This window comes from Pantoea sp. USMM079 (genome assembly GCF_037153115.1).
Classification (GTDB): Bacteria; Pseudomonadota; Gammaproteobacteria; order Enterobacterales; family Enterobacteriaceae; genus Pantoea; species Pantoea communis.
Genome location: NZ_JBBCKX010000004.1, coordinates 56,947 through 170,177, shown reverse-complemented (window position 1 = coordinate 170,177; position 113,231 = coordinate 56,947). Strand labels below are relative to the sequence as shown.

118 protein-coding genes, 1 pseudogene and 1 other annotated feature (2 of these 120 only partly in view) are annotated in these 113,231 nt (G+C 53.7%); of the genes and pseudogenes, 72 read left to right on the top strand and 47 right to left on the bottom strand.

Annotated features, from left to right (window positions below; translation table 11 throughout):
- The 3 genes in view from mnmA to rluE are tightly spaced (at most 45 nt apart) and all read right to left on the bottom strand, a layout consistent with a single transcriptional unit that may run on beyond the window.
- Window positions 1–52: the 5' end (the start) of a tRNA 2-thiouridine(34) synthase MnmA gene (gene mnmA, locus WFP70_RS09015; RefSeq protein ID WP_337023222.1), read on the bottom strand. It extends 1,061 nt beyond the left edge of the window; the window shows 52 of its 1,113 coding nt (coding positions 1–52); it begins with the start codon at window positions 50–52; the stop codon falls past the left edge of the window.
- A gap of 41 nt (window positions 53–93) precedes the next feature.
- Window positions 94–567, bottom strand: a complete 474-nt coding sequence (locus WFP70_RS09010; RefSeq protein ID WP_337023223.1) for an NUDIX hydrolase — start codon at window positions 565–567, stop codon at window positions 94–96.
- A 45-nt stretch (window positions 568–612) separates the two neighbouring features.
- A complete protein-coding gene (gene rluE, locus WFP70_RS09005) occupies window positions 613–1,281 on the bottom strand; it encodes a 23S rRNA pseudouridine(2457) synthase RluE (RefSeq protein WP_337023224.1) in 669 nt (222 codons plus the stop codon).
- Window positions 1,282–1,382: 101 nt separating this feature from the next.
- Here rluE and icd point away from each other — a divergent pair, with 101 nt between their 5' ends.
- Complete coding sequence (icd, locus tag WFP70_RS09000) at window positions 1,383–2,633, top strand: NADP-dependent isocitrate dehydrogenase (protein ID WP_038647536.1); 1,251 nt, start codon at window positions 1,383–1,385, stop codon at window positions 2,631–2,633.
- 59 nt (window positions 2,634–2,692) lie between these two features.
- On the opposite strand, the gene WFP70_RS08995 is transcribed toward icd, so the two are convergent.
- Complete coding sequence (locus WFP70_RS08995) at window positions 2,693–3,949, bottom strand: mechanosensitive ion channel family protein (protein ID WP_045813885.1); 1,257 nt, start codon at window positions 3,947–3,949, stop codon at window positions 2,693–2,695.
- Window positions 3,950–4,155: 206 nt separating this feature from the next.
- Here WFP70_RS08995 and WFP70_RS08990 point away from each other — a divergent pair, with 206 nt between their 5' ends.
- Window positions 4,156–4,353, top strand: coding sequence for a DUF6404 family protein (locus WFP70_RS08990; protein ID WP_337023225.1), 198 nt, complete (start codon window positions 4,156–4,158; stop codon window positions 4,351–4,353).
- A 100-nt stretch (window positions 4,354–4,453) separates the two neighbouring features.
- Complete coding sequence (locus WFP70_RS08985; protein ID WP_038647530.1) at window positions 4,454–4,651, top strand: hypothetical protein; 198 nt, start codon at window positions 4,454–4,456, stop codon at window positions 4,649–4,651.
- 32 nt (window positions 4,652–4,683) lie between these two features.
- Here WFP70_RS08985 and WFP70_RS08980 read toward each other — a convergent pair whose 3' ends face one another.
- Window positions 4,684–4,932, bottom strand: a complete 249-nt coding sequence (locus WFP70_RS08980; protein WP_034822005.1) for a DUF883 family protein — start codon at window positions 4,930–4,932, stop codon at window positions 4,684–4,686.
- Between the two features lie 183 nt (window positions 4,933–5,115).
- Between WFP70_RS08980 and WFP70_RS08975 the strand changes: the two genes are divergently transcribed.
- On the top strand, window positions 5,116–5,322 hold the full coding sequence (locus WFP70_RS08975) for a DUF2767 family protein (RefSeq protein WP_034822002.1): 207 nt from the start codon (window positions 5,116–5,118) through the stop codon (window positions 5,320–5,322).
- Between the two features lie 25 nt (window positions 5,323–5,347).
- On the opposite strand, the gene WFP70_RS08970 is transcribed toward WFP70_RS08975, so the two are convergent.
- Together WFP70_RS08970 and WFP70_RS08965 are read right to left on the bottom strand one after the other, a co-directional pair.
- On the bottom strand, window positions 5,348–5,899 hold the full coding sequence (locus WFP70_RS08970; protein WP_337023226.1) for a hypothetical protein: 552 nt from the start codon (window positions 5,897–5,899) through the stop codon (window positions 5,348–5,350).
- 60 nt (window positions 5,900–5,959) lie between these two features.
- A complete protein-coding gene (locus tag WFP70_RS08965; protein ID WP_034821995.1) occupies window positions 5,960–6,289 on the bottom strand; it encodes a hypothetical protein in 330 nt (109 codons plus the stop codon).
- A 202-nt stretch (window positions 6,290–6,491) separates the two neighbouring features.
- Between WFP70_RS08965 and WFP70_RS08960 the strand changes: the two genes are divergently transcribed.
- The 4 genes from WFP70_RS08960 to WFP70_RS08945 all read left to right on the top strand — a co-directional run bounded on the left by WFP70_RS08960 (window position 6,492) and on the right by WFP70_RS08945 (window position 8,020).
- A complete protein-coding gene (locus tag WFP70_RS08960; protein WP_034821992.1) occupies window positions 6,492–6,671 on the top strand; it encodes a hypothetical protein in 180 nt (59 codons plus the stop codon).
- Between the two features lie 175 nt (window positions 6,672–6,846).
- Entirely contained in the window at window positions 6,847–7,068 is a 222-nt protein-coding gene (locus tag WFP70_RS08955; protein ID WP_058962298.1) for a YgdI/YgdR family lipoprotein, read from the top strand.
- A 132-nt stretch (window positions 7,069–7,200) separates the two neighbouring features.
- Entirely contained in the window at window positions 7,201–7,584 is a 384-nt protein-coding gene (locus WFP70_RS08950; RefSeq protein WP_034821987.1) for a hypothetical protein, read from the top strand.
- A 22-nt stretch (window positions 7,585–7,606) separates the two neighbouring features.
- Window positions 7,607–8,020 (top strand): GNAT family N-acetyltransferase, encoded by a 414-nt coding sequence (locus WFP70_RS08945; protein WP_045813895.1) that lies wholly within the window; start codon window positions 7,607–7,609, stop codon window positions 8,018–8,020.
- Here WFP70_RS08945 and WFP70_RS08940 read toward each other — a convergent pair whose 3' ends face one another.
- Together WFP70_RS08940 and ldcA are read right to left on the bottom strand one after the other, a co-directional pair.
- Window positions 8,021–8,683, bottom strand: a complete 663-nt coding sequence (locus WFP70_RS08940; protein WP_038647517.1) for an MBL fold metallo-hydrolase — start codon at window positions 8,681–8,683, stop codon at window positions 8,021–8,023.
- Between the two features lie 23 nt (window positions 8,684–8,706).
- A complete protein-coding gene (gene ldcA / locus WFP70_RS08935; protein WP_045833039.1) occupies window positions 8,707–9,630 on the bottom strand; it encodes a muramoyltetrapeptide carboxypeptidase in 924 nt (307 codons plus the stop codon).
- A gap of 163 nt (window positions 9,631–9,793) precedes the next feature.
- On the opposite strand from ldcA, the gene emtA reads away from it, so the two are divergent.
- Complete coding sequence (gene emtA / locus WFP70_RS08930; protein ID WP_075564066.1) at window positions 9,794–10,423, top strand: membrane-bound lytic murein transglycosylase EmtA; 630 nt, start codon at window positions 9,794–9,796, stop codon at window positions 10,421–10,423.
- Window positions 10,424–10,482: 59 nt separating this feature from the next.
- Here the strand turns inward: emtA and WFP70_RS08925 are convergent, their stop codons facing one another.
- A complete protein-coding gene (locus WFP70_RS08925) occupies window positions 10,483–11,430 on the bottom strand; it encodes a sugar-binding transcriptional regulator (RefSeq protein ID WP_034821975.1) in 948 nt (315 codons plus the stop codon).
- Between the two features lie 184 nt (window positions 11,431–11,614).
- On the opposite strand from WFP70_RS08925, the gene WFP70_RS08920 reads away from it, so the two are divergent.
- From WFP70_RS08920 to WFP70_RS08890, 7 genes are all read left to right on the top strand, one after another.
- Entirely contained in the window at window positions 11,615–12,556 is a 942-nt protein-coding gene (locus WFP70_RS08920) for a D-ribose ABC transporter substrate-binding protein (RefSeq protein ID WP_034821972.1), read from the top strand.
- Window positions 12,557–12,569: 13 nt separating this feature from the next.
- Complete coding sequence (locus tag WFP70_RS08915) at window positions 12,570–13,181, top strand: DUF2291 family protein (RefSeq protein WP_160832510.1); 612 nt, start codon at window positions 12,570–12,572, stop codon at window positions 13,179–13,181.
- The gene (locus tag WFP70_RS08910; protein ID WP_097119204.1) at window positions 13,181–14,695 is read left to right on the top strand and encodes a sugar ABC transporter ATP-binding protein; all 1,515 of its coding nucleotides are present in this window, start codon (window positions 13,181–13,183) and stop codon (window positions 14,693–14,695) included. Before WFP70_RS08915 ends, WFP70_RS08910 begins: the two co-directional genes overlap by 1 nt.
- A gap of 2 nt (window positions 14,696–14,697) precedes the next feature.
- Window positions 14,698–15,798, top strand: coding sequence for an ABC transporter permease (locus tag WFP70_RS08905; RefSeq protein ID WP_034821966.1), 1,101 nt, complete (start codon window positions 14,698–14,700; stop codon window positions 15,796–15,798).
- 198 nt (window positions 15,799–15,996) lie between these two features.
- Window positions 15,997–16,827: a transketolase gene (locus WFP70_RS08900; RefSeq protein ID WP_337023227.1), complete on the top strand. Its 831-nt coding sequence runs from the start codon at window positions 15,997–15,999 to the stop codon at window positions 16,825–16,827.
- Window positions 16,820–17,764: a transketolase family protein gene (locus tag WFP70_RS08895; RefSeq protein WP_097119205.1), complete on the top strand. Its 945-nt coding sequence runs from the start codon at window positions 16,820–16,822 to the stop codon at window positions 17,762–17,764. Before WFP70_RS08900 ends, WFP70_RS08895 begins: the two co-directional genes overlap by 8 nt.
- Window positions 17,765–17,766: 2 nt before the next feature.
- Window positions 17,767–19,254 carry an FGGY family carbohydrate kinase gene (locus WFP70_RS08890; protein ID WP_337023228.1) on the top strand — a complete coding sequence of 496 codons (1,488 nt, stop codon included), beginning with the start codon at window positions 17,767–17,769 and terminating at the stop codon, window positions 19,252–19,254.
- Between the two features lie 34 nt (window positions 19,255–19,288).
- Here WFP70_RS08890 and WFP70_RS08885 read toward each other — a convergent pair whose 3' ends face one another.
- A complete protein-coding gene (locus WFP70_RS08885; RefSeq protein ID WP_058959679.1) occupies window positions 19,289–20,416 on the bottom strand; it encodes a mechanosensitive ion channel family protein in 1,128 nt (375 codons plus the stop codon).
- A gap of 89 nt (window positions 20,417–20,505) precedes the next feature.
- Window positions 20,506–21,240 carry a flagellar brake protein gene (locus WFP70_RS08880; RefSeq protein ID WP_097119207.1) on the bottom strand — a complete coding sequence of 245 codons (735 nt, stop codon included), beginning with the start codon at window positions 21,238–21,240 and terminating at the stop codon, window positions 20,506–20,508.
- Between the two features lie 185 nt (window positions 21,241–21,425).
- On the opposite strand from WFP70_RS08880, the gene WFP70_RS08875 reads away from it, so the two are divergent.
- Window positions 21,426–21,674 carry a GlsB/YeaQ/YmgE family stress response membrane protein gene (locus tag WFP70_RS08875; RefSeq protein WP_038647498.1) on the top strand — a complete coding sequence of 83 codons (249 nt, stop codon included), beginning with the start codon at window positions 21,426–21,428 and terminating at the stop codon, window positions 21,672–21,674.
- Window positions 21,675–21,735: 61 nt separating this feature from the next.
- Here the strand turns inward: WFP70_RS08875 and WFP70_RS08870 are convergent, their stop codons facing one another.
- Together WFP70_RS08870 and treA are read right to left on the bottom strand one after the other, a co-directional pair.
- On the bottom strand, window positions 21,736–23,832 hold the full coding sequence (locus WFP70_RS08870) for a TonB-dependent siderophore receptor (protein ID WP_337023229.1): 2,097 nt from the start codon (window positions 23,830–23,832) through the stop codon (window positions 21,736–21,738).
- Window positions 23,833–24,234: 402 nt separating this feature from the next.
- Complete coding sequence (gene treA, locus WFP70_RS08865) at window positions 24,235–25,914, bottom strand: alpha,alpha-trehalase TreA (RefSeq protein ID WP_337023230.1); 1,680 nt, start codon at window positions 25,912–25,914, stop codon at window positions 24,235–24,237.
- 207 nt (window positions 25,915–26,121) lie between these two features.
- Here treA and ghrA point away from each other — a divergent pair, with 207 nt between their 5' ends.
- Genes ghrA through WFP70_RS08850 form a run of 3 tightly spaced genes read left to right on the top strand, consistent with a single transcriptional unit; the run spans window position 26,122 to window position 28,409 of the window.
- The gene (gene ghrA / locus WFP70_RS08860; RefSeq protein ID WP_337023231.1) at window positions 26,122–27,060 is read left to right on the top strand and encodes a glyoxylate/hydroxypyruvate reductase GhrA; all 939 of its coding nucleotides are present in this window, start codon (window positions 26,122–26,124) and stop codon (window positions 27,058–27,060) included.
- A gap of 24 nt (window positions 27,061–27,084) precedes the next feature.
- Window positions 27,085–27,822, top strand: coding sequence for a phosphatase (locus WFP70_RS08855; RefSeq protein WP_034821944.1), 738 nt, complete (start codon window positions 27,085–27,087; stop codon window positions 27,820–27,822).
- 26 nt (window positions 27,823–27,848) lie between these two features.
- On the top strand, window positions 27,849–28,409 hold the full coding sequence (locus WFP70_RS08850) for a TorD/DmsD family molecular chaperone (RefSeq protein ID WP_058959684.1): 561 nt from the start codon (window positions 27,849–27,851) through the stop codon (window positions 28,407–28,409).
- Here WFP70_RS08850 and WFP70_RS08845 read toward each other — a convergent pair whose 3' ends face one another.
- Together WFP70_RS08845 and WFP70_RS08840 are read right to left on the bottom strand one after the other, a co-directional pair.
- On the bottom strand, window positions 28,410–29,771 hold the full coding sequence (locus tag WFP70_RS08845; protein WP_337023232.1) for a CoA transferase: 1,362 nt from the start codon (window positions 29,769–29,771) through the stop codon (window positions 28,410–28,412). It lies immediately after the preceding gene.
- A 47-nt stretch (window positions 29,772–29,818) separates the two neighbouring features.
- Entirely contained in the window at window positions 29,819–30,703 is an 885-nt protein-coding gene (locus WFP70_RS08840; protein WP_337023233.1) for a DMT family transporter, read from the bottom strand.
- A 191-nt stretch (window positions 30,704–30,894) separates the two neighbouring features.
- On the opposite strand from WFP70_RS08840, the gene WFP70_RS08835 reads away from it, so the two are divergent.
- On the top strand, window positions 30,895–31,614 hold the full coding sequence (locus tag WFP70_RS08835) for a glutamine amidotransferase (protein ID WP_337023234.1): 720 nt from the start codon (window positions 30,895–30,897) through the stop codon (window positions 31,612–31,614).
- On the opposite strand, the gene WFP70_RS08830 is transcribed toward WFP70_RS08835, so the two are convergent.
- Window positions 31,602–32,165 carry a class I SAM-dependent methyltransferase gene (locus WFP70_RS08830; RefSeq protein WP_097119214.1) on the bottom strand — a complete coding sequence of 188 codons (564 nt, stop codon included), beginning with the start codon at window positions 32,163–32,165 and terminating at the stop codon, window positions 31,602–31,604. The genes WFP70_RS08835 and WFP70_RS08830 overlap by 13 nt on opposite strands.
- A 383-nt stretch (window positions 32,166–32,548) precedes the next feature.
- Here WFP70_RS08830 and exaC point away from each other — a divergent pair, with 383 nt between their 5' ends.
- The 3 genes from exaC (at window position 32,549) to WFP70_RS08815 (ending at window position 35,853) form a co-directional block, all read left to right on the top strand.
- Window positions 32,549–34,069, top strand: coding sequence for an acetaldehyde dehydrogenase ExaC (exaC, locus tag WFP70_RS08825; protein ID WP_160832521.1), 1,521 nt, complete (start codon window positions 32,549–32,551; stop codon window positions 34,067–34,069).
- 124 nt (window positions 34,070–34,193) lie between these two features.
- Window positions 34,194–35,537 (top strand): aryl-sulfate sulfotransferase, encoded by a 1,344-nt coding sequence (locus tag WFP70_RS08820; RefSeq protein WP_337023235.1) that lies wholly within the window; start codon window positions 34,194–34,196, stop codon window positions 35,535–35,537.
- 151 nt (window positions 35,538–35,688) lie between these two features.
- On the top strand, window positions 35,689–35,853 hold the full coding sequence (locus WFP70_RS08815; protein WP_166931753.1) for a hypothetical protein: 165 nt from the start codon (window positions 35,689–35,691) through the stop codon (window positions 35,851–35,853).
- A gap of 80 nt (window positions 35,854–35,933) precedes the next feature.
- Here WFP70_RS08815 and fumA read toward each other — a convergent pair whose 3' ends face one another.
- Together fumA and WFP70_RS08805 are read right to left on the bottom strand one after the other, a co-directional pair.
- Window positions 35,934–37,577 (bottom strand): class I fumarate hydratase FumA, encoded by a 1,644-nt coding sequence (fumA, locus tag WFP70_RS08810; protein WP_337023236.1) that lies wholly within the window; start codon window positions 37,575–37,577, stop codon window positions 35,934–35,936.
- A 164-nt stretch (window positions 37,578–37,741) separates the two neighbouring features.
- A complete protein-coding gene (locus WFP70_RS08805) occupies window positions 37,742–39,253 on the bottom strand; it encodes an anion permease (RefSeq protein WP_034821926.1) in 1,512 nt (503 codons plus the stop codon).
- A gap of 606 nt (window positions 39,254–39,859) precedes the next feature.
- Here WFP70_RS08805 and WFP70_RS08800 point away from each other — a divergent pair.
- Both WFP70_RS08800 and WFP70_RS08795 read left to right on the top strand, forming a co-directional pair.
- Window positions 39,860–42,640, top strand: a complete 2,781-nt coding sequence (locus tag WFP70_RS08800) for a flavocytochrome c (RefSeq protein WP_097119218.1) — start codon at window positions 39,860–39,862, stop codon at window positions 42,638–42,640.
- A 133-nt stretch (window positions 42,641–42,773) separates the two neighbouring features.
- Complete coding sequence (locus WFP70_RS08795; protein WP_211727973.1) at window positions 42,774–43,733, top strand: FAD:protein FMN transferase; 960 nt, start codon at window positions 42,774–42,776, stop codon at window positions 43,731–43,733.
- Here WFP70_RS08795 and dcuR read toward each other — a convergent pair.
- The 4 genes from dcuR to WFP70_RS08775 form a co-directional block, all read right to left on the bottom strand.
- Window positions 43,727–44,446, bottom strand: coding sequence for a two-component system response regulator DcuR (gene dcuR / locus WFP70_RS08790; protein WP_034821922.1), 720 nt, complete (start codon window positions 44,444–44,446; stop codon window positions 43,727–43,729). The two genes, WFP70_RS08795 and dcuR, sit on opposite strands and share 7 nt — an antisense overlap.
- A complete protein-coding gene (locus WFP70_RS08785) occupies window positions 44,443–46,074 on the bottom strand; it encodes a sensor histidine kinase (RefSeq protein WP_337023281.1) in 1,632 nt (543 codons plus the stop codon). The genes dcuR and WFP70_RS08785 overlap by 4 nt, the downstream gene beginning before the upstream one ends.
- Before the next feature lie 130 nt (window positions 46,075–46,204).
- Entirely contained in the window at window positions 46,205–46,741 is a 537-nt protein-coding gene (gene msrA, locus WFP70_RS08780) for a peptide-methionine (S)-S-oxide reductase MsrA (protein ID WP_337023237.1), read from the bottom strand.
- Between the two features lie 64 nt (window positions 46,742–46,805).
- Window positions 46,806–47,372, bottom strand: a complete 567-nt coding sequence (locus tag WFP70_RS08775; protein WP_337023282.1) for a flavin reductase family protein — start codon at window positions 47,370–47,372, stop codon at window positions 46,806–46,808.
- Between the two features lie 107 nt (window positions 47,373–47,479).
- Between WFP70_RS08775 and WFP70_RS08770 the strand changes: the two genes are divergently transcribed.
- Window positions 47,480–47,983, top strand: a complete 504-nt coding sequence (locus tag WFP70_RS08770; protein WP_337023238.1) for an AAA family ATPase — start codon at window positions 47,480–47,482, stop codon at window positions 47,981–47,983.
- 64 nt (window positions 47,984–48,047) lie between these two features.
- Here WFP70_RS08770 and WFP70_RS08765 read toward each other — a convergent pair whose 3' ends face one another.
- On the bottom strand, window positions 48,048–48,476 hold the full coding sequence (locus WFP70_RS08765) for a hypothetical protein (protein WP_337023239.1): 429 nt from the start codon (window positions 48,474–48,476) through the stop codon (window positions 48,048–48,050).
- Window positions 48,477–48,544: 68 nt separating this feature from the next.
- Window positions 48,545–48,937, bottom strand: coding sequence for a VOC family protein (locus WFP70_RS08760; protein ID WP_337023240.1), 393 nt, complete (start codon window positions 48,935–48,937; stop codon window positions 48,545–48,547).
- 316 nt (window positions 48,938–49,253) lie between these two features.
- On the opposite strand from WFP70_RS08760, the gene WFP70_RS08755 reads away from it, so the two are divergent.
- Window positions 49,254–50,090 (top strand): DMT family transporter, encoded by an 837-nt coding sequence (locus WFP70_RS08755; RefSeq protein WP_337023241.1) that lies wholly within the window; start codon window positions 49,254–49,256, stop codon window positions 50,088–50,090.
- A 168-nt stretch (window positions 50,091–50,258) separates the two neighbouring features.
- On the opposite strand, the gene WFP70_RS08750 is transcribed toward WFP70_RS08755, so the two are convergent.
- The 4 genes from WFP70_RS08750 to alaE form a co-directional block, all read right to left on the bottom strand.
- Window positions 50,259–50,999: an SDR family oxidoreductase gene (locus tag WFP70_RS08750; RefSeq protein ID WP_337023242.1), complete on the bottom strand. Its 741-nt coding sequence runs from the start codon at window positions 50,997–50,999 to the stop codon at window positions 50,259–50,261.
- Window positions 51,000–51,390: 391 nt separating this feature from the next.
- Window positions 51,391–51,675, bottom strand: coding sequence for a biofilm development regulator YmgB/AriR family protein (locus tag WFP70_RS08745; protein WP_058959699.1), 285 nt, complete (start codon window positions 51,673–51,675; stop codon window positions 51,391–51,393).
- Window positions 51,676–52,154: 479 nt separating this feature from the next.
- Window positions 52,155–52,415 carry a hypothetical protein gene (locus tag WFP70_RS08740; protein ID WP_337023243.1) on the bottom strand — a complete coding sequence of 87 codons (261 nt, stop codon included), beginning with the start codon at window positions 52,413–52,415 and terminating at the stop codon, window positions 52,155–52,157.
- A 323-nt stretch (window positions 52,416–52,738) separates the two neighbouring features.
- Window positions 52,739–53,176: an L-alanine exporter AlaE gene (gene alaE, locus WFP70_RS08735; RefSeq protein ID WP_337023244.1), complete on the bottom strand. Its 438-nt coding sequence runs from the start codon at window positions 53,174–53,176 to the stop codon at window positions 52,739–52,741.
- A gap of 258 nt (window positions 53,177–53,434) precedes the next feature.
- On the opposite strand from alaE, the gene umuD reads away from it, so the two are divergent.
- The 6 genes and pseudogenes from umuD to WFP70_RS08705 all read left to right on the top strand — a co-directional run bounded on the left by umuD (window position 53,435) and on the right by WFP70_RS08705 (window position 57,265).
- Complete coding sequence (gene umuD / locus WFP70_RS08730) at window positions 53,435–53,857, top strand: translesion error-prone DNA polymerase V autoproteolytic subunit (RefSeq protein ID WP_034821888.1); 423 nt, start codon at window positions 53,435–53,437, stop codon at window positions 53,855–53,857.
- Entirely contained in the window at window positions 53,857–55,119 is a 1,263-nt protein-coding gene (gene umuC / locus WFP70_RS08725) for a translesion error-prone DNA polymerase V subunit UmuC (RefSeq protein ID WP_337023245.1), read from the top strand. The genes umuD and umuC overlap by 1 nt, the downstream gene beginning before the upstream one ends.
- A gap of 154 nt (window positions 55,120–55,273) precedes the next feature.
- Complete coding sequence (locus WFP70_RS08720) at window positions 55,274–55,870, top strand: DsrE family protein (protein WP_038647436.1); 597 nt, start codon at window positions 55,274–55,276, stop codon at window positions 55,868–55,870.
- Between the two features lie 67 nt (window positions 55,871–55,937).
- Window positions 55,938–56,105 (top strand): annotated as a pseudogene (locus WFP70_RS08715) (sigma 54-dependent transcriptional regulator); the annotation flags it as partial.
- Window positions 56,106–56,381: 276 nt separating this feature from the next.
- Window positions 56,382–56,642 carry a hypothetical protein gene (locus WFP70_RS08710; protein ID WP_058959703.1) on the top strand — a complete coding sequence of 87 codons (261 nt, stop codon included), beginning with the start codon at window positions 56,382–56,384 and terminating at the stop codon, window positions 56,640–56,642.
- 311 nt (window positions 56,643–56,953) lie between these two features.
- Window positions 56,954–57,265 (top strand): hypothetical protein, encoded by a 312-nt coding sequence (locus tag WFP70_RS08705; RefSeq protein ID WP_337023246.1) that lies wholly within the window; start codon window positions 56,954–56,956, stop codon window positions 57,263–57,265.
- 32 nt (window positions 57,266–57,297) lie between these two features.
- Here the strand turns inward: WFP70_RS08705 and WFP70_RS08700 are convergent, their stop codons facing one another.
- The 4 genes from WFP70_RS08700 to WFP70_RS08685 all read right to left on the bottom strand — a co-directional run bounded on the left by WFP70_RS08700 (window position 57,298) and on the right by WFP70_RS08685 (window position 59,732).
- The gene (locus WFP70_RS08700) at window positions 57,298–58,356 is read right to left on the bottom strand and encodes a YeiH family putative sulfate export transporter (RefSeq protein WP_034821867.1); all 1,059 of its coding nucleotides are present in this window, start codon (window positions 58,354–58,356) and stop codon (window positions 57,298–57,300) included.
- A 158-nt stretch (window positions 58,357–58,514) separates the two neighbouring features.
- Entirely contained in the window at window positions 58,515–59,027 is a 513-nt protein-coding gene (locus tag WFP70_RS08695) for a GNAT family N-acetyltransferase (protein ID WP_337023247.1), read from the bottom strand.
- Between the two features lie 96 nt (window positions 59,028–59,123).
- A complete protein-coding gene (locus tag WFP70_RS08690; RefSeq protein WP_202403471.1) occupies window positions 59,124–59,417 on the bottom strand; it encodes a hypothetical protein in 294 nt (97 codons plus the stop codon).
- A 6-nt stretch (window positions 59,418–59,423) separates the two neighbouring features.
- A complete protein-coding gene (locus WFP70_RS08685; protein WP_160834653.1) occupies window positions 59,424–59,732 on the bottom strand; it encodes a hypothetical protein in 309 nt (102 codons plus the stop codon).
- A gap of 224 nt (window positions 59,733–59,956) precedes the next feature.
- Here WFP70_RS08685 and otsB point away from each other — a divergent pair, with 224 nt between their 5' ends.
- From otsB to cheZ, 15 genes are all read left to right on the top strand, one after another.
- Window positions 59,957–60,745 carry a trehalose-phosphatase gene (gene otsB, locus WFP70_RS08680; RefSeq protein WP_034821859.1) on the top strand — a complete coding sequence of 263 codons (789 nt, stop codon included), beginning with the start codon at window positions 59,957–59,959 and terminating at the stop codon, window positions 60,743–60,745.
- On the top strand, window positions 60,742–62,181 hold the full coding sequence (otsA, locus tag WFP70_RS08675) for an alpha,alpha-trehalose-phosphate synthase (protein ID WP_337023248.1): 1,440 nt from the start codon (window positions 60,742–60,744) through the stop codon (window positions 62,179–62,181). Before otsB ends, otsA begins: the two co-directional genes overlap by 4 nt.
- A gap of 960 nt (window positions 62,182–63,141) precedes the next feature.
- Window positions 63,142–63,492, top strand: a complete 351-nt coding sequence (gene flhD, locus WFP70_RS08670) for a flagellar transcriptional regulator FlhD (protein ID WP_034821852.1) — start codon at window positions 63,142–63,144, stop codon at window positions 63,490–63,492.
- On the top strand, window positions 63,492–64,070 hold the full coding sequence (gene flhC / locus WFP70_RS08665; protein ID WP_034821849.1) for a flagellar transcriptional regulator FlhC: 579 nt from the start codon (window positions 63,492–63,494) through the stop codon (window positions 64,068–64,070). The genes flhD and flhC overlap by 1 nt, the downstream gene beginning before the upstream one ends.
- Window positions 64,071–64,202: 132 nt before the next feature.
- A complete protein-coding gene (gene motA / locus WFP70_RS08660; protein WP_034821846.1) occupies window positions 64,203–65,090 on the top strand; it encodes a flagellar motor stator protein MotA in 888 nt (295 codons plus the stop codon).
- Window positions 65,087–66,118: a flagellar motor protein MotB gene (motB, locus tag WFP70_RS08655; RefSeq protein WP_337023249.1), complete on the top strand. Its 1,032-nt coding sequence runs from the start codon at window positions 65,087–65,089 to the stop codon at window positions 66,116–66,118. The genes motA and motB overlap by 4 nt, the downstream gene beginning before the upstream one ends.
- 10 nt (window positions 66,119–66,128) lie before the next feature.
- Complete coding sequence (cheA, locus tag WFP70_RS08650) at window positions 66,129–68,111, top strand: chemotaxis protein CheA (protein ID WP_196250088.1); 1,983 nt, start codon at window positions 66,129–66,131, stop codon at window positions 68,109–68,111.
- A gap of 22 nt (window positions 68,112–68,133) precedes the next feature.
- Window positions 68,134–68,631, top strand: coding sequence for a chemotaxis protein CheW (gene cheW, locus WFP70_RS08645; RefSeq protein ID WP_034821837.1), 498 nt, complete (start codon window positions 68,134–68,136; stop codon window positions 68,629–68,631).
- A 168-nt stretch (window positions 68,632–68,799) separates the two neighbouring features.
- On the top strand, window positions 68,800–70,476 hold the full coding sequence (locus WFP70_RS08640; RefSeq protein WP_337023250.1) for a methyl-accepting chemotaxis protein: 1,677 nt from the start codon (window positions 68,800–68,802) through the stop codon (window positions 70,474–70,476).
- 249 nt (window positions 70,477–70,725) lie between these two features.
- Window positions 70,726–72,396 carry a methyl-accepting chemotaxis protein gene (locus WFP70_RS08635; RefSeq protein ID WP_337023251.1) on the top strand — a complete coding sequence of 557 codons (1,671 nt, stop codon included), beginning with the start codon at window positions 70,726–70,728 and terminating at the stop codon, window positions 72,394–72,396.
- A 165-nt stretch (window positions 72,397–72,561) separates the two neighbouring features.
- Entirely contained in the window at window positions 72,562–74,241 is a 1,680-nt protein-coding gene (locus tag WFP70_RS08630) for a methyl-accepting chemotaxis protein (RefSeq protein WP_337023252.1), read from the top strand.
- A gap of 90 nt (window positions 74,242–74,331) precedes the next feature.
- Window positions 74,332–75,207 carry a protein-glutamate O-methyltransferase CheR gene (gene cheR, locus WFP70_RS08625; RefSeq protein ID WP_034821825.1) on the top strand — a complete coding sequence of 292 codons (876 nt, stop codon included), beginning with the start codon at window positions 74,332–74,334 and terminating at the stop codon, window positions 75,205–75,207.
- A complete protein-coding gene (locus tag WFP70_RS08620) occupies window positions 75,204–76,253 on the top strand; it encodes a protein-glutamate methylesterase/protein-glutamine glutaminase (protein ID WP_058959712.1) in 1,050 nt (349 codons plus the stop codon). Before cheR ends, WFP70_RS08620 begins: the two co-directional genes overlap by 4 nt.
- Before the next feature lie 39 nt (window positions 76,254–76,292).
- On the top strand, window positions 76,293–76,682 hold the full coding sequence (gene cheY, locus WFP70_RS08615; RefSeq protein WP_007892562.1) for a chemotaxis response regulator CheY: 390 nt from the start codon (window positions 76,293–76,295) through the stop codon (window positions 76,680–76,682).
- A 9-nt stretch (window positions 76,683–76,691) separates the two neighbouring features.
- Window positions 76,692–77,333: a protein phosphatase CheZ gene (cheZ, locus tag WFP70_RS08610; RefSeq protein ID WP_160834648.1), complete on the top strand. Its 642-nt coding sequence runs from the start codon at window positions 76,692–76,694 to the stop codon at window positions 77,331–77,333.
- Window positions 77,334–77,380: 47 nt separating this feature from the next.
- Here the strand turns inward: cheZ and WFP70_RS08605 are convergent, their stop codons facing one another.
- Window positions 77,381–78,202, bottom strand: coding sequence for a DeoR/GlpR family DNA-binding transcription regulator (locus WFP70_RS08605; RefSeq protein ID WP_034821814.1), 822 nt, complete (start codon window positions 78,200–78,202; stop codon window positions 77,381–77,383).
- Window positions 78,203–78,578: 376 nt separating this feature from the next.
- Between WFP70_RS08605 and WFP70_RS08600 the strand changes: the two genes are divergently transcribed.
- The 8 genes from WFP70_RS08600 to WFP70_RS08565 all read left to right on the top strand — a co-directional run bounded on the left by WFP70_RS08600 (window position 78,579) and on the right by WFP70_RS08565 (window position 87,213).
- The gene (locus WFP70_RS08600) at window positions 78,579–79,376 is read left to right on the top strand and encodes a GolD/DthD family dehydrogenase (protein WP_034821811.1); all 798 of its coding nucleotides are present in this window, start codon (window positions 78,579–78,581) and stop codon (window positions 79,374–79,376) included.
- 65 nt (window positions 79,377–79,441) lie between these two features.
- Window positions 79,442–80,377, top strand: a complete 936-nt coding sequence (locus WFP70_RS08595; RefSeq protein WP_034821808.1) for a D-ribose ABC transporter substrate-binding protein — start codon at window positions 79,442–79,444, stop codon at window positions 80,375–80,377.
- Between the two features lie 45 nt (window positions 80,378–80,422).
- Complete coding sequence (locus WFP70_RS08590; protein WP_337023253.1) at window positions 80,423–81,034, top strand: DUF2291 family protein; 612 nt, start codon at window positions 80,423–80,425, stop codon at window positions 81,032–81,034.
- Window positions 81,035–81,043: 9 nt separating this feature from the next.
- Window positions 81,044–82,564, top strand: coding sequence for a sugar ABC transporter ATP-binding protein (locus WFP70_RS08585; RefSeq protein ID WP_337023254.1), 1,521 nt, complete (start codon window positions 81,044–81,046; stop codon window positions 82,562–82,564).
- A 19-nt stretch (window positions 82,565–82,583) separates the two neighbouring features.
- The gene (locus WFP70_RS08580; RefSeq protein ID WP_034821800.1) at window positions 82,584–83,651 is read left to right on the top strand and encodes an ABC transporter permease; all 1,068 of its coding nucleotides are present in this window, start codon (window positions 82,584–82,586) and stop codon (window positions 83,649–83,651) included.
- Between the two features lie 11 nt (window positions 83,652–83,662).
- Window positions 83,663–84,460, top strand: coding sequence for an SDR family oxidoreductase (locus tag WFP70_RS08575; RefSeq protein WP_211727823.1), 798 nt, complete (start codon window positions 83,663–83,665; stop codon window positions 84,458–84,460).
- Between the two features lie 211 nt (window positions 84,461–84,671).
- Window positions 84,672–86,108 carry a YchO/YchP family invasin gene (locus WFP70_RS08570; RefSeq protein ID WP_442956340.1) on the top strand — a complete coding sequence of 479 codons (1,437 nt, stop codon included), beginning with the start codon at window positions 84,672–84,674 and terminating at the stop codon, window positions 86,106–86,108.
- 85 nt (window positions 86,109–86,193) lie between these two features.
- Window positions 86,194–87,213, top strand: coding sequence for a helix-turn-helix domain-containing protein (locus WFP70_RS08565; RefSeq protein WP_337023255.1), 1,020 nt, complete (start codon window positions 86,194–86,196; stop codon window positions 87,211–87,213).
- On the opposite strand, the gene WFP70_RS08560 is transcribed toward WFP70_RS08565, so the two are convergent.
- Window positions 87,146–88,204, bottom strand: a complete 1,059-nt coding sequence (locus tag WFP70_RS08560) for an alpha/beta hydrolase family protein (RefSeq protein WP_337023256.1) — start codon at window positions 88,202–88,204, stop codon at window positions 87,146–87,148. The two genes, WFP70_RS08565 and WFP70_RS08560, sit on opposite strands and share 68 nt — an antisense overlap.
- Window positions 88,205–88,376: 172 nt before the next feature.
- Entirely contained in the window at window positions 88,377–89,468 is a 1,092-nt protein-coding gene (locus WFP70_RS08555; RefSeq protein WP_058959721.1) for a porin, read from the bottom strand.
- A gap of 888 nt (window positions 89,469–90,356) precedes the next feature.
- On the opposite strand from WFP70_RS08555, the gene WFP70_RS08550 reads away from it, so the two are divergent.
- The 6 genes from WFP70_RS08550 to spy all read left to right on the top strand — a co-directional run bounded on the left by WFP70_RS08550 (window position 90,357) and on the right by spy (window position 97,213).
- Complete coding sequence (locus WFP70_RS08550) at window positions 90,357–91,577, top strand: aspartate aminotransferase family protein (protein WP_182057647.1); 1,221 nt, start codon at window positions 90,357–90,359, stop codon at window positions 91,575–91,577.
- Window positions 91,574–92,605, top strand: coding sequence for an arginine N-succinyltransferase (astA, locus tag WFP70_RS08545; RefSeq protein ID WP_337023257.1), 1,032 nt, complete (start codon window positions 91,574–91,576; stop codon window positions 92,603–92,605). The genes WFP70_RS08550 and astA overlap by 4 nt, the downstream gene beginning before the upstream one ends.
- Entirely contained in the window at window positions 92,602–94,068 is a 1,467-nt protein-coding gene (gene astD / locus WFP70_RS08540) for a succinylglutamate-semialdehyde dehydrogenase (protein ID WP_337023258.1), read from the top strand. Before astA ends, astD begins: the two co-directional genes overlap by 4 nt.
- Window positions 94,068–95,396, top strand: a complete 1,329-nt coding sequence (gene astB, locus WFP70_RS08535) for an N-succinylarginine dihydrolase (RefSeq protein ID WP_337023259.1) — start codon at window positions 94,068–94,070, stop codon at window positions 95,394–95,396. Before astD ends, astB begins: the two co-directional genes overlap by 1 nt.
- A gap of 43 nt (window positions 95,397–95,439) precedes the next feature.
- A complete protein-coding gene (astE, locus tag WFP70_RS08530) occupies window positions 95,440–96,435 on the top strand; it encodes a succinylglutamate desuccinylase (protein WP_166931670.1) in 996 nt (331 codons plus the stop codon).
- Window positions 96,436–96,715: 280 nt separating this feature from the next.
- Window positions 96,716–97,213, top strand: a complete 498-nt coding sequence (gene spy, locus WFP70_RS08525; RefSeq protein ID WP_034821771.1) for an ATP-independent periplasmic protein-refolding chaperone Spy — start codon at window positions 96,716–96,718, stop codon at window positions 97,211–97,213.
- A gap of 78 nt (window positions 97,214–97,291) precedes the next feature.
- On the opposite strand, the gene cho is transcribed toward spy, so the two are convergent.
- From cho to WFP70_RS08510, 3 genes are all read right to left on the bottom strand, one after another.
- Window positions 97,292–98,152, bottom strand: coding sequence for an excinuclease Cho (gene cho / locus WFP70_RS08520; protein WP_337023260.1), 861 nt, complete (start codon window positions 98,150–98,152; stop codon window positions 97,292–97,294).
- 112 nt (window positions 98,153–98,264) lie between these two features.
- Entirely contained in the window at window positions 98,265–99,092 is an 828-nt protein-coding gene (gene nadE / locus WFP70_RS08515; RefSeq protein WP_337023261.1) for an ammonia-dependent NAD(+) synthetase, read from the bottom strand.
- A gap of 117 nt (window positions 99,093–99,209) precedes the next feature.
- Entirely contained in the window at window positions 99,210–100,400 is a 1,191-nt protein-coding gene (locus WFP70_RS08510) for a multidrug effflux MFS transporter (protein WP_337023262.1), read from the bottom strand.
- Between the two features lie 190 nt (window positions 100,401–100,590).
- Between WFP70_RS08510 and osmE the strand changes: the two genes are divergently transcribed.
- Window positions 100,591–100,926, top strand: coding sequence for an osmotically-inducible lipoprotein OsmE (osmE, locus tag WFP70_RS08505; RefSeq protein ID WP_034821760.1), 336 nt, complete (start codon window positions 100,591–100,593; stop codon window positions 100,924–100,926).
- 54 nt (window positions 100,927–100,980) lie between these two features.
- Here osmE and WFP70_RS08500 read toward each other — a convergent pair whose 3' ends face one another.
- The 6 genes from WFP70_RS08500 to hxpB all read right to left on the bottom strand — a co-directional run bounded on the left by WFP70_RS08500 (window position 100,981) and on the right by hxpB (window position 106,343).
- Entirely contained in the window at window positions 100,981–101,364 is a 384-nt protein-coding gene (locus tag WFP70_RS08500; protein ID WP_034821757.1) for a DUF6515 family protein, read from the bottom strand.
- A 198-nt stretch (window positions 101,365–101,562) separates the two neighbouring features.
- Window positions 101,563–102,954 (bottom strand): L-cystine transporter, encoded by a 1,392-nt coding sequence (locus WFP70_RS08495; RefSeq protein WP_160868168.1) that lies wholly within the window; start codon window positions 102,952–102,954, stop codon window positions 101,563–101,565.
- Between the two features lie 153 nt (window positions 102,955–103,107).
- Window positions 103,108–103,698: a metal-dependent hydrolase gene (locus WFP70_RS08490; protein WP_058959772.1), complete on the bottom strand. Its 591-nt coding sequence runs from the start codon at window positions 103,696–103,698 to the stop codon at window positions 103,108–103,110.
- Window positions 103,699–103,832: 134 nt separating this feature from the next.
- Entirely contained in the window at window positions 103,833–104,594 is a 762-nt protein-coding gene (kduD, locus tag WFP70_RS08485) for a 2-dehydro-3-deoxy-D-gluconate 5-dehydrogenase KduD (RefSeq protein WP_337023263.1), read from the bottom strand.
- A gap of 12 nt (window positions 104,595–104,606) precedes the next feature.
- Window positions 104,607–105,443 (bottom strand): 5-dehydro-4-deoxy-D-glucuronate isomerase, encoded by an 837-nt coding sequence (kduI, locus tag WFP70_RS08480; protein ID WP_034821747.1) that lies wholly within the window; start codon window positions 105,441–105,443, stop codon window positions 104,607–104,609.
- 231 nt (window positions 105,444–105,674) lie between these two features.
- Window positions 105,675–106,343 carry a hexitol phosphatase HxpB gene (gene hxpB / locus WFP70_RS08475; protein WP_182057723.1) on the bottom strand — a complete coding sequence of 223 codons (669 nt, stop codon included), beginning with the start codon at window positions 106,341–106,343 and terminating at the stop codon, window positions 105,675–105,677.
- Between the two features lie 143 nt (window positions 106,344–106,486).
- Between hxpB and WFP70_RS08470 the strand changes: the two genes are divergently transcribed.
- Complete coding sequence (locus WFP70_RS08470) at window positions 106,487–107,023, top strand: YniB family protein (protein WP_182057724.1); 537 nt, start codon at window positions 106,487–106,489, stop codon at window positions 107,021–107,023.
- Between the two features lie 4 nt (window positions 107,024–107,027).
- Here the strand turns inward: WFP70_RS08470 and WFP70_RS08465 are convergent, their stop codons facing one another.
- Together WFP70_RS08465 and ghoS are read right to left on the bottom strand one after the other, a co-directional pair.
- Window positions 107,028–107,921, bottom strand: coding sequence for a fructosamine kinase family protein (locus tag WFP70_RS08465; protein ID WP_097119259.1), 894 nt, complete (start codon window positions 107,919–107,921; stop codon window positions 107,028–107,030).
- 89 nt (window positions 107,922–108,010) lie between these two features.
- Window positions 108,011–108,304: a type V toxin-antitoxin system endoribonuclease antitoxin GhoS gene (ghoS, locus tag WFP70_RS08460; protein ID WP_337023264.1), complete on the bottom strand. Its 294-nt coding sequence runs from the start codon at window positions 108,302–108,304 to the stop codon at window positions 108,011–108,013.
- Window positions 108,305–108,633: 329 nt separating this feature from the next.
- Here ghoS and WFP70_RS08455 point away from each other — a divergent pair, with 329 nt between their 5' ends.
- The 7 genes from WFP70_RS08455 to pheS form a co-directional block, all read left to right on the top strand.
- Window positions 108,634–109,395 (top strand): DUF481 domain-containing protein, encoded by a 762-nt coding sequence (locus WFP70_RS08455; RefSeq protein WP_337023265.1) that lies wholly within the window; start codon window positions 108,634–108,636, stop codon window positions 109,393–109,395.
- A gap of 243 nt (window positions 109,396–109,638) precedes the next feature.
- Complete coding sequence (gene thrS, locus WFP70_RS08450; protein WP_038647340.1) at window positions 109,639–111,567, top strand: threonine--tRNA ligase; 1,929 nt, start codon at window positions 109,639–109,641, stop codon at window positions 111,565–111,567.
- Window positions 111,568–111,571: 4 nt separating this feature from the next.
- On the top strand, window positions 111,572–112,123 hold the full coding sequence (infC, locus tag WFP70_RS08445; protein ID WP_034821726.1) for a translation initiation factor IF-3: 552 nt from the start codon (window positions 111,572–111,574) through the stop codon (window positions 112,121–112,123).
- A 99-nt stretch (window positions 112,124–112,222) separates the two neighbouring features.
- Window positions 112,223–112,420 carry a 50S ribosomal protein L35 gene (gene rpmI / locus WFP70_RS08440; RefSeq protein WP_006118955.1) on the top strand — a complete coding sequence of 66 codons (198 nt, stop codon included), beginning with the start codon at window positions 112,223–112,225 and terminating at the stop codon, window positions 112,418–112,420.
- A gap of 82 nt (window positions 112,421–112,502) precedes the next feature.
- The gene (gene rplT / locus WFP70_RS08435; protein WP_007892678.1) at window positions 112,503–112,859 is read left to right on the top strand and encodes a 50S ribosomal protein L20; all 357 of its coding nucleotides are present in this window, start codon (window positions 112,503–112,505) and stop codon (window positions 112,857–112,859) included.
- A gap of 115 nt (window positions 112,860–112,974) precedes the next feature.
- Window positions 112,975–113,100: a sequence feature (Phe leader region), on the top strand.
- Window positions 112,980–113,024, top strand: coding sequence for a pheST operon leader peptide PheM (gene pheM, locus WFP70_RS08430; RefSeq protein WP_121626058.1), 45 nt, complete (start codon window positions 112,980–112,982; stop codon window positions 113,022–113,024). Its footprint overlaps the feature before it by 45 nt.
- Before the next feature lie 71 nt (window positions 113,101–113,171).
- Window positions 113,172–113,231, top strand: the 5' portion of a protein-coding gene (gene pheS, locus WFP70_RS08425) for a phenylalanine--tRNA ligase subunit alpha (RefSeq protein ID WP_034821723.1). 924 nt of this gene lie beyond the right edge of the window; 60 of the gene's 984 nt are visible here — the first part of the coding sequence; its start codon is at window positions 113,172–113,174; the stop codon falls past the right edge of the window.

The following is a 113,231-nucleotide window of genomic DNA, read 5'->3' as shown; positions in this document are numbered from 1 at the left end:
CGACGCCGCCGGACATCCCGACGATCACTTTTTTCTGGCTGTTGTCAGACATGACGCACTCTTAATTACGATAAAAACAGGCGGCGCATTCTATCATGCCGAAGCCGGGCGCGCACCTTCGTGAAACGGCCATTGGAACGGCGCCACCAGTTGCAGCGGATAACGTGCGCCTTGCTGCCACAATCGTACACTCTCAGCGACCAGCGGTGAACGCAGGCGATTCGCCGTCAGAATCTGCTCTGGCAGCAGCCACCAGCAGCAATCGATGTCGCGATCGTGCGGGGACGTCTCGCATTTTTCTGGCAGATCGAGGCCAAACAGGAAACGCACAAAAGGTGTATCGTCAGGCGCGATCCACTGCTGCACACCGAGGAAATACTCAGGTTGAGCGTCAATGCCGGTCTCTTCAAACAACTCACGCTGCGCCGCTTCTAAAATCGTTTCATTGGCTTCGAGATGGCCCGCCGGCTGATTCCAGGTAATACGGCCATGAACACGCTCCTCGACCACCAGCAATTCGCCTTGTGCCTGCACAATGCAGGCTACGGTTACATGAGGTTTAAACATCCTTCCTCCGAATTTGTTAACTAAAAGTTATTGAAAAAACCTGTTTTAAGCTTCTGCATTCACTTCGCGCCACTCACCCAAGGCTAAATCGTCGAGCTGATAATGGCCCATAGCAAAGCGAATCAGGCGTAAGGTGGGAAAACCAATATGCGCCGTCATGCGCCGCACCTGACGGTTACGTCCTTCGTACAGGGTGATTTTCAACCAACTGGTCGGGATCGCTTTACGCTCGCGGATCGGCGGCTGGCGCGGCCACAGCCACGCTGGCTCGGTCACTAATTCCACGCCAGCAGGCAGCGTGGGTCCATCATTGAGGGTGACGCCGTTGCGTAACAGGGATAAATCTGATTCCTGTGGTGCACCTTCAATCTGCACATAATAGATTTTTCCGGTGCGCTTTCCGGGCTGCGTAAGTTGCGCCTGTAGCGCGCCATCGTTGGTCAGAATCATCAAACCTTCGCTGTCGCGATCGAGGCGGCCGGCGGCATAAACGTCGCTAACCGGCACGAAATCCTTGAGCGTGCGGCGTCCCGCTTCATCACTGAACTGCGGTAAAACATCGAAAGGTTTGTTAAAGAGTATGACGCGTCGCGGTCCTTTTGGACGTGTGTCACGGCGCACGGGCTGGCGTGCTGCGGTGTTTGGACGCTTATCCTGGTGAATTCGTTGAGAAGTTTTTCGCATGGGCTTTGCAGTCAGAAACAATCGGCGCATTATAACGCGAAACTGCGGTGATTGGCGTAGCGGAAATATTCAAGTAGTATTGACCCGCATCTTACAAATCATTAACAAAAAATCGCTCGAAGGAGAGGTTGATGGAAAGCAAAGTAGTTGTTCCGGCGGAAGGTCAAAAAATCACCCTGGTTCAGGGCAAACTCACTGTTCCGAATAACCCAGTCATTCCTTACATCGAAGGTGATGGCATCGGCGTTGATGTTTCCCCTGTTATGCTGAAAGTGGTTGATGCCGCTGTGAAGAAAGCCTACAACGGCGAGCGCAAAATTTCCTGGATGGAAATTTATACTGGTGAGAAATCAGTAGAACTTTACGGCCAGGACGTCTGGCTGCCGCAAGAAACCCTCGATTTAATCAAAGAGTACCGCGTTGCCATCAAAGGCCCACTGACTACGCCAGTTGGCGGCGGTATTCGTTCTCTGAACGTGGCGCTGCGTCAGGAGCTGGATCTGTACGTGTGTCTGCGTCCGGTTCGCTACTACACCGGCACTCCAAGCCCGGTTAAACGCCCAGAAGATACCGACATGGTGATCTTCCGTGAAAACTCAGAAGATATCTATGCGGGTATCGAGTGGAAAGCGGGCACGCCAGAAGCGGACAAAGTGATCAAGTTCCTGCGCGAAGAGATGGGCGTGAAGAAAATTCGCTTCCCTGAGCAGTGTGGTATCGGCGTGAAGCCGTGCTCTGAAGAGGGCACTAAACGTCTGGTGCGTGCTGCGGTTGAGTACACCATCACCAACGATCGTGACTCACTGACCCTGGTTCACAAAGGCAACATCATGAAGTTCACCGAAGGCTCATTCAAAGACTGGGGCTACCAGTTGGTGAAAGAAGAGTTCGGCGGCGAGCTGATCGATGGCGGTCCATGGATGAAGTTCAAGAATCCAAACACTGGCAAAGAAATCATCGTTAAAGACGTGATCGCTGACGCCTTCCTGCAGCAGATCCTGTTGCGTCCAGCAGAATACGACGTTATCGCCTGTATGAACCTGAACGGTGACTACATCTCTGATGCCCTGGCGGCACAGGTTGGTGGTATCGGTATCGCACCTGGCGCGAACATCGGTGACGAGTGCGCACTGTTCGAAGCAACCCACGGTACTGCACCTAAGTACGCGGGTCAGGATAAAGTGAACCCAGGTTCCGTTATCCTGTCCGCAGAAATGATGCTGCGTCATATGGAGTGGTTCGAAGCCGCAGACCTGATTGTTAAAGGCATGGAAGGCGCTATCGCTGCTAAGACCGTGACCTATGACTTCGAGCGTCTGATGGATGGCGCTAAACTGCTGAAATGTTCAGAGTTTGGTGACGCGATCATCGCGAACATGTAATTTCTGCCAGCCAGAAATTGAGACGGGAGCCCATGGCTCCCGTTTTTTTATGCGCTAAGTTAATCGGCCTGCTGTTCAACGGATTTGGCGGATGACGCATGCTGCTGCGACAAGCGCCAGAAATCATTGCCGCCCGGATGCTGATACATGCGCAGGCCAAACTGGCCGACAATCGCATAGATATATTCGAAGATCGCTGACTGCGAATTCTCATACTCCACCCAAAATATCGACGAGGTGAAGCAATAGACTTCTACCGGCAAACCTTCCGGCGAGGGCTTCATGGTGCGCACCACGATATACATATCCTGCTTAATATCATCGCGCTGCGACAGCCACGCGGTGAGATATTTGCGGAACACCGTCAAGTTGGTCATGCCGTTGTCAGCAAACCAACGATCGCCCACTGCATTGCTGTCACGGCCATCCATTAACGCTGACAGCTGTTCGTTAACACCGCGAATCTGGCTCATCTGCTGAATGAGTTCGTGATCGAGAAAGCGAATCGACATTTGGTCGAGGTGGAAGCTACGCATAATACGGCGCGCGCCGGAGGAGAACATCGCCTGCCAGTTGGTATAGGTTTCGGTGAGGAAGTTTTTCGTCGGGATGCGTGACAAAGTGTTATCCCAGTTACGCAGCGTAATGGTGTGCAGTGCAATATCAATCACTTCGCCGCTAATGCCTTTATCCGGCATCTCAATCCAGTCACCAAGTTGCAGCACATCGTTGGATGACACCTGAATATTCGCCACCAGCGACATTAAGGTGTGCTGGAACACCAACATTAATACCGCAGCAACCGCACCCAAACTTGAGATAATAATCACTGGCGATTTATTCGACATAATGGCCAGAATCATGATCGCCGAAATAATGTGCACCAGGATCTTGCCGACCTGAATATAGCCCTTGATCGAGTGATTCTTACGCTTTGATTTGCGGGAGTAGGAGTTGTTAACAATCTCCAGCACTTCTGTGAAGAACAGCGACAGATAAACAAAGAACAAAATGCCGCAGATAGTCTTAATAGCAATCAGCAGATGCTCGGGCAGATCTGGCATAAACTGCAGCAGGTAATAGACCGTGATCACCGGAATAAAGTTTGAGAGCTTTTCAGATAGCCGCACATCTTTATCAAGTGGAACCTGTTTTTTGTGTGTGCTGAAGAAGACCTTGCGCACCACCTTCACCACAAAGAATTTGCAGATCAGATGCGTCACCATCCCCGCAATCACCAGCAGCAGCAAGCTAAAAGTGGTGGATAGCAGGGTGTTACTCTCAATAAATTTCTGGATATCGCTTAAATAATTCATATTCACAACATGCCTGACAACGTTGGCGGGGATTCAATCACAAACTGTGATCATACTGTATGCGACAAGTGCGCAATTTCTTAACGGCGGTTCGCGGCTGACAATACATTTCGCAAAACTTTGAAACAGATAGCATCCATGAACCCCTCGTCGTGCCTTTTGTGGCAAAACCCGCTATGTTCTGCGCTTCAGATTCTGGAGGTGGTATGCAAGGTGTCATCAAATTCGTTAAGGGCTGGTTGCTGTTTTCGCTGCTGTGGGGCATTTTCATGTGGTTCACTTCGTGGCAGGCGCAGGGTGAGGCCATCAGTATGGTGGTGGTGAAAAGCTTGTACGCTGGATTGATTTATCAGGCATTGATGACCATGGTGGCGCGCTTCAAAGTACGCCGTTCACAAGCCTGATTGCTCACATCTTCCCACACAGCTTTGCGCAGCACTGACGCTAATTTGCACTCTGTCAGGCAATCTGGCCCGACTCAAAACAGTGTGGGTGGAAGTGAAGATGGCAAAGACGTCATTAGCGGCGTGGTTCTTTTTACTGGTGTCATTTGGCAGCTGTGCGCAATTACCTGACGTGCCAGTGAATATCACTGTGCACCAGGGGCGTCATCTGGATGTGAATAACAGCACGGCTGATGTGGCAGAGACGCCGGATGAACATATTCAGGAAAGGTTGGATGAGGCCGGTCATCATCAATAAGCGTTGGGGCCAGGAAGGCCCCCCATCGCCGCTTATTTCCTGCCCAGCAGGAAACCGACAATAATGCCGATGCTGGCCGCTACCGCCAGGCCAGTTGCCGGATTATCACGTACCGATTTGACCACGCAATCTGCTGCATCCTGCACAGCATAACTGGCTTGCGCGGGATAACGACGCGCGGCACCTTTAGCCTGATGTTTGCGAGAGCCGGTCCATTCCCCGATTTTTTCTTCAACTGCGCCCGCTGCTTCATTCAATTTTGCTTCCGCTTTATCAGTCATGATGACTCCCTGCTGGTTGTGAATATTACGATTCAGCGTAGTCACAGATTTTCAGACCAGCAACCCGCAGGCCAACGAGGTTGTAACAGTGGTTTGCAGGATTGTTGAACTCTGTCCAGGCTTAAACGAAGTAGCAGGCCTTTTGATTTGCGGAAATCAGGCCGTGTCACACTGGGAGGAGAGATGAAACGTGATGTATTAAGTGAAGACGATTACGATGAAGTGTGTCGGGTCATTGGCGACGCGGTGATTGTCCTATCCGAATGTGGCCACGAAACTAAACGCGCTGAAATCACCGATTTATTGCAGCGAACCCGCCATCATCGCGCGCATGATGAACGCGACGAACAGCGGATGCTGGAGCATGCGATTCGTCTGGTCAAACCCTAATCCCTAAGGGTGTCACGAGACGCCCTTAGGGATTGCCGCGATAAGCCGGATACCAGGTCACCAAAAAATGGCGAAGATGATCGAAACACCACTCGGCATCGTCGGCTTGCTGACAATAATAGCGAATGGTGACTTTCTCATAGCGCATATGACGCTGATGCAAAGGTGACCAGCCCCAATCCAGCACGGCGCGGGCGTAATTGACCAGGGTGCCGCTCTGCATGTTGTGCTGCTTCTCTTGTCGGCTCAGATAGAGTTCAAATGCCTGATCCAGACTTTGCGTCTCCTCACTGCTGCCACTCGATAGCGCCGGGCGCAATGCCACATCGATAAATCCACACACGCCATCGTCACGCTGCTGCCAGTCACAGGCCAGGGTCATGAACACTCCATCCTGCAGATTCACCTCTTCCAGCAAACGCCGTAAATTTTCGGAATGTTTACCCGCTGAGATTTCGTCGATGCGATCGGTCTGCAGCGTGAGGTCAAATCCACAAGGATTCACCGAACCATCCGCGTTGGTGGAAGCGGGGAAGGGGAAATCGATGTAGCCGTTATTGTCCAGACTCTTTTCCATAGTACAGGTCCGCAGCGTGAGGAAGCCTGACAATAAACCATCTTTCCCGGCTAAGCACGTTTAAGGGCACGTCCAGGTAATCATGGTGTTCTGATAAGGGTTGATCAGACGGAATTGCTTATCTGACAGCCGCTGAGCGGTGAAGCCCTCAGGCGTCACGGCAGAAGGGACATACTGGAAGCGATCGCTGGAGTGCAATGTGCCACTTTTCACCGCCACGCCATCACGCGTGACCGTAAAGGCATTCACCAAATCGAAAATGCGCGCCTGCGTCTGCCCCATTGATTGTCCATAAATGGTCGCGACTTCGCCCGGGCAGTCGACACCTTTGGGCGTGGAGCTGCAACCAGCCAATAATAAAAGGGTGAGTACTACCGTGATTCGCAACATGATCCTGTCCTGGTTCGATTCCTTGTTTGCAGTGGCCCGTCAATGCCCACTGATATGCTGATCATAGCAGGTCTGGCACCGCTTCCCATTTGTCATTTGCTTAATCGTTAAGCGGTAAGAATGTAAAGGGGTGACTTTGGTAGCAGATAAACGTTATTCTTGCCAGCGTTGCGCATCAGGTAAGCAAAACAAGGGCAAATCTATGAAAGAAGAAGAAGCCAGTTTAATGATTCTTCAGCACGCGATTGATAAATTAGAAGCCGACAAAAAAAAGCAGGTAATGAACTGTGTAGCGGCCATACAAGAAGTGATGCAAGGCTTCGATCCGGAAGATGCGGGTCTGGCGTTAATGTTAGTTGCCGCACAGGTTGCAGCAGAGTAATCCCTTTCGGTCATTCCTTCCCCATCCGTTTGCGATGGAAATCCATGCAATATAGCTGCTGCTCAGTCGATATCGGCTGATGCGCAGCAATTGTTCTGCACAGATTAATCTTTCTCCTGGTTCACATTACTGCGCGCTGTGCTAAACCTGACAGTGAATCCAAAAGGAGGATGAGATGAAAAAGACATTGCTTTTAATCGGTACTTTTAGCCTCGGCCTACTGCTGGCGGGCTGCGCATCTGATCACGTCATGCACACCACCGATGGGCAGACCATTGTGGTGCAGGGTAAACCGAAAGTGGATGAAGATACCGGCATGATTACTTACAAAGATATTGATGGTAAAGAACAGCAGATAAACCGTAATCAAATCAAAGATATGAACTCGGTTAACTAACGTTTCCTTTACCCTTCTATCCTTGCAGGCCCGTACTCAACGGGCCATTATTCGTCTTCTCGCTTTTTTCTGTGTTACGCTTCTCTGCATAAAACCCAACGAAATCATCATCTAACCTCAGCGGAGATCCCAATGAAGGCGATAGCTATTGCCGTTGGCTTAATGGCGTGCCATATCGCGCCGGCCTGGAGCGAAACCGAATTTCAAATTACCTGTCCGGGGCGCCCGACCATGACGGTATCGCGTGCGGAATACGGTTTAAGTACGCTGATGTGGCCAACACGTCATTTTCAAATTGCAGCAGGGCAACAGCGCACGCGTTTGCAAGGCGGGGATAAAGTGGCGATCACGCGTTTTCGTAATGGCGATCAGCTGATTGTGAACAAAAACAATGACGATACGTTCTTTGTCTATGCCGATAGCGATAAACTCATCCCCTGCAATCGCACCGAAAAACGCGATGCGGAAATTCTTTCGCTGGAACGTTACGACGATAGCCAGCGCCCCAATTCATAGTTGCCTGTCAAAGGAGAAGACGATGCAATTAAGCGTAACCGACACCGTCACAGCACAAGATCTGGATGACGTCCGTCTTGGCCTCACCGAATATAACAGCCGCTTTATCGATCCCAGTGAGATGCAGGCGATTGGCGTCTTCATTAAGGATGCTTCTGGCCGCAAGCTGGCCGGGTTGACCGGTTCCACCTTTGGTAACTGGCTGCGCATCGACCTGCTATGGGTCGGCGATGCGTTACGTGGGCAGGGCGCTGGCACGCAGTTGATTCAGGCCGCCGAAACAGAAGCCCGCGCCCGTGGTTGCCTTTATGCGCAGGTTGATACGGCCAGTTTCCAGGCGCGCCCGTTCTATGAAAAGATGGGCTACACCTTACGCTTTAGCCTCGATAATTATCCGCGTCTGCATCAGCGTCATTACCTCAGTAAATCGCTGTAACTAGATCAGTGGCTGCTGGCGTAAATCCAGCGGCGATTGCTCTGCCTCATCAATCGCCGCCAGCCAACTCTGCAAATCGACTTTGGCCCATGATAAGTGACCACGCGTGGTACTCATCAGCACGACATCCGGGCGCAGCGCGCGGTACAGCTCCAGTGATTGCTGTAACTCCAGCGGATTACTCTCCGGTACCAACACGCTGATCCAGCGGTTGTAGTCACAGGTCAAGGTATCGCCAACGAACAGATAGGTCTGGCCCAGCGGGGAGTGATAAAGGTAACTGCAGCTGCCCGGCGTGTGGCCGGGTGTGGGCAGCAGATGGAAATCACCAAAGTGGCTTTCCTGCTGAATGAAGGTCTCATCAGGTTCGACAATCAGACTGACGGGCCCCAGTGAACGGCTGTGGCAGTAGAGCGCACTGTTAAAACGCTGCTGGATCGCCACGGCGCCGGGCGCGGCTTCATGCCAGTGGGTGAGGTAGTGGCGAATCACCCCGCCCGCATCATTGAGAAACTCATGATCGAGCGGATGCTCGACACGGCCGATGACCAGATTGCCGCGCGGATGGCGCAGCATAAAGCCATGCATCATTAAATCTTGCGCCGTCTCTTCGGCGGGAAATTCCGGGGTGGAGATCCACAAATCTTCGTACAGTGGCTTCAATGTCGGTCTCCTGCGGCAAAACGTTAGCGCAATGTCGGGTGGCCGGTGAAGGCAAGCTGTGCTTCGCCCTGTTCAAGCTGTAAGGTGGCGCTGGCACCCAGCGGCAGCGTGACGGTGTCGGCATCGTGGCCAAACGCCAGTTCGCTGATCACCGGTAGCTGATATTCATCGCGGATGCGTTGCCATACGCTGGCAAAATCGAAACCATTGTCATAAGCCGACAGTGACGTGCTGGTGAAACTGCCGGTGATGATCGCCCGCTGGCGCGCCAGAATGCCGCTCTGTTGCAGTTGAATCAGCATACGCTCTATGCGGAAAGGATGCTCATTCACATCCTCGATCACCAAAATGCCGTTTTCAATTTGTGGCATCCAGGGTGTGCCGATCAGTGAGCAGATCATCGCCAGATTGCCACCCCACAAGGTCCCTTGCCAGCGTCCCGCATCCGGGCTGTGGGTCTGCCAGCCTATGTTGACTGTAGGAGAAGAGAGCGCCTGCCAAAAGTGTGACAGGGTAAATTCGGATAATGCCTCTGCGCCGAAGTTGCCGGCCAGCATCGGGCCGCTGAAGGTCACCAGCCCGGTTTGCGCCAGTAACGCCAGTTGAATCGCGGTAAAATCACTGTGTCCACAAAGCGCGATAGGTTGATTGAGCAGCCGGCGCTGCAGACCGACATAATCAATCTGATCCAGCAAACGCGAGGCACCGTACCCACCGCGCACCGCCAGCACAATATCGGGCAGCGTGCTCAGTGTTGCCAGCTGGTTCACATCATTCAACCGTTCCCCGTCTTCGCCCGCAAAACGCTGGAAGCGGCGTGTAATCGCTGATAAGTTGTCCAACTGATGTCCCTGAGCCTGTAAACGACTCACTGCACGTTGGGCCGCATCCTGATTATGGCAATAGCCGGAGGGGGCGATCAGACGAATAGATCGGGGGGAAAGCATAGCGTTCATCCTGATTTAAAGTGGCATGCCGATGATGGCGAAATCCGTTACCGATGTCACGGCAGCACAAGGTTTTTTACGTATTTAGGATAAACGGTAATTTTGCATTGCGCTGCGCCAGGTATGATAGCTTGCGCCAACTCTATTGCGGAACCAAAAATCAGTGAAAATTCGACTACTTATGCTATCTGCGCTGTTGCTCGCGGGCTGTGCCAGTGAGCCAGAAAAAACGGTCGTGCCAGAGAAAAATACGCCATTAACCCAGGCACCACCGTCGAAAGTGAATGATGCATGGTCAATGTTTACCGAAGATGCCGCCAGTCATTATGGCGTTGATGAGAAGTTAATCAGCGCCATTATTAGTGTCGAATCCGGGGGCAATCCCACCGTTACCAGCCGTTCAAACGCGGTAGGGTTGATGCAGATTAAAGCCTCAACGGCGGGGCGTGCGGTGTATCGCACTCAGGGACGTCACGGTCAGCCGACGTCTTCGGAATTGCGCGATCCAGCGAGAAATATCGATATCGGTGCGGCATATCTCAAGCTGCTGCAGGATTCTGAGTTGGCCGGTATTCGCAATCCACTCACGCTGCGTTATGCCACCATCGTTTCTTACGCCAACGGTGCCGGTGCGTTGCTGCGCACCTTCTCACGGAATCGCGATCGGGCGATTGCGATGATCAACTCGATGACGCCGGACGAATTCTATCAGCATGTGCAGGATAAACATCCGGCGGCACAGGCACCACGTTATCTGTGGAAGGTCACAACGGCCTACCGAACCATCGGGTAAGTTGTCTTTGCGAAGCGCGGCTCGTCAGGGCCGCGTCTTAAGGTGCCCGGTTAAATCGGTCATTCCATCAGCAATCGTGCGGTGGGATAATCCACAATCAGCACTTTCACATATCCACCGCGCAACGCTCCGCGAATCGCCTGGGCTTTCTCTTTGCCGCCCGCCAGTGCCACCACTTGCGCACACTGTTTAACCTGCGCCAGCTCCATGCCAATCACCGGATCTTCCTCGGCGTTCAATACCGGTTTTCCGTCAGCATCAAAATAATGCAAACAGATATCGCCCACCGCACCGCGCTCGGCCAGCGTGCGCAGCATCTCGCCGTCATAGTAGTTGCCGGAATTGCGTAGCAGCGCGGAAGGCTCAAGATCGCCAATGCCGACAATCGCCAGATCCACTTGATCAAACTTTTCCAGCACCACGGCCACGTCTGGGTTTACTGATAAGCGTTGACGATCCTGCACTGAATGCTCAATCGACTGCGACGGCAGCAGCCAGGCCGGACAATCCAGCAGCGCCGCAAGATTCTGCGTCAGGATGGTGGCCTGCACGTTGCCGTTCGCACCCACCCCACCAAGCAGCTGGATCACGCCTTTGCAGGGCGCACTCAGCGGATGCAACGCGTCCACCATCGCGCGAATGGTGCCACTCCATGATGAAATGCCGATCAGTTCATCGGCGCGCAGGCGGGTTTCCAGATAGTGCGCCGCCGCTGAACCAATCGCCTGTTTAATTTGCAGCGCGGAAGCCTGATCCGGCACATCGACCACAATCACCTGTGGCAGCTGATACTGCTGCTCAATCGCCTTCTCCAGTTCGGGATAGACATTGGCGGGTGGCACCACGCTGATTTTCACTACGCCTTCTTTCACGCTGCGATTGAGGATGCGTGACACAAAGGATTGCGACAGCTTCAGCAGTTGCGCAATATCGGACTGCTTCATGCCTTCCACATAATAAAGCGTGGCGATTTTTACCATCAGCCGCTGTTCGTCCTGTTTTGCCATGGTTTTTTCTCTCTCTTAACCTGCCTGGTATTGTTAATCAGGCTGTCTTAAATAACAACGCAGAACATTTTGTGATCGTTTTCGCTTTTTCAGGATCGCGCGATGGACGAGTTCAGGAAGCCAGCGCATAGTCATTATGCATATAAAATCGCAATTGAATATATATTCAAGCGGAGAAAAATCAATGAAAGCTTCTGTCCTCAAAATGACCCTACTGGCTTCACTGATGTTAGCTTCAGCGGCAACGCTGGCGGCAGAAAAAGGCTTGATTGCTATCATCACGCCTTCTCACGATAACCCGTTCTTTAAAGCTGAAGCCGATGGCGCGCAAGAGAAAGCCAAAGCGCTCGGTTACACCACGCTGGTGGCCTCGCACGATGATGACGTGAACAAACAGAACCAGCTGATCGAAACCGCCATCGCGCGTAAAGCCAAAGCGATCATTCTTGATAATGCCGGTGCTGACGCCACCGTTGGCCCGGTGCAAAAAGCCAAAGATGCCGGAATCCCCACCTTCCTGATTGACCGCGAGATCAACAAAACCGGCGTCGCCGTGGCGCAGATTGTCTCTAACAACTATCAGGGCGCGCAGTTGGGCGCAGAGAAGTTCGCTAAGTTGTTGAACGGCAAAGGCGACTACGTTGAGCTGCTGGGCAAAGAGTCGGATACCAACGCGGGCGTGCGCTCACAGGGCTATCACGACGTGCTGGATGACTATCCCGATATGAAGATGGTGGCGCAGCAGAGTGCCAACTGGAGCCAGACCGAAGCCTTTAGCCGCATGGAAACCATTCTGCAGAAAAATCCCAACATTGTCGGGGTGATTTCCGGGAATGACACCATGGCGCTGGGGGCAGAAGCCGCGCTGAAAGCCGCCGGTAAAACCAACGTAATTGTCGTGGGCTTTGACGGCAGCGATTACACGCGCGATTCCATCATCAATAAAGGCAACATCAAAGCCACGGTGCTGCAACCAGGCTGGGATCAGGCACAAATGGCGGTTGAGCAGGTGGATTACTACCTGAAAAACGGCAAAGCGCAAAAAGAAGAGAAGCAGCTGATGGATTGCGTGCTGATCGACGACAGTAACGCCGCGAAGCTGAAAAACTTCAACCTGGCGAAATAAGACGGAGGTCGGCATGAAGGGAAAAGCAGCAACCGGGCTGATGGTTGGGCTCTTATCGCTGATATTGACCGCCTGCACCGTGGTGGATCTCGATGCAAACGGCAATCCCATCATGCCGAAAGATCCGAATGCCAAACCCGGCTACAGCAACCAGACGCCACAGCAGATCGCCGAATCGAGCTGGGCCAGCCGGGTGCAGCAACCGGCTGAGAAGCAGGCGCTGAGCTGGGCGGATATGGAAACCAAAAGTCATACCGTCAAGGCCGGGGGCAGCGAAAGCGTGTTTGTGCGTGCCGGAGGAACCGTCACCGCCTTTGATAACAGCAACGAACGCGAACGCAGCCTGACTGTCACCATCAATGGCAAACCGGTCAAGGTGTTGATTGGGCCGGTACTGCGCAGTAATGCAATTCGTGATGCGGCGGGCTATCGCTTTGAAGAGTTCACCAATCAGGTGCAATACGCACAGCTGACTAAAGCGTTGAACCGCCATGCCGTCCAGCAGCTACCGCCGGTGGATGCCAGTTGGGTCGGCAAACCGGTGCAGGCGCTGTTAGCCGTCAGTATGGAGCCGAATCAGGTGAATGACGTGGTGGCGATTCAGTTGCAGCAAGGGAATCCATGATGAGCGATGAAATCATCCTGCAGGCCAAACAGATGTCGATGTTGTTTCCGGGCACCCTGGCGCTGGATCGTGTCGATTATCGCGTGTGGCGCGGCAAAGTGAACGTCATCATCGGTGAAAATGGGGCAGGTAAATCCACGCTGATGAAGATCCTCGCCGGGGTGCAGCAGCCCACCAGCGGCGAAATGTTCCTTAACGGCGAAAAAGTGGTGTTGAGCAGTACGCGAGACGCCGCCCGCCACGGTATCGGCATGGTGCATCAGGAACTCAACCTGTTCGAAAACCTCAGCGTGGCGGAGAACATCTTTCTGGGACGGGAAATCCAGCGCGGCATCAGCCCGATTAACGAAGCAGAACAGAAGCGACGCACGGCTGCGTTATTGCAACGTCTCGACCAGCCAATTTCACCGGACGAGATGGTCGGCAACCTGAAAGTGGGTCAGCAGCAGTTGGTGGAAATTGCCAAAGCGCTGGCAGAAAACGCCGACATCTTAATTCTGGATGAGCCGACCTCGGCGTTGAGCAAAACCGAAGTGGAGATCCTGTTCCGGGTGATCCGCGAACTGACGCGGCAGGGGGTTTCCATCATTTATATCTCACATCGGCTGGAAGAGCTGATGGCGATTGGCGATGTGATCACCATCCTGCGCGACGGTCGCTTTCAGGCGGAAGCGAAGGTCAGCGACATCGATGTGCCGTGGATCGTGCGTGAAATGCTCGGCAGCGAACCGGTGAGTAACTTTCTGCCGCCTAATCGTCAGTTCGGGGCGGCGGTGCTGGAAGCCGAGCACATCACCTGTGTCAGTGCCCATGGCAATACGCTGGTGGACGATGTCAGTTTCAATGTGCGCGCCGGGGAGATCGTCGGCATTTATGGCCTGATGGGCGCGGGGCGCACCGAGTTGTTTGAGTGCCTGCTCGGCAGCCAGCGCAACTATCTCGGCAAACTGTGGCTGGACAGCAAACCGTTACCCACACGCTTGCCAACGGCCGAACGTATTCGTATGGGCATGAGCCTGGTGCCGGAAGATCGCAAACGGGCCGGTATTTTCCCGGTCTCCTCTGTGGCCAGCAATCTCACCATTGCCAGCCTGTGGCGACGTTTATCGCATCGCACCGTGATCGCCGAACAAGCTGAACGCGAAGCGGTAAACAGTACGGTAGGCAATCTGGCCATCAAAATATCGTCACCCGACGTGGCGATCAGTGCGCTGAGTGGCGGCAACCAGCAGAAAGTGGTGATTGGCCGTTCATTGCTCACCAATCCACGTTTACTGCTGCTGGATGAGCCCAGTCGGGGCATTGATGTGGGTGCCAAAGCGGAAGTGTTTCGCATGATGGTGAAACTGTCAGAGCAGGGCATTGCCGTGGTGTTCTCCACCTCCGATTTAAAAGAAATTATGGCCGTCGCCGATCGCATTCTTGTGATGTCTGGCGGCAAGTTGACAGCTGACCTGCCGCGCGCGGAAGCGGAAGAGGCGGCGCTGGTTAAAGCAAGTGCACAGGGGTTCTGAGCATGAAAAACAATGGCGCAATGGCGCTCGCTTCGCCAGGTAAGGTTTTCAACTCGCGTGAAGGCATGATTCTGCTGCTGTTAAAACTGCGCACCTTTATCGCGTTGTTCCTCATCGTCGGCTTCTTTGCCATCACCGTGCCGGATTTCCTCGCCGTGGGCAGCATGGTGATCATGGTCAAACACATCGCCATCAATGCGTTTCTGGCGCTCGGCATCACCTTTGTGATTATCACTGCGGGTATTGATCTCTCCATCGGTGCCACGCTGGGCCTGTGCGGCATGATTGCTGGCTGGTTGATTACCAAAGGCATTGTGTTGCCGATGTTTGGCATCGCCATTTTTCCCAGCGTTTGGGTGATTGTGCCCGTGGTGTTAGTGGTAGGTGGACTGATTGGCGCGGTGAATGGCTGGATCATCACCAAATACAACGTGGCCCCGTTTATCTGTACGCTGGGCACCATGTACATCCTGCGCGGGGCGGCGATGCTGACCTCTGGCGGCGAAACCTTCCCCGGCTTGCAGGGCAATCCGCTGCTGGGTAACACCGGTTTCGACAAAATCGGTGCGGGGTATTTTCTCGGCTTACCGTGGGCGATCTGGATGATGGTGGTGCTGGCGCTGGTGATTGCCTATGTGGCACGTCGCCTGCCGTTTGGCCGTCAGGTGTATGCGATTGGTGATAACGAGCGTGCGGCAGAACTTTCCGGCGTCAAAGTGAAGTCGGTGAAAATCTGGGTTTACACCATTTCAGGTTTCTGTGCGGCGATTGCCGGCATTGTGGTCTCTTCGCAACTGGTGGCCAGCCATCCGGCGAACGGCACCTCATTCGAGATGAATGCGATTGCGGCGGTCGTGCTGGGTGGTACTTCACTGGCTGGCGGGCGCGGCACCATTCTCGGCACGCTGGTGGGGGCATTTGTCATCGGTTTCCTCGCGGATGGTTTGATCATGATGGGCGTCAGCGAGTTCTGGCAAATGGTGATCAAAGGCATCGTGATTATCGTGGCAGTGATCATCGATCAGATGCAAAGCCGCATGCAGCAAAAGGCCGCCGTGGTGGCGCAGAAGGCATTGATTCAGGAAGGTGAGGCCAAAGGTTAATTGTTACCCGTCATAAGCCGAGCCGCAGGTGCGTCGGTTGCGCTTGCTCACCCCAGTCACTGACCTGAGTAAGCTTCTGGGGGATTGACGAGCTGGCCGCCTTCCCGCAACTCAGCTTATTCAGGGGAAAAATCCGGGTAAATTTTTTTACCCGCTGTGAATATATATTCAATAACGCTTTAAAATGCAGAGGTGTCTATGAATCCTTTCAAATATTCGGTGGCGGACCTGGCAGCGAAAGCGCGCGCTGTGCGTCGCCGCATCATCCAGCTCAATGCCGGTAGTCCGGCGGGTGGACATACCGGTGCCGATCTCTCTCAGGTCGAAATCCTGACGGCGCTCTATTTCCGCATCCTGAATTGCGCACCGGATCGCACTAACGATCCGCAGCGTGACATTTACATCCAGTCGAAAGGGCATGCGGTCGGCGGCTATTACTGTGTGCTGGCGGAGGCGGGTTACTTCCCAACCGAATGGCTGCCCACTTATCAGCATTCGGATTCACATTTGCCGGGCCATCCGGTGCGGCAGAAAACGCCGGGCGTGGAACTCAACACCGGTGCACTGGGCCACGGCTTACCGGTGGCGGTGGGTATTGCGCTGGCGGCGAAAAAAGACAACAGCGACCGCCGCATCTTTGTGGTCACAGGCGACGGTGAACTGGCCGAGGGCAGTAACTGGGAGGCCGCGTTGGTGGCGGCGCACTACAACCTCGATAACCTGGTGATCATCAACGACAAGAACAAACTGCAGCTGGCAGGGCACACGCGCGACATTATGAACACCGATCCGCTGCCGGATAAATGGCGAGCCTTCGGTCTGGAGGTCACTGAATGCAACGGTAATGACATGGCTTCCGTGGTGGGAACCATTGAAAACCTGCCACGTAACGGCAAACCGCAGGTGATTGTGGCGCATACCGAGAAAGGCTTTGGCATCTCCTTTATTCAGGGCAAACCAGAGTGGCATCACCGTGTGCCGAAAGGGGAAGAGATCGAAATGGCACTGGAGGAATTAAAAGATGAGTAATGCAAAACACCTGGCCACGGTGATGGTGGAAGCCTTTATTGACGCGGTAAATCGCGGTGTGGATCTGGTGCCGGTGGTGGCAGATTCCACCTCAACGGCAAAAATATCGCCTTTCATTAAGGCGTTTCCCGATCGGTTGGTGAACGTTGGCATTGCGGAACAAACGCTGGTGGGCACGGCGGCCGGTCTGGCAATCGGTGGAAAAGTGGCGGTGACCTGTAATGCAGCTCCGTTCCTGATTTCGCGCGCCAACGAGCAGGTAAAAGTGGACGTCTGTTACAACAATACCAACGTCAAACTGTTTGGCCTGAATGCCGGTGCCAGTTACGGCCCGCTGGCCAGCACCCACCACAGCATTGATGATATTGCGGTGATGCGTGGCTTCGGCAATATCGAGATTTACGCGCCATCCTGCCCGCTGGAGTGCCGCCAGATCATCGATTATGCCCTTGCGCATGTGGGGCCGGTTTACATCCGTCTGGATGGCAAGGACCTGCCTCAGCTGCACGATGAAAACTACCAGTTCCGTCCGGGCCAAATCGACGTGTTGCGTGAAGGCAACGACATCGTGCTGGTGGCGATGGGTTCCACCGTGCATGAGGCGGTGAGTGCGGCCGAGCAATTACAGGAACAGGGAATCAGCGCAGGTGTGATCGCCATTCCATCAATTCGTCCCTGCGATACCCAACGGCTGCAAGAGCTGTTAAAGCATTATCCGGCGGTGATCACCGTAGAGGAGCACAATGTTAACGGCGGCGTCGGCAGTCTGGTGGCCGAAGTGCTGGCTGAAGGCGGCTGCGGAATTCCGCTGTTACGTCTGGGCATCCCCGATGGTCAATACGCGATTGCTGGCGATCGTGCCTCCACGCGCGCGCATCATGGTATTGACGCCGCCAGCGTGGTGAAGAGTGCAGTGCGCATGTGTGCAGGAGCGTAAACATGGCGGGTCCATTAATACTGGCAATTGATGAAGGTACCACCAACGCGAAAGCCATAGCGGTGGACCGCGCAGGCAACGTGGTGGCGCGCGGCAGCCAGCCTCTGACGCTAGCCCATCCGCAGCCGGGATTGGCCGAACAGCATCCGCTGGCGATCTGGCAGGCGGTGAAACAGGCGATTGAAAGCTGTCTGGCGCAGTGCGGCGGAGCAGAGGTGGCCGCCGTCGCGATTAGCAACCAGCGCGAGTCGGTGCTGATCTGGCAGCGCCGCGACGGGCAACCGCTGACGCCGCTGGTGAGCTGGCAGGATCGTCGTTCAGAAGCTTTTTGTCGTGATTTACGCATGGCGGGTAAAGCGCCACGCATCACCGGCTTAACGGGCCTGGCGGTCGATCCCATGTTTCCCGCAGGCAAACTCACCGGGATGCTGGCGACGATTCCAGATGGACTGGCGCGTGCGCAGGCCGGTGAACTCTGCATTGGCACTGTTGATAGCTGGCTCAGCTGGCAACTTAGCGGCGGCGAAAGTTTTATTACCGATCACGCGAATGCGGCCCGCACCCAACTCTACAATTTGCACAGCGGTGACTGGGATGAGGAACTGCTGACGCTGTTCCATATCCCGCGTGCGGCGCTGCCAAGTATTGTGCCCTCCGCCAGTGCGCAGGGTGTTGTCACGGTACAGGACATCGCCGGACTGAAAGCGGGTACGCCCATTTTGTCGCGCATTGGCGATTCCCATGCGGCACTGCAGGCGCAACGTAGTGCGGGTGAAGAGGTGGTGAAAGCCACTTACGGCACCGGTTCATCGCTGATGATGTCAATGGCCACCCCCTTGCTGACCGAAAACGGCCTCAGTACCACGGTGGCGTGGCACGATGGCACGCTGCGATTTGCCTTTGAAGGTAACATCACCCATACCGGTTCAGGCGCGGCCTGGCTGGGACGCATGCTGGGCATCAGCGATCCGCGTGAACTGACGGCGATGGCGCAACGCAGCGAGCATAATCAGGGCATCTATTTCGTGCCTGCATTGTCAGGCCTGGGCGCGCCCTGGTGGGATTTGAAGGCGCGCGGCATGGTATGTGGCCTTACCGATGCCGCCACGCCAGAGGTGCTGGCGCGCGTGGCGCTGGAATCGATCACCTTCCAGATTGCCGATGTGTTCTTCGCCATGGAGCAGGCCAGTGGTGTGCAGTTACCCGCGCTCTGTGTGGATGGCACGGCAACCGAAAACAGTTGGCTGATGCAGTTGCAGGCAGACGTGTTGCAGCGGCCGCTGAAACGTGCCCCTACCGCTGAAGTCTCCGCCCTGGGTGCCGCGCTGCTGGCGGGGCGTTCATTAGGTTGGTGGCAGCAGGGCAGTGATATGCAGGCGTTGCAGGGGGGCAGCGTGATTGAGCCGCGCAGCGATCGCGCGACCATTATGCAAGAGAATTATCGCGGCTGGCTGGAAGCGGTGGCGCGTTGTCGTTATCAACCGCATTAGCGTTCAGGCGGGGTAACCGCCTGAACATCGCTCACTAACGTTGTGCCGTCTGGGGTGAGGATTCATTGGAGGCATCGCTGAGATTAATCCGTGGTAATACACCCCCCGTAAACTCGACACGACGCATTGGGAAAGCAAAACGAATCTGCTTCTGCTCCAGTTGCGCCATCAGCTGGAGGTTAATTTCCTGCTGGATGTCCATATACTTGTTGTACTCGGCACTGAGCACGAAGTAGACCACTTCAAATGTCAGCTGCGACTCATCAAAAGCGAGGAAATGTGCGCGGTCAAAACGAGTATCCGGCACATCCTGAATGATCTCCTTCACCATGCTACCAATTTGTCGCACTTTCTCAGCAGGCGTACCGTAATTAATGCCGAACTTAAACACGATGCGACGCTGCTGCATGCGTTTGTAATTGTGGATGGTCTGCTGCAGCAAAATGGTGTTCGAGCAAACGATCTGTTCCCCGCTCAGGCTGCGCAGCCGGGTGGTTTTCAGACCAATGTGTTCGATTGATCCCGCCACATCGCCAAACACAATAAAATCGCCATGCTCAAAGGGCTTGTCAAAACCAATGGCCAGCGAGGCAAACACGTCACTCAACACCGTCTGAATCGCCAGGGCGATGGCAATGCCGCCGACGCCGAGGCTGGCAACCAGTGCGGTAATATTGATGCCCATGTTGGACAGGATTGCCAACATCATCATCACCCACACCACCACCCGCAGCAGAATGCCGAGGATCACCGTGGTCACCGGATTGCGCACGTGCAATGGATCACGCAGCAAACTCTGTAGCCAGAGCCGGATGCCACAGTCAATCCACATGGTCATTTGCAGAATAAAGGCCAGGAACCAGCCGTGTGCAATCGTTACGCTCCAGCTGGCGGGTAGGTCGACAAATCTCAGTGCAATCAGTAATGAGAAAATCAGCAGCAAAGGCTGGCTGGTGCTGCGCAAAATTTCCACCAACAGTGTGGTGACGCGGTGATTCCGCTGCTCGCTGTAGTGCGCAATACGGTTGGATACAAAGCGGATGAGGGTACGTAATAGCCAATACATCATCAAGGTACCGAAGACGATGATGGCGCTGTTTATCCAGAAGGTTTGATTGAGAAAAATGAGTTGTAAACGATGGGCAGAAAGCCAGTTTTCCATTGGGGAGATTCTCCTTGCTGGGAGGCGATAAAAAGTGAAAGCAAGGAAAGGATAGCCTGGCTGGCGCCTTTTGTGGCGCCAGCAGGGAATTACTGGAAGCGATTCGCTTTGTCGCGCGCCAGACGCTCCAGCGCAAAGATCACCTGCTGTAGCTGGCGTTCCTGCACCGGCTCAATGGCGGTAAAGCGGAAGCTGAGTCGAGGGGTTGTGCGGGTTTCATTCTTGCTGGTGACGGTGCTGCGCTCGCCAATATTCAGCAGCTGTGCCGTGACCTCAAAATGACCGTATTCGCCCAACTCCACACGCAGATTTTTAAAGGTGTCACCGCGGTTCAGACCCTCTGGCAAGCTTTCGTCCAGCAAGACACCTGCACCGCCGAGAGAGAGATCCTGCAAACGAAAACGCGCCTTACTGCCATCCGGCCACTGCGTATGGCAGTAAAACACTGGCTCCATTGGGGCGGAAACACGGAAAAACTCACGACGCTGGATCTGCCACAGCAGTTCAGGCAGTGGGGCAGTGAAAGCCGGTAAGCCTTCGAACTCGGTGCGCTCCAGTTTGATCAAGCCAAACTCGACTTTTGCCCCCTGCGTTTCTGCCGCGATATTCACTTCGCCGCCCTGCAGCGCTAAATCGTTGTCCAGTGCATTGCTGCCGAGATCGAAGATCACGCGATCCTCATCGGCATCCAGCATGCGACTGATAAATTGACCGCGCGAAAAACTGACCATTAATGGGGTCTGGAAACGCAACAAATCCTTCATTACGTTTAAAACAGCAAGGGTGCCTCGTTTGAGATATTGTTCGTTATCGGCGTCTTTCACATCCTGCTCCACTTATCCGATTGTTATTATCACGGGTGACACGGCTATCGAACTGTTATCGACGGCCTGACAAAAAGCTTTAGCCTGCTAACTAATTTTTACTGTGATGTTCATCAAGCAGATTAAAAATATCCGACTATACTAATCGCAGTGAACACCTTGATTCATAACGTAAGGAGCAGTAAATGGGTATTCTTTCATGGATTATTTTTGGTTTGATTGCCGGGATCATCGCTAAATGGATCATGCCAGGTAAAGATGGCGGCGGATTCATCATCACTGTGGTTTTAGGGATCGTCGGCGCGGTGGTTGGCGGCTGGATCAGTACCCTGTTTGGCTTCGGTAAAGTTGACGGTTTCAACTTTGGCAGCTTCGTGGTGGCGGTGATTGGTGCCATTGTGGTGCTGTGGATCTACCGTAAAGTGCGTACCTAGCAATACACTCTGATTTAATGAAATCCGCATCCCCAACGGGATGCGGATTTTTTTATGGCGGTTAGAAGTCGTAACCCACGGTGGCGGTAATGGTCCGCTCCGCACCGCGATAGCAATAGCCGGTGCCATAGCAGGCGGCGAGATACTTTTTGTCGGTCAGGTTATTGGCATTCACCTGCAGCCAAGCCCCTTTCAATTGTGAATCCCACGCACCGAGATCGGCACGTACGGAAGCATCAAACAACGTTACCGACGGCAAACGTGTGGTGTTTTCGTTATCGGCCCACTGCTTACCGATATAACGCACGCCTGCGCCGGCGCTCAAGCCGTAATCAAACTGATAGTGACCCCAGAATGACGCCATGCTGTTCGGCGTGACGTAAGGCGTATGGCCATCATTCCCGTCAACGGAATCTTTGAAACGCAGATGGTTCAGCGTGTAACCGGCGATGGTGCTGAGTCGCGGCGTCAGCTGGTTGCGGGCTTCCAGCTCAATACCCTGTGAATGCACTTTGCCGGACGGAGTAAAGGTGCTGTCTACCACGTTGCGGTTCGCCACATCGTTCTGCGTCAAATCGTACAGCGCGATGGAGTACATATCGCGCGTGCCCACCGGCTGGTATTTCACACCGGCTTCATACTGCTCGGAAGTGGTTGGCTTCAGCTGATTGCCGTCTGGGTCGGTCAAAGAAGCCGGGGTAATCGCCTGGCTCCAGCTGACGTAAGGTGAAATACCGCTGTCGAACGCATACAGCAGCGCAGCACGGCCGCTGACGTGGTCATCCTGGCGACGGCTGGTGCCATTATTGGAGACGATGCGATCGTAACGACCAGAGAGATCCAGATGCCAGCGGTCGAGCTGCATTTCATCCTGCAAGTAGAGTCCGGTCTGATAATAGCGACGCGTTTGTTCGGTCCAGCTGTAATCCGGCATGCTGCCGACCGCTTCGCCCGTCCAGGGGTTTAATGAACTCGCATAGCCACTGGCTTTACTCAAATCATTCTTATAACGGTGGTATTCGGCACCGAGGATCACCCGATGCTGCAGCGCGCCGGTGGCAAAATCGGCCTGCAGACGGTTATCGTTGGCCCATGCGCTGAGCGAGGAACGTTCACCGGAGTAGTAGCGGGTCAGCAGGTCCGGGTTAGCGGCATCCCAGCCAATCTGATACACCTGATCGAGATCGACATTGGCGTGGCTATAGCTGGCGGTGGAGTATACAGACCACACTTCATTGAAGCGGTGCGAGAAGTCGTAGCTGTAGATCTGCTCGTGGCGCTTGAACTGATCCAGCGCGCTGTCGCCCTCATAGAATCCATCACTCAGCTTGCGGCCATTATGGCTATAAAGCGTGCCTTCAGCGGGCACGGAACCGTGATAACCGCCGGATGGATCTTTTTGCAGATAGGCACGCAGCACCAGACTGGTGTCTTCGCTGGGTTGCCACAGCAGCTGTGGCGAAATCGCATATTTTTCTTCACGGGTGTGATCGTACTGCGTATCGCTGTTACGCGTGATGCCGGTGAGACGGAAAGCCCACTGATCGTTAATCGCATTGGTGTAGTCAAAGGCGGCGCTGTTGGTGGCGTTAGTGCCGGTCGACAGGCGGAAATGGCCCTCTTCAGCAAACTGCGGCCGCTTGCTCACCTGATTGACTAATCCGCCTGGTACGGTCTGGCCGTAAAGTGCGGAGGAGGGGCCTTTGATCACATCAACGCGATCGAGGAACCAGTTATCTACCTGCAAGATGTTGAAGCTGCCGCCATCACTCATGATGCGCAAGCCATCCAGGAAGGTGTTGTCGACATCGCCGCCATGAAAACCACGTAGCGCGATGGTGTCATAACGCGTAGCGGCACCGCCAAAGTTGGTGAATACGCCCGGCGTATAGTTCAGTACCTGATTGAGATCCTGCGCACCCTGATCCTCCATCTGCTGACGTGTTACCACCGAGATGGACTGCGGCGTGGTGATCAGCGGCTGATCGGTTTTACTGCCGCCGCTGCTGCGGGTGGCGAGATAGCCTTGTGTCGGTGAGTTGGCGCTCTCCTGCGGTTGCGCGGTGACCACGATGGACTCTTCAGCGAAGGTTGCGGCAGGGAGGGCCAGAGCCAGTGCGCAGAGCACGCGGGTACGATTAAGGGTAAAAAGCGTCATCGGAAATCCTTTAACGGGAAGCAGAACAAAGCAGCACTCAACCGGCAATGCCGAAAATTGAGAATACGATTAAAATTAAGAGTGAGAATTATTATCTTTTAGTGGGGTGTGTTTCAAGTTGTTAATGTGAGTGAAAGAGATTGTGAGGAAATGAACAGGAGCGGTGGCGTAGCGAGCGCGGCTTTATGTGAGAAAAGGTTTCATGATGCAGTCATACCATCTGTCGCGGTGCGCGATGGTGTGTAAAGCTGAGGTGATGACTTCGCTGTGTTCAGTGCTGGCATCGTATGCCTGAGATTATGGCATTGAGCACCTTAGCTTTAACAGCGCGAACCGATTGCGCTGCTACCGTTTGACAAACAAAGCAGTAGCAGCGGTTTTATTTAAAGTAGAGGGAGAGGGTTATTTACCCGCACTCAGCGCGGGCATATTCGGGATATCTCTCGCGTTATTGCAGGTTTTGTCTTTCGGGCAGTATTTATCGAGCAATTTGAGCGTGACGCCATTGGTCCAGCCGAAACCATCCTGCAACGGATATTCACCGCCGCCACCGCCGCCCAGTTGCGCGCCTTCCACCACATACTTCTCAACCAACTTGTGCTCTTTGTCGTAAGTGGCCTGCACGTTCTGCAGGAAGCGCTGACCAATTTCCTGCGCCAGCTTGGGTTGCTTGTAATGTTCCAGACCTTCCACCGCCACCCATTGCAGCGGCGCCCAGCCATTTGGTGCATCCCATTGTTGACCATTGTTCACGGTGGTGGTCACCAAACCTCCCGGTTTCAACAGCTGTTTCTCCACCGCTTTGGCAGTGCGGTCCGCCTGTTTTTCACTCGCCACCTGCATATAGAGTGGGAACAAGGTAGCGGCGGTCAGCTGCGGATGAATGTGTTTTTTCTGCCAGTCATAGTCGGCATACCAGCCCTGTTTCTCATCCCACAGATAACGATTAATCGCTGCCTGACGTTTCTCAGCATCGGCTGCGAACTGTTTGGCTTTGTCATCCTGCTGTGCCAGCTTCGAGGCTTTGGACAACACCTGCTCCAGATGGAACATCAGGCTGTTGAGATCGACCGGTGCCAGTTGGGTGGTGCGGATCGAGGCCAGATTATGGGCATCGGTAAACCAGCGAGAGCTGAAATCCCAACCAGAAGCCGCACCGGCACGCAGATCGCGATACACCTGCTGTTTATTGCGATCGGGCGCTTTGTTGGCGGTGTTCACATCGTCGAGCCAGGACTCGGTGCGTGGGGCATCACGCTCGTCCCAATAGCGATTGAGTAGGGTACCGTCGCCAAGTTTGATCACGCGCTTGCTGGCCTGACCGGCAGCGACTTTGTCGCTGTCCGCCATCCAGTAGTCGTACTCTTTCTGCAACTGCGGCAAATACTGACGGTAAACGTCATCACCTTTGTGGGTGGCCAGTAGATCCACCATCAGGCTAAAGAAAGGTGGCTGCGAACGGCTGAGATAATAACTGCGGTTGCCGTTGGGGATGTGGCCGTATTTATCCAGTTCGGTGGCGAAGTTATCCACCATATCCTGCACGCGATCCCAGTGTCCGCTCTCGGCGAGGCCCAGCATGGTGAAGTAGCTGTCCCAGTAATAGACTTCGCGGAAGCGGCCGCCGGGGACCACATAGGGTTTCGGCAGTGGCAACAGGGAATCATACTGGCTGGCGGTCGGTGTCGATCGTGTCAGCACCGGCCACAGGCCGTTGATATGTTCACGCAGGCTTTGTCCTGCAGGCGGCACGTATTTGTCCTGCTCTTTAGGCAGGATGAAATTAGCGTCCACGAAATGCTTCAGGTCGAAATTGCGCTGGCTCTTTTGCATCTGCCAGTCCGCCAGTATCGAGGAGGGATTGTACTTCGGTACCGCATCGGCAAAGGTTTTCTGATCCGGATAAAATTTTGCCTGCTGTACCGCATTAAACAGAGGCCCCAGGCGGATATCGGGCGGCTGTGGCTGGCTGCTTAGCATTCGGCTGGTATCTTCCGCCTGCGCAACAGAGGCGCTGGCCAGCAGCGCCGCGCTCAGTAAGAACGTCAGTGGCGCGGGGGTGAATTTGACATTTTTTATCATCGGTTTTTCTCCTTGTCCGAAAAGGTGGTGCGCTAACACATTGACCACCCGAACAACTTTAGTCGCTAACGTGCCGCTTAGCCGCCTCAAGCCATGGAAATGTGAAGCCGCGGGAATTAATCACGCAAGAAATTGCATTAACCTTAAGGTTTTTGCTTGCCCTGAAGCGCTATTTGCCTGAGGCTGAAGGAAAAAAAGGAGAGCTGTATGGAGATCATCTGGTATCACCCGTCGCAAGCCCCCGATCGCTGGCTAGCGGGACTACGTCAGCGTTTACCGCAAGCCAACGTGCGCTACTGGCAGCCAGGCGACACGGATCCGGCGGATTATGCCATCGTGCGTTCGCCACCCACCGAGATGCTGGCTGGTCGTCCATTGAAAGGTGTGTTTGCCATGGGCGCGGGCGTGGACGAAATTCTTAAGCAACTGCGCGCCCATCCTGAAATGCTTGCCTATGACGTGCCGCTGTTTCGCCTCGAAGATACCGGTATGGCGCGTCAGATGCAGGAGTATGCGAACTGGTGCGTGCTGGGCTGGTTTCGCCGCTTTGAGGACTACCGCCAGCAGCAGCAACAGGTAAACTGGCAGCCCCTCGACACAGCAGACCGCGCCAACTTCACCATCGGCGTGCTCGGTGCGGGCGTACTGGGCAGTAGTGTGCTGGAAAGTTTGCGCCAGTGGGGCTTCCCGCTGCGTTGCTGGAGCCGCTCGGCTAAGCAGATTGAAGGCGTGCAAACTTTCCACGGTCGCGATCAGCTGGATGCGTTTCTGGATGGCACTCAGGTGCTGATCGATCTGTTGCCCACCACGCCGGAAACCACCAACCTGATCGATGAAAAGTTGCTGCGCGTGTTACCACAGGGTGCCTTTTTCCTCAATCTGGCGCGTGGCGCGCATGTGGTGGAAGCCGATCTGCTGGCCGCATTGAACAGCGGGCAACTGGCGGGCGCGGCGCTGGATGTGTTCCAGACCGAGCCACTGCCGGCGGATCACCCGCTCTGGTCTCATCCACATGTCACATTGACGCCACATACTGCGGCTATCACGTTGCCCGGCGAGGCGATGGATTTCATTGCCGGTGCCATACTTGCTCTGGAGCAAGGGGATCAGCCGGGTGGTTTAGTTGATCGTCAGCGCGGTTATTAATTCACATTGAGTCAGGAGAAGAGGATGTATCCCGTCGATTTGCATATGCACACCGTTGCCAGTACCCACGCATACAGCACACTGCATGACTATGTGGTGCAGGCGAAGCAGAATGGCCTGAAGCTGTTTGCTATCACCGATCACGGCCCGGATATGGCGGATGCGCCGCACTACTGGCACTTCGTTAATATGCGTATCTGGCCACGCGTGATTGATGGCGTAGGCGTTTTGCGTGGTATTGAAGCCAACATCAAAAATCAGCAGGGTGAAATTGACTGCAGCGGCCCGATGCTGGATGCGCTGGATCTGATTGTGGCCGGTTTCCATGAGCCGGTGTATGCACCGCGTGATAAAGCGCATCACACGGAAGCGATGATTGCCGCGATGGCCGGTGGGCTGGTGCACATTATTTCGCATCCTGGCAACCCGAAATTCCCGGTGGATATCCGCGCCATTGCCGAAGCGGCCGCGCATTATGATGTGGCGCTTGAGATCAATAACTCCTCCTTTACCCATTCGCGTCCGGGCAGTGAACCCAACTGCCGCGCCATCGCTGAAGCAGTGCGTGATGCTGGCGGGCGTCTGGCGTTCGGTTCAGACTCTCACACCGCCTTTACCCTTGGTCATTTCGAACACTGCATCCGCATCACACGCGAAGTGGATTTTCCCGAGGATCGCGTGTTAAATGTCACGCCGCGCCGCCTGCTCGATTTCCTCGAACAGCGAACCGGTAAGCACATTGCTGAATTTGCGGACTTTTAACTTTTAGCCTCAAGGAATTCTGTTGCATGAATGAGTTTTCCATTCTCTGCCGCGTCATCGGCTCGCTGTTCAACCGCCAGCCACAAGATCCATTGCTGGTGCCGCTCTTCACCATGCTGCGTGAAGGCAAACTGAAGGCTCAGTGGCCGCTGGAGCAGGATGAACTGTTAACACGTCTGCAGCAGAATAGCGATCCGCAGGCCCTGGCGGCGGATTACAACGCACTGTTCGTCGGCAGCGAATGCAGCGTACCGCCTTATGCCTCACAGTGGCCAAACGGCCCGCAGGAAGCGGATGTCCGTGCGTTCCTCTCTTCACGTGGCATGCCGTTAAGCGACGCGCCAGCCGACCATTTTGGCGTACTGCTGCTGGCGGCCTCGTGGCTGGAAGATCAGTCCGCGGAGGATGAGTTTGCTGCGCAATTAGCGCTGTTCGACGACTATCTGCTGCCGTGGTGCGGCGCGTTCCTCGGCAAAGTGGAAGCCCACGCGACCAGCGCGTTCTACCGCACGCTGGCCGCGCTGAGCCGTGAAGCCATTCAGGCAATGTACGACGAGCTGAACGAAGGCAACGACGAAGAAGCCTGATTACCAGCTGGCTGCGCTGCTGCCGAGCTTGACGCCCGGCGTGGCGCAGATCATCGGCGTGCCGGGCAAATACGCAGCGGCACGCAACCTTTCGGCAATCCCCCACGCATTGATCTCAACTGTCGGCAGGGCATCGTCGTGCTGCGCGGTAATGCCATGCTGCGGCTGTTGCGGTGACGCGCCAAACTGTTGCAATAGCCTGGCGGTGCGCGCCAGCGATAGGCGTGCCTGCCAGCCAACATGATTTTCCCGACGCTGACGCATCCCTTCCAGCACAGCAGCGGCCATCATATAGCCAGTGGCGTGATCGAGTGCCTGCACTGGCAGCGGTGTCGGTTGGGTGTTACCACGCCAGACCATGCCCTGTTCGGCAATGCCGCATCCCATCTGCACCAGACTGTCAAAGCCGCGACGATTGCGCCATGATCCGCTCCAGCCCCACGCATTGAGACTGACATCCACCAATCCGGGCGACAGTTTGCGCCGTGACTCGGCATCCAGCCCCAGCTTTTCCAGCGCATCCGCGCGATAACCATGCACCAGCACATCAGCGTGTTTGATCAGATCGCGCAGCTGCTCAACGCCCGCTCTGGATTTGAGATCGAGCCGTGCGCAGCGTTTGCCGCAGGTGATCTCCTCCTCCAATGTTGGCTCTTCCCAGCCGTAAGGATCGATACGTAAAACCTGCGCGCCAAGGCTGGCGAGAAAACGCGTGGCGACCGGCCCGGCGATAATGCGCGTCAGATCCAGCACACGCACGCCGAGCAGCGGACGAGCAGGCGGCAGTTGCCAGCCGGGCGTGGGCGCATCCCCCGTGGCCTGTTGAGCGATCAGCGCTTCACTGCTGACGGCCATTCCTTGTGGGTGCTGCAACCACTGTTGCTCACTGCGCATCTGCGCAGCACAGCCGCCAGCCTCAATCACGGCCTGCTCCAGCGCGGCGGCTTGCCACTGAGACACCCGTTGCGCTAATGCGGCGCGGTCGGCGTGTTGGCCGAGCACCTGCTCCATGGCGGCACGATGATGCGGGGCGTTGGTGTGCAGACGGATCCAGCCATCGGCGGTGGCGTAATCGCCTGCAAAGGGATCCCAGAGCGCGGCGGGTGGACGATTTAACGGCGTGAGGCTGTGCTGAAACCAGCGAGAGGCGAGTCTTACATTGACGCTGACCGGGGCCGATTGCCCGAGTAAATCGCTCACTGCCTGGCTTGCCAACCCGATGCTGGTGGCGGCCAGTTCACTGACGGCAAACGCGGAAGAAAAGGTATCGGGCTGGAGAAAGCTGAGCGCGGGAAGGGGGTCCGCGCCACGCAATCCTTGCCACAGTTGCTGCCATAACGCGGCAGTAGATTGAGTATCCATATTGAGTCTCCGGAAAACGCGCGAGACTCAAGCATAGCAGAGAGAATTTAACGGCGGCGCAGGCGAGGAAAGCGCGCGTGCATGCGCAGATTACGCAGGTTGATCACCGCAATGGCGGTACCGAGCACCACCAGAGACGCCCCGAGAATTTTGAAGCTGTTCATGCTATCGCCCAGCACAAATACGCCCATCAACACGGCTAGCACGGGCGTGAGCAGCGAGTAAGGCATGATTAAGTTGACGTTGTACTTTTTCAGCAACGAATACCACAAGGTATAAGCCACAATCGAGGAAGCCAGCGCGCTGTAAAGAATACCAAACCAGCCGCGCCAGCCCGCGTGACTTAAGGCGTAAAACTGGTGCGATTCAGTGAGCCAGGAAGCGGCACCGACAATCGGCACGGCGAGGAATGAGATCCAACCGGTGAGCGTCAGCGGTTTTATCGGCGGCGATTTCTTCACGATCATATTGCTGATGGCCCAGCCAAAGGCGCTGCACAGCAGTATGCACAGCACCCACCACGCCGGAATCGTTGGGCTGCCGGAGAGCACCGCCACGCCACTTAACGAGACCGCAATGCCGAATAACTGCACCAGGCGCAACTTCTCTTTTAGCACCAGCATTGCCAGCAACATGGCAATCGGCGTACCAAGCTGCACCACAATCGCCCCGGTGCCGGCATCGGTGAAGCGCATGCCGACAAACAGCAGCGAGAAGTGCATAAAGCCAAAGGTGAAGGCAAGGGTGAGCAGCCATGGCAGCTGTTCGCGCGTAATGCGGCAGAACGGCACCAGTACAATCGCCACCACCACAAAGCGCATCCAGGTGAGGAACAGCGGTGGAAGTTCCAGCAATCCCCACTTCACCGCCACGTTATTGAAAGCCCAGATGGAGACCACCATCAGAACCATAAAGAAATGCCGCACTGCCACAATGTCATCCTTCACATGAAAGGGGGGTAATCACTGGCTAATCATGGCACGAAGCCGTGCATTTCTGTGACATTGTGCAAAAATATTTTTCGCTATGGCATGAGCTTATGCAGGAAAAAAATAAGACAGGTCACTGATTTCCTGTCAAAGTGGATGTCCGAAAGCTGACTCCGTTAAGGAATGAATTCGGAATGACACACACCCGCGCGTTACCCCTTGCTCTGATTCAACTCGAAGTGCCGCCACCGCAGGTTGTGGCGCAAATTGGTGAACAACCCGTCTGGTTTATTGATGCGCTGCAACTGCAGCCTGAAGACTATGTGATTGTCCGTCCGCATCTTGGCGAAGAGCTGCCGGCGTTTGATCGCGTCAGCGGCGCGATTCTCAGCGGCTCCTGGGCAATGGTCACCGACCACGCCGACTGGAGCGAACGCACGGCCGCATGGATCCGTGGTGCGCTGGAAGCGGAGCTGCCGCTGCTGGGCGTCTGTTACGGTCATCAGCTGATGGCGTATGCGCTGGGCGGCAAAGTGGGTGATAACCCGAACGGCTGGGAGCGCGGCTTGAAAACCCTGACCCACACTGCCAGTGATGATCCCTGGTTAGCGACGTTTCCAGGTGAATTCCAGGCGTGGTTGTCACATCGTCAGTCGGTGATTACGCCGCCCTCGCAGGCTGAAGTATTGGCACGTTCCGAGCTGGATGGCTGCCAGATTTTACGTTATTCCCCGCAGGCGCTGTCGGTGCAGTTCCACCCGGAGTTTACCCGCGAAATCATGACCACCTGCTTACCGGAAGGCGTGAGTGATGATGGCGCGCAGGTCGCCGGTGAGGATTGGTCACGTGAGTTGCTCCAAAGATTCTGGCAGCAAACGCGGCTGCAGCCGCGCGTGCAGGCTCAGGGCGCGTAATGCCGTGTGCAGCGATAAACCCAGGCGGGCGGCATATTTTTCAGCACCCGCTGGCGCTGCCAGGTGAAGTAACGTGACAGAGTCGGTTGGGTCAATGAGGTGTATTGAAACTGGATAAATACACCGCGCGGGCCCAATACATCGTGCACGGCGCTCAGAATCGCTTCGCGGGTTTCCGGCGGCAGCGACAGCAGCGGCAGGCCGGAAAAGATCACATCGTATTCACCCGACAAGTACTCGGCTGAGCACGCACGCACCTGCATGCGCGGATCGCTCCACGCGCGCAAACTCTTCACTAAATCTGGACTGATCTCGAACACATCTAATTGAGCCTGCGGCGACATTCTGTCCAGAATATGACGGGTTAACACGCCGTCACCGGCACCGAGTTCGGCGATACGCAGGCTGTGATCCCAGTTGGCGGCATCGCACATGGTGCGGCACAGCGCAGCAGAGGAGGGCGTGATGCTGCCCATCTTGCGCGGGTTTCGAATAAATTGCTGAACAAAGTTCGCTTTGGCGCGCATTAACGTCAGGGCTGAAGCCAACATCTCTTTCTCCTGATGGGTATCCTGTTTCATATTGACCAAATTCATTGCGTTTGTTTCGCTTTTCGCTGCATATGCGGCAAAACTCGGAATTTTCCGCAACGAAGCGGGGAAGAAATTGGAGAGATGTAAAGCTGATAACCTGGCTGTGAATTGGCGCAATAGACTCCCGCCATCTGCGGCGGGCAAGAGCGTAACGTTTAATCAATGCTGAGACTGACGTGCAGGATCATCACGCATAAATCTCAAACCCTCATTGCCGGAATTTTCCTTCGGTGCGGTCACAGTTTCCCGCTCTGCGATCTGACAGGCTGACATTGATCGATCAATGTTAATAACAGGTTTCATAGTTGTTATTCGCCACTCTGTCCGCAAGGAGAAACACCATGCGTTACGCTGCTCCGGGAGAACAAGGTTCTCTCATCACTCTGCAATCGCGTTATGGCAACTTTATCAACGGCGAATTCGTTGCGCCGGTGAACGGTAATTACTTCGTCAACACCACCCCCATCAACGGTTCTACCATCGGCGAGTTCCCGCGTTCGGATAAGGCCGATATCGATAATGCGGTGGCGGCAGCACAGGCCGCTGCAGATGCCTGGGGCAAAACCTCCCCGCAGGCACGTTCGCTGGTGCTGCTGAAAATCGCCGATCGACTGGAAGAGAAGCTGGAATACATCGCGGTCAACGAAACCTGGGATAACGGCAAGCCGGTACGTGAAACCCTGGCCGCTGACCTCCCGCTGGCGGTAGATCACTTCCGCTACTTCGCGGGCTGCGTGCGCGCACAGGAAGGTACCGCAGCAGAAATCGATGAATTCACCGCCGCTTATCACTTCCACGAACCGCTGGGCGTGGTCGGGCAAATCATCCCGTGGAACTTCCCGCTGTTAATGGCGGCGTGGAAACTGGCTCCGGCGCTCGGAGCGGGTAACTGCGTGGTGTTGAAACCGGCTGAGCAGACGCCCTTGTCGATCACCCTGTTTATGGAAGTGATCAAAGATCTGGTGCCACCGGGTGTCATCAACGTGGTGCACGGTTACGGTAAAGAAGCCGGTGAAGCGCTGGCGTCACATCCGGGTATCGCCAAGATCGCCTTTACCGGCTCGACCGCTACCGGTGGGCATATCCTCGAATTGGCGGCGAAAAGCCTGATCCCGTCCACCGTTGAGCTGGGCGGCAAATCACCGAACATCTTCTTTGAAGACATTATGGATGCGGAAGAGAGCTTTATCGAGAAAGCGGCAGAAGGCGTGGTGCTCGGCTTCCTCAATCAGGGTGAAGTCTGTACTTGCCCGTCGCGTGCGCTGGTGCAGGAGTCGATCTTTGAGCCGTTTATGGCGGCCGTCATGAAACGTATTAAAACCATCAAGCGCGGCGATCCGCTGGATACCGAAACCATGATTGGCGCGCAGGCGTCGCAGCAACAGTTCGACAAAATCCTCTCTTATCTGGAAATCGCACAGAAAGAGGGCGCACAGGTGCTGCACGGCGGCGGTGTAGAGAAAATTGGAGAAGCGTTCGATAGCGGCTACTACATCCAGCCAACGCTGCTGAAAGGCGACAACAGCATGCGCGTGTTCCAGGAGGAGATCTTTGGACCGGTGGTCGGTGTGCTGACCTTCAAAGATGAAGCGGAAGCCCTCGCCATCGCCAATGACTCAATCTATGGGCTGGGTGCTGGCGTCTGGACCCGCGACATCAACCGCGCCTATCGCATGGGGCGCGCGATTAAAGCGGGTCGTGTCTGGACCAACTGTTATCACCTCTATCCGGCACATGCGGCGTTCGGTGGCTATAAAAAATCCGGTATCGGTCGCGAGACCCATAAAATGATGCTTGATCACTACCAGCAAACCAAAAACCTGCTGGTGAGCTACAGCACGCAACCGCTGGGCTTCTTCTAAGCACTCAGGCAGCGGGTCATGCCGCTGCCTTTTCTCCCACATGCCTCATTCGGACTAATCCTGCCGCCATTCGCATCTACCCTATAAGGGCGTTTTCTTTCTCCCTTAGTCAGGATGGTGAATTATGCGTATTGCGGCAACGTTGTCTGTCTGCCTGTTGTCCCTCTCATTTGGTGCATCGGCCATTCCCAGTGCGTTTCCTACGGGCGTGACGTATTACGATCCCGCGCGTGCCTGGAACGGTTATGTGGTGATCCCCGGCAGCGATAACCAAACCCACTTAATTGATATGACCGGGCAGGAAGTGCATCGCTGGGCCTATGAAGGATTCCCGAGCTGGCCAATTCCCACAGATCGCGTCAACGGCCAGCGGGGGCATCTGCTGGTACAACTGGAGCGTCAGAAAGATCTCGATAAGGAAGCCAGCCCCGGCAACGGCATGGTGAATGCCAGCGTGGCGGAAGTGGACTGGAACGGTGCGGTACAGTGGCAATACGGCAGTCAGCAGCAGCCGGTGCATCAACACCATGAAATCCAGCGCCTGGCAGATGGCAACACGCTGGTGCTGGGCGCGGCACTACGGCAGCTGCCCGGCTACAACTATCGCATTATCGATAATACGCTGGAGGAAGTGTCGCCGCAGGGGGAAAAGCTGTGGAGCTGGTCAGTGGCCGATCACCTCAATGAGCTGGGCTTTTCTGATGCGCAACTGGCGATGATCCGTGACAGCCAGGACGCTGACTTTTTGCATATGAACACGGCGGCACCGCTGGGGCCAAATCCGTGGTTTGATAAAGGCGATCAGCGCTTTGCCCCTGACAACATCCTGTTTAACTCGCGCAACGGCAACGTGGCCGTGATTGTCGATCGGCAGACGGGCAAAGTGGTTTGGCGCATCGGGCCAGATTATCCGGCGCTGAAGCTGGATACGCCGCTGCCACGTCCACTGGATCAACTGATTGGCGAGCACGATGTGCACATGATCGGACCGGGCTTACCGGGTGCTGGCAATATTCTGATTTTTGATAATCAGGGCAACGCCGGATTCCCGCCCACGCGACAAGGATTCTTCTCCGCTTCACGCGTCATTGAACTGAACCCGCAGACCAAACAAATCGTCTGGGAGTACACCGGCGAGAAATCAGGACAAGCGATCTCCACCTTCTACAGTGCCTATATCAGCAACGCGCAGCGCCTGCCGAATGGCAACACCTTGATCAACGAAGGGCAGAGCGGCCGCCTGTTCCAGGTGACACCGCAGGGCGCGATTGTCTGGGAGTACGTCAGCCCGTTTTACGGCAAAGCGATGCCGCGCGATCACTACAGTGGCAACACGGTGTATCGCGCCTACATGGTGGACTACCGCTGGGCACCGGATGGGACACCGCACAGTGAGAAGGCGGTGACAGCGGATTGCATCCGTTATCCGGCGCTACCGGGTTGTCCGGCGCTGACATCCTCACAGTAAGAAATGTGCGTTACTTCTTTAATCAGACTGTCATTTGGCCGTGACAGAGTGCCTGCATCACGAAAGCAGAATATTCCGCTACATTTGAGCCGGGTCTTGTCGATATAAGAGTGTAGGGAAAGTAAAGTCGCGCAACATTTTAAGGAAAAACATGAACACATTGCACAAGTTTCAGGAACAGCACGACGACGTGCTGGATGCCGATGATCAGCACATCATCACGGTGAATCTACCGGGACGTCAGGCGATCTACGTGATTGGTCAAAACGATGATGATGCCGATATGCTGTTAGATGTACAACTCGGTGCGATGTAAGCATCGCGCAGTGCTCACCCCATAAAAAAATCCGCAGCCATAAGCCGCGGATTTTTAGTTTTAGTACGGCTTTTAAAGCCTTACTTCACGCAGGCAGAACACTGATTGTGGATCTGCTGGAAGAAGTCGTTGCCTTTGTCATCCACCAGGATAAACGCCGGGAAGTTCTCCACTTCAATCTTCCAGATGGCTTCCATTCCCAGTTCCGCATACTCCACGCATTCCAGACTCTTAATACTCTGCTGCGCCAGTACCGCTGCCGGGCCGCCGATGCTGCCGAGGTAGAAACCGCCGTGTTTATGGCAGGCATCAGTCACTTGTTTGCTGCGGTTGCCTTTCGCCAGCATCACCATGCTGCCGCCGTGTTCCTGCAGCAGGTCAACGTAGGAGTCCATACGACCGGCAGTGGTTGGGCCGAGTGAGCCGGATGCATAACCTTCCGGGGTTTTCGCCGGACCCGCGTAATACACTGGGTGATCCTTGATGTACTGCGGCAAACCTTCGCCGTTATCAATACGCTCTTTCAGCTTGGCGTGGGCAATATCACGCGCCACGATGATGGTGCCGTTCAGCGACAAACGAGTCGAGACCGGATACGCCGACAGCAGCGCCAGAATTTCACTCATTGGCTGGTTAAGATCGACATTCACCACTTCGCCTTCGCCCTGCTGACGCAGTTCTTCCGGGATATAGCGGCCTGGGTTATCTTCCAGTTTCTCGATCCAGATGCCTTCGCGGTTGATTTTGGCTTTGATATTACGGTCAGCCGAGCAGGACACACCCATGCCCACCGGGCAAGACGCACCATGACGCGGCAGACGCACCACGCGAATATCGTGGGCGAAGTATTTACCGCCGAACTGTGCGCCAAGGCCCAACTCTTGTGAGGCTTTCAGCAGTTCCTGCTCCAGCGCGACATCACGGAATGCCTGACCGTGTTCGTTACCTTCGGTCGGCAGTGAATCGTAGTAGTGGGTGGAAGCCAGCTTGACGGTTTTCAGCGTGCTTTCTGCTGAGGTACCGCCAATCACAAACGCGATATGGTACGGCGGGCAGGCGGCAGTGCCGAGTGACATCATCTTATCAACCAGATAATTCTTCAGCTTGGCCGGGGTGATCAGCGCTTTGGTTTCCTGATACAGGTAAGTTTTGTTGGCAGAACCGCCGCCTTTGGCGATGCACAGGAATTTGTACTCGTCGCCATCCACGCTGTAGAGATCGATCTGCGCCGGCAGGTTGGTGCCGGTATTGACCTCTTTGTACATATCCAGCGCGGCGTTCTGCGAGTAACGCAGGTTGTCTTCAATAAAGGTGTTATAGACGCCTTGTGACAGCGCGGCTTCATCGCCACCGCCGGTCCAGACGCGCTGGCCTTTTTTGCCCATGATGATTGCCGTGCCGGTGTCCTGGCAGGTCGGCAACACACCTTTGGCAGCGATTTCCGAGTTACGCAGGAACTGCAGGGCAACGTATTTGTCGTTCTTGCTGGCTTCGTCATCCGCCAGAATCGCAGCAACCTGCGCCTGATGCGAGGCGCGCAGCATGAATGAAGCATCATGGAATGCCTGCTTCGCCAGCAGCGTCAGGGCTTTCGGATCGACTTTCAACACCTCTTCGCCATCGAAGTTGGCTACTGAGACGTAATCGCGGCTCAGCAGATAGTATTCGGTATCATCTTTGGCGAGAGGAAAGGGATTCTGATAATAGAAGGGTTTGTTCGACATGTTGGCTCACTTAGCTTCGTGTCGCCTGTCAGAGTGGCAGGTGACAAATTAGGCGATCTGTTTTTTGATTTTCTCTCGCCAGCCCTCCGCAAGGGCTGACTGGCGAGCATCATAACACTTTCACGGCTCTGCGCGGCTCCGATTTTAACATCGGAGCAACATCATCAGAACATCATCACCATCCATGGGTAAGCAATTACCATCAGAGCAATCAGGAAGATGGCACCAAAGATGGTACCGAGACGCCAGTAATCTTTGGTTGGCAGGTAGCCGCTACCGTAATAAATCGGGCTTGGGCCGGTGCCGTACGGGGTGATGATACCCATCACACCTAAGGATACACACATCATCAGGCAGAACACTGGCATATTGATGCCCGGAATCGAGGCGGCAATGGTTAGCATCGCAGGCAACAGCGCAGTGGTGTGCGCAGTGGTACTGGCGAACAGGTAGTGCAGTAAGTAGAAGGCCACCAGCAACACCACCGCCGAGACTTGTGGGTCATAACCGTGCAGCAGCTGCGCACCTTCTTTACCCAGCCAGGCGATAAAGCCCACACGTGCCAGACCATCTGCCAGGGCGACCAGCGTGGCGAACCAGGCAAAGGTGTTCCATGCCGCTTTGTTGCTGGTGATATCGTTCCAGTTGAGTACACCGGTCCACAGCATCAGCACGATAACCAGCAGGGCGGCCATCGCTGGCTCAATCCATGCGGCAGCGAAGATCCACATCATCAGTGCTGAGACCACAAACACCAGCAGCAGGATTTCATTGCGTGACAGCTTGCCGAGCTTCGCCAGTTCAGCGGTCGCCCAACGTGGCACTTCGTCATTAACCTTCACTTCCGGCGGATAGAGCCAGTAGGCCAGCAGCGGCATGGTGAGAATCAACAGCACGCCGAGCGGCAGGAAGGCGAGGAACCACATGCCCCAGGAGATTTCGAAGCCCACCACGCTTTTTACCAGCGCCAGCGCCAGCAGGTTCGGTGCCAGTGCAGAGAGGAACATCGAACTGGTGATACAGGCGGCGGTGATAGCCACCCACATCAGGTAAGAACCAATCTTACGTGCGCTCGGGTCATTCGGTTTTGAACCGTACAGCGGCGGCAGGTTGGCGATGATCGGGTAGATGGTACCGCCACTGCGCGCAGTGTTAGAGGGCGTAAACGGTGCCAGTAACAGGTCAGCGAAGGTGATGGCGTAACCGAGCGTCAGGCTGCGGCGGCCGAGATACTTCACCAGAATCAGCGCCAGGCGGCGTCCGAACTGGGTTTTATCGTAGCCGGCGGCAAACATAAAGGCACCGAAGATCAGCCAGACGGTGGAGTTGCCGAAGCCACTCACTGCCCATTTGAACGACTGCGCGGCGGTTTTGAACTTGGGATCCGCCAGTTCGGCCGGGCTGAACAGCACCCACTGGCTGAACAGCGCTATCACCACCACGCCAGTCAGGCCGATAACGGCACCGGGCAGCGGCTCAAAGATCAGCCCGACAATCACGCCAACGAAGATAGCAAAGAAGTGCCATGCGTAAGGTTCCAGCCCGGCAGGGGTCGGCACCAGCAGCAACAGCACCGCCACAATGATCGGCAGGCACAACATAATCAGGCGATTCTTTTTCCCCGGCGCCGCAGGAGGCACTACGGGGGAGGCACTCTGGGTTGTTTGTGTGTTCATAGTTTTGTCTGCAAGTTAGGAAGAATGCGATTGATTGTCACGAACACACTGTTCTTTTGGTTTCAACATGCGTGCAGCAGATGAGTCGTGACAATTTAAATTTTGTTCTTTGATGAAACTTTGCTTTGCAAATTCGATACGCGAATTATCAATTGAATGCAGCTAAGATGCGATTAATTAAAATATCTCCTTTGATCTAGATCAATAAAAAATATGCACTGTTTTTTAATTTTTATCTTTTGCTTTTTATTTAACTTTCTGTCTGCTGTGGATTAAACGCTACAAACTATCGAAACGCGAAAAATCGAGCAAAATGAGGCGGGTTGGAGGCTTTTATCTTTATGATAGTACTGCATTTGTTTTAAATGTAAGGAAAAAGTTGATTTTTGTCAAGTCTTGGTTAAAACTTAGCGGAGCGCCTATTCTGGCAATGAGCATCAAATATCATTTCCAACCGTAAAACTTATATAACTAACATTCTGGGTTATGTAACTAAATAAAATGGTATATTTACGCCATGAAATCGGACCACTTAAATAATTATAAATCCGCGCCGAACCGCCAAAGAATTGAATACACAATTTCTTAATTCTGGAGTTGCTCATTATGAATAAGCTCACCCCAATCCTTAACCCGCTAACGCTGCCGAAAGGTGCGGTGCTGAAAAACCGTCTGGTGATGGCCCCGATGACCACCTGTACCGGCTATTTTGACGGCGGTGTCACCAGCGATTTGGTCGAGTATTACCGCGTACGTGCGGGCAGTATCGGTACGGTGATTGTCGAATGCTGCTTTATTGATAACCGTGGCCCGGCTTTCCCTGGCGCGTTGGGTATCGACAGCGACAACAAAATTGCCGGGCTGGCGAAAATCGCCCATGCGATCAAATCTGAAGGTTCAAAAGCCATTCTGCAGATTTACCACGGTGGCCGCATGGTGGAACCGGCACTGATTGGCGGCAAAACCCCTGTTGCACCGAGCGCCATTGCCGCACCGCGTGACGGTGCCACCAAACCGCAAGCGCTGACCGCCGAAGAAGTCGATGTGATGATCACCAAGTTTGGTGATGCGGTAAACCGCGCGATCAAAGCCGGTTTTGACGGTGTTGAGATCCACGGCGCGAACACCTATTTGATCCAGCAGTTCTACTCACCTAACTCCAACCAGCGCGACGACAAATGGGGCGGCAGCCGCGATAACCGCGCACGCTTCCCAATGGAAGTGCTGGAGATCACCCATAAAATGGCCGATCGCTTTGCGGCGGCTGACTTCATCATCGGTTATCGCTTCTCACCGGAAGAGCTGGAAGTTCCCGGCATCCGTTGGGATGACACGATGTATCTGCTGGAAAAACTGGCGGCGCGCGGTCTGGACTACGTGCACTTCTCCGTCGGACAGCTGCTGCGTCCATCGATTGTCGATACCAAAGATCCCACGCCCCTGATCACCAAATACCTGGCCGAACGCTCTGCCACGCTGGCGAAAGTGCCGGTGATTGGCGTGGGTGGTGTGGTGAATAAAGAAGATGCCGAGAACGCGCTGGAGCACGGCTTTGATTTGGTGGCGGTCGGTAAAGCCTGCATCGCCTATCCGGACTGGGCCGACCGCATCATCAAAAACGAGCACATGGAGCTCTACATCGACAGCACCAAGCGTGAGGCGCTGACGATTCCAGAACCGCTGTGGCGCTTCTCGCTGGTGGATGCGATGATCCGCGACGTCAGCGATGGCCATCGTAAATACAAAGCCGGGGTTTACCAGGCGAAAGTGGAAGCCGAAGCGCTGAAGCTGAAAATCAACGTCACCCTCGACACCGACCGTATCACTGATATCTCACTGGTGCCGGATCCCAGCCTGGATGTCGACTTTACCAGTACCTTCGAAAGCCTGCGTGAACGCATTTTGGTGGCGAACAGCCCGCACGTCGATGCCATCACCGGTGCGACCACACAGAGTGAGGCGCTGAAAAAAGCGGTGTCCCGCGCACTGACCACCTCCAGTAAAGAGTATGTGATTGAAGAGGGCGGTAACCCGAACGCACCGGTCAATTATGACGTGGTGGTGGTGGGGACTGGCGGTGCCGGTCTGGCGGCGGCGATTCAGGCACACGATGACGGCGCACGCGTGGTGATCATCGAGAAGATGCCGACCATTGGCGGTAACACCATCAAAGCCTCGGTGGGCATGAACGCCGCTGAAACCCGCTATCAGAAACTGAAAGGCATCGAAGACAGCAAAGAGCTGTTCTACGAAGAGACGCTGAAGGGCGGTAAATTCAAAAACAACCCGGTGCTGCTGCGCGAGTTTGTTGAGCAGGCGCCGGAAGCGATTGAGTGGCTGGCGGCGAAAAATATCGAGCTGTGCGACATCACCATTACTGGCGGCATGAGCATCGACCGTACGCACCGTCCGGAAGACCGTTCTGCCGTCGGTGGCTTCCTGATCAGCGGCCTGGTGAAAAACGTCAACCAGCGCGAAATCGAAGTGCTGCTGGAGACTTCAGTTTCAGAGATCCTGGTGGAAAACGGTGCCGTTACCGGCGTCAAAGTGGTGGATGAGTACAATGACAGCCGCATTCTTAATGCGAAAAGCGTGATTGTCGCCACCGGCGGTTTCAGTGCTAACCGCGAAATGGTGGTGAAATACCGTCCGGAGTTGGATGGCTTCGTGACCACCAACCACAAAGGTGCCACCGGTAGCGGTATCGCCATGTTGCAAAAAATCGGTGCGGATACCGTGGATATGGGCGAGATCCAGATTCACCCAACGGTTGAGCAGACTACGTCTTATCTGATCTCCGAAGCGATGCGTGGCGGCGGGGCGATTCTGGTCAGCCAGGCGGGTAAGCGTTTCTACAATGAGATGGAAACCCGTGACAAAGTCTCTGCTGAGATCATCGCACTGCCAGAGAAAAGCGCATGGATCGTGTTTGATGAGCAGGTGCGTGCCAACAACAAAGCGGCCGACGAGTATATTGCCAAAGGCTTTGTGATTAGCGCACCAACCCCGCACGAGCTGGCGGTCAAACTCAACATGGATCAGGAAGCGCTGCAAACCACACTCGGTCGTTACAACGAGTTCGTGGCGAAGCAGGATGATGAAGACTTCGGTCGTAAAACGGCGCTGCGTCACCCGCTGAATAAAGGCCCGTACTTCGCCATCCGTATCGCCCCAGGGGTGCACCACACTATGGGCGGCGTCACCATCAACACCGATACTGCGGTGCTGGATGCGCAGAAACAGGTGATTCCCGGTGCCTGGGCTGCTGGTGAAGTGGTCGGCGGTATCCACGGTGCGAACCGTATCGGCGGTAACGCAGTAGCGGATATCATCATCTTCGGTATCAAGGCCGGTCACAATGCGGCTAAACTGGCGTTAGGAAATTAATTAACGTTAATTACCCAAAATATTGCGTACCAGAGTAAAGCGTTAAGGGTGAATCCCAATGACTGGCAGCGGTCGGTCATTGGGTTATCGACACAACCTACTGGCGCGCAGTATGGCGGGTAAACGAGGCTCTATGACCGAAGGCGTCTACTCCTACTCTGCTGTTCTGATGGGTTCGCCCATTCTGCTCAAACTCTTCGACGATAACCCCACCTTAGCCCGTCAGGTCTTTCAACTTATCAAGCAGCAGGAAAACCTGTTCACCGTCAATCGTGCCGAATCCGAAGTGATGTCGATCAACCAGGCAGCGGGACGCCATGCAGTGCGCGTCAGTGAGGCGGTGTTCCGACTGATCAGCGTGGCACACGCCGTCAGTGTGTCACCCGGCAGCGCATTCAACTTCACCATCGGTCCGGTGGTCAAACGCTGGAAGATTGGTTTTCAGGGGCGTGCCGTGCCTCCCGCCAATGAGATTGCCGCACTGTTGCCGCTCACCGATCCACATCAGGTGATCCTCAACGAAGAAGAGCGTTCGGTGTTCCTGCAACAGCCGGGCATGGAGATCGATCTCGGGGCCATCGCCAAAGGGTATATCGCGGATGTGGTGCAGGCGTTTTTACGCCAACAGGGCGTGCCGCAGGCGCTGATCAATCTTGGCGGCAATGTGCAGACGCTCGGCGCGCCACCGCACGAGCCACAAGGCTGGAGCATTGGCCTGAAAAAGCCGTTTGGGCGTGAGGATGAACTGCTGGGCGTGCTGCAAGTGCAGGGCAAATCGGTGGTGACATCGGGAATTTACGAGCGCTATTTCGAACTGGACGGCAAGTGCTGGCACCACATCTTTGATCCACACACCGGCTATCCGCTGGACAACGAGTTACTGAGCGTGACGGTGATTTCCGACCGCTCACTGGATGGCGACATCTACACCACACTGCTGTACGGCATGGGCGTGGAGCAGGGGCTGGCTTATCTGGCCGACCAGCCCGATCTGGATGCGGTGTTTGTGACGCGCGATCGGCAAATCATCTGCTCTTCACCGCGCCACTTTCAGTTCCAGCAGCGCGATGTCGACTGGCAGCTGCGTTACTGACAGTATTGCTGCAACAGCGAATGGTATTCCGGCTGTAAACGATAGCGATACACCGGACGGCCGGTGGCGCCGTAATGAATGCTGGTGAACAGAATATTAATCTGCGCCAGCCAGATCAGATATTTACGGCACGACACGCGCGAAATATTCACTTCCGCCGCCAGCTCATCGGTGGAGAACTCATGGCCGGGATGGGCATCAATCCACTGACACAAGGTGCGCAGCGTCTGCGGCGTTAAACCCTTCGGCAGGCGCTTGTTGTCATGCTGCGTTGCCGGGTTGCCATGGATCAACAGATCGACATCAGACTGCTGATAGTAGTGCTGATTATCCATCAGCGACTTCTTCTGCCGCCAGCTGGTGAGCGCTTCTTCAAAACGCGGGAACTGGAACGGCTTGATCAGATAATCCACCACGCCGTAGTGCAGCGAAGTTTTGATGTTCTCGGCATCGGCAGCGGATGAAATGATGATCACTTCCACCGAACTCTGGGCTTTGCGCAGTTCCGGCAACAGATCGAGGCCATTCTCTTGCTGCATGTAGATATCCAGCAGCACCAAATCAATCGGGGTGTCGCTGTTGAACAGAATCTCTTTGGCTTGCTTCAGGGTCGAAGCTGTTCCACAGCAGTGAAAGCCCTGAACCTGACCGATAAACGAGCGGTTCAGCTCAGCGACCATGGCGTCATCATCGACCACTAACACATTGATCATGCGGATTGGTTTCCTCCATCCCAGGGAAGTTGTACTAAAAATTGGGTAAATACGCCGGGTTCTGACTCAACGGTCACGCCGCCACCGAGGTTTTCCGTTTGCTGTTTCAGCAGGAACAGGCCCACACCACGGTTCTCTCCTTTGGTGGAGAACCCTTTATCAAAAATTGTCGCCAGATTGGCCGGCTCAATGCCGGGGCCATCGTCACTCACTTCGCACGCCAGCCAGCCGTTTTGGTAGTGCAGCATCACATGGATCTCGCCTTCGGTCTGCTCGCTGAGCGCATCGATGGCATTCTCCACCAGATTACCGACCACGGTGATCAGGGCCGCCATCTGGTCTTCGTTACCGCTGTCGGGCACGAAGCTGGCATCGCTGATGGTCAGGCGATGTCCGCAATCCGAAACGCGATTGATCTTGCTCAGCAGGAAACCGGCAATCACCGGTGACTTGATGCGATCGAGCAAATAGCCAATCTCAGTCTGGTAATTATTGGCGGTTTTCAAAATATACGCTTCCACCTGCGCATAGTTTTTCATGTGCAGTAGGCCGAGGATCACGTGCAGCTTGTTCATGAACTCGTGCGAGCGCTCCCGCAACGCATCGACGTAGTTTACCATGCCCGTCAGACGCTGCATCAATCGGCTGATTTCGGTCTTGTCCCTGAAAGTACAGACCGCGCCAATAATGCGTCCCTGGCTGCGTACCGGCACCGTATTGCACAACAACAAGCGACCATTCACATTCAGCTCTTCATCACGACGCGCACGGCCGCTGTGCAGCACATCTCGCAGGTGTTGGTTGATCACCGAGGCATCATCAATGCCCTCGTTATCAATCATACCGCTGGACGACGGCTCATTAAGCAGGGTGCGCGCGGCCTGATTCACCAGCGTCACCTGTGCCTGATCGTCCATCGCCACCACGCCCTCTTTGACCGAGTTGAGAATTGCCTGACGCTGCTCAAACAGAGTGGAAATCTCGTAGGGTTCGAGGCCGAACAAGATGCGCTTCAGCACGCGCACCAGCACCAGGGTGCCAATCGCCCCCGCCAGCGTACCAATCAGGATGGTCCAGATAATGCTCCAGCGGCTTTCGTTGATCTGATCGGTCACGGCATCAAGGGAAATACCGATCGCCACCACGCCGATCTGCCGATCCTCCGCGTTATACACCGGAGTAAACACGCGCAGCGCTTTTGCTAAAGAACCTTTGTTCACCGAGACGTTTTCATGGCCGCGCAGGGCAGGCCCAATGTCCTCGCCGATAAAGTGCTTACCGACCAGTTCCGGATTGCGATGAGAATAGCGGATACCGTCCATATTGGTGACGGTAATAAACAGCAGATTGTTGCTCTCTTCCACGGCTTTCGCGATGGGTTGGATATTGGCATTGGCCACCGGCTGCGTCAGCGCCTGCTGAATCTCCGGCGATCTCGCCAGCGTGCGGGCCACCGCCATGGCTTTATCTTCCAACTGGGCACGGGTTGAAGCACCAATCTGGAAGAAATAGAACATGTGCACACTCAGCAGCACCAGCACGATCACCGCGCTGAGCATCAGCGTCACCAGCGTGTTGAGTTTCATGGGCCGCTTGCGCGCGGGGATTGCGGGTTGAGGCGTGGTCATCATCGCTTCCTGAAGAGAAGAGGGCGCTATTATGACGGCTAAATGCAAAAAGGTCGTCATAAATGACGACCTTTGATGGTGATAAGCGGACTGGATGCGGCGTGCAGAGGCCGCATCTTAGGGGGCTGGATTAGTCCTGCTTCACGCGGTTGGCAAAGCTCTTACGCAGCTTCTGCAGTTTCGGTGGAATCACCGCCATGCAGTAGCCGTTACGCTGGCCGGCGCCATCCCAGTAATCCTGATGATAATCTTCTGCCGGATACCACTCTTTCAGCGGCTCGATGGTGGTCACCACCGGCACGTTGAGATCGGCTTGCGCACGCGCAATGGCGGCAATCGCTTCGGCTTCCTGCTCTGGATTCGCCGGGAAGATCGCTGAACGATACTGAGTACCGACGTCGTTGCCCTGACGGTTCAGCTGCGTTGGATCGTGCGTCGCAAAGCTGATATCCAGCAGGTCGCCATATTTCACTTGCTCGGGATCGAAACCGACGCGGATCGCTTCGGCGTGGCCGGTGGCACCGCTGCACACCTGCTCATAGGTTGGGTTCGGGCGCTCCCCGCCGGTATACCCACTTTCGACTGACTCCACGCCAATCACATCTTTGAACACTGCTTCGGTACACCAGAAACAGCCACCGGCGATCACCGCATATTCGGTTGCCATTGTTATTACTCCTGTCAGGTCGAAAGCGTTACTGTGAGGGCGCTCGAAGGCGAATTCAAGCCGCTTAAATTAACATTTCTGGCTTAAAATCATGGTGCTTGTCGAGCACGCTATTGCTCATTACGGTAAAACGTCCTTCGCCAGTGTAGTGCAGCGTCGGCGGAAATTCCGGTTTATCGGCCACGTGCGCTTTAACGATTTCGAAAATAAAGAAGCCGTAGTTATTCACCATCGAGTCGTCATACAGCTGACACTCAAAGCTGGCGAAGCACTCATCGATCAGCGGCGCATTCACCACTTTTGCCGGTTCTGGCGTGAGGTGAAAGGCATCGAACTTATCGAGGCGATCGCCATGGCAGTTACCAATCGCCACCACGCTATCCACCAAATCCGCCGAGGGGATGTTCATCACGCACTGTCCGCTTTGCCGAATCAGCTCATGACTGTAGTTGCCGTTGGCGATCATGCAGCCCACCAGTGACGGCGAGAACTCCAGAATGGTGTGCCAGCCGAGCGTCATGATGTTGTGGTGATCTTCAAATTGCGAACTCAGCAACACCACCGGACCGGGTTCCAGATACTTCCGCGCCTTGCTGACCGGAAAGTCGATTTTATGCAGGCGTTGACTCATCATGCGTCTCCTTATTTTTTGCAGAGATAGCGTAAGTGTAGATGCCAGGCTTTACTGGACCGGCATTTAACGGCATGGTAGAGCGTCATTTTATCTGGAGCTGGCTAATGGAATCTGCGTCTGTGTCCACATCTCGTCCTGTTTTGCATCTGCTGTGCGGCAAAATCGCTGCCGGAAAATCCACGCTGGCGCACCAACTGGCCCAACAAACTGGCGCGGTGATTATCAGCGAAGACGCCTGGCTGGCACATTTGTTCGCCGAAGAGATGCAGGATGTTGCGGACTACGTGCGCTGTGCAGGCAAGTTACGCAATGCGATGACGCCGCACCTGATCTCACTGTTACAGCGCGGTGTGTCGGTGGTGCTGGATTTCCCGGCGAACACCGTGGGCCAACGTCAGTGGATGAAGGCGGTGATCCAGAGTGCACAGGCGGAGCACCAACTGCACTTTATCGATGTGCCCGATGCGGTGTGCAAAATCCGTTTGCATGCGCGCAACGCAGAAGGTGAGCATGATTTCGCGGCCACCGATGCGCAGTTCGAGGTAATCAGCAGCTACTTCGTCGCACCGGATGCGGATGAAGGGTTTAATGTGGTGATGCACGGTTAAGACTGACGATGACTGGCTGGGTATTTGTGCCAGTCATCTAATATTTGCCCCTCAAAGTTCCCGGCTATTTATTGAGATGATTGATGATTCTTTTGAGGGTGTTGTAGGGGCCTTCAAGCGTGATGTCATTGCCATCGTTGCTTATATAAATACGCTGAGATTTGAATCTTCGGTATTTCGCTATCTGCAGCTCATAATAACCTTGCTCAGTTTGCTGGTAATGGTATTTCTCCAGAACTGAATCCAGGTCGCTTTGGCGAATGGGGGTCTTAAATGTAAGCCACGCAATATTAGTAAACCAAAAGCTTGCTGCAAGCCCGCATAGCATACCGGTAAAGCCGCCGGTGATATTACCATGAGTTAATTGGGGTAATAGCCATTTGATCACGGCTGAGAAGAATAGGCCTATGAGAATAAAAAATGCGATTCTGAAACTGTCCTTTTGCCATTGCTTTATCAGGCTAAGGCGATGAAGCGAATAGTGAAATTTCAATTTTGACTCCGTTCAAAATGTTAATTCGTTCATGATTATAGCGTTATCTGTTCGTGGCTGGCGAATTGTTATCCCGTGTTTTCCAATATCTGTTTTGCCTGCGTATATTCCCAGGACGTTATTTCAATCTTGTTGCCACTGAGATCGCTGAAGTAAAGAGACATAGAGACATCGTGATCACTGACGGTATAGGCGATTTTGTTGAACTTTAGGGTAGGTATCAGTTCGAGAAATGCTGATGCCTGCACGGCAAAAGCCATGGTATGGCCTGGGTGCTGTGATTTTCTCAGGAAGAGGGAAAGCGATGCGCCATCATTCCTGATGACCAGCGGCCCTCCTTGTTCAAACCAGAGGTACAGCGAGCTATCGCGGGTGAAGCCAAGGATTTCCTGATACCAGCGTTCTGCCTTCTCGATATCGTCAACGTAGACGTGGATGTGATCGATTTTTGTTATGTTCATGGTAGGTGCTCCATATTTGTGCTTAAGAGATGTTTGCTGAAGTTTCTGGGATTCACAACCTGGAAAGCACGGGGGGACATGAGATTTACCATAATGCTTTGGGGTGTATTTGTGTTGGTAAGTTGGCGATTGGTGGGGTGGCGGGGAAGGTCCGCCGTGAGCGAAAAGCGGAACTGTGCAAGGTATCAGTGACAAGGCAGCATCTTGTTCAAACATGACCAGCTCTGTGAATCAGTTAAGTGCTAAACTATAAAAGACCACTTCATTCATTCTTTTACGTGTAATTAATTTGAAATGGAATTAATTAGGGCTGTTAATGATGCAAGTTAAGGCTATTAGTAACATTACTATATCTGCATTTATGTTTGCGTTGGCGGGGATGCTTGTCAAATATATTTCTTACAAAATGGATGTTTTATCATTGGTCTTTTGGCGCAATGTTTTCAGTTTTATTATTGTGTCTTTTATAGGTCTGGTGTCAGGGAAGCTAAGCTTTAAATCGGAAAGGAAAGGTCTCCATGCACTTCGTTCATTTTTTACCTTTTGCGCACTCATTACCTACTTCTATGCTGTTAAAAATACTGAGTTGAGCACTGCAGTATTGCTTCAGCAAACATCACCAATATTTGTTCCGGTTATTGCATTGCTGGTGCTGAGGAGATTGTCAGACCGCTATGTTTGGATAGGAACTATCATCGGATTTATTGGTGTGGCGATGACCAGTGGCGTCGCCACTCATAGCATCAATGGTGGCGACTTATCAGGCATACTTTCGGGTGTAATGGGTGCCGCCGCAACGATTACCATATGGATGATGTCAGATACAGAAACCCCTTATAGTCAAATGTTCTTCTTTTCTCTCTATACCTTAATATATTCGCTCGTATTTGTACCATGGGTATGGGAATCATTTAGTCTTTCACTACTCCCATTGCTAATTATGCTTGGGATAGTTACCACTCTCGCACAATATTTTCTTTCTGCTGCATGTTCGTATGCGTCAACTGATAAAATTGTGTCCTGGACCTACCTATCAGTAATATTTGCTGCTTTATTTGGGTACGTTGGATGGGGCGAGAAATTATCTTTCAGCATGTTGTCTGGGATGGCATTGATCATCATTGGAGCGAAAATAACCTTAAGAAGAAACTAGTGAAAACATCTTTATGAATGTAAAAACACGCGTTTTTGGGCCTACCTAGCTATTTTGACGTCTGCTTTTGGCACGGAGCGGACATCTACAACAACCAAGATCCACTGTGAGCGAACAGCAGACTTTAGTGAATCTACTCGATAGATTTCATAACTCCTTTTAGAAACATCAGTAATGTACCAGCCCACCGTCTACAGCATACTGACTGCCAGTAACATAGGATGCGTCATCGGACAGGAGGAAGAGTGCAACCGCAGCGGCTTCTTCTGCTGTGCCTGCGCGACCTAAAGGAACCTGGCTTACCACGAAATCTTCAAACTGCTGACGCGACTCCTCTGGCATAAAGTGCCTGAAATTAGTTTCAATTGGGCCCGGCACCAAAGTGTTGGCGCGGATGCCACGTTCGGCCAGCGCAGATGCCCAGCTTTTTACCATGGCGATAACGGCGCCTTTCGTCGCTGCATACAGGCTTGTCATAGCCGCACCTTCATAAGTCGAAGAGGACGAAGTAACCAGAACGGATGCACCTGAATTAAGTGATTTTGATAGGGCGGCAAGCTGTAGCATCGGGCCGCGCACATTTGCGTTCATCATGCGATTAAAAGAATCCGCCGTTACAGATTCCGGAGAGCTGACCTCCGCGAAGCCAGCATTGAGCCATAATCCATCAAGTGAACCCCAATCGCTAATAGCTTCCTTTAGCGTATTGATGTCAACTTCGCTTGCAGAATCACTTTTCAAAATAAGCGATGTTTTAGGCAGCAGAGTACGGGCGCGTTCCAGTCTTTCTTCGCTCAGTCCTGTAATCGCTACATCACCACCTTCAGTGATAATGCGCTGCGCGCCTGCCAACCCCATGCCACTTGTACCACCAGTGATCAGTATACGTTTACCCTGAAACCTGCCCATGCTTAGTCCTTTTGTTGGCTGAGGAATGAGCATTTACCTTACGTAAACAAAACACTGCTCGTCATCTATTTCATTACGCAACTAAGGCATTGCTGATTGAACTACAGCTTCTGGTACGGAATGGACCAACTGGCGAAATGTCAGGTCGGCTTTGAGCGTGAAGCAGATCTTGTCTTTCGGCGCTAACAGCGTCGAAATTTGCAGGCGACCTAATATGACCTCACCAAATAAGGTGACAGAAAATCCTCCACTTCGTTTTTGCCGATACCTGGCGTATAGCTGATACCTGCATTCTTTAAAATATTGAGTGCTTCCCGTCTGTTTCCTGGATGTGGGGCTTCTGTAGCAACAATATCAATGGTCACGATGTGCTTAGTCTTTATATACATTTTTACCAGTTGAAGTATGCCCAGCGTTCCGCTTCACCGGGAGTCATCCCGACCACGATTTTTAGGGCGTTGAGTAACAGATCGATTTGCACGGGATCAGAGGCCTTCTGCACTTCAGTGATCAATTGCAAAATAACGGCGCCGTTAGTGACTCTCACGCCACGTTGGGTGATTTCACCCGCTGCAGCTTCAATCACAACGGTTTCAGCAGTGGCTTTGTCGCGAAGTGCATCTAAGTGAAGGAAAGACTTCGCGCTATTGGTTGACTGTTGTGCGCTCTGATACATGATTTTATCCCTTATGTCCGCTACTCAAACGTCATTATGGTCAGGCTGTAACGTATAACAATCGCAATCAATGGGTAGAGTGCGGGTTTTGTACAGGGTGGTATTTCGAGTGATGTCGAAACCACAGATGAAATAAATTTAGCGCATTTTGTCAAAATTGGGAGGGCGGTGATCACCAAAAACCGTTCTGGTATCGACCACAAATCTCGTCAGGCCAATTTATGCTCAAAGGCATCTTCGATGTTTGCGGTTTTTATGCGGGGATGGTTTACGTGGAGTGTGTTATCAGCTTATGCGTGATAACTCAGTTGCTTCGCCAGTGGTGTAGCGAAAGACTGATTCTGGCAACTCATTTTGAGAGTGTCGTCCCTGACAGTGTCTCCGGCCGGTATACGCTTACGCGTAACCGATGAGGTCATCCGCTTCGTCGTCTTCCGGCCGGAACCGGATTACGTCCTTTGGCTTCAGTTCATCTATCGTTAATTCAATTCATTATTCAGGCTAACTAAGGTTTGCAAATAAGGTATGTGCTCCTCGGCGACTGAAGGTGACTCAAAGCTCATTAACCAGTTTCGGGCTTTAGCGATTTGAGTCAAGCGGTCAATATTATTCTCTGATTTAGACATCAAACCAAGCTGTGAAAAAAGGTTCGCAACACTGATTTCCTTTCGACATAAAGCAAGGCTTAATGCGGCTTCACCAATGATAATATGGCTTTTTTCATGATCTTGAAATAACACTGAAAATCCTCCATCAGATCGAATTAATGACAACCTCAATTTAAACTTAGAAGCTATTTTCAATATTGCATTACGACTCGTCTTAATAACGTTATGGTGTGGATTTTTATGATCAATAAAAGCGGGGCCTTTAAATATTCAATCTGGCGTTTCCATCATGCGGAATGGGGGTGTTCATTTTTAATACAGCGTGAGGCACTGGTTTTAATGATTTTATAAAAAATGGATTATTCATGTGGGAAAAGTGCCAGTTCATCAAAAGGTTAACACACCCTTTCACAGGCTATTCGAATCATTTTTGTTCGCTTCCGGTTGAGAATCATTTAGCCATCCAATGACATCGGCTTTTCTCCGCCCGGCGGCAAACCAAACAACCCCCGCACCCAATTTAGAAACGCGCCATAAGGCCTTCCCAAACATAGCATCATCAACGCAGCACCGAGCGTCCCACGCACCAGTCCACTGCCCGATGCACCGCTAAAAGCAATGATTGCTGCATAGATCGGCACCTGAAAACTCACCAGCGCGACACTGTCCCACAGCAGTTTCGAAACCCGGCCCGATCCCGCACGCTGCATTACCCAATCGCGCCACAAGCCATAAGGGCGGGCAACCGGCACCATCAAAACGGCACCAATCAAACGGGCATGCAGGACCTGATCCCACGCCATGCCGGCGATCCATCGTTCATTAATCATGCCCGTCGTGGTGAAAAATAAAATCAGTGCAGTAGTATCCGCAATAAAGGCCGTTCGGCGCATGCTCTGGTCTTGAAGTTGAGGCAAAGTGCATTTCCTATATGAAGTCGTGAGAAAAACAGTCGTTCAACTTTGTAGCGAACCCTCATTTCACCCTAGCCCAAAACCACCGCAGCACATCCATCTCACCGTCAAAACCCGCCAAAACTAAATCTCCTTTCCTGCCAACTGCTTTGCATCATCCCGAAGGATCCCGCTTGATCAAACAACCCGATCAGTAATACTGTATTTATATACAGTATATTTTCGAAGGCCATCATTATGGTGTTTTATCAACCGGCGGAACTCCGCGCCATCCTCAGTTTGCCCTTGTTTATCAGTCGTGTGCCGTGCGGCTTTCCGTCACCGGCGCAGGATTACGTTGAGCAACGTATTGACCTCAATGATCTCTGCGTCACGCATCCCAGCGCCACTTACTTCATCAAAGTCAGCGGTGACTCGATGATTGAGGGCGGGATCAGTGATGGCGATATGCTGATCGTCGATAGTGCTGTAGAACCCGAGCAGGGTGATGTGGTGGTGGCTGCTATCGCGGGGGAATTCACGGTGAAGCAGCTGATGCTGAAGCCTTGCTTGCACCTCAAACCGATGAATGCGGCGCACGCCATCATTCCCATTCCCGACCCGGATCAGTTTGAGATTTTCGGTGTTGTTAAACATGTCATCAAAACGCTGAGACGGTAATGTTTGCGCTGGTGGATGTGAACTCATTCTATGCCTCGTGTGAGACGGTATTCAGGCCGGATCTCAAAGGCAAGCCTGTGATTGTGTTAAGCAACAACGATGGCTGCGTCATCGCGCGTTCTGCCGAGGCCAAGAAGCTGGATATCGGCATGGGCGGCCCCTATTTCAAAATCAAAGATGTGTTGCGCCGCCATAACGTGCATGTGTTCAGCTCTAACTATGCGCTCTACGCCGATATGAGTCTGCGCGTGATGACGATACTGGAAGAGATGGCACCCGCCGTTGAGATCTACTCCATCGATGAAGCGTTTATGAACCTGACGGGCGTGCGGAATTGCCGCGTGCTGGAAGAGTTCGGACGGGAAATCCAGCAGCGGGTGAAACGCGAAACGCATCTGGCGGTGGGGGTGGGGATCGCGCCCACCAAAACCCTCGCCAAGCTGGCTAACCATGCCGCTAAGAAATGGAGCAAAACCGGTGGCGTGCTGGATCTCTCCAACCTTGAGCGGCAAAAGAAGTTAATGGCGTTAGTCGATGTGGCGGATGTGTGGGGCGTAGGGCGTCGTATCAGCAAGAAGCTGAATGCGATGGGCATCAATACCGCGCTGGATTTGTCGGAGCAGAGCACCTGGGTGATCCGCAAGCACTTCAATGTGGTGCTGGAGCGCACCGTGCGCGAATTGCGCGGTGAACCCTGTCTTGAACTGGAAGAGTTTGCGCCCGTGAAGCAGCAGATTGTCTGCTCACGCTCGTTTGCGGGACGTATCACGGAGTACGCCGATATGCGTGAAGCGGTGTGCAACTATGCCGTGCGCGCCGCCGAAAAGTTGCGTGGCGAACGGCAGTATTGTCGACAGATCGGCGTGTTTATTCGCACCAGCCCGCATGCGGAGGGTGAAATCTTTTACGGTAATCAGGCGATCATTAAAGTACTAACGCCCACCAATGACAGCCGCGATATTATCCGCGTGGCCACCGAGGCGCTGGATCGCATCTGGCGGGAAGGGTGCCGCTATATGAAAGCGGGGGTAATGTTAGGTGACTTCTTCAGTCAGGGTGTGGCGCAGCTCAATTTGTTTGATGACATCCAGCCGCAGGCGAATAGCGAAACGCTGATGCAGGTGATCGATGGCATTAATCAAAGCGGTAAAGGGAAACTATGGTTCGCCGGACAAGGAATCCAGAAATCCTGGGCGATGAAGCGTGAGATGTTATCTCCGGCGTATACCACCCGATACGCAGATCTCCCGGTGGCGAAGTAAATAGCGGATTAGCGCATAACATGAGCCGCCACTTTTTACCGGGCGTTAGGAAATGGCTGAATATGCCCGTATACCGCCACGATAAGCCGACAAAATGCCAATCCATGCCATACTTGGCAAGGCCGATTTTTCACGATGTCGCGGGGGAAAAGAGATGCGTTCAGTGGTGATTAGCGCAGTTGTCGCAGTAGCGGGTGGGGTATGCGGTGCCTTACTCAGCCAAAATGAAACCCTCTTTGCCGCGAAAGTGAGTGCCCCACCTTCCGATCCCGCCATCAACTGGACCACGCCCGCTATTGCCGGTTACGGCAAAGTGCACTATGACGCCAGCAGCGCATTCCAGCCCAGCAGTGCGCTGAGTAACAAAGTGGTCTTCAAAGTCAGTCGTGGCGCGGAAGAACGCAGTCAGGTGAATCCGGCGCTGGAGCATGTGGCACAAGTGGTGAATACCTATGTGGCGGCCGGCGTGCCGGCAAAGCAGTTAAAATTTGTGGTAGCGGTGAATGGCGAAGCGACGCCCGCGATGCTGGAAAACACCCGTTTTCGACAGTTGTTTGGTGTGGATAATCCCAACCTTGCGCTGATATCGGCGCTGGAACAGCAGGGCGTTAAAGTCACGGTGTGCGATCAGGCGCTTGCATGGCATCACTACGAACCTCAATGGATTGCAGATTCAGTGATCCATACACCTTCTGCACTTACCACGATGACCACGCTGCAAAATCAGGGGTACGCTTTACTGAGTATGTGATGCGTTTGTGGCTTTGCTGTCCCTGGCATGAACCTCAACGCCCTTATTGTGGCTTCTGTCAAAGGCTCTCTTCGATCAAAAACAACTCGAAACCGGGCTGGAAGTGTGCCAACACACCTCAACATTATCTGAAGCAGGACGACATTTATTTTCGGTCTCGCGGCAGCATAAAAAGCAGCCGAATGATGCCGATCGCTTACGTAAATACCTCATGCGCTTTGGGTTGAGTTGGTAAAATATCCAGAAAAAATGAAAGCTATCATTTGAGGCGCTGAGCGGGAATTTCATATGGGATGGCTTTGCATTACTGGAATCTTAAAGGCACGCTGCGCTTTTAATTGCCACCATACCAGATGAATGTCTTCGCTTGGCCTTTGCGTTCGGTTTAATTAAAACATTAATTAAATCAATGGCAATACAATCCAGGAATAGACTATTTTTTCTTCAAGGCGCTGTAAATTACGCGGCGATTTTGCTTTAATTAACTGACGAAGCAAGATGAGAGAACAGCATGACAAAAGCCTATATAACAAAATATGCATTAACCCGGGGCATTTACATCGCAGAAGGCGAACTCAAAAACGATGGCGAGGTATTTGTACAGCGTCGCGATCGTGAGTACAACTTTGAGCAGTTCTTTAAGAAAAAAGAGTTTCAGTTAACCGAAGAAGAAGCCCTGGCGCGTGCGGATAAAATGCGTGCGGCGCAACTTAAAAAGCTGGCGAAGGAATATCAAAAACTGAGTGAGCTGGAATTCACGATTAAAGAGTGAACGTAAGTCAGTGGATGTTCGTCAATTGACTGATAACTCGTGGGTCTGTTTGTTTGATGGGTAACTGAAAGAAATGCGTTAAGATTTCGAAAAAATAATGAAACCCCATTTTATATTACGACCCAAGCCCTGTGAAACGCCGCCTTCAGGCGGCGTTTTTAATTGTCCGATCGCACGAATATTGCGCGCTATTGCTGAAAAATAGTATGGGTGTGTAAGAATAGCGAAGCGGCGAGAGGTATTGCCGATTATGTTAATTCGCAGACTTAGGTTACTGTAATATTACGGACCAATAATAAGCAGAGGTTCGCGTGCGCGAAAACGAGATCGATATCCATTATTACGCCACCGAAATCCGGAAATTAGCAGCAGCACATCAGGCCGGAGAAACGCTGAGTGATGTAAAGGCCAGGGTGGATAGCCTTATTCAGCGAATGAAGGAGAGTCTTGGTAGTGATAAAGCCTGGCAGGCGAAGAATTGGGAGGCGCTGTTGGATCAGTTGAATATCTATTTGACTAACAAGGTTGATCCGAAGTGGATGACGGTGATCTCTCATGCCAAATTCCGCATTAAAAGCCGCAGACAGACCGCCATCTATTCACGAAAACACTTCAAACAATAAGGCTTTTGCCGCCCGGTCGGGCGGCAAATAAGTTATCCAAGCCAATGGTGGATAGTGAGATTAATCGCGCCGCCGCCGACAATCAGCCAGATAAACAACATCAACCCTAATAACAGCGGACGCAGACCGGCTCGCTTCAGCTGACTGATATGGGTGGTAAGACCCAGTGCGGCCATCGCCATGGCGAGCAGCACGTTATCCAGCTGATTAATGACCGCAATCGCCGAGGCGGGAATCAGATGCGCTGAGTTAAACAGCGCCACCAGAATGAACGCCAGTGCAAACCATGGGAAAGTAATACGCTGTTTTTCCCCGCTGGTGGCCGGTGCGCTGCGGCGTACCATCACCCCGATCACCACCAGGAACGGTGCCAGCATCATTACGCGCAGCATTTTGGCGATCACCGCCGCATTTTCTGTTTCCGGGCTGATAGCATGTCCGGCCGCCACGACCTGCGCCACTTCATGCATGGTCGAACCGGTGTAAATACCAAATTCACTCAGGCTCAGGCCTGGTAGTAATGGCGAAACGCTATGCCAAATCAGCGGGTAAAGGAAAATCGCCAGTGTACCGAAGATCACCACAGTCGCGACCGCCACCGCCACTTTGGACGATTCGGCTTTAATCACCGGTTCAGTCGCCAATACGGCGGCGGCACCGCAAATACTGCTACCTGCACCAATCAACCACGCGGTTTCACGATCCAGTTTCAGGATTTTACGTCCCAGCCAGCAGGCGAGGGTAAAGGTGCTGGTCAGCATCAGTACATCAATCACCACACCGCTGACGCCGACATCCAGCACCTGCTGGAAGGTGAGACGGAAGCCATAAAGGATAATGCCGAGACGCAGCAGTTTCTGTTTGGCAAACTGTACGCCCGCGTCGCAGTGACCGTGCACCGTCGGGTAGAGCGTATTGCCGAGAATGATTCCGCCGATGATGGCCAGCGTCAGGGCGCCTAACCCCAGCTGCGCGACCGACGGCAGATTACCGAGCCATGCCGTTGCCAGCGCAATGGCCGCCGTAAGCAGCAAACCGGGCGCGAAATGCGCCATACCCTGTGAGTGTTTGTGTAGAGAGATATCAGCCATAACGCCTCCTGTGTTGCCGTTATGATGCGGAGAGATGGCTTGAAAGAAAAACTGATTATATCGTTAGAACAAATCTGAATAAGTGGTAAAGACGGGGATAAACGCAGATAAAGGCGGAGAGGGCGCGGCGAAATCGGTGTTCGCGGCGCCTTGTCGGGTTAAATCACCATACCCAAAATTTGCAGTGTGCTGCGCTGCGAGGCGGTGACGAACGGGATGTCTTTGATGTGCTGCATGCCAAAGGCTTCCCAAAACTTACGTGCACGCACGTTTTCAGCCATCACTTCCAGCCACATGTAACCTTCCTGCTTCTCACGGGCTTCATTGATGATGCTTTGGAACATGATTCTGCCGAAGTTCTTACCGGTCTGATCGGGATTCAGGTAGAGCTTATTCAACATGGCGCCCGTCATGCCGGAATCAGGAACCGGTGTATTCCAGGTGACCTTGGCAAAACCTACCGGGTGATCGGTCTCGGCGATCAGCCAGCTCTCGTTTTCCGCCGCGAGGCTGCTGTGCAGCACCGTCAGGCCATATTCTTTATCGATAAACGCATCCATTTCGTCGGTTGAAACCCACATATGTTTGAAATGCGCGCTGTAGGTCATGCGTCCCAGCTGATGAAGCAGTTCTGCGTCCTCGGCCTGAGCCTTGCGTATGGTGAAATTCATATCTGATGTCCTGTTATCCATCCCTGTTGATGTTCGTGCAGCCGAACGTTCCATCGCTGATATTTCAGCAGGTTACTTTAACAAGGAGGGGGGTATTCACGATCCTAAACGCAGGGTTTCGGCGCGCCTGGCGGTCTCATAAACGTATTGCAGCATCGGCTCTAAATCGGCATCCGGCCCGGAGCTGATAATTTTGCCACGCAGCCACTCAATTTCGCTGGTGATGTCGGGATGGAAAATGGTGTTGTTCTGCGCGTTACGCAGCCATTTCAGCAGAAAGTTATTCTTGCCACGCACGCCGGCGGGTTTGCGCGTTTTTGCATTGATCTTCAGCGCCACCAAGATGCAGTAATAGAAATGCACGCGCTGACTGTAGCTCTGGGGGATCATAGGCTGTTACCCGCCATGACATCGCAAAAGTGTGAACCTGATCGGATTTTCATCGTCCTGAATGCCTGCCTGAAAGCGCCATTTGGCGCAGATATGGGCCTTTATCGGCCTTTTTTCCGCCTTGAATCGCGCGGTAACCGCACCATAAGCCAATCGGCGGCGCGGATGCAAGTAAGGAAAATCTGGTAAATGAGGCGTCACCAGGGAAAGAGGGCGGGCAAAATTTAAGGTCTTAAAAAAGCGAAGCGTTATAAAAGGAAAGGGGGCGATTTTTTGCCGTTGCAAAGACCTGAAACAGACACTTTTCTCATGCATTAACCCACTGTGCCTGGCAAAACTGTGATCTCCGTCTAGACTTAATGCTGACGATGTTCGCAGTCAGGTTGCTGTGTTGGCTATAAAGTTGTGCGTTTGTGGAGAGTTACCTATCGCAGTCCCCCGTTTTTGGCTCAATCTCCTCGCCTCAGTCCAGACATCCGACTGAAAACACCCAGCCTGACTTCGAACATCCTGTTAAAGCCTAATGAACAGGAGGAGACGTGACCCCTGCGGTTAATCAGAACAGCACCTTGCCGTCATTAAGTGGCGGTCTTTATGCCTTCTTTTTTGATGTCGACGGCACGCTAGCGACCATTCAGTCGCAACCCGAGTCGGTTTCCATCCCCGCATCGGTGCGCCAGCATCTGCAACAAATCTCCAATCTGAGCCATGGCGCCCTGGCGCTGGTATCGGGCCGTCCGATTGCGCAACTGGATGCACTGGTTGCGCCACTGGAAGCGCCCGCTGCGGGCGTGCATGGTGCGGAACGCCGTGACGCCAGTGGGCACGTGCACCGGCATTCGCTGCCTGGCGACATTGCGCAAACGCTGCAAACCGAACTGCAGCAAACACTCGACCAATGGCCAGGCACCCTGCTGGAAGTGAAAGGCATGGCGTTTGCGCTGCACTATCGCAACGCGCCCGAGTACGAAAAATCCATCATGCAGCTGGCGGAAGACGCCGTGACGCGCTTTCCTGCGCTGGCACTGCAGCCGGGCAAGTGTGTGGTGGAGCTAAAACCGCAGGGCATCGATAAAGGTGCTGCGGTACGTGAATTTATGCAAGAAGCCCCCTTTATTGGCCGCATTCCGGTCTTCGTGGGTGACGATCTGACCGATGAAAAAGGATTTCTCGCCGTTAACGCCATGCAGGGCATTTCAGTCAAGGTCGGAGAAGGCGCCAGCCATGCGCGCTACCGTCTCGACAGCGTTGATGCGGTATGGCACTGGCTGGCGCAACTATTATTACAACTAGAACATGACATCGTCGGTAAGGAGTCAAGGTTATGAGTCGTTTAGTCGTGGTATCTAACCGTATCGCCATTCCGGATGGAGGCAAAGCCAGCGCGGGGGGGCTTGCGGTGGGCATTTTGGACGCGTTACGCACCACCGGAGGCTTGTGGTTTGGCTGGAACGGAGAAATCAGTGAATTCTCTGGCGAGGAAGAGGATGAGCCACTTTCGCAGATTGAACAGGATGGCATTACTTATGCCTCACTGCCGCTCAATCAGAACGATTACGATCAATACTACTGCCAGTTCTCTAATACCGTTATCTGGCCGGCCTTCCACTATCGTCTGGATTTAGTGCAGTATCAGCGCGAAGCCTGGGATGGCTATTGCCGTGTGAACAACTTGCTGGCCCAGCGCCTGAAGCCGCTGCTGCAACCTGACGATGTATTGTGGATCCATGATTACCATCTGCTGCCGTTTGCAGCCGAGTTGCGCAAACTGGGCGTCAACAATCGTATCGGCTTCTTCCTGCACATTCCGTTCCCGACGCCGGAGATCTTCAATGCGCTGCCACCGCATCAGACACTGCTGGAGATGCTGTGCGATTACGACCTGCTGGGATTCCAGACCGAGTCCGATCGCGTAGCCTTCCTCGATAGCCTCAGCCAGCTGACGCAGTTGCAGAATAAAGGCGAGAAGAAACATCGTGCCTTTGGCAATACCTTTATGACGGAGGTGTATCCGATTGGTATTGAGCCGGATAGCATCAAAGAGATGGCCGAAGGACATCTGCCACCGAAAATGGCGGCAATGAAACGTGAGCTGGGCGATGTGCAAAACATTATTGCCAGCGAGCGGCTCGATTATTCCAAAGGATTGCCGGAGCGTTTTCTGGCTTATGAGGCACTGCTGGAGAATTTCCCGCAGCATCGCGGCAATATCCGTTATTCACAAATCGCGCCGACGTCCCGTGGCGATGTGCAGGCTTATCAGGATATTCGACATCAATTAGAGACGGAAGCGGGGCGTATTAATGGTAAGTACGGTACGCTCGGCTGGACACCGCTCTATTATCTGAACCAGCACTTTGATCGCCGCCTGTTGATGAAAATCTTCCGCTTAACCGATGTGGGGCTGGTCACGCCACTGCGTGACGGCATGAATCTGGTGGCGAAAGAGTATGTGGCTGCGCAGGACCCAGACGATCCCGGCGTGCTGGTGTTGTCACGCTTTGCGGGGGCAGCGAACGAACTGACATCGGCATTGATCGTGAATCCTTACGATCGTGATGAAGTGGCTGCCGCACTCGACAGGGCACTCACCATGCCGCGCACCGAGCGCATCTCGCGCTACAACGACATGATGGCGGTGTTGCGCAAGCAGGATATTACGCAATGGCGTGAGAGCTTCCTGCGTGATTTAAATGCGTTGCCGGCGCGCAGCGCCGATCATGGTATCGCCAATAAAGTGGCGACCTTCCCGAAACTCGCCTAAATCTGCTTTCCGGTGCGCAATGCTGCGCACCGTTTTCACTGCCCATCTTAAACCTGCGAAATCGTTTTCATTTCCTTAAGGAGTAACTGCCTGACACGGCAGCTAAAATCGCACGTTTTGGTTAAAAAGCGTGCAATCGAACGTGAAAAAAGCTTTTTTTTCATGTCGGCCCTAAAGGTTTGGTTGGTCAGGCCGATAGTTATCTCAAATCAATGCGTCAAATCCCCAATTCATTCATATCACTAATGTAACGCACTGTTACATCCACTGCCGTTCGCTAAACACTCCCTACAAAGCCCTAACAGTTCCCAGGCGCGCTGCGTCCAGTCTTCACGCTTATCTATCATCATGGTGGTAGTGCATTTCAGCAATATTCCCTGTAAGTGATTAATTTAGAAGCAAATAGTTTTTACCAAACTTAGCATATTATGCTGCCTTTATGATTTTAAATGGATGCATATCGCCATTTAAAACCAACTCAACAGATAAAAGATCGCGTTGTCATGACAATCGACCACACAGGCTAAAAAGGGGCTTTTTAGAGTGAAATATTAGCGAAACAATTCAAATTCGCTCAAAAAACGCACAACAGAAAAGCAATTCTGAAGCTTCCAGGAAAAAATTTGCCTTAAAAGTGTGATGCAGATCACACTTTATCTAAAATTTCGCACCACTCACGTTGTATGTAGAAATCAGACGATATAGATTTGCGTTGTTTTCGGATTAGTCTTAAAAAACTGTAAGCAGACGTCACGGAAGATGGTTACAACTCAAGAAAAGATTGGCCTGGAGTTTTGACTACTACTGATCAGTGTCCCGGCGGGAAGTGAAACAGTTCAGTACACGTTGGCTTTGCCTGATTATTTTTTGCCATCTTTAGATTTACCAACCAGCAACCCGAACCATAGAACTTTTAATTCTGTGGCCGTATATGTGTCGCGTCTATCAGGATGGAAAAAAATGGGTACATCAGAATTACTAAAACATATATATGACATCAATCTGTCATATTTGCTTCTTGCTCAGCGTTTAATTAACCAGGAAAAAGCTTCAGCAATGTTTCGTTTAGGCATCGATGAATCGATGGCAGATGCATTGTCGCAATTAACCTTGCCTGAGATGGTAAAATTAGCGGAAACCAATCAACTGGTTTGCCAGTTCCGCTTTACCGATCACAACCATATTAACCGTTTGACTCAAGAATCACGCGTGGATGACCTGCAGCAAATCCACACCGGCATTTTATTATCCAGCCGTTTACTGCGGAACGCGTCAAAAGATGATGCCTCTGCGAAGAAGAGGGCGGTTTAATGACCGAAAAAAGTATTGTTCAGGAAGCGCGCGATATTCAGCTGGCCATGGAGCTGATTACGTTGGGCGCACGACTGCAAATGCTGGAAAGCGAAACCCAGTTGAGCCGTGGTCGCCTGATTAAACTGTATAAAGAGCTGCGTGGTGCACCACCACCGAAAGGCATGCTGCCATTCTCAACCGATTGGTTCATGACCTGGGAACAAAATATTCACTCATCCATGTTCTGTAATGCCTGGCAGTTCCTGTTGAAAACCGGGCTGAGCAATGGTGTTGAAGCGGTCATCAAAGCGTATCGTTTGTATCTTGAGCAGTGTCCGCAATCGGACGAGGGCCCGCTGTTGGCGCTAACGCGTGCATGGACCCTGGTGCGATTCGTTGAAAGCGGCATGCTGGAATTGTCTGACTGTAAATGCTGTGGCGGGAGCTTTATTAATCATGCTCATCAGCCTGTTGGCAGCTTTGTTTGCAGCCTGTGCCAGCCGCCATCACGTGCCGTAAAAAGACGTAAACTTTCTGCAGATTCTGCCGATACCTTTCCACAACTGCTGGATGAACAGGTTAAACGCGCCGTTTAAGTTTGTTCGCATCGTGGAAAACATCCAGCAGCGGCTTAGTCCGCTGCTTTTTTTTTGCCCACGATTTACGAATAACACCTGCGGCTCTCTGGCTTAACTTCTACCAACACGTTACGGACGTAAGGATTTTTTGTGCTGATTATTCTGGGTTATATCGTGGTCGTCGGCTCCGTGTTGGGCGGCTATATGATGGTCGGTGGCCATCTGGGGGCGCTTTATCAACCTGCCGAGCTGATTATTATCGGCGGTGCCGGTATTGGTGCCTTTTTAGTGGGCAACAATGGCAAGTCGATCAAGAAAACATTAAAAGCTTTGCCAATGTTAATGCGCGGCTCGAAATATAACAAAGCTGTATACATGGATTTAATGGCACTGCTGTATCGCCTGATGGCGAAATCACGTCAGCAAGGCATGCTGTCATTAGAACGTGACATTGAAGATCCCAGCCAGAGCGAAATTTTTGCTAACTATCCGCGTATTTTGTCCGATAAACAGTTGGTGGATTTTATTACCGACTATTTGCGATTGATGGTGAGCGGAAATATGAATGCGTTTGAAATCGAAGCGCTGATGGACGAAGAGATCGAGACCTACGAGCACGAGTGTGAAGTGCCGGCGCAAAGTATATCGGCCATGGGCGATGGCTTACCTGCCTTCGGTATCGTGGCGGCGGTAATGGGCGTGGTACACGCACTGGCCTCAGCCGATCGCCCGGCAGCAGAGTTGGGCGCGCTGGTCGCACACGCCATGGTGGGAACCTTCCTCGGTATCTTGCTGGCTTATGGCTTTATCTCGCCGCTGGCGTCAGTGCTGCGTCAGAAGTGTGCTGAAACCACCAAAATGATGCAGTGCGTCAAGGTGACTTTGCTCTCCAGTCTGAATGGTTACGCACCGCAGATCGCCGTGGAGTTTGGGCGTAAAACCCTGTATTCCGCTGAGCGTCCGTCGTTCTCCGAGCTGGAAGAACATGTGCGTAACGCGAAAAATCCTGCGAAACAAACCTCGGATCAGAACTCATGAAGGCAGGCAATCGCCCCATTGTGCTGGTTAAAAAGCGCAAACATAAAGGTCATCATGGCAGCCACGGCTCGTGGAAGATTGCCTATGCCGACTTTATGACGGCGATGATGGCGTTCTTTATGGTGATGTGGCTGCTCTCAATTTCCAGCCCGAAAGAGTTGATTCAGATTGCAGAATACTTTCGTACACCGCTGAAAGTCGCGCTGACCGGTGGCCAGCGCAGCAGCGATAGCGAAAGCCCGATCCCCGGCGGCGGTGACGATCCAACACGTAAAGACGGCGAAGTGAAGAAAGTGGTCGATATGGATGCGCAGAAGAAAAAGCTGGAGGAGATTCGTCTGAATCGTCTGCGCGAAAAGCTGGACCAGTTGATTGAAGCCGATCCGCGTCTGAAAGCACTGCGTCCGCATCTGATCATCAACATGGTGGAAGAGGGGCTGCGCATTCAGATTATTGATAGCCAGAACCGCCCAATGTTCAAAACCGGTAGCGCAGAAGTGGAGCCGTACATGCGTGACATCCTGCGCGCCATTGCGCCGGTTCTGAATGATATTCCGAACAAAATCAGCCTGGCTGGCCATACGGATGACTTCCAGTATGCGACGGGCGATCGCGGCTACAGTAACTGGGAACTCTCAGCCGACCGCGCCAATGCCTCACGTCGTGAACTGGTGATTGGCGGGCTGGATGGGGGCAAAATGCTGCGCGTGGTGGGCATGGCTGACACCATGAAGTTAAAGAATCGTGGTTCGAACGATGCTGTAAACCGTCGTATCAGTCTGCTGGTGTTGAACCATGACACCCAGGCTGCGATTGAGAAAGAGAACTCTGAAAGCGATGCCGCGCAGATAACTGACCCGGCACAAATTATTCCCGACATTACCGCACCGACCGGTCCCGCTGCATCTGCTGCACCCGCAAGTTCTACCGCGACTCCGGCTTCGCCGGCCAGTGCGGTGGTGCCTGCACCAGCAGCGCAGCCAGCGGCAGGCGCGGTGACACCAGACCAACCCTCACAGCCGAGGTGATCCCGTGAGCATGGACATCAGCGATTTTTACCAGACGTTTTTCGATGAAGCCGATGAGCTGTTAGCGGATATGGAGCAACACCTGTTGGGATTGGATCCCCAGGAGCCCGATTCCGAGCAGTTGAATGCCATCTTCCGCGCCGCCCACTCCATTAAGGGCGGAGCCGGTACGTTTGGCTTTACGGTTTTACAGGAAACCACCCACATCCTGGAAAACATTCTGGATGGTGCGCGCCGCGGCGAAATGCAGCTTAGCACCGACATCATCAACCTGTTTTTGGAAACCAAAGATATTATGCAAGAACAGCTCGATGCCTATAAAACGGCGCAGGAACCCAACGCAGAAAACTTCAAATATATCTGCGAAGCACTGCGTCAGCTGGCGCTGGAAGCCAAAGGAATCGCACCCGAGCCGGCAAAAGTGGCCGACGTGGTGGAGATCGCAGCAGCCCCGGCAGCGGCCGCGGGTTTACGCCTGCAACTGATCGATTTGAAAGAGAAAGAGCCGGAACTGATGCTGGAGGAGTTGGGTAATCTCGGCACTGTCTCCAACGTGGTAAAAGGCACCAACTCGCTGGAAGTGACCATTGATGGCGTCGGTAAAGACGATATCGTTGCGGTGCTCTGTTTTGTGATTGATGAAGCGCAGATTCACTTCCCGGAAGGCGCGGCCGCCGTCGCAGCAGCACCTGCCGAAGCCGTTGCGGTGGAAGCCCCTGCACCGGTGCAAACCGCCACCGTAACCGACATCACCCCGCCAGCTAAACGTGAAGCGAAACGTGCGGCAGCGCCGGCCAAAACCAGCGAATCCAGTAGTATTCGTGTTGCGGTTGAGAAGGTGGATCAGCTGATCAACCTGGTCGGCGAGCTGGTGATTACCCAATCGATGCTGGCACAGCGTTCTGGCGAACTGGATCCTGTGGCGCACGGCGACCTGTTGAACAGCATGGGCCAGCTGGAGCGTAACGCGCGTGACCTGCAAGAGTCGGTGATGTCGATTCGTATGATGCCGATGGAGTATGTGTTTAGCCGCTTCCCACGTCTGGTGCGCGATTTGGCCAGCAAGCTGGGCAAAGAAGTGGAGCTGACGCTGCTGGGTAGCTCTACTGAACTGGATAAGAGTCTGATCGAGCGCATTATCGATCCGTTAACGCACCTGGTGCGTAACAGCCTTGACCACGGTATCGAAACGCCAGAGAAGCGTCTGGCATCGAGCAAAACAGCGGTGGGCAATCTGACGCTGTCAGCGGAACATCAGGGCGGCAATATCTGCATCGAAGTGATCGATGACGGTGCCGGTCTGAACCGTGAACGTATTCTGGCGAAAGCCCTGTCCTCTGGCCTGCCGGTCAGCGACAGCATGAGCGATGAAGAAGTTGGCATGCTGATCTTCGCACCGGGCTTCTCAACGGCGGAGCAGGTGACTGACGTGTCCGGCCGTGGTGTGGGCATGGACGTGGTAAAACGAAACATTCAGGAGATGGGCGGTCACGTCGAAATCTCCTCGAAGCAGGGCAAAGGCACCACTATTCGCATCCTGCTGCCACTGACGCTGGCCATCCTTGATGGCATGTCAGTGCGCGTGGCGGATGAAGTGTTCATTCTGCCGCTGAACGCGGTGATGGAATCCCTGCAGCCAACGGCTGAAGAGCTGAAACCGCTGGCCGGTGGCGAGCGCGTGCTGGAAGTGCGTGGCGAATACCTGCCGCTGGTTGAGCTGTGGAATGTGTTTGATGTGCAGAATGCCAAAACCGACGCGACCCAGGGCATCGTGGTGATTCTGCAGAGCGCAGGCCGCCGTTATGCACTGTTGGTGGATCAGCTGATTGGCCAGCATCAGGTGGTGGTGAAGAACCTGGAAAGCAACTACCGCAAAGTGCCGGGCATTTCTGCCGCCACCATCCTCGGCGATGGTAGCGTGGCGTTGATTGTGGATGTTTCTGCACTGCAATCGTTGAACCGTGAAAAGCGTGTGGCCGGTGCCGCAGCGTAATAGATAAATAAAGGGCAAAAAAATGACTGACATGGCAACCGTGACCAAAATCGCTGGCGAAACCGTGGGCCAGGAATTCTTAGTTTTCACCCTGGGTGACGAAGAGTACGGCATCGACATTCTGAAAGTGCAGGAGATTCGGGGTTACGATCAGGTAACGCGTATCGCCAACACCCCAGAATTCATCAAGGGTGTGACGAACCTGCGTGGCGTGATCGTGCCAATCATCGACCTGCGTGTGAAGTTCGCGCAGCAGGATGTGGAATACAACGAAAACACCGTGGTGATCGTGCTGAATCTTGAGCACCGCGTCGTGGGTATCGTGGTGGATGGCGTGTCTGACGTGCTGTCTCTGATGCAGGAACAGATTCGTCCGGCACCGGAATTCGCGGTCACCATGTCCACCGAGTACCTGACCGGCCTCGGCGCACTGGGCGAACGTATGCTGATTCTGGTCGACATCGAGAAGCTGCTGAGCAGCGAAGAGATGGCGCTGGTGGATACGCTGCGTAGCGCGTAAGCGCATAAAACGGGCCGCGCACGGCGGCCCGTTATCATCACTTGTGTAAATTAATTCATTGTAATTAAACAATAATTTCCCACTATTCTTCGCGTTCCCCCCTCAATAATTCCGGTCATTGGTCGATAACTGCTCTGTATCATTTTCTTCATTTTCCCAGGGCAAACTATGTTTACGAGAATCCGTGTTGTCACCAGCCTGTTGCTGGTGCTCTTCATCTTTGGCTTTCTGCAGCTGGTATCCGGCTCACTGTTCTTCAAAGCACTAAGTGAAGACAAAAACAGTTTCAATGTTTCACAACTGGCCAGTAAAAATACCGCCGCCATCAACGATGCCTACATGAGCCTCAATCAGAGCCGTGTGGTGTTGACGCGTATTCAGCTGCGTATGGCCACCAGCAAACTGAATGGCTCAGAGCCGGACATCGCCGGGCTTTACAACGACAGCAAGGCGTTTCAGAAAACGGCAGCGGATAACTATCAACTGTTCAAAACGACCCCTGATACACCGGGACAGGATGTCGAACTCAATCAGCATCTGGATGGAACTTATACAGCCTATGCTAACGCGTTGAGTCAGATGCAAGACGCACTGCTGGCAAACGATTTAGTTCAGGCCGGAAAAGTACCCGTGGCGCCGAGCCAGAGTGCTTTCCTGAAAGATTACAGCCAATGGCGAACCGATCAGGATCGCTTAACGGCGCAGGGTGTGGCAGAAAACCTGGCGGCCTATCAACGCATGATGTGGCTGCTGGGCGTGGTGATGGTAGTGGTGATTGGCGTGATTGCGCTGTGCTGGTTTGGCCTGCGTAAGATCTTAATTAAACCGCTAAATGACAATATTCAGCATATTCAGCATATCGCGCAGGGCGACCTGACGCAGACCATTGCCATTGAAGGCCGCAATGAGATGAGCCAACTGGCGAGCAGCCTGCATGACATGCAGCAGTCGCTGGTGCGTACTGTCAGTAACGTGCGTGACGGATCTGATGCCATCTTCACCGGTGCGAGTGAAATCTCGGCAGGTAACAACGATCTCTCAGCTCGTACGGAAGAGCAGGCTGCCTCGCTGGAACAGACCGCAGCCAGCATGGAACAGCTGACCGCGACAGTGAAACAGAACGCCGAAAATGCCCGCCAGGCGTCACAGCTGGCGTTGAGTGCCTCGGAAACCGCGCAAAAGGGCGGCAACGTGGTGGAAGGCGTCGTACGCACCATGAGCGATATCGCCGGGAGTTCAAAGAAGATCGCTGATATCACCAGCGTGATTGACGGTATCGCCTTCCAGACCAACATCCTTGCGCTGAATGCAGCGGTGGAAGCGGCGCGCGCTGGCGAGCAGGGGCGTGGCTTTGCGGTGGTGGCAGGTGAAGTTCGCAACCTGGCACAGCGCAGCGCCCAGGCGGCGAAAGAGATTAAGGGTCTGATTGAAGATTCTGTCAATCGCGTCAACAGCGGTTCGCAGCTGGTGGGTACCGCCGGTGAAACCATGAGTGAGATCGTCAATGCGGTCACCCGTGTGACCGATATTATGGGCGAAATCGCCTCAGCGTCTGATGAACAGAGTCGTGGTATCGATCAGGTCGGTCAGGCTGTGACGGAAATGGACCGCGTGACCCAACAGAACGCCTCGCTGGTAGAAGAGTCTGCTGCGGCAGCGGCTTCGCTGGAAGAGCAGGCCAGCCGTCTGAGCCAGTCTGTGGCGGTATTCCGTGTGCCGCGTGCCGAACAGCCTGGCATGGCCAGTGCCGTGGTGCGCCATCCGCAGATCGCGCCGCCGGTGTTGAGTGCACCACGTAAAGCTGTGACTGCACCAGTCAGCGACAGTAACTGGGAAACGTTTTAATCGTTTGCAGTGGTGTGCGCTGGCGCACCCACTGCCGCAATATCCTTTTATTCCAAAAGCATCAATGCGCTTTTATCGTTTGCCCGATAAAGGCGCATTTTTTTTAATGACAATTTCTTTAGTTATAAAACTCTGTAAAGAAAGTTATTGGCAGAATTATATTTCGTAAAATCCGTTAAAGCCCCTCAAAATTTAACAACTGCGGTCGATAACAGCGGGAGCCGAAATGCCTCACTCTTTGGAGAACCCATGTTAAAACGAATCAATGTTGTCACCAGCCTGATCGCAGTCTTGCTGGTCTTTGGTGCTTTGCAGTTACTGTCGGGCGGATTGTTCTGGTCTGCCTTACAAAAAGATAAAGAAGCTTTTGCCGTGGCACAGACGTCGACCAACAACGTCGGCGCGATGTCCGATGCCTGGATCGAACTCAACCAGACCCGTACCGTGTTAAACCGCGCGATGCTGCGCATGCAGGGCAGTATGGCGGCACAGTCCAACGGCGGCCAGCTTCAGGCGCTGATTGCACAGACTGAAAAGCAGCTGGATGTGGCTGCCGGGCACTACCAGCGTTACTACGATCTGCCGGGTACGCCAGGCTTGCCGGACGCACTGCGCGATCGCCTGGAAACGGACTACGCCGCCTTCAACGATGGCCTGAAAGCGATGCTGGAACGTTTAAAAGCCAACGATCTGCAAGGCATGTTTGCGCAGAACATTGAAGCCAAACAGGTGAAGATGAAGGCCACCTATGCTGAGTGGCGCACGGCGCAAAGCACACTGGCGGCGGAAGGCGTGGCGCAAAATCAGCAAGCGTTCCATATGATGATGTGGCTGCTGGCAGTGGTGGCGCTGGTGGTGGTGTTCGTAATTGTCGGCTGCTGGTTTGGCCTGCGTGCGGTACTGATCCAGCCATTGCATCAGCTGCTGGGCCATATCCGCCATATCGCATCTGGCGATCTGACGCAGAATATTGCCGTGGAAGGGCGTAACGAGATGACCCAACTGGCGGCCAGCCTGCATGAGATGCAGCAGTCGCTGGTGCGTACCGTCAGCAACGTGCGTGACGGCTCTGATGCCATCTTTACCGGCGCAAGCGAAATCTCGGCAGGCAACAACGATCTCTCCGCGCGAACTGAAGAGCAGGCGGCTTCGCTGGAACAGACGGCGGCCAGCATGGAGCAACTGACGGCTACCGTGAAGCAGAATGCCGAGAACGCCCGTCAGGCATCTCAGCTGGCGCTCAGTGCTTCTGATACCGCGCGTAAAGGTGGCGAAGTGGTGGATGGTGTTGTGCGCACCATGCATGACATTGCTGGCAGTTCGAAGAAAATCGCCGATATCATCAGCGTGATCGATGGCATTGCTTTCCAGACCAATATTCTGGCACTGAACGCGGCGGTAGAAGCGGCGCGTGCCGGTGAGCAAGGGCGTGGCTTTGCGGTGGTGGCCGGTGAAGTGCGTAATCTGGCACAGCGCAGTGCGCAGGCAGCCAAAGAGATTAAAGGCCTGATTGAAGACTCGGTGAACAGGGTGAACAGCGGTTCACAGCTGGTGGGTACTGCCGGTGAAACCATGAATGATATCGTCGGTGCTGTGACGCGCGTGACCGATATCATGGGCGAAATTGCTTCAGCATCTGATGAGCAGAGTCGCGGTATCGATCAGGTCGGCCAGGCCGTCACCGAGATGGATCGCGTGACCCAGCAGAATGCCTCGCTGGTGGAAGAATCCGCCGCTGCAGCGGCGTCACTGGAAGAGCAGGCCAGCCGTTTGAGCCAGTCAGTGGCGGTGTTCCGCGTGCCGCGTGCTTCACAGGCCACTGCCGCAGTGCGTCAGCCACAGAGCGCGCAGCCAATGCTGAGTGCACCACGCAAAGCCGTGACGGCGCCCGTCAGTGACAGCAACTGGGAGACATTTTAAACGTTTTTAACCGGGCGCACGCAGGTGCGCCCGCACACCTGTCGGCACACTTTAATTTATCCCTGATCCTCCCTAATTCCCGCTGGTCCAACCCGTTGCAGACAACTTAAAGATCCCCCTGCGAACGCCGATAACAGGAGCGATCCGCCAACCAATGAGGTGTTTATGTTTAGTCGTATTCGTGTCGTTTCCGGGCTGTTATGTGTGCTGGCACTGTTTGCCTTGCTGCAGCTGTTTTCCGGAGGGATGTTTTTTACCACGGTGAAAGCCGATAAAGAGAATTTTGCCTACAACCAGCGTCTCAGCACGCTGCAACGGGCGATGGGCACCTCTTGGGTATCGCTGGTTCAGGCGCGTAACACGCTGAACCGTGCAGGGATCCGCTATTTGCTGGATAGCCAGCAGGCTGGATCAGGTGCGACCGTGAAAGAACTGGTGGCGCTGGCAAGTGAGGAGTTGAAAAACGCTGACCAGGCTTTTGCCGAGTTCAACGCGAATTTGTCTGAGAAGGGCAAAAGCGCAGAGAACGTTAAGACGCTGCAGGCCAACTACAACGCCTTCCGTGGTGGACTGGCCGAGCTGATTGATTTCCTGGGTAACGGGAACTTTAAAGGCTTTGTCGATCAACCAACGCAGGGTATGCAGGATAAATTCGAGAAGGATTACACCGCATGGCTGAACTACAACATCGTGCTGGCAAAGCAGGGTATTGATGCCAACGAAAGCGCCTATCAGCACTCCATCATACTGGTGATCGGTACTTTACTGGTGACCCTGCTGGTGATTGCACTGGTGTGGAGCGGCATGCGCCACGTGCTGATTCGTCCGTTGAAACAGAGCATCGACCATATCCGTCACATCGCACGTGGTGATTTGACGCAGCAGATTGATGTCAGTATGCGCAACGAGATGGGTGAATTGCTCAGCTCACTGCAGCACATGCAGCAGGAGCTGGCGAATACCGTGCGTACCGTGCGTGATGGTTCAGACGCTATCTACACCGGTGCCAGCGAAATCGCCATGGGTAACAACGATCTCTCTTCACGTACTGAACAGCAGGCCGCTTCTCTGGAAGAGACGGCTGCCAGCATGGAGCAGTTGACCGCGACCGTGAAGCAGAACGCCGAAAACGCCCGTCAGGCTTCCCAGCTGGCGCTGACTGCCTCAGAAACCGCGCAGCACGGCGGCAAAGTGGTGGATGGTGTGGTCACCACCATGAAAGAGATCACCGGCAGCTCGAAGAAAATCGCCGACATCATCAGTGTGATCGATGGCATCGCGTTCCAGACCAACATTCTGGCACTCAACGCGGCGGTTGAAGCGGCACGTGCGGGTGAACAGGGCCGTGGCTTTGCGGTGGTGGCGGGTGAGGTGCGCAGTCTGGCACAGCGCAGCGCCCAGGCAGCGAAAGAGATCAAAGGTCTGATCGAAGACTCGGTGAGTCGCGTCAACACCGGTTCGGTGCTGGTGGAGAGCGCGGGCGAAACCATGACCAACATCGTCAACGCCGTCACTCGCGTCACCGACATCATGGGCGAAATCGCCTCGGCGTCGGATGAGCAGAGTCGCGGAATCGACCAGGTGGGTCTGGCCGTGAACGAGATGGATCGCGTGACACAGCAGAACGCCGCGCTGGTAGAAGAGTCAGCCACGGCGGCTGCCGCACTGGAAGATCAGGCCAGTCGACTGAAACAGTCGGTTGCGGTGTTCAATATTGGTAAAGAATTTGTCGCTCAGGCCGTTAACCTATCTACAGCGCCAAAAATGTTGCGTCCAGCCGCAGTCAAAGCGCTGGCTCAACCCGCAGGTGCACGTAGCGCGGACGATAACTGGGAAACCTTTTAATCCGTGTGGCCGCCGCAAGGCGGCCCAACTGGCAGCGCAGCAGTAATCGCAGTATCACAATTTAATCAGTTTGTTGCCGGGTGACCTGACATGAAGAAATCGACGTTATTGGATCAAAGTGAAGCAACAACGCTGCTCTCGCAAATGGTGCAGCGCCTGCCGCTTTCAGATACGCATTTTCGTCGTATCAGCCAGCTGATCTATCAACGCGCAGGCATCGTGCTGGCCGATCACAAGCGGGAGATGGTTTATAACCGCTTAGTGCGCCGTTTGCGCACGCTGAACATTGATGATTTTGGTCGTTATCTGGCGTTGCTGGAGCAAGACCAGAACAGTGCAGAATGGCAGGCGTTTATTAACGCATTGACCACCAATCTGACCTCATTTTTCCGCGAGGCGCACCATTTCCCGATCCTCGCGGATCATGCGCGTAAGCGCAGTGGCAGTTACAGCGTGTGGAGTACCGCCGCCTCAACCGGCGAAGAGCCGTACTCCATCGCCATGACGCTGGCGGAAACGCTGGGTACCGGACCGGGTAAGTTCCAGGTGCACGCCAGCGACATTGATACACAGGTACTGGAAAAAGCCGTGGCGGGGGTGTACCGCCAGGAAGAGCTGCGCACCTTATCGCAATCGCAGCTGCAACGCTTTTTCCTGCGTGGCACCGGCCCGCATGAAGGTATGGTACGCGTTCGCTCCGATCTCGCCAGCATGGTGAACTATTCGCAGCTGAATTTACTGGCCAACGACTGGGCGTTGCCGGGTCCGTTCGACGCAATTTTCTGTCGCAACGTGATGATCTATTTCGATAAAGAGACGCAGGAAAAAATTCTGCGCCGTTTCGTTCCCCTGCTGAAGCCCGGCGGTGTGCTGTTCGCTGGACACTCAGAGAACTTCAGCCAGATCAGTAAAGAGTTCTGGCTGCGTGGACAGACAGTCTATGGATTGACCAAGGAAAGACGATGAGCAAAATCACCGTGATGTGCGTGGATGACTCCGCGCTAATGCGACAGTTGATGACGGAGATCATCAACAGCCACGCCGATATGGAGATGGTAGCTACCGCGCCCGATCCGTTGGTGGCGCGGGATTTAATCAAGCAATACAACCCACAGGTGCTGACGCTGGACGTCGAGATGCCGCGTATGGATGGCCTCGACTTCCTTGAGAAGTTAATGCGCCTGCGTCCGATGCCAGTCGTGATGGTGTCATCGCTGACCGGTAAAGGATCGGAAGTGACATTACGCGCGCTGGAATTGGGCGCAGTGGATTTCGTCACTAAGCCGCAGTTGGGTATTCGCGAAGGCATGCTGGCGTACAGCCAGATGATCGCCGACAAAATTCGCGCAGCGGCCCGTGCCAAATTGCATGCGCGCCCGGCCACACCCGGCCCGGTGATGCTGAAAGCGGGCCCGCTGTTGAGTAGTGAGAAGCTGATTGCGATTGGCTCTTCCACTGGCGGCACCGAGGCGATTCGCCATGTACTGCAGCCGCTGCCCGCGACCAGCCCGGCGCTGCTGATCACGCAGCACATGCCGCCAGGGTTTACCCGCTCGTTTGCTGAGCGCCTGAACAAGCTCTGCCAGATCACCGTGAAAGAAGCGGAAGATGGCGAACGTATTTTGCCCGGTCATGCCTATATCGCACCGGGCGCGATGCACATGGAGTTGGGCCGTAGTGGCGCCAACTACGTGGTGAAACTGAATGATGGACCGCCGGTGAACCGTCATAAGCCCTCTGTTGACGTGCTGTTCCGATCCGTGGCGGTGCACGCAGGACGAAATGCCGTGGGTGTCATCCTCACCGGGATGGGTAACGACGGTGCCGCCGGGATGCTGGAAATGCATCGCGCCGGTGCCTGGACCATCGCGCAGGATGAAGCAAGTTGCGTCGTCTTTGGTATGCCGCGCGAAGCGATTGCGATGGGCGGCACCAGTGAAGTAGTCGATTTAGGACACATCAGTCAGCACATGCTGGCAAAAATTAGCGCCGGACAGGCATTGCGAATTTAACGAGCCCGTCCTGCCGGACGAGACAACACAGGAGTAGATATGGCTGATAAAAACATGCGCTTTTTGGTGGTGGATGACTTCAATACGATGCGTCGTATCGTCCGCAACCTGCTGAAAGAGCTGGGATTCAACAACGTTGAAGAAGCAGAGGACGGTGTTGATGCACTGACCAAACTGCGTGCGGGTGGTTTTGATTTCGTGGTATCCGACTGGAACATGCCCAACATGGACGGTCTGGAACTGCTGCAGACCATTCGTGCGGACGCGGCGTTGAGCAAACTGCCGGTGCTGATGGTCACCGCCGAAGCGAAAAAAGAGAACATCATTGCAGCTGCCCAGGCCGGTGCCAGCGGTTATGTAGTGAAGCCGTTCACCGCAGCCACGCTGGAAGAAAAGCTGGGTAAAATTTTCGAAAAACTGGGTATGTAAGGAGATGTGATGAGCGACCTTTCGAAACCAACCGAAGAAGCCTCGGCACACGACATTATTACCCGTATCGGCTCGCTGACGCGTATGTTGCGCGACAGCCTGCGCGAATTGGGGTTAGACCAGGCGATTGCCGAAGCGGCGGAAGCGATTCCGGACGCGCGTGACCGTCTGGATTACGTGGTGCAGATGACGGCGCAAGCGGCAGAACGCGCACTCAACTGCGTTGAAGCAGCGCAGCCACACCAGGACCAAATGGAAGCCAACGCCAACAAGCTGAAAGGCCGTTGGGATGCGTGGTTTGAAAACCCGATTGAGCTGGCGGATGCACGCGAGTTGGTTTCGGATACGCGCGAATTTCTCAGTGATGTGCCGTCGCATACCTCGTACACCAACAAGCAGCTGCTTGAGATCATGATGGCGCAGGATTTCCAGGACCTTACCGGCCAGGTGATCAAGCGCATGATGGATGTGATCCAGGAGATCGAGCGTCAGTTGCTGATGGTGTTGCTGGAGAATATGCCTGAAGCCAACGCTGCCGCGCGTAAAGACGCCAGCAGCCTGTTGAATGGTCCACAGATCCATGCCAATGCACCTGGCGTGGTAGCGAACCAGGATCAGGTGGATGACTTGCTGGATAGCTTAGGTTTCTAATCAGCATTGAGGGGGCGGCTGCGAGTGGGCCGCCCCTGAATTGATGCTCAAAACACCGCGCGTTTTTTTGTCTCTTCAATGCCTGCCACCAACACCTGTACCCCTAACGCTTCAAACGCTGCAATCTGCGCCGGCGTAATCCCGCGATCGGTAATCAAATAATGGATTTTGCTCCAGTCACAGGGCAGGGCAAACATCGACACCTTATCGATTTTGCTGGAGTCTGCCACCACAAATACCGTACTGGCGGAGTTGATCATCGCCATCTTCACTTTGATATCCGTCTCACTGGGGAAGCTTAACCCGAGGCGGGGCGAAATACAGGCGGTGGCGAGAAACAGCTTTTCGGCCAGCACGTTTTCAAAGAAAGAAGCGGCTTTCTCACCGGACGTCGAGAGTGTTGGAAATTTGAAGGTCCCCCCCGTCAGCAGGATATTAATCCCCGGTTCGCCCCCCAGCTTCAGCGCAATATTCACCGCCGTGGTGATCACCGATAAACGACGGATGTGGCCAATTGCTTCCGCAATGGCGGTGGTGGTGGTGCCAGAATCGAAAATCACCGTATCCCCATTTTCCACATACTGCGCGGCGAGCCGGCCAATGGCTTCTTTCTCATCAAGGTGAGTTTGACGCTCAAGCAGCAGTGCGCCGGTGTTCTGCTTACCGGTCATCAGCGTGGCGCCACCGTGATAACGCTGCACATGCCCGGCTTTTTGCAGCATACGCAAATCGGTGCGGATGGTTGCCTCGGTCAGGCCAAAGGTATCGGTAAGCGCTTTAACCGTGACTGTGCCGTCTTCGCGGATCATCTCCAGGATCTTCTCACGACGCTGCTGCATATCAGCCAGCTGCTCAGTTTTGCTTTTCAATCGAAATGCTCCCTCTTTCCAATCACGGTCTGGTTTTGGCAATAAGAAAACCCGTGATGATTTTACTCTGCGTACCAGGGATTTGCGAGGCGGCTCGCACAAAGATGCATTTTCGAATGAAAATAAGATAAAGCCATGCAATTGATTTTACATACACCTGCCAGCCGTTATTTCTATATCACAAAACGTGATATTTAGTTATTTACTTAAAATACAGACAGATAAAAATAGTTTGCATCATTTGTATGAAATTTGATCTCACCCACAAACCATTGCGAAACGATAGCTTATATTTTTGTTCGAAAATCAAAGTTACTGCAAACCTATCCGGCCAGAGATAACCACAGCCGCTGAACATGCACACAGGAGAGAAGGGATGAGTGGGGAATACGATGTCAACCTGCGCTACGGCGTGAATACCGATCTGGACCTCACCGGCAAGGTGGCGGTGGTGACCGGTGGCCTCGGTGGAATTGCCATGGCCAGTAACGCCATGCTGTTAGAGAAAGGTGCACGGCTGGCCCTGCTTTACCCTCCATTCGAAAGCGATCGCGTGGCGGCTGTGCAGGAACAATTCTCCGCTGACCGCGTGCTGCTGGTGTGCTGTGACGTGACCGATGCTGGCTCAGTCGAGACGGCATTCAACCAGGTTGAACAGCACTACGGCCACATCGATATTCTGGTGAACTGTGCAGGTTATGTGATGTTACAGCCGGTACTGGAAACCGACTTTGCCGAGTGGCAGAAGCAGATCGCCGTCAATCTCACGGGTCCTTTCCTCTGCTCGCAAGCAGCGGGCAAACGCATGGTGCGCGCCGGTAATGGTGGCAAGATCATCAATATCGCCTCGCAAGCGGCTTCCATCGCCATTGATAACCACGTGGCTTATACCTCTGCCAAAGCGGGTCTACTCGGTATGACTAAAGTGATGGCCAAAGAGTTCGCACCACACCGTATCAACGTCAATACCTTGTCACCCACCGTGGTGCTGACGCCGATGGGCGAAAAGGCCTGGCGCGGTGAGAAGGGCGAACAGATGAAAAAACTGATCCCGTTAGGGCGTTTTGCTTACACCGATGAAATTGCTGCTGCCGTGCTGTTCTTCGCCAGCAATGGCAGCGACATGATCACCGGCGCAGATTTAATGATCGATGGCGGCTTCACCATCTGGTAATGCCGCGCCAGCACCAGTAAGGCCTCAACCCTGCAATAACAACAAAACAATGAGAGAGCACGAACATGAAAAAACGTACCCTGTTATTCACTGCCATTGCCAGTTGCCTGATCGCCCAATCCAGTTTCGCTGCCGACAAAGGCACCATCATGATTCTGGTGAACTCACTGGATAACCCTTATTACGCTTCCGAAGCCAAAGGCGCCAACCTGAAAGCGCAGGAACTGGGCTACAAAACCAGCGTGCTGTCGCACGGTGAAGACGTTAAGAAGCAGAGCGAGCTGATCGATGCCGCTATCGGTAAAAAAGTGCAGGGTATTGTGCTGGATAACGCCGACTCCACCGCCAGCGTCGCGGCCATCAAAAAAGCCAAAGCTGCCGGGATTCCGGTGGTACTGATCAACCGTGAGATTCCGGTAGATGATGTGGCGCTGGTACAAATCACCCATAACAACTTCCAGGCCGGCTCAGACGTCGCCAACGTGTTTGTTGAGAAGATGGGTGAAAAGGGCAGCTATGCCGAATTGACCTGTAACCTCGCGGACAACAACTGCGTGACGCGTTCGAAATCCTTCCACCAGGTGCTGGATCAGTATCCGGATATGAAATCTGTTGCGCGTCAGGATGCGAAGGGCACCCTGATTGATGGCAAACGCATCATGGACAGCATCCTGCAGGCTCATCCCGATGTGAAAGGCGTGATCTGTGGCAACGGTCCGGTGGCGCTGGGCGCGATTGCGGCACTCAAAGCCGCAGGTCGCAATGATGTCACCGTGGTGGGCATCGACGGCAGCAACGACGAGCGTGATGCGGTAGAAAAAGGCGATCTGAAAGCCACGGTGATGCTGCAGGCGCAGGCTATTGCCGCGCAGGGTGTGACCGATCTCGACAACTTCATCCAGAAAGGGGTGAAGCCGGAGAAGCAGCGCGTGATGTTCCGCGGCATTCTGATCACCCCAGACAATGCCAAAGGCGTGCAGGACTTTAACTACAAGTCGTAATCAATAATCGGTGCGCCTGTTATGCAGGCGCCCCAGGAGAATGTGATGCACAAACGACTCTGGTTACTGCTTCCTATCGTGATCCTTAGCGGTTGCCGCATTGTGTCGCAGCAGGAGCTGGCCGACCTGAAAAATCCCCCCAATCCTAAAATGGCCAATATTGCTCAGACCTGGCAGCAGAAACTGGTGCCGCAGATTCAGCACGATGCGAAGCCGGTGGCGGAACTGCTGAATGCGCTAAAGTCCGCCAAAGATTTTGACAGCGCCTGTCAAACCTACGGCTACCGCTCACAGGAAGAGAACCCCTGTGTCTTTAGCGTCAAGGTCAGTGGTGAGGTGACAGCGGTTAATACCACTTCGCGCAATGGCCGCATGACGGTGAAAGATGTTTCCGGCGATAACGTGACGGTGCAGGTCGGTCCGATTTTCCCTGGCACGGTGCTGCGTGATGCCTATAAAGGGGCCAGCTATCAGGACTTTAACGATCAGGTGCTGTTTGGCGACTACAGCCGCGCCATTAATCAGCAGGCAGCCAACATGATGAGCGCCTTCAAGCCCAAAGTCGGCGATAAGGTGCAAATTTCCGGCGTGTTTAGCAGCTTCGATACGCCTGAGCAGGTGCCGAATGTCACACCTGCTGCCATCGTGCGGCAGTAAGGAGCGGGTATGCAAAATCCTCAAAGTGACGTGATCATCGAAACCCGTAACGTGTCGCGTATTTATCCCGGCGTGACCGCACTCGATCAGGTGAACTACCGCGTCTATCGCAACAAAGTGAACGTGCTGATTGGCGAAAACGGTGCCGGTAAATCCACCATGATGAAGATGCTGGCGGGCGTGGAAACGCCTTCATCCGGTGAAATTCTGCTGGACGGCAAAGTCGTGTCCCTCAGTTCCACCCACCAGGCGGAAAAGCACGGTATCAGCATCATTTTTCAGGAACTCAACCTGTTCCCCAATATGAACGTGATGGACAACATCTTTATCGCCAATGAGTTTTTCCAGCGCGGCGTCATCAACGAAAAGTATCAGTATGCGCTGGCGAAATCTTTACTGGAGCGGCTGGAGCTGGATGTTGATCCTTATGCACCACTGGGCGAACTGGGAATTGGCCATCAACAGCTGGTCGAGATTGCCCGGGCGCTGTCGAAAGATACGCGTGTGCTGATCATGGATGAACCCACCAGTGCGCTGAGCCAGTCTGAAGTGAAAGTGTTGTTCAACGTGATTGACCAGCTGAAGCGGCGTGGTGTGACCATCATCTATATCTCGCATCGGCTGGAAGAGCTGATGGAGATTGGCGATCACATCACCATTTTCCGTGACGGTCGCTTTATCAGCGAGCGAGAAGTGCGTGACGCTTCGGTTCCCTGGATCATCGAACAGATGGTTGGTGACAAGAAAAAGCATTTCGACTACCAGCCCGCTGCACAGGGCGAAACGGTTTTGCACGTTAACGGCCTGACGGCGCTGCATCAGAATGGTGGCTATAAGCTTAATGATGTGTCGTTCTCACTGCGCAAGGGCGAAGTGATCGGCATTTACGGCTTGCTGGGCGCGGGCCGCACCGAGCTGTTTAAAGGGCTGATAGGCATGATGCATTGTCAGTCTGGCAGCGTCAGTTTGAATGGCGAAGTGCTGGATAAACGCAACTTCCAGCAGCGCTTAAAGAAAGGCATTGCACTGGTGCCCGAAGACCGACAAACCGAAGGCGTGGTGCAGTTGATGTCGATCACCGCCAACATGACGCTCAGCGATCTCAGCCTGCGCGGTTTCCGCCGTGCGCTGCGCTTACTCAATCCCCACAAAGAGCTGCGTCGCGTCGATGAAATGATTGGTCATCTCGCCATCAAAGTGAGCGATCCGGAACTGCCGATTACCTCACTCAGCGGCGGTAACCAGCAGAAAGTGGTGCTGGGAAAAGCGCTGATGACGGGCCCTCAAGTGGTTTTGCTGGATGAACCCACACGCGGGATTGATGTGGGGGCCAAAACAGACGTGTACCACCTGATTGGCAATCTCGCACAGCAAGGTCTGGCGGTGATGTTCTCCTCTTCTGAACTGGACGAGGTGATGGCACTGGCCGATCGCATTTTGGTGATGGCCGATGGCCGTATTACCGCTGATTTACCGCGCAGCGCGGCAACGCGAGAAGCACTGATTAGCGCCTCAACACCGCATGATTGAGCCCGCAGGAGAGCAATAAATGAACCAGAAATACCTGCTTTATATGTACTTGCTGAAAGCGCGAACCTTTATCGCGTTACTGATCGTGGTCGGCTTTTTTAGCTTTATGGTGCCTAATTTCCTGACCACCTCAAACTTACTGATCATGACGCAGCATGTTGCCATCACCGGGCTGCTGGCCATTGGTATGACGCTAGTGATCCTGACGGGTGGCATCGATCTGTCGGTCGGTGCGGTGGCGGGCATTTGCGGCATGGTGGCGGGGGCGTTGCTCACTAATGGTGTGCCGCTGTGGGGCGGCAACACGCTGTTCTTTAACGTGCCGGAAGTGATTCTGGTGGTGGCGCTGTTCGGCATCGTGCTGGGGTTGATCAACGGCACCGTGGTGACGCGTCTGGGCGTGGCACCCTTTATCTGCACCCTCGGCATGATGTATGTGGCTCGTGGGGCCGCGCTGCTGTTCAACGATGGCAGTACCTACGCCAATCTGGTGGGGATGCCAGCATTGGGTAATACCGGTTTCGCGTTGCTGGGGTCGGGCAGTGTGCTTGGCGTCTACATCCCAATCTGGTTAATGATCGGCTTCCTGCTGCTCGGCCTTTATCTGACACGTAAAACCCCGCTGGGCCGCTATATCTATGCCACCGGCGGTAATGAATCTGCGGCACGCCTGGCCGGTGTACCGATCATTAAGGTCAAAGTGTTTGTCTATGCCTTCTCCGGTTTATGTGCTGCGCTGGTGGGATTGATCGTCGCATCCCAACTGCAAACCGCGCACCCGATGACTGGCAACATGTTCGAGATGGACGCTATCGGTGCAACCGTATTGGGCGGAACGGCGTTAGCAGGAGGGCGCGGGCGTGTATCGGGTTCTATTATCGGTGCCTTTGTCATCGTATTCCTCGCCGATGGCATGGTGATGATGGGCGTCAGCGATTTCTGGCAAATGGTGATTAAAGGGCTGGTGATCGTCACCGCCGTGGTCATCGACCAGTTCCAGCAAAAATTACAAAGTAAGGTGGTGCTGCTGCGCAGACATGAAAAAAAGCAGCAATCGGCCGCCCTGCCTGAAGCAACGCACGGATAACAGGAGGCAATATGACACGCGATTTTAGTGGAAAAACGGTGGTGATTACCGGCGCATGCCGCGGGATTGGAGCGGGTATTGCCGCACGATTTGCGCGCGATGGCGCACAGCTGGTAATGGTGTCCAACTCGGACCGGGTATTCACCACGGCGCGGGCGCTGGAAGAACAGTACGGCAGCGAGATTCTGGCGCTGCAGGTGGATGTGACCAATGAAGCCGAAGTGCAGCAGCTTTACCAGCAGGCGGCGGAGCGCTTTGGCACCATTGATGTCTCGATTCAGAATGCCGGAGTGATCACTATTGATCGCTTTGATTCAATGCCAAAGAGCGACTTTGAAAAAATCCTGGCGGTCAACACCACGGCCGTGTGGCTGTGTTGCCGTGAGGCGGCAAAGTACATGGTGAAGCAGGGCAGCGGCAGCCTGATCAACACCTCATCCGGGCAGGGGCGACAAGGCTTTATTTACACGCCACACTATGCGGCCAGTAAAATGGGTGTTATCGGCATTACTCAGAGCCTGGCACTGGAACTGGCGCCGTCGCACATCACCGTGAATGCTTTCTGTCCGGGTATCATCGAAAGCGAGATGTGGGATTACAACGATCGCGTGTGGGGAGAAATCCTTAGCAGCGATAAAAAGCAGTATGGCAAAGGTGAGTTGATGGCGGAATGGGTGGAAAATATTCCGCTGAAACGCGCCGGACAGCCGCAAGATGTCGCCGGGTTGGTGGCGTTTCTCGCCTCGGATGATGCGCGCTACATCACCGGCCAAACCATCAATGTGGATGGCGGGTTGATCTTCTCCTAATCGCAGCAGCCGTGAGCGCCTTGCTGCACTTCACGCAGGGCGCTCTGCGGAGCGATGTGGCTATCAAGATAAGATGATGCCTTTTGCTAATCAGGCAATGTCCTAATTCAGCCCGGCCTTTTCTGCAAAATCGGCAGAATGTGTTAGGGTATTCCAGTACAGTTTTGTGAGCCACTTCAAATTCTAAACTGGATAAAAGCCTGTTTTTGCTATGACATCTGTTTTCTCTGCTTTTAAATCACTGCGTATGTTGCCCGCTGCAACGGGGCTGCTTTTCACCGCGCCTGCTCTGGCGCTCGTCACTGACACGCATGTCGCTGATGCGCCTTTTAGCGATCCCGAACGCTTCCAGAAAATGGCCAGCGATCTGCCTGCACTCGGCTATGAAGATGAAAATGCGGCTTTCAGCAAAAATCTGGCGACCATCGCTAAGAGCATTGGTGAAGCCAGTCAGGACAGCACCAGTGACAACACTTTTGGTCATCAGGCGGGTATCTGGGCGTTTAACCATTTCCGCGATGAGGTGGCAAACCGCGTGGTAGATGAGGGCCAATCTCTGCTATCGCCTTATGGTAAAGCGCAGATCGATTTTAACGTCGATATGGACGGTAACTTCACCGGCAGTGGCGCTTCTCTGCTTACGCCGTGGGCCGATCGCTATCAATATCTGACCTTTAGTGAGGTGGGTTTTCACCAAACGGATGATGGGCTGGTGGGCAATATCGGCTTAGGACAACGTTGGACGGCGGGCAAATGGCTGCTTGGTTACAACGGTTTTGTCGATCGCATGTTCAACAGCGGATTGCAGCGTGCTTCAGTGGGCACAGAAGCCTGGGGTGATTACCTGCGCTTCTCGGCTAACTACTACACACCGCTATCGGGCTGGCAAAACCGCGATCCCTTTCAGCAGCAGCGTTTAGCACGCGGCTACGATTTCACCACTCAGGGCTACCTGCCGTTTTATCGCCAGCTTGGTATGTCGGTGAGTTGGGAGCAGTATCTGGGCAATGATGTGGATCTGTTTAGCAGCGGCAATACCTATCACAATCCTTCGGCGCTAACTTTTGGCGTCTCCTACACGCCGGTACCGCTGGTGACATTTTCTGCCAGCCACAAAACCAGTAATGAAGGTGAAAGTCAGGATCAGCTGGGTTTACATCTTAACTATCGTTTCGGCGTGCCGTTGAGCCAGCAGTTGAGTGCCGATAACGTGGCCGAAGCGCGTTCGCTGCGCGGCAGCCGTTACGACATGGTGACGCGCAACAACACGCCGGTGGTGGAGTATCGTCAGCGCAAAACCTTATCGGTATTCCTCGCCACACCGCCATGGCAATTAAACGGCGGCGAAAGCCTGCCGCTGAAATTGCAAATCCGTAATGCGAATCCGATAACCAGGGTGACGTGGCAGGGCGATACCCAGGCGTTAAGCCTCACGCCGGGCGCTAATCCTAATGATCCGCAAGGCTGGAGCATCATTATGCCCGCGTGGAACAGCGCATCTGACGCCACTAACAGCTATCGTCTGTCTGTGACACTGGAAGACAGCAAGGGCAGCCGGGTGACCTCCAACTGGATTACGCTGCAAATTCAGGAACCGTTTAGCATCGATTCCGGTGAGGATAATCGTTTCGATTTGCTGGCGCCTTAAAAACGGTCATCGACGAAATTCCGGCCACTTCAGTGCATGAACCTGGTAAGATAGCTGCTTATTGTCAAGAATGGATTCTTACTGCATGCCTTCAATTCCGGTTCCGCTGGTTACGCTACTGGTGCTGCTAATTTTAATCGTGACCTTAGCGGCGAACGATAAGCAACGCCACCAAACCACGCTGCTATTTCTGGTCGTCTGCTCACTGTTACTGGCGGTGGGAGCATTACGTTGGATCTGGCCGTCAACACCACTCATGGCTTTGCGCGTGTTATTAGCAACGCTAATCCCGGCGCTGGCCTGGCACTGTTTCAGCCCGCATACGACTCATCAATATTCACGCTGGAAAATCGTCCCGCCCGCGCTGGCCATCATCATTATGCAGTGCTGGCCAGAAGCCATTGATAGCGCGCTATTTGTGCTTTATATCGGATACGGGGCGACATTGATTCTTATGGGCTTAGGCGGTGAGGATCGATTTAGCGATGCGCGCATCGGTGAAGTCGGACTGGCGGCAAGAATGGCTCTTACCGCCGGTGTTTTTCTTTGCTTCTCTGGTATGACAGATTTGCTGGTGGCGCTCGAATTCACTTTGCATCAGGGCAAGCTTGTGCCGCAAATCATCGCGATACTGCAAAGTTTAATGCTGCCTTTGCTTAGCCTGGCGATTGTACTTGCAGCACGGACCCGCCCCCGGGAAGTGAGTATTGAGACAGTACTGCCCGATTCTTCTCCGTTGCAGACGCCTGAGCAGGCAGCCTTGTGCCTGCAACTGGAAAATCGACTGCGGCAGGATGACCTGTTCCTTAATACACAACTCACGTTGAATCTGTTAGCACGCAAATCCGGTATTCCCTCGCGTCATATCTCACGTGCGATCAATGCGACTTACCACTGCAATGTTTCTCAGTGGATAAATGGTTTTCGCATCGCTCATGCGCAGCAGTTGCTTCGAAGCAGTTCACTGCCGGTTACGGAGGTGATGCTGGCGTCAGGATTCACCACTAAATCAAATTTCAATCGCGAGTTTTTACGCATTAGCGGACAGACGCCGAGTGCATTTCGTCAGCAGGCGAGTTCAATGCCGCTGTCAGAAAGCGAGTGATACGGGCGATTAACTCCTGATGAATATCGGCGCGGGTGAGGCTGCCTTGATCCCGGCAAACGAAGCCCTCACCAGGGGAAGATTGTTCGATTAACTCAGCACCATTGGGTTTACAGCGCTGCATAAAACTAAAGTGGGTTGCGCCTCTTATACGTGAAAACGATGTCTGTTGCGGGGGAAGATACTGCGCCAGATAGCCGGATACCAGTGAGGCGGGAAGTTCAACACTGTCTTGTTCTGCGGATAACACCAGCACTGGCACAGAAACCCTTGCCAGGCTTTCAGGTGTGAATCCGCGTGCCAGACCAAGATCAAGCGATACGGCCGCTTTAATACGTGGATTACGTAATTGAGCATCTAATAAAGAAGCGGTATTTGTATTGCTGATACCCAACGTCTCAATCAATTGACAGTCTGCTAGCTGCGCGTGGTTCTGACAATCCTGAACAAATCTGTTGGACGAAAACCGGGCACCGATTAACTCCATCACTGTCCACCCTCCAAGTGAGTGGCCGATGGCGGCGATACGCAATGGATCGACCTTTCCTGCCAGGTGTTCGTCTGCCAATAACCGATCCAGTACCCGGCTGATATCATCTGGACGCAGCCAAAGTTTCCGGGCAGTAGCAGGATCGTGATTCTCAGTTGTTGTACCGGGATGATTGGGGGCAGCGACGATATATCCCTGCACAGTGAGTGCATGCGCCAACCAGTTGAGGTTACGCCAGCTACCGCCATAGCCGTGAGACAGAAGGACTAAAGGATGCTGTCCTGGACGAGGCGTTGCATTGCGTAACATCGGCTCACCATAGAACACGGGGTTCTCACCCACATTTTCAAAGACGCCCGTGGCGGCAGTGGGATACCAAAAGGCAACATTTAGCGGACGATTGCCCTGACTATCAAGTGTTATCTGACGAAAACCCGTTGCGGCCTGTGCAAGCGACGCACACATCATCAGCATAAGTGCACAAATACAAAATCGAATCATTAGCGTTGTCTCCATGAGTGTAAAATCATGAAGAGTAATAACGGAAACAGTCAGTTATCGCGTCCTCAATCACGATTGAGTACCTGTATAACGACAATAAAAAAGGGCAGCTTACGCTGCCCCTGGCTCATACCCAGCCGACACTAGCCGGTATGCAATGAGGGATACTCTCTTAGAACTGATACACCAGACCAACAGCAGTTACGTCGTCAGTGTTGATGTTCAACGCGTTATTATCTTTCAACAGGTTGATTTTATATTCTGCATAAGCAGACATGTTCTTGTTGAAGTAGTAAGTCACGCCAACGGCAACGTATTTGAACAGATCGGTATCGCCCACGTTGTTCTCAACATCTTTCGCGCGAGAAGACACATAGCCCAGTGAAGGACGCAGGCCGTTCAGGAACTGATACTGTGCAACGGCTTCAAAGTTAACCGCTTTGTTAGCGAAACCGTTGTTACCGATCGGCGTTGCATTCTGCGTTTCGCCATAGATGGTCGCCAGGTAAATCTGGTTAGCATCATATTTCAGACCGGCTGCCCAGCTCTGCGCTTTATCGCCACGGCCGTAGGTCGCGGTGTTCTGTGCAGTGACACGATCCAGATTAGCGTAAGCACCGACAAGGCTCAGGCCGAAATCGAAGTCATAAGAGGTTGACAGCGCAAAGCCGTCGCCATTCGAACGACGTACCGCCAGGTTGCTGGCAGTCGCGCTATCAGAGCGCTCGTTTTTGCCTTCGTACTGCGCGGCAAAGTTCCAGCCTTTCACCAGACCGAAGAAATCTTTGTTACGCCAGGTCAGCACACCGGTAGAACGGCCTGATAGGAAGGCATCGGTGTAACCGGAATCACCACCAAAGTACGGCAGCATATCGGTGTAACCCAGTACGTCATACACCAGACCGTAGTTACGGCCGTAGTCGATTGAACCAAACTGAGCCACTTTCAGGCCTGCAAAGCCCAGACGGGTTTTGTTGCCTGAGTTGGCATCGCTGCCTTCAGAGTTGCTCAGACTGTACTGGTATTGCCACTGACCATAGCCGGTCAGTTGGTCATTAATTTTGGTTTCGCCTTTAAAGCCCAGACGGGTATAAGAAGAAACTTCACCGTTTGCGCTGTCGTTATCCGAGAACAGATGCGAAACGTTGATTTTGCCGGTCAGGTCCAGCTTGTTGCCATCTTTGTTATAGATTTCGGCGGCCTGAGCCGAAGAAAGTCCCAGCAGTAAAGGCATCACTGCTGCCAGTAAGGAGCGCTTCATCATTTATAATTTACCCTGTGATATTTTTTAATTGTATCCCCGTCATCGGGGTGAAAAGAAAATGACACAAAAGGTTCAAGATCAACAGTGCAATATATGTAACTAAATATTTCTGATTGGCTTTTTGTGTGATTTTTAATCTTAACTTCCATTATTTGGGATTTTACATTGGATAAACTTATCTCAATTCCGTCATGCATTTGACCAGTATAAATACATATAGTATTGTTTTTAATGGTTTTTAGTAAAATTAAAGAAAAGTAAATCACCGCATTTCTTTAAGGGTTAAATAGCACAAGCCTATGCGTTATTGTTCAATAACAAATATAGAAAACCACCTAATCATTAGCGTGGTAATTATCTGGTTAATCTCTTTGTATCCTTTTATTTCTGTTCTGATAATAACCTTAGTCACTAAATGTCGTTTAACTTTTGTTTAATTAAGTGGCTGTTCAAAATACAGCCAAATATGCAACAAGATTGTTAATTAGAGGCGAATCAGCGCTGCTTTTACTTACCCATCTGGCTGCACACTTCCTGCACATTCGCGCACCATAAATGCACAAATTGCCCTAAAACAGGGCGACAGCCGCAACATTTTGGCGAAATATTCCCTGTGCGATCACAAAAGCGCTATTTCATTTTGTGAATGCATAAATCTGCTAAATAAATTGCTGCTCTCCCATCTCCATCAGACTGATATTCACTTTTTATGCATTTTATGTGAATAGTGACCTGGTGTAACTCATTGATATTGCGTTACCAAAACTCGTTTATGCATTTTTTCCGCTAGCTGGCACGCTTACTGCACTCTACAGTAGTGCTGCGACACAACAGATTTTAACAATTTTAAAACAATAGCTTCACTCAGGTGGAGCAGGAGAAATGGCTATGTCACTGCAGGTTTCACGTCACGATTTTGATCAATGGATGATGCCGGTATACGCCCCCGCGGCTTTCGTACCGGTGCGTGCTGAAGGCTCAACCCTTTGGGATCAGCAAGGTAAGGATTACATCGACTTTGCAGGCGGCATCGCGGTGAATGCTTTGGGACATGCACACCCGGCTTTGCAACAGGCACTGACCGAGCAGGCGAGTAAGCTGTGGCACACCGGCAATGGCTATACTAACGAACCTATTTTACGTCTGGCTAAACAGCTGATTGACGCCACCTTCGCCGATCGCGTGTTCTTCTGTAACTCCGGGGCGGAAGCCAATGAGGCTGCACTGAAGCTGGCCCGTAAAGTGGCGCACGATCGTTTTGGCGCAGAGAAAAATGGCATTGTAGCCTTCAATAATGCTTTCCACGGACGCACGCTGTTTACTGTTTCAGCGGGTGGACAACCGGCTTACTCACGTGATTTTGCACCGCTGCCTCCGGCGATTCAGCACGCCAACTTCAACGACCTCGCCTCTGCGGCAGCACTGATCAATGACCAGACCTGTGCCGTGATTGTTGAACCGATTCAGGGCGAAGGCGGTGTCTTGCCTGCCGATCCTGCTTTCCTGCGCGGCCTGCGTGAACTGTGCGACAAACATCAGGCGACCCTGATATTCGATGAAGTACAGAGCGGCGTGGGTCGTACCGGCTCGCTGTATGCTTACATGCACTATGGCGTGACGCCGGACGTCCTGACCACTGCCAAAGCGCTCGGTGGCGGCTTCCCAATTGGCGCGATGCTGACACGCGAAGATCTGGCGCTGGTGATGGGCGTGGGTACCCATGGCACCACCTACGGCGGTAACCCGCTGGCGGGTGCCGTCGCCGGTAAAGTGATGGAGTTGATAAACCAACCCGATTTTATGGCGGGCGTGGCGCAGCGCCATCAGTGGTTTGTCGATGCTTTGCAGGAGATGAATCAGCGCCTGCCGATTTTTAAAGAAGTTCGCGGTCTTGGGCTGTTGATTGGAGCCGTGCTGAATGAAGATTTTGCCGGGAAAGCGAAGCAGTTCAACCTGGCGGCGGCTGAAGAAGGTGTCATGGTGCTGATTGCCGGTGCTAACGTGGTGCGTTTCGCGCCAGCGCTGAATATCAGCGAAGCGGAAGTGAAAGAGGGACTGGCGCGCTTTGAACGTGCCTGCGCTCGTGTGCTCACAGGAGCTGCATCATGATGGTGATTCGCCCCGTCGAACGTGACGACCTTGCACAGTTGCTGTCGCTGGCGGGCAAAACCGGGGGCGGCTTAACTTCGCTGCCCGCCGATAGCGATACACTGAAAGCGCGAATCGAGCGTTCTCTGCTCACCTGGCAGGGCGCGTTATCGCGTGCTGAACAAGGCTATGTATTTGTGCTGGCCGACAGCGAAGACAACCGTGCTGTCGGCATCTGTGCCATTGAGGTGGCCGTAGGTCTGCAAGACCCGTGGTACAACTTCCGTGTGGGCACCCAGGTGCACGCTTCGAAAGAGTTAAACGTTTATGCCAGCTTGCCAACACTGTCGTTAAGTAACGATCACACCGGCAGCAGTGAGCTGTGCACCTTGTTCCTCGATCCCGATTATCGTGATGGCAAAAATGGCCATCTGCTGTCGAAATCCCGTTTCCTGTTTATGGCAAATTTCCGCGACCGCTTTATGAAGCATGTGGTGGCGGAGATGCGCGGAGTCAGCGATGACACCGGTCATTCCCCGTTCTGGGACAGCGTCGGTAGCCGTTTCTTCTCCATGGAGTTTCGTGAGGCCGATTTCCTCAGCGGCACCGGGCAGAAAGCCTTTATTGCCGAGCTGATGCCAAAGCATCCGCTGTATATCCACTATCTCAGCGAAGCGGCGCAGAAGGTGATTGGTGAAGTGCATCCGAAAACGGCCCCCGCGCGCGCCGTGCTGGAAGCCGAAGGGTTTCGTTATCTCAATTACGTCGACATCTTTGACGGCGGCCCAACGCTGGAGTGCGAGATTGATCGCATTCGCGCCATTCGTAAAAGCCATCTGCTTCAGGCCGAAGCCGGGGAAGCGGATGAAAGCTGGCCGCTGTGTCTGGTCGCCAACGGTGATTACCAGCATTTCCGCGTGGCGCTGCTGCCTGTCGATATGGCGAGCGGAAAGGTCCGCATCAATGAACATCAGCGCACGGCGTTGCGCTGCGATTATGGCGATACATTGCGTGTGGTCACGCTGTGCCGCGAGGAGAAAAAAGCATGACGCACTTCATTAATGGTCAATGGCTGACAGGCGGCGCGGAAGCGTTAACCAAACAAAACCCGGTGAACGGTGAAACATTATGGCAGGGTCGGGCAGCGACCGGTGCGCAGGTGGCGGCGGCTTGTGAAGCGGCGCGAGCGGCCTTTCCCGCGTGGGCACGCAAGCCGTTTGCGGAACGTCAGGCGGTAGTGGAAGCCTTCGCCACATTACTCGAAAGCCACAAAACTGCGCTGGCAGAGACCATTGCTAAAGAAACCGGTAAGCCGCGCTGGGAAACCCTGACCGAAGTACAGGCGATGATCAATAAAATTGCCATCTCGGTGAAAGCCTACCACACGCGTACCGGAGAGCAGGCCGACGGCGAAAGTTCGCTGCGCCATCGTCCGCATGGTGTGCTCGCGGTGTTTGGTCCTTACAATTTCCCTGGCCATCTGCCGAACGGTCATATCGTTCCTGCTCTGCTGGCGGGTAACTGCGTGGTATTTAAGCCAAGTGAACTCACGCCGATGACAGCGGAAAAAACCATTGAGCTGTGGGAGCAGGCGGGACTGCCAGCTGGCGTGATAGCGCTGTTACAGGGTGCGCGTGAGACCGGCCAGGCGCTGGCGCATGAGCCACAAATTGATGGCCTGCTGTTTACCGGCAGCGCCGCAACCGGCTATCACCTGCATCGTCAGTTTGCCGGGCAACCTGAGAAAATGCTGGCGCTGGAGATGGGCGGTAACAATGCGCTGATCGTTGAAGATCCTTCAGACCTTGATGGTGCAGTACACATTGCGATTCAGTCTGCCTTTATTACTGCTGGACAGCGCTGCACCTGTGCACGTCGTCTGCTGGTGAAGCGTGGATCGGCAGGCGATGCCTTCCTGCAGCGTTTGGTGGAAGTGACCGCGCGTCTGCAGCCCGGCGCATGGAATGCTGAACCGCAACCCTTTATGGGCAGCGTGATTTCACCTGCCGCCGCCGGACATATATACGCAGCCTGGCAGCAGCGTATCGATCTGGGCGGTAAGGTGTTGCTAGCGATGCACTGGCCCGACCGCGACAGCGCCATTATCACTCCAGGCATCATTGAGATGACCGACGTGGCGAAACTGCCTGACGAAGAGGTGTTTGGTCCGCTGCTGCAGGTGATCCGTTACGACGAGTACGATCAGGCGATTCGTATCGCTAACCAGACGCGTTACGGTTTGTCCTGTGGCTTGATTTCTCCGCAGCGTGCGCAGTTTGACCAGCTGCTGCTGGAAGCGCGAGCCGGCATTGTTAACTGGAACAAACCATTAACCGGTGCCGCCAGTTCAGCGCCGTTTGGCGGTGTGGGTGCGTCCGGTAACCATCGCGCCAGTGCCTGGTATGCTGCGGATTACTGCGCGTGGCCGATGGCATCTTTAGAGAGCCCAAGCCTAGCCTTGCCGGGCAGCTTATCGCCGGGACTCGATTTCTCCGCGGAAGGAACTGAATAATGAAAGCGTTTGAAGCCAATTTTGATGGTCTGGTCGGCCTGACGCACCATTACGCCGGGCTCTCCTTTGGAAATGAAGCGTCGACGCGCAATCAGCTGCAGCCTTCAAACCCGCGCCTGGCCGCAAAGCAGGGCCTGCTGAAAATGAAGGCGCTGGCGGACATGGGCTACGTGCAAGGGGTGATCCCTCCGCATGAGCGGCCGAATATCCCGCTACTGCGCCAGCTCGGTTTTGCTGGCTCGGACGAACAGGTACTGGCGAAAGCGGCTCAGCAGGCGCCGCAGCTGTTGTCTGCTGCCAGTTCTGCCTCGGCAATGTGGGTGGCCAATGCCGCCACTGTATCGCCTTCGGCTGATAGCGCCGATGGCCGCGTGCACTTCACCGTGGCTAACCTCAACAATAAATTCCACCGTGCCATCGAAGCGCCGGAAACCGCCGACTTGCTGCGCGCCATTTTCCGCGATCCACAACATTTCAGCGTGCATGATGCTTTGCCACAGGTGGCGCTGTTTGGGGATGAAGGTGCCGCCAACCATAACCGCTTTGGTGCGGACTACGGCGATGCGGGTGTTCAGCTGTTTGTTTATGGTCGTGATGGTCAACAGCAGGGTGCTGCACCGGCACGTTATCCGGCACGTCAGACGCGGGAAGCCAGTGCCGCAGTGGCGCGCCTGCATCAGCTCGACGAGGATCGCACGCTGTTTGCTCAGCAAAACCCGCTGGTGATCGATCAGGGCGTATTCCACAACGATGTCATCGCCGTCAGCAACCAGCAGGTGCTGTTCTGCCATGAAGAGGCGTTTGTCGATCAGCCGGCGTTATTACAACAGCTGGCTGCGCGCGTGCCCGGTTTCCAGCCGATTGTGGTGCCGCGCGATAAAGTGTCAGTAGCCGACGCGGTGAATACCTATCTGTTTAACAGCCAACTGTTGCAGCATCCTGAAGGTGGCATGCGACTGGTGCTGCCAGAAGAGTCACGCCAGCACGCCGGCGTATGGCGCTATTTGACCGGGCTGGTGGAGAGCGGCGGGCCGATTCGCGAACTCACGGTGTTCGATCTGCGTGAGAGCATGTGCAACGGTGGTGGGCCAGCCTGTCTGCGTTTGCGCGTGGTGCTCAATGAAGCAGAGCGTCAGGCCCTGAATCCAGCGGTATTGATGAATGATCGCCTGTTCAACACCTTGAACAGCTGGGTGGATCGCCACTACCGCGATCGCCTCACGCAAGCCGATTTGGCCGACCCGCAATTACTGCGTGAGGGACGCACCGCGCTGGATGAGCTGACACAGCTGCTAGACTTAGGCAGTGTCTACGCATTTCAGCGTTAACCTCAGAGGGTAAGTGAAGCTTCTGAGTTGAAAAGGAGTGTACATGCAGGATTTTCTACAACAAACCCTGTCAGGTAAGCCGCCGCAGCAGCGGCAGGGCAGCAATGCCCATTTACAGTGGCAGTGGCATGATGAGGGCATTCTATCCCTGACCCCCCATGCACCGACGCATCAGGCGCTGGTGCTGTCAGCGGGCGTGCACGGCAACGAAACGGCCCCGGTTGAGATTCTTAACCTGTTGCTGACGCCACTGCTACGCGGAGAACAACCGTTAGCGGTGCGCTTGCTGGTGATATTGGGCAATCCCGATGCGCTACGTAGCGGCAAGCGCTATCAGCAATATGACATTAACCGTTTGTTCGGAGGGCGCTGGCAGAAGGTCTCCGATTTGCCTGAAGCTCAACGCACGCTGCGGCTGGAGCAGGCGCTGGAACAGTTCTGGCGCGAGTGTCGCGATCATGAAGTGCGCTGGCATCTCGATCTGCATACCGCAATTCGCGGCTCATACCATGCGCGTTTCGGCGTGATGCCGCTGAATCCTCAGCCGTGGCCGCAGGATTTCCTGCACTGGCTGGCGGCGGCTGAGCTGGAAGCGCTGGTGTTTCATCGTTCCCCAGGCGGCACCTTTACCCATTACAGCTGTGAACATCACGATGCGGCCAGTTGCACGCTGGAGCTGGGTAAAGCGCTGCCGTTTGGTGAAAATGATCTTAGCCAGTTCGCGGCGGTACAGCTGGCGCTGGCGGCATTGTTGTACGGTGAGCCACTGCCAGAGGTGCGGGAACAGCCGCGCCACTATCGTGTGGCGCAGCAGATTACCCGCCATGGCGACGCGTTTGTGCTGCACATGGGGCCAGAGACCCTGAACTTTACCGCGTTTCCTCAGGGCACGTTGCTGGCAGAAGAGGGCGAGACGCGCTATTACGTGCAACAGGCGCGCGAATATGTGCTGTTTCCCAATCCGAATGTTGCCGCAGGATTGCGTGCAGGCTTGATGCTGGTGGAAGAAAACGAGCAAACGCAGGCGCTGACGTTATAAATAAGGTGGGTGAAGAAAATTCACCCATTTTTCCCTTCCGCAAATCCGACAATACCGTTACAATCCTCCTTAATTCCTGCGCATTTCCCTTTAATTGTCATACTCTTTTGCAATTCCTCACGCATTTCTTCTCTTTCTCTCCATGATTGCCTGATTACTGTCTTTTATGCTTTCAGGGCTTTACTCAGACTCTGAGTAGTTGACGTTTGGCGTCGTATGCTTGTTTCCGAAGACGCGACACACCTTGTCGTCATGAAACTGAATAGTAAGGACAAATATTATGCGTAAACTCACTTCCCTGTTCCTGGCTACTGCAATGGCTCTTGGTGCTGCCAACATCGTCCACGCTGCAGCGGACAATCTGACACCACCGCCAGCAGGTAGCGAAAAACCGATGCACAAGCCGCCAATGCATCATCACGGTATGGAGATGATGTTCAAAGGCCTGAATTTGACGGATGCGCAGAAAGCGCAGATCAAAACCATCATGCGTGACAGCCATAAAGAGATGAAACGTCCATCTCTGGAAGAGCGTCGTGCCAACCACAGCATCATCGCTTCAGATACTTTCGATAAAGCGAAAGCCGAAGCGCAGGCTGAGAAAATGACCGCCAACGCGAAAGATCGTGCGGTGAGCATGATGGAAACACAGAACAAGATTTACAACGTGCTGACGCCTGAGCAGAAAAAACAGTACAACGCCAACTTTGAGAAACGTCTGACAGAGAAAGGCCCGCATGACGGTAAAATGCCGCCACCGCCGGCTGATGGTGAATAAGCCGTTTAGCTAATCGGTTTGAGACCGCCGACGTTGTCCACTGCATCTGATGCTTTGGGCAGCGTCGGCGGTTTTGTTTTAAAGTTCAATCAGCGGGAAAACCCCGGACAGTAGCGGGCGGCACAAAATTTTATAGCCGTCATGATCAAAACCCTGGCGTGCTCGCTGCAGTTGGCGAGCCTCTGCTTCGGTAGCGACCGAACCGAGCCAGAACCAGTGATCGATGACGTGAATCTGCGTCATCTCCGTGCCCACTTCCACCATGCCAATCGGGCCTTGCCACGGCCAGCACACCACGCGCATCTGTTCCAATGCCTCACGCAACCGTTGCTGATGGGCTTCAATGGATTCGTTGCCGCAACACGCCCCAGCGCAGCGTTTTAGTGCGGCGCGAAAACAGCCGCGTCCCGGCGTTAAACGCTCCAACCCCAACAATCCATGGCACAGGCGCTGTTCATCGGCGATCGTTTTGAGTTTTTCCATGGCCGCAAAGCGACTGCGAAATAAGCCGTAGAGATTCGGTGAGCACGAGAAGTCGAGATCTTTGGCGTACACCACCTGCGGAGGGCCATCGCCAAGCTGCAATGAACACAGCTGACGATTTTTGCGCAGGCGCTTATTAAACAGCGGCTGTTGGGTTTTGATCATCTGCGCTTCCAGCAGTTGCGCGCCAAGATCGCCCGCGGTAGGGATCCAGGTGACGCGTCGCGCCTGGCGCAACATGTTGGCTTCGTCCGGGGTGCGAAAATGCGACATCACCCGACTGCGCAGGTTGACGCTTTTGCCGATGTACAGTGGCAGGTTAGCGCTGTCACCGTGAAAGGTGTAAACGCCAGGCTGATTGGGCAAACCTTCCAGCCATTGGCGTAAATGTTCGGGATATTGATAAATCGCGGCCGCATCAAATTCGAGGCGGTGGCTGGCTGCACGTCTGACCAAAACACACTCCGATTACTGGTTGTCTGTCCAGTATATCAGCGTGATGCTTTTCTCGCCAGTCAGCAGCCGGAGGAGGGCGTTTCCCGCGCCAACGGCGGGAAACGTAGAGCGCTTACTTTTTCCAGAAATCGTCGAACACGGTAATCGGCGGGCGACGTTTGTGTTCGGTTTTCAGATACCAGCCTTCAATGGTCTTCGCGGCGGCGGCATCGATGGTTTTGCCTTCCAGATAAGCGTCAATCTGTTGATAGGTGACGCCAAGCGCGACTTCGTCTTGCAAGCCGGGACGATCGTCTTCCAGATCGGCAGTAGGATGCTTCAGATACAGGTGTTCCGGGCAGCCGAGGGTTTTTAACAGCTGTTTTCCCTGGCCTTTGTGCAGGCGGAAAATCGGGTTGATATCGCTGCCGCCGTCACCGTATTTGGTGAAGAAACCGGTCACGGCTTCGGCCGCATGGTCGGTGCCTACCACCACGCCTTTGGTCATGCCGGCGATGCTGTATTGTGCCTTCATACGTTCACGCGCTTTCTCGTTGCCGCGCACGAAATCGGAAACCACGATGCCCGCTTCTTTCAACGCGCGCTCGCTGGCGAGAATCGCTTCCTTGATATTCACGACCAAGGTGCGATCCGGCTGGATAAACGCCAGCGCATCCTGACAATCCTGCTCATCGGCCTGCACGCCATACGGCAGGCGCACAGCGATAAAGGTGTAATCTTTGTCGCCGGTCTCTTCACGCAACTCGCGAATGGCGGTTTGTGACAGAATGCCGGTTAGCGTGGAGTCCTGTCCGCCGCTGATGCCGAGCACCAGGGTTTTCAGGAATGGATTGGCTTTCAGGTAGGATTTCAGAAAATCGACGCTGACGCGGACTTCCTGTTGCGGATCGATAACGGATTTAACTCCCAACGCTTCAATGATTTCCTGCTGCAGTGACATGAACCTCTCCTCAAGTCAGTAGCCTGACGGCACAATACGAATCATCTGCTAAAGCTAACGCCTCCGCTGGCAAACAACAAGCCGCATGGCTTGTTGTCGCACTTATTTGCAGGCTTTTCAGGCGCTTTTCGGTTTTTGCGCCAACAGGATGAACATCAAAATTGCCAGCATAAAGCAGCCAAAGATAGTGCCCGTCATGCTCAATACTGAGGTGCCGCCCAAACCGGTGACGGGCACGCTAATGGCACCTAAGGTGAACATGGTAACGCCAATCACCGCCGAGGCGCTGCCTGCACGGTGTCCCTGACTTTGCATCGCCAATGACGAAGCCGTGGTGGCAATCACACCGTTACTGGCGATGGTGAAGAACAGTGCCAGCAGAATGATTGGCAATGGTGCACCGGTCAGGCCAGCTAATAGCAAGCAACCTGACGCCACGAACGCCAGCGTCAGTCCACCTTTCAGCACGCGATATTCACCCCACAGCGGGCACAAGCGTGCACTGGTTTGAGATGCAATAATCAGGCCGAAGCCATTGGCGGCGAAGCAGAAGCTAAACGCCTGCGGCGACAGGCCATAGATTTGCTGTAATACAAACGGGGAAGCGCCAATGTAGGCAAACATGCCGGACATCATAAAGCCCTGCGTCAGGCAGAAGCCCATGAAGGGACGATGAGTGATCACCTGGCCGAGTGCTGCCCAGGCGGAAAAGATTGAGCCCTGGCTACGACGTTCGGCGGGCAGCGTTTCATGCAGTTTCCAGCGCGCAAGGAAGATCAGCAGTACAGCGATACAACCGAGCACGACAAAAATGCCGCGCCAGTTCAGCACCGTCATTAACACACCGCCGAGCACCGGTGCACCAATTGGCGCAAGGCCATTCACCAGCATCAGCAGGGCAAAGAAGCGAGTCAGTTCATGGCCGCTGTACATATCACGAGCGATAGCGCGTGATAATACCGCACCGCCTGCGCCCGCCAGACCTTCAAACAGACGCGCTACCAACAGAGAGTGAATGTCTTTTGCCAGCGCACAGCCAATTGACGCGATAAATAACAACACCAGTGACAGCATCAGGGGGCGAATACGGCCAAATTTGTCGCTCATCGGCCCAAACAGCAATTGTCCTGCGCCGAGGCCCAGTAAACCTGCGGTTAAACTTAACTGCGCGGTGGCAGTTTCGGTGTGCAGATCGCGCGCCAGTTCAGGTAAGGCGGGCAGATACAGGTCGATGCAAAGCGGCCCGAGTGCCGCGAGCAGGCCCAGCGTAATGGCGTAAACCAGCCGATTAGAGTGTGCAGGTGTCATTGATCCTCTGTTTTCTTGATGTCTTGAGATTTTTTTGCCGGGGGATTATACGAAGCGTGAAGCGGCAACACAGCAACTTTACGAAAAACTAACGTTTCAGAAATTGCCTAAAACATTGCCATTGATTTGATTAATCTGGATTTATGTTCCAGGCTTAATGTGACATGGACAAAGAATGAGGAATATAAAGATGAATAAAGTGCTGGGATGTATCGCTGCCGCTGTGACGCTGGTAGCTCTGTCAGGTTGTACGACTTATGACAAAGCGGAAAGCTATGTGACTAAGCCGGTGGTTAAGGATGTGAAAAAAGGAATGACGCGCGATCAGGTTCGCCAGATTGCGGGTGCACCATCAACTGAAATCACCATGGTACACGCCCGTGGTACTTGCCAGACTTACGTGATTGGCGAGCGTGATGGTAAAGCACAGACCTACTTTGTCAGTTATAACGATGTGGGCCGCGTAATGAACTACGGTTTCCAGAGCTGTAAAGACTACGATACCGATCCGCAAGCTGCTCAGTAATTCTTGCCGAATGCAAAAAGGCCCGTCAATGACGGGCCTTTTTTCGTTTAACGCTTACAGTCCGTAAGGGCGTGGCACTTCAACATAATTGCCGCCCATCTCACGCTGATAGTAGTGGCCTTCCTGCACGTAATAGCGTTTCCCGTTGAAATCCAGTACGCGCATCCCGCCTTCTGGCGGCGCTTCAGGCGCCTGAACCACCACGTAGGTATCACCCTGACGCTGGTAGTAGTTGCCATTCAGCATGTAATAAGTGAGACCGCCTATCAGCACCGCTGTCGCCGCTTCAGGTAAGAAGCGCAGCGGACCCGGACCACCCCAACGTGGGCCACCACCCCAATGTGGACCTGGGCCGGGGCCCCATCCGTAAGGGTGGGCAAAACTAATGGCGGGCGTTAATAAGGTTAACGCCAGCACCGAGGCGATAACGTTTTTCATCGGTGATTCTCCTGCTATGACTGATAGCAGAATTAGCCTTCTGACGACAAAACTCAAGTGAAAAGTGGCTGATTTTTCGTCTGTTTACCATGCTTAACGCTTTCCTGACGCTAGCGCCACGATCGGGGGGAATTGCGGAGTTTCAGCCATAAAAAAACGGCAGGCGATGAGGCCTGCCGTTGTTCTGCTGCGTCGGAATTAGCGATGCGCCAGTTCAGCGTGCTCGTCGCTTTCCAGCACTTTTTTATCGGTCAAACCGAGCCAGCGGCTGGTGAGTGAACCGGCCGTCATCGAACCATTGACGTTCAATGCGGTACGGCCCATGTCGATCAGCGGCTCAATGGAAATCAGCAGCGCAACCAGGGTCACCGGTAAGCCCATCGCAGGCAGCACAATCAGCGCTGCGAAGGTGGCACCGCCGCCGACACCGGCAACACCGGCTGAGCTCAGCGTAACGATACCGACCAGCGTCGCAATCCACATCGGATCAAACGGGTTGATGCCGACCGTTGGCGCAACCATCACCGCCAGCATGGTCGGGTACAAACCGGCGCAACCGTTCTGACCAATGGTGGCACCGAAGGAAGCCGAGAAGCTGGCAATCGATTCCGGCACACCAAGACGGCGCGTCTGCGTTTCGACGTTCAGCGGAATGCTGGCCGCACTGGAACGGCTGGTGAAAGCGAAGGTGATCACCGGCCATACTTTGCGGAAGAAGCGCATCGGGTTGATGCCGTTCACCGACAGCAGCAGGGCGTGCACGCCAAACATGATCGCCAGACCGAGATAAGAGGCCACCACAAAACCACCCAGCTTGATGATGTCCTGCAGGTTAGAGCCCGCCACCACTTTGGTCATCAGCGCCAGCACACCGTACGGCGTCAGCTTCATGATCAAACGCACCAGTTTCATCACCCAGGACTGCAGGGTATCAATTGCCACCAGTACGCGCTCGCCTTTGACTTTGTCATCCTTCAGCAACTGCAATGCAGCCACGCCGAGGAAGGCAGCGAAGATCACCACGCTGATGATCGAGGTGGGGTTAGCACCCGCCATATCGGCAAACGGATTTTTCGGGATAAAGGAGAGCAGCAGCTGCGGCGTGCTGAGATCGGCAACCTTGCCTACATAGTTGCTCTGGATCGCGCTCAGACGTGCGGTTTCCTGCGCACCCTGCACCAGACCTTCTGCGCTCAGGCCAAACAGACCCGTCACCATCACACCCACCAGCGCTGAGATAGCGGTAGTGAACAGCAACACGCCAATGGTCAGTACACTGATTTTGCCGAGTGAAGAGGCGTTATGCAGACGCGCTACCGCGCTCAGGATCGAGGCAAAGACCAGCGGCATCACAATCATCTGCAGCAACTGGACATAACCATTGCCGACGATGTTGAACCAGCCAATCGAGGCCTTCACTACCGGGCTGTTTTCGCCATAAATAGTTTGCAGCGCCAGACCGAACAGCACGCCAATCACTAAGCCAGTCAGCACGCGTTTCGACAGGCTCCAGCTTTGGTTGCCAATACGATTCAACAGAATCAGCAACGCAACGAAGGCGATGATATTAATAATGAGGGGAAAATCCATACTCAACTCCAGAGGTGTGCCGCGCAGCACGTTTGGCTGGCACGGAAAACAGTAAGTTCCCGTCAGGGAATGTCAGGAATGTTACCAGTTCAGGAAAGTGCAGGCTTATACTCAAAAGGAATGGTTTATAACTTTATTGATTGATTTGCCTGGTTATTGACCACTTTGGCCATTAACTAGCCGACCGACACCATTTTGCAGCGTATTAAACAGTTGCTCGGGCCAACCGTTGGCACCAAAAGAGGGCATACCTGCAGGAAACCACAATGCATATCCAACCAATGCGAGGCAAAGTGCGCGCTCCAGTTGATTGCCTTTCTGGCTATTGAGCAGCGGCAAACGGAAACGCCAGCGGCACGGCCACAGCAAGGGGACGCCTGCGGGGGTCAACATGTCGGCGACGATGTGACTGAGATAACCCAGCGTCATCCCCTGTAAGACATCAGCAGGCAGGAACCAGTCCGCCGGAACGTTAATCTGGAATAGCCACAGGCTGATCGCTACCGCCAGCAAACTGTGGGTAAATCCACGATGACCAAAGGCGCGCGCAATGGGTTGTGAGATCCATTTCAGGCGCTGGCCTAACACAGATTTAGGATGGTCAATATCAGGCAGCAGACAGGTCAGCAGTGCAGCAGGCACGAGATGCCACCAGTCGGCGCTGGCCATGACTGGCGTCAGCTCCGCACGCTTAGCAAAAATCGCGCTGGCAATGGCAAAAATGATATGGCCTTCGGCCGTCATGATGAAACCTGGCTGCAAAAACTGTCGATGCATCCAGTATAGGGATTTATCCAGTGAAATAGAACGGTGACGCTGTAACGAAGCGTTAATATTTTTCGCTTTCCCGCGTCATAATGACGCGGGAAAAGAACAGGTTAGCGTGCTAACCATCCACCATCGACGGCCAGTGTGTAGCCGTGCACATAATCTGCAGCGTCAGAAGCCAGAAACACGATCGGACCCATCATGTCATCCGGAACACCCCAGCGTCCGGCAGGGATGCGTCCAAGGATCTCTTCGTTGCGCGACTCATCATTACGCAGTTGTTCGGTGTTATTGGTTGCCATATAGCCTGGAGCGATGGCATTAACGTTAATGCCGTGTTTCGCCCACTCATTGGCCATCAGCCGCGTTAAACCCATCACCGCGCTTTTCGACGCAGTGTAAGAGGGCACGCGAATGCCGCCCTGAAAGGAGAGCATTGAGGCGATATTAATAATTTTGCCGCCGTTGCCCTGAGCGATAAACTGACGTGCCACCTGCTGAGACAGGAAGAACAGGCTTTTGCTGTTGATGTTCATGACATCGTCCCAGTCCTGCTCGCTGAAGTTGAGTGCATCCTCACGGCGGATGATGCCCGCGTTATTCACCAGAATATCGATACGTCCTGCCTGAGCCACGGCTTGCTCAACAATCTGCGGCACCCCTTTCGGCTGAGTCAAATCTGCCTGAATCGGCCAAAAGCGGCGCCCCAGGGCTTCAACTTTAGACTGTGTATCGGCAGGACCGGCACGATTAACGCCAATGATGTCACAGCCGGCTTGCGCCAACCCTAAGGCCATCCCCTGACCTAAACCGGTATTACAGCCGGTGACCAGCGCAATTTTGCCTTCAAGATTAAATGCGTTAAGGATCATCTTTCGCTCCTGTTAGCGCAGCGCGCTGATGCTGACGTGGTCCATGTCATCGAATACCTGATTTTCGCCCACCATGCCCCAGATAAAGGTATAGCGCTGTGTGCCCACTCCGGCATGAATTGACCAGCTTGGTGAGATCACCGCCTGCTCATTGTGCACCAGCAAATGGCGCGTTTCCTGCGGCTGGCCCATCATGTGGAAAACGGCGCTGTCATCTGCCATATCAAAGTAAAAGTACACTTCCATACGACGTTCATGGGTGTGGCACGGCATGGTGTTCCACAGATTGCCGTCATCAAGACGCGTGAGTCCCATGGTGAGCTGGCAGGTGGGTAACACATCCGGCACGATAAATTTATTAATGGTGCGACGGTTTGAGGTCGCGGCATCCCCTAACGTGGCTTTGACTGCATCCTGCAGGGTGATCTTTTTATCCGGATAACGGGTATGTGCGGGTGCGCTGTTGTAATAAAACTTCGCTGGAAGGTTGGCGTTGCTGCTGCGGAAAACCACGCTTTTGGCACCCTGGCCAACATACAGCGCCTCCTGATGGCCCACCTCCCAGGTTTTGCCATCGACGTCAATCAAGCCCGGTCCGCCAATGTTGATCACGCCCAGTTCGCGGCGTTCGAGAAAATAGCTCACGCCCAGTTGTTTGCCGACTTCTTCACCGATTGTCACCGACTGCTGGATTGGCATGACACCACCAATGATGATGCGATCAATGTGGCTGTAAGTGAGGGTGTAATGGTCTGCCTCAAAAATTTTCTCGATCAAAAATTCGCGACGTAATCCGGCGGTGTCCAGATTTTTTGCATGCTCAGTATGAATGCTTTGACGAACGTCCATCTCAGACCTCTCAAAGTTGAAGGAAGTGTCCCGAAGTGGGTCTTTGGGCATCTTAGGCAGGATGGGATGTGAATTCAATAAAAATGAAACGTTGTTTTATTTAACTGTGTTGGCGATCAAATACCCGCAGTTATTGGCGTAGTGGGTGTCAGGAACAATGGAAAGCGTTGCCCACAGATGGGCAACGAGAATGGAGGGGCTGAGTCCTGGCCCGGCACAGGTGTATCAGAATTAATTGAACAGATGCTCAGCTTTCAACTCGGTCAAACTCGCCAGTTTCACATTGGCCAGCGCCCAACGCGCATCATCCGCGTACTCGGCTGCTGGCACCACAATCGAACGCATGCGCGCGGCTTTGGTGGCGATCATGCCATTGAACGAATCTTCCAGCGTCACACAGTTGAGCGGATCCACCGCCAACTTCGCCGCCGCATCCAGATAGACCTGTGGATGAGGCTTGCTGTACGGCAGGCTTTCGGCTGAAGCAATGGCGTCGAAATATTTGCGCAGGTCGAACATCTCCAGCACGCGCTCCAGCATAAACAGCGGTGACGCAGAAGCGAGAGCGATTTTTAATCCCTGCTGCTGGCAAAGTTGCAATGCCTGTTCAACGCCGGGCAGTAATGGACGCGTCTCCTCAACCAATGCCAGCGCGCGGGCAATGATACGTTGCGTCACTTCCGCCTGATCCGGGCCGTTCCACGGCAAAGCTTCAAACCACATACGGACGGTTTGATCGATGCGCAAACCCAGCGTATCGGGCAGTTCATGGCGGCGGGTAATATCCACACCCAGACTCGCAAACACATCCAGTTCTGCCTGATCCCACAAGGGTTCAGAGTCGATCAGTAATCCGTCCATATCAAAAATAGCGGCCAACACCGGGCGACGATAAGACATACAACAGCTCCGTTTGAAATTTGCCCTACCTTACCATGTGCAGCCGGTAAATCCGACTCACGGCAGGTTACGCATTTTTCAGGAAAAAAAGCCGCAGTGCAGGTAGACTTAGGGCAAAACTACTGTATGTGAAGGGAGACACCATGACTTACCAACAGGCTGGCCGCATCGCCATCCTTAAGCGAGTGGCTGGCTGGGTAATTTTTATTCCGGCGCTGCTATCCACCATTATCTCAATTCTCGGCTTCATGTTTAAACACAGTGAAAAGCAGCCGGGCATTGATGCAGTGATGCTTGATTTTGTCCATGTCATGGTCGACATGATCAAGTTCAATACGCCGTTTTTGAACCTGTTTTGGCAAAACTCACCGGTACCGGAGTTTCATGGCGGTGCCAATATTGGCTTCTGGATCATCTACATCCTGATTTTCGTCGGCATTGCGCTGCAGGCGTCAGGCGCGCGCATGTGGCGTCAGTCGCGTCACATCAAGGAAGGTATTGAAGATCAGTTGATTCTTGAACAAGCCAAAGGAGCTGAAGGGCGTACACGTGCTCAGCTGGAAGAGAAGATCCATGTCCCGCGACATACAATTTTGCTGCAAATTTTCCCGCTCTATATCCTGCCAATTGTGATTGCTATTGCGGGTTATTTTGTCCTGAAATTACTGGGCATGCTGTAAGGCGTCAGGCCGGCCTGGCCTGACGTTGTCCCAATGCATCTTCATTTAACAACTGGTCAATCGCGAATTGTGCGGCGTTTGTCCAGTTACCGGCAAACACGTTGGCGCGGTTGAGTAAATAGTAGAGCTGATACACGGGCTGTCGTTGCGAAAACCCTTCTGCCAGCGGCCACACCGAGTGATATCCCTCGTAAATCTGGCGTGGCAATTCGACGTAGTAATTCAACATCGCGAGATCGCACTCCCTGTCGCCCCAATAGCAGGCGGGGTCAAACAGCCATGGCCCACTGCTGCTATCCGCGCAGTTAGCAGGCCATAAATCGCCGTGTAGTAGAGAAGGCTGAGGATGATGATTGGCCAACGCGCGTTGCACGCAATCGACGATCAATTCGGTATTGCCGTATTGCACCCCTTTCTCAGCGGCCAGCTGTAGTTGCCAGCCAATACGCTGTTCAGCAAAGAACACCGACCAGCGGCGTAGCCAACTGTTGGGCTGGGGGGAGGTGGTGATGTTGTTATCGTAATCGAGGCCAAACTGCGGTTGCTCGCTCCATTGATGGAGGTGAGCCAACTGCTGGCCAAGCTGAAAGGCGCTCTGTTCGTTCAGCGCCTCTGGCTGGATATATTCCAGCAGCAAAAAGCTGCTGTCGCGGTCATTACCGACGCCATACACTTTCGGCACCCGGACCGTCTGCGTCCGCGCCAGCAAGCCCAGCTGGTCAGCTTCCCAACTGAACAAGGTCAGCATATCGCGCGTATTACATTTGACGAAGACGTCGAGATCGCCATAACGGAGGCGCCAGGCGGGATGCACATCGCCACCGGGAAGTTCATAGCGTTCAGTGATTTCAGCTTCACCGGCGTGTTCGCTTAACAGACGACTAATGGCTGACCACATTGGGTAATCCTCTTTATTCGCTGCGTAAGTTTGATTGTAGCGCTCAAAACTTCAGCAAAACCAGTGGTGCGGCGATTATTTGTGGCGCGTCAGGGTTTTGCCTGTAGAAATTCGGATAGCGTGGTGATCTTCACCTCCGCTTTACGATGCAGGGCAACATCCGCCAGCCCGGCGGCGTGTTCTGCGATTTCATGTTGTTCCAATGCACTGATAATGCCAAAACTGTTGGTTCCCAACTCATGCGAATGACCTTCATCATCATGCATGGTCGTGGTGTAACCGCCGCTGACCATTACGCTGTTAAGGGATTGCAGATCGCCTAAGCTCTCATCAGGGTAGCTTAGCGTGACAATGTAACGTTTCAGGTCGTGGTCACTCATCATTCACCTCATTGTAATGGAACAGATTTCAGCGTAGACCAGCGCTGCGGATAGAGCGAATTCTGCGCAATTCAGGTGGGAAAAGGGAGCGTAAATCTGCGTCAACAGGCTTCAGAAAATTCTTGTATCAATTGGGCTGCTATTTCGCTAATTGCCTCTTATAATGCGCAGCGGTAATGGGAAAACTCCTATTAACCATGCGGTTCCAGCGCGGAACCTGGTATTTCTGGCACCTTCATACTTTTTTACAAAACTTACCGTAAATTGCATTGATTGGCTGGGAAAACTCTTCAGACTCACTCTTTTTTAAACTGTCGTACGGGTCACATTTAATGAAAGCCTTTAATAAGCTGTCCGCTGTTTTATTGCTCTCTGCTGGAGCATTTTGTCACCAGGCATTTGCAGATAACACCGTTTTCACCTCTATGGATGACCCTTCAACGGCAAAAAAACCGTTTGAAGGCAGCGCGTCAGCCGGTTATTTGGCACAGACAGGGAATACCACCAGCTCAGCGTTGAGCGCGGCAACCAACATGACGTGGTATCAGACCAACACCGCTTACAGCTTGTGGGGCAACGCCGCGAACAACTCATCCAACGATGAGCGTTCCTCAGAGACTTACAACATCGGTGGTCGTACCCGTTACAATATGAACAGCGCGGACTATCTGTTCGGTCAGGCGAGCTGGTTGAGCGACCGTTTCAACGGTTATGATTCGCGCGATGTACTGACTGCCGGTTATGGTCGCCAGTTGCTGAACGGTCCTGTGCACTCGCTGCGAGCTGAATTCGGTCCCGGTGTCCGTTACGATGATTTCCATGAAGGTGGTCACGAAACCAAGGCGCTGGGATACGGTGCTGTGAGCTACCAGTGGCAACTGACTGACACGACCAAATTCATCCAGGGTGTTTCCGTGTTGAGCAGCTTCGGTGAAGATACAACGCTGAACTCCGAAACCGGCTTGCAGGTGGCCATCAACGAACACTTCGCGTTGAAGCTGGCTTACAACGTGACCTGGAATAATAATCCGCCAGAGTCTGCGCCGGATCGTACCGACACCAAAACCACCATCCAGCTTTCTTACGCGATGTAAGCGAGCCGTGATGAAAAACCGTTGCCGGTCAGCGCCGCGCAGCGGTTTTTTTTTATCTGTCGATGGCTTAGCGCATTTTTCGCGGGTTTAGATCGCGGCAGAAAGCTGCTATTATCTCCGGCGCTTTACATTCCTGGCGTCATTCCGACAACGTGGGTCTGACATTACGCCGGGTTACTCAAACAGAACTCAATGTTGCATGTAGGCTTTCGTGTGGCTTACCACTGCAATTAAGGATATGAAATGCCAGTAATTACTCTTCCTGATGGCAGCCAGCGCGTATTTGACCGTCCGGTCAGCGTGATGGACATCGCTCTGGATATTGGACCGGGCCTGGCGAAAGCCTGTATTGCCGGTCGTGTTAATGGCGAGCTGGTGGACGCGGTTGATCCGATCACCGAAGATGCTCAGGTGGCAATTATCACCGCCAAAGATGAAGCCGGTCTGGAAATTATTCGTCACTCTTGTGCGCACCTGTTAGGGCATGCGATTAAACAACTGTGGCCGAATACCAAAATGGCGATTGGTCCGGTGATCGATAACGGCTTCTATTATGACGTCGATTTGGATCACACCCTGACGCAGGAAGATCTTGAGCTGCTGGAAAAGCGTATGCACCAGCTGGCTGAGACTAATTACGATGTGGTGAAGAAGAAGGTGAGCTGGCAGGAAGCACGTGATGTGTTTGCTGAGCGTGGCGAAAGCTACAAAACCACCATTCTTGACGAAAACATCAGCCACGATGATCAACCTGGTTTGTATCATCATGAAGAATACATCGACATGTGCCGCGGTCCGCACGTGCCGAACATGCGTTTCTGCCATCACTTCAAACTGCAGAAAATCTCCGGTGCTTACTGGCGCGGCAACAGCGACAACAAAATGCTGCAGCGTATTTACGGTACAGCGTGGGGCGACAAGAAGCAGCTGGCTGCCTATCTGCAGCGTTTGGAAGAAGCGGCGAAGCGCGATCACCGTAAAATCGGTAAGCAGCTCGACCTGTACCATATGCAGGAAGAAGCGCCAGGTATGGTGTTCTGGCACAACGACGGTTGGACCATCTTCCGTGAACTGGAAGTGTTCGTCCGTACCAAGCTGAAAGAGTACGATTACCAGGAAGTGAAAGGTCCGTTTATGATGGACCGTGTGCTGTGGGAAAAAACCGGCCACTGGGAAAACTACAAAGAAGCGATGTTCACCACCTCTTCAGAGAACCGTGAATATTGCATCAAGCCAATGAACTGCCCTGGCCACGTTCAGATCTTTAATCAGGGTCTGAAATCCTACCGTGACCTGCCGCTGCGTATGGCGGAATTTGGTAGCTGCCACCGTAATGAGCCATCAGGCGCATTGCACGGCCTGATGCGCGTCCGTGGTTTTACCCAGGATGATGCGCACGTCTTCTGTACCGAAGATCAGGTTCGTGATGAAGTAAACAGCTGTATCCGCATGGTTTACGACATGTACAGCACCTTCGGTTTTGAAAAAATCGTGGTGAAACTGTCGACCCGTCCGGAGAAACGTATCGGTACCGATGAAATGTGGGACCGTGCGGAAGTGGATTTAGCAGAAGCGCTGAAGGAGAACGAAATTCCGTTCGAATATCAGCCAGGAGAAGGTGCCTTCTACGGCCCGAAAATTGAGTTTACCCTGTACGATTGCCTCGACCGCGCATGGCAGTGCGGCACCGTTCAGCTAGACTTCTCCCTGCCAAAACGTTTGGACGCCACTTATGTGGGCGAAAACAACGATCGTCAGACGCCGGTAATGATTCACCGTGCGATTCTCGGTTCAATGGAGCGCTTTATCGGCATCCTGACCGAAGAGTTCGCGGGCTTCTTCCCGAGCTGGCTGGCCCCCGTGCAGGCTGTGGTGATGAATATTACCGACAGTCAGGCAGAATATGTCAGTGAATTGACAAAGAAATTGCAGAAAGCTGGCATTCGTGTCAAAGCAGACTTGAGAAACGAGAAGATAGGCTTTAAAATCCGCGAGCACACATTACGTCGCGTCCCTTATATGCTGGTTTGCGGTGAGAAAGAGGTGGAAGCAGGCAAAGTTGCCGTGCGCACCCGCCGTGGTAAAGACCTCGGGAGCATGGACGTAGATGTGTTTGTTGAGAAGCTGCAACAAGAGATTCGCAGCCGACATCTTCACCAATTAGAGGAATAAGGTTATTAAAGGCGGAAAACGAGTACAACCGACGCGTCCGAACCGTATCAACGGCGAAATCCGTGCTACCGAAGTGCGCTTAACTGGCGTAGACGGCGAGCAACTTGGCATTGTGACATTGCGCGAAGCAATTGAGAAAGCCGAAGAAGCTGGCGTAGATTTAGTTGAAATCAGCCCGAACGCCGAACCGCCGGTTTGCCGTATTATGGATTACGGCAAGTTCCTTTATGAAAAGAGTAAATCTTCTAAGGAACAGAAGAAGAAGCAGAAAGTTATCCAGGTTAAGGAAATTAAATTCCGTCCTGGTACCGATGATGGCGACTATCAGGTCAAACTACGCAACCTGATTCGCTTTCTGGAAGAGGGCGATAAAGCCAAAATCACGCTGCGTTTCCGTGGTCGTGAAATGGCGCACCAGCAGATCGGTATGGAAGTGCTTAACCGCGTCCGTAAAGACCTGTGTGAAGATCTGGATCTGGCCATTGTCGAGTCCTTCCCGACTAAGATCGAAGGCCGCCAGATGATCATGGTGCTCGCACCGAAGAAGAAACAGTAGGCCTTCAAGTAATAATTCCTCGCAGCGTTCGCGCTGTGCGGAATCTTATTCGCCTGTCTGATTCATTTTATTAACAATGCGAAGTGGATATTTGTAAAAATGCCAAAGATTAAAACTGTCCGTGGCGCGGCTAAGCGCTTCAAGAAGACCGCTTCTGGCGGCTTCAAGCGTAAGCACGCGAACCTGCGTCATATTCTGACTAAGAAGTCTACCAAGCGTAAACGTCACCTGCGTCCGAAAGGCATGGTGTCTAAAGGCGATCTGGGTCTGGTTGTTGCCTGCCTGCCGTACGCATAAGTAAACTTTTTATAAATCTGCCTGAACACTTTGCGAACTGCAGGGAATAGGGCATCACAGAATATGATATAGGAGAGCTCACATGGCTCGCGTAAAACGTGGTGTAATTGCTCGCGCACGTCACAAGAAAATCTTAAAACAAGCTAAAGGCTACTACGGTGCACGTTCACGTGTTTACCGCGTTGCTTTCCAGGCTGTTATCAAAGCTGGTCAGTATGCTTACCGTGACCGTCGTCAACGTAAGCGTCAGTTCCGTCAGCTGTGGATCGCGCGTATCAACGCTGCGGCCCGTCAGAACGGTATCTCTTACAGCCGTTTCATCAATGGCCTGAAAAAAGCCTCTATTGAAATCGACCGTAAGATTCTGGCTGACATCGCTGTATTCGACAAAGTGACCTTCACGGCACTGGTCGAAAAAGCAAAATCAGCTCTGGCGTAAGTCAGATGAAAAAGGGAGCTTGCTCCCTTTTTTATTGCCTGCAACTCACGCAAAAGATTGACATTTTAACCGCTGGGCTTTTCAATAGTGCGGTTTCTATCAAGACAAGGTAACGCAAGCATGCACGCTGCTATTTTCCGTTTCTTTTTTTACTTTAGCGCCTGACAATCGGGGGCTTTTGCGCATAAGAAAAGAAACGAAAAATCGCGCTGAAAGCCTCCCTCGTGGAGGCTTTTTTGTTTCTGGCGACACTTAATCGGATCTCACGGTCCTTACAAGAACTGACCAGCCCGGCTGGAAGAAGAGGAAATCATGTCCCAACTCGCAGACCTGGTGGCCCGTGCCACGGCCGCTATCGACGAGGCGTCGGAT

Excerpts from the sequence above, each read along its gene's own strand:
- WFP70_RS08570 (WP_442956340.1), top strand. The coding sequence starts at position 84,672 with ATGACATCTGTTTTCTCTGCTTTTAAATCACTGCGTATGTTGCCCGCT.
- WFP70_RS08595 (WP_034821808.1), top strand. The coding sequence starts at position 79,442 with ATGAAAAAACGTACCCTGTTATTCACTGCCATTGCCAGTTGCCTGATC.
- WFP70_RS08635 (WP_337023251.1), top strand. The coding sequence starts at position 70,726 with ATGTTAAAACGAATCAATGTTGTCACCAGCCTGATCGCAGTCTTGCTG.
- WFP70_RS08575 (WP_211727823.1), top strand. The coding sequence starts at position 83,663 with ATGACACGCGATTTTAGTGGAAAAACGGTGGTGATTACCGGCGCATGC.
- icd (WP_038647536.1), top strand. The coding sequence starts at position 1,383 with ATGGAAAGCAAAGTAGTTGTTCCGGCGGAAGGTCAAAAAATCACCCTG.
- thrS (WP_038647340.1), top strand. The coding sequence starts at position 109,639 with ATGCCAGTAATTACTCTTCCTGATGGCAGCCAGCGCGTATTTGACCGT.
- WFP70_RS08600 (WP_034821811.1), top strand. The coding sequence starts at position 78,579 with ATGAGTGGGGAATACGATGTCAACCTGCGCTACGGCGTGAATACCGAT.
- WFP70_RS08565 (WP_337023255.1), top strand. The coding sequence starts at position 86,194 with ATGCCTTCAATTCCGGTTCCGCTGGTTACGCTACTGGTGCTGCTAATT.
- WFP70_RS08985 (WP_038647530.1), top strand. The coding sequence starts at position 4,454 with ATGGCAAAGACGTCATTAGCGGCGTGGTTCTTTTTACTGGTGTCATTT.
- WFP70_RS08900 (WP_337023227.1), top strand. The coding sequence starts at position 15,997 with ATGAATCCTTTCAAATATTCGGTGGCGGACCTGGCAGCGAAAGCGCGC.
- WFP70_RS08815 (WP_166931753.1), top strand. The coding sequence starts at position 35,689 with ATGAACACATTGCACAAGTTTCAGGAACAGCACGACGACGTGCTGGAT.
- kduD (WP_337023263.1), bottom strand. The coding sequence starts at position 104,594 with ATGATCCTTAACGCATTTAATCTTGAAGGCAAAATTGCGCTGGTCACC.
- WFP70_RS08970 (WP_337023226.1), bottom strand. The coding sequence starts at position 5,899 with ATGGAAAAGAGTCTGGACAATAACGGCTACATCGATTTCCCCTTCCCC.
- WFP70_RS08620 (WP_058959712.1), top strand. The coding sequence starts at position 75,204 with ATGAGCAAAATCACCGTGATGTGCGTGGATGACTCCGCGCTAATGCGA.
- treA (WP_337023230.1), bottom strand. The coding sequence starts at position 25,914 with ATGATAAAAAATGTCAAATTCACCCCCGCGCCACTGACGTTCTTACTG.
- msrA (WP_337023237.1), bottom strand. The coding sequence starts at position 46,741 with ATGGCAACCGAATATGCGGTGATCGCCGGTGGCTGTTTCTGGTGTACC.
- WFP70_RS09010 (WP_337023223.1), bottom strand. The coding sequence starts at position 567 with ATGTTTAAACCTCATGTAACCGTAGCCTGCATTGTGCAGGCACAAGGC.
- WFP70_RS08695 (WP_337023247.1), bottom strand. The coding sequence starts at position 59,027 with ATGAATTTCACCATACGCAAGGCTCAGGCCGAGGACGCAGAACTGCTT.
- WFP70_RS08890 (WP_337023228.1), top strand. The coding sequence starts at position 17,767 with ATGGCGGGTCCATTAATACTGGCAATTGATGAAGGTACCACCAACGCG.
- cheY (WP_007892562.1), top strand. The coding sequence starts at position 76,293 with ATGGCTGATAAAAACATGCGCTTTTTGGTGGTGGATGACTTCAATACG.
- WFP70_RS08745 (WP_058959699.1), bottom strand. The coding sequence starts at position 51,675 with ATGTATCAGAGCGCACAACAGTCAACCAATAGCGCGAAGTCTTTCCTT.
- astA (WP_337023257.1), top strand. The coding sequence starts at position 91,574 with ATGATGGTGATTCGCCCCGTCGAACGTGACGACCTTGCACAGTTGCTG.
- spy (WP_034821771.1), top strand. The coding sequence starts at position 96,716 with ATGCGTAAACTCACTTCCCTGTTCCTGGCTACTGCAATGGCTCTTGGT.
- WFP70_RS08495 (WP_160868168.1), bottom strand. The coding sequence starts at position 102,954 with ATGGATTTTCCCCTCATTATTAATATCATCGCCTTCGTTGCGTTGCTG.
- ghrA (WP_337023231.1), top strand. The coding sequence starts at position 26,122 with ATGGAGATCATCTGGTATCACCCGTCGCAAGCCCCCGATCGCTGGCTA.
- WFP70_RS08630 (WP_337023252.1), top strand. The coding sequence starts at position 72,562 with ATGTTTAGTCGTATTCGTGTCGTTTCCGGGCTGTTATGTGTGCTGGCA.
- WFP70_RS08470 (WP_182057724.1), top strand. The coding sequence starts at position 106,487 with ATGACTTACCAACAGGCTGGCCGCATCGCCATCCTTAAGCGAGTGGCT.
- WFP70_RS08820 (WP_337023235.1), top strand. The coding sequence starts at position 34,194 with ATGCGTATTGCGGCAACGTTGTCTGTCTGCCTGTTGTCCCTCTCATTT.
- WFP70_RS08455 (WP_337023265.1), top strand. The coding sequence starts at position 108,634 with ATGAAAGCCTTTAATAAGCTGTCCGCTGTTTTATTGCTCTCTGCTGGA.
- WFP70_RS08490 (WP_058959772.1), bottom strand. The coding sequence starts at position 103,698 with ATGACGGCCGAAGGCCATATCATTTTTGCCATTGCCAGCGCGATTTTT.
- hxpB (WP_182057723.1), bottom strand. The coding sequence starts at position 106,343 with ATGTCTTATCGTCGCCCGGTGTTGGCCGCTATTTTTGATATGGACGGA.
- WFP70_RS08685 (WP_160834653.1), bottom strand. The coding sequence starts at position 59,732 with ATGCATGAGAAAAGTGTCTGTTTCAGGTCTTTGCAACGGCAAAAAATC.
- WFP70_RS08700 (WP_034821867.1), bottom strand. The coding sequence starts at position 58,356 with ATGGCTGATATCTCTCTACACAAACACTCACAGGGTATGGCGCATTTC.
- WFP70_RS08465 (WP_097119259.1), bottom strand. The coding sequence starts at position 107,921 with ATGTGGTCAGCCATTAGTCGTCTGTTAAGCGAACACGCCGGTGAAGCT.
- ghoS (WP_337023264.1), bottom strand. The coding sequence starts at position 108,304 with ATGATGAGTGACCACGACCTGAAACGTTACATTGTCACGCTAAGCTAC.
- WFP70_RS08915 (WP_160832510.1), top strand. The coding sequence starts at position 12,570 with ATGAAGGGAAAAGCAGCAACCGGGCTGATGGTTGGGCTCTTATCGCTG.
- WFP70_RS08845 (WP_337023232.1), bottom strand. The coding sequence starts at position 29,771 with ATGGATACTCAATCTACTGCCGCGTTATGGCAGCAACTGTGGCAAGGA.
- WFP70_RS08585 (WP_337023254.1), top strand. The coding sequence starts at position 81,044 with ATGCAAAATCCTCAAAGTGACGTGATCATCGAAACCCGTAACGTGTCG.
- WFP70_RS08960 (WP_034821992.1), top strand. The coding sequence starts at position 6,492 with ATGAAAGAAGAAGAAGCCAGTTTAATGATTCTTCAGCACGCGATTGAT.
- WFP70_RS08995 (WP_045813885.1), bottom strand. The coding sequence starts at position 3,949 with ATGAATTATTTAAGCGATATCCAGAAATTTATTGAGAGTAACACCCTG.
- ldcA (WP_045833039.1), bottom strand. The coding sequence starts at position 9,630 with ATGCTTTCCCCCCGATCTATTCGTCTGATCGCCCCCTCCGGCTATTGC.
- osmE (WP_034821760.1), top strand. The coding sequence starts at position 100,591 with ATGAATAAAGTGCTGGGATGTATCGCTGCCGCTGTGACGCTGGTAGCT.
- otsA (WP_337023248.1), top strand. The coding sequence starts at position 60,742 with ATGAGTCGTTTAGTCGTGGTATCTAACCGTATCGCCATTCCGGATGGA.
- WFP70_RS08710 (WP_058959703.1), top strand. The coding sequence starts at position 56,382 with ATGACAAAAGCCTATATAACAAAATATGCATTAACCCGGGGCATTTAC.
- WFP70_RS08975 (WP_034822002.1), top strand. The coding sequence starts at position 5,116 with ATGAAACGTGATGTATTAAGTGAAGACGATTACGATGAAGTGTGTCGG.
- WFP70_RS08795 (WP_211727973.1), top strand. The coding sequence starts at position 42,774 with ATGACCGAAGGCGTCTACTCCTACTCTGCTGTTCTGATGGGTTCGCCC.
- flhC (WP_034821849.1), top strand. The coding sequence starts at position 63,492 with ATGACCGAAAAAAGTATTGTTCAGGAAGCGCGCGATATTCAGCTGGCC.
- umuC (WP_337023245.1), top strand. The coding sequence starts at position 53,857 with ATGTTTGCGCTGGTGGATGTGAACTCATTCTATGCCTCGTGTGAGACG.
- cheZ (WP_160834648.1), top strand. The coding sequence starts at position 76,692 with ATGAGCGACCTTTCGAAACCAACCGAAGAAGCCTCGGCACACGACATT.
- WFP70_RS08920 (WP_034821972.1), top strand. The coding sequence starts at position 11,615 with ATGAAAGCTTCTGTCCTCAAAATGACCCTACTGGCTTCACTGATGTTA.
- WFP70_RS08870 (WP_337023229.1), bottom strand. The coding sequence starts at position 23,832 with ATGACGCTTTTTACCCTTAATCGTACCCGCGTGCTCTGCGCACTGGCT.
- WFP70_RS08775 (WP_337023282.1), bottom strand. The coding sequence starts at position 47,372 with ATGAGTCAACGCCTGCATAAAATCGACTTTCCGGTCAGCAAGGCGCGG.
- WFP70_RS08945 (WP_045813895.1), top strand. The coding sequence starts at position 7,607 with ATGCAATTAAGCGTAACCGACACCGTCACAGCACAAGATCTGGATGAC.
- exaC (WP_160832521.1), top strand. The coding sequence starts at position 32,549 with ATGCGTTACGCTGCTCCGGGAGAACAAGGTTCTCTCATCACTCTGCAA.
- WFP70_RS08770 (WP_337023238.1), top strand. The coding sequence starts at position 47,480 with ATGGAATCTGCGTCTGTGTCCACATCTCGTCCTGTTTTGCATCTGCTG.
- WFP70_RS08640 (WP_337023250.1), top strand. The coding sequence starts at position 68,800 with ATGTTTACGAGAATCCGTGTTGTCACCAGCCTGTTGCTGGTGCTCTTC.
- fumA (WP_337023236.1), bottom strand. The coding sequence starts at position 37,577 with ATGTCGAACAAACCCTTCTATTATCAGAATCCCTTTCCTCTCGCCAAA.
- WFP70_RS08965 (WP_034821995.1), bottom strand. The coding sequence starts at position 6,289 with ATGTTGCGAATCACGGTAGTACTCACCCTTTTATTATTGGCTGGTTGC.
- WFP70_RS08760 (WP_337023240.1), bottom strand. The coding sequence starts at position 48,937 with ATGAACATAACAAAAATCGATCACATCCACGTCTACGTTGACGATATC.
- WFP70_RS08835 (WP_337023234.1), top strand. The coding sequence starts at position 30,895 with ATGACACACACCCGCGCGTTACCCCTTGCTCTGATTCAACTCGAAGTG.
- WFP70_RS08805 (WP_034821926.1), bottom strand. The coding sequence starts at position 39,253 with ATGAACACACAAACAACCCAGAGTGCCTCCCCCGTAGTGCCTCCTGCG.
- umuD (WP_034821888.1), top strand. The coding sequence starts at position 53,435 with ATGGTGTTTTATCAACCGGCGGAACTCCGCGCCATCCTCAGTTTGCCC.
- rplT (WP_007892678.1), top strand. The coding sequence starts at position 112,503 with ATGGCTCGCGTAAAACGTGGTGTAATTGCTCGCGCACGTCACAAGAAA.
- WFP70_RS08905 (WP_034821966.1), top strand. The coding sequence starts at position 14,698 with ATGAAAAACAATGGCGCAATGGCGCTCGCTTCGCCAGGTAAGGTTTTC.
- WFP70_RS08690 (WP_202403471.1), bottom strand. The coding sequence starts at position 59,417 with ATGATCCCCCAGAGCTACAGTCAGCGCGTGCATTTCTATTACTGCATC.
- cheW (WP_034821837.1), top strand. The coding sequence starts at position 68,134 with ATGACTGACATGGCAACCGTGACCAAAATCGCTGGCGAAACCGTGGGC.
- WFP70_RS08855 (WP_034821944.1), top strand. The coding sequence starts at position 27,085 with ATGTATCCCGTCGATTTGCATATGCACACCGTTGCCAGTACCCACGCA.
- WFP70_RS08590 (WP_337023253.1), top strand. The coding sequence starts at position 80,423 with ATGCACAAACGACTCTGGTTACTGCTTCCTATCGTGATCCTTAGCGGT.
- flhD (WP_034821852.1), top strand. The coding sequence starts at position 63,142 with ATGGGTACATCAGAATTACTAAAACATATATATGACATCAATCTGTCA.
- WFP70_RS08990 (WP_337023225.1), top strand. The coding sequence starts at position 4,156 with ATGCAAGGTGTCATCAAATTCGTTAAGGGCTGGTTGCTGTTTTCGCTG.
- WFP70_RS08785 (WP_337023281.1), bottom strand. The coding sequence starts at position 46,074 with ATGACCACGCCTCAACCCGCAATCCCCGCGCGCAAGCGGCCCATGAAA.
- WFP70_RS08755 (WP_337023241.1), top strand. The coding sequence starts at position 49,254 with ATGATGCAAGTTAAGGCTATTAGTAACATTACTATATCTGCATTTATG.
- WFP70_RS08895 (WP_097119205.1), top strand. The coding sequence starts at position 16,820 with ATGAGTAATGCAAAACACCTGGCCACGGTGATGGTGGAAGCCTTTATT.
- WFP70_RS08555 (WP_058959721.1), bottom strand. The coding sequence starts at position 89,468 with ATGATGAAGCGCTCCTTACTGGCAGCAGTGATGCCTTTACTGCTGGGA.
- astB (WP_337023259.1), top strand. The coding sequence starts at position 94,068 with ATGAAAGCGTTTGAAGCCAATTTTGATGGTCTGGTCGGCCTGACGCAC.
- WFP70_RS08910 (WP_097119204.1), top strand. The coding sequence starts at position 13,181 with ATGAGCGATGAAATCATCCTGCAGGCCAAACAGATGTCGATGTTGTTT.
- WFP70_RS08925 (WP_034821975.1), bottom strand. The coding sequence starts at position 11,430 with ATGGCAAAACAGGACGAACAGCGGCTGATGGTAAAAATCGCCACGCTT.
- nadE (WP_337023261.1), bottom strand. The coding sequence starts at position 99,092 with ATGTCACTGCAGCAGGAAATCATTGAAGCGTTGGGAGTTAAATCCGTT.
- rluE (WP_337023224.1), bottom strand. The coding sequence starts at position 1,281 with ATGCGCCGATTGTTTCTGACTGCAAAGCCCATGCGAAAAACTTCTCAA.
- WFP70_RS08550 (WP_182057647.1), top strand. The coding sequence starts at position 90,357 with ATGTCACTGCAGGTTTCACGTCACGATTTTGATCAATGGATGATGCCG.
- alaE (WP_337023244.1), bottom strand. The coding sequence starts at position 53,176 with ATGCGCCGAACGGCCTTTATTGCGGATACTACTGCACTGATTTTATTT.
- dcuR (WP_034821922.1), bottom strand. The coding sequence starts at position 44,446 with ATGATCAATGTGTTAGTGGTCGATGATGACGCCATGGTCGCTGAGCTG.
- WFP70_RS08720 (WP_038647436.1), top strand. The coding sequence starts at position 55,274 with ATGCGTTCAGTGGTGATTAGCGCAGTTGTCGCAGTAGCGGGTGGGGTA.
- WFP70_RS08800 (WP_097119218.1), top strand. The coding sequence starts at position 39,860 with ATGAATAAGCTCACCCCAATCCTTAACCCGCTAACGCTGCCGAAAGGT.
- kduI (WP_034821747.1), bottom strand. The coding sequence starts at position 105,443 with ATGGACGTTCGTCAAAGCATTCATACTGAGCATGCAAAAAATCTGGAC.
- WFP70_RS08750 (WP_337023242.1), bottom strand. The coding sequence starts at position 50,999 with ATGGGCAGGTTTCAGGGTAAACGTATACTGATCACTGGTGGTACAAGT.
- astD (WP_337023258.1), top strand. The coding sequence starts at position 92,602 with ATGACGCACTTCATTAATGGTCAATGGCTGACAGGCGGCGCGGAAGCG.
- WFP70_RS08950 (WP_034821987.1), top strand. The coding sequence starts at position 7,201 with ATGAAGGCGATAGCTATTGCCGTTGGCTTAATGGCGTGCCATATCGCG.
- WFP70_RS08875 (WP_038647498.1), top strand. The coding sequence starts at position 21,426 with ATGGGTATTCTTTCATGGATTATTTTTGGTTTGATTGCCGGGATCATC.
- WFP70_RS08510 (WP_337023262.1), bottom strand. The coding sequence starts at position 100,400 with ATGACACCTGCACACTCTAATCGGCTGGTTTACGCCATTACGCTGGGC.
- cheA (WP_196250088.1), top strand. The coding sequence starts at position 66,129 with ATGGACATCAGCGATTTTTACCAGACGTTTTTCGATGAAGCCGATGAG.
- WFP70_RS08850 (WP_058959684.1), top strand. The coding sequence starts at position 27,849 with ATGAATGAGTTTTCCATTCTCTGCCGCGTCATCGGCTCGCTGTTCAAC.
- motB (WP_337023249.1), top strand. The coding sequence starts at position 65,087 with ATGAAGGCAGGCAATCGCCCCATTGTGCTGGTTAAAAAGCGCAAACAT.
- WFP70_RS08980 (WP_034822005.1), bottom strand. The coding sequence starts at position 4,932 with ATGACTGATAAAGCGGAAGCAAAATTGAATGAAGCAGCGGGCGCAGTT.
- WFP70_RS08955 (WP_058962298.1), top strand. The coding sequence starts at position 6,847 with ATGAAAAAGACATTGCTTTTAATCGGTACTTTTAGCCTCGGCCTACTG.
- WFP70_RS08500 (WP_034821757.1), bottom strand. The coding sequence starts at position 101,364 with ATGAAAAACGTTATCGCCTCGGTGCTGGCGTTAACCTTATTAACGCCC.
- WFP70_RS08885 (WP_058959679.1), bottom strand. The coding sequence starts at position 20,416 with ATGGAAAACTGGCTTTCTGCCCATCGTTTACAACTCATTTTTCTCAAT.
- WFP70_RS08830 (WP_097119214.1), bottom strand. The coding sequence starts at position 32,165 with ATGTTGGCTTCAGCCCTGACGTTAATGCGCGCCAAAGCGAACTTTGTT.
- WFP70_RS08580 (WP_034821800.1), top strand. The coding sequence starts at position 82,584 with ATGAACCAGAAATACCTGCTTTATATGTACTTGCTGAAAGCGCGAACC.
- rpmI (WP_006118955.1), top strand. The coding sequence starts at position 112,223 with ATGCCAAAGATTAAAACTGTCCGTGGCGCGGCTAAGCGCTTCAAGAAG.
- cheR (WP_034821825.1), top strand. The coding sequence starts at position 74,332 with ATGAAGAAATCGACGTTATTGGATCAAAGTGAAGCAACAACGCTGCTC.
- WFP70_RS08560 (WP_337023256.1), bottom strand. The coding sequence starts at position 88,204 with ATGATTCGATTTTGTATTTGTGCACTTATGCTGATGATGTGTGCGTCG.
- astE (WP_166931670.1), top strand. The coding sequence starts at position 95,440 with ATGCAGGATTTTCTACAACAAACCCTGTCAGGTAAGCCGCCGCAGCAG.